Annotated in this window: 86 protein-coding genes and 1 pseudogene; 41 read left to right on the forward strand and 46 right to left on the reverse strand. The window is 50.2% G+C overall.

All coding sequences use genetic code 11. From position 1 onward, the window contains the following. Positions 1 to 104: 104 nt before the first annotated feature. The 6 genes from IPN95_12515 to IPN95_12540 all read right to left on the reverse strand — a co-directional run bounded on the left by IPN95_12515 (position 105) and on the right by IPN95_12540 (position 8191). Complete coding sequence (locus tag IPN95_12515; GenBank protein MBK9450207.1) at positions 105 to 725, reverse strand: hypothetical protein; 621 nt, start codon at positions 723 to 725, stop codon at positions 105 to 107. Between the two features lie 37 nt (positions 726 to 762). Then, positions 763 to 1380 (reverse strand): hypothetical protein, encoded by a 618-nt coding sequence (locus tag IPN95_12520; GenBank protein MBK9450208.1) that lies wholly within the window; start codon positions 1378 to 1380, stop codon positions 763 to 765. After that, complete coding sequence (locus tag IPN95_12525; GenBank protein MBK9450209.1) at positions 1377 to 2786, reverse strand: hypothetical protein; 1410 nt, start codon at positions 2784 to 2786, stop codon at positions 1377 to 1379. Before IPN95_12525 ends, IPN95_12520 begins: the two co-directional genes overlap by 4 nt. Positions 2787 to 2909: 123 nt before the next feature. Further along, on the reverse strand, positions 2910 to 6074 hold the full coding sequence (locus tag IPN95_12530; protein ID MBK9450210.1) for an N-6 DNA methylase: 3165 nt from the start codon (positions 6072 to 6074) through the stop codon (positions 2910 to 2912). 289 nt (positions 6075 to 6363) lie between these two features. Beyond that, on the reverse strand, positions 6364 to 6930 hold the full coding sequence (locus tag IPN95_12535) for a hypothetical protein (GenBank protein ID MBK9450211.1): 567 nt from the start codon (positions 6928 to 6930) through the stop codon (positions 6364 to 6366). Positions 6931 to 7639: 709 nt separating this feature from the next. Continuing rightward, entirely contained in the window at positions 7640 to 8191 is a 552-nt protein-coding gene (locus IPN95_12540) for a hypothetical protein (GenBank protein MBK9450212.1), read from the reverse strand. 362 nt (positions 8192 to 8553) lie between these two features. Between IPN95_12540 and IPN95_12545 the strand changes: the two genes are divergently transcribed. The 5 genes from IPN95_12545 (at position 8554) to IPN95_12565 (ending at position 13837) form a co-directional block, all read left to right on the forward strand. Further along, positions 8554 to 10911: a DUF308 domain-containing protein gene (locus tag IPN95_12545; GenBank protein MBK9450213.1), complete on the forward strand. Its 2358-nt coding sequence runs from the start codon at positions 8554 to 8556 to the stop codon at positions 10909 to 10911. 57 nt (positions 10912 to 10968) lie between these two features. Continuing rightward, complete coding sequence (locus tag IPN95_12550; GenBank protein MBK9450214.1) at positions 10969 to 11685, forward strand: DUF1911 domain-containing protein; 717 nt, start codon at positions 10969 to 10971, stop codon at positions 11683 to 11685. Between the two features lie 9 nt (positions 11686 to 11694). Next, on the forward strand, positions 11695 to 12255 hold the full coding sequence (locus tag IPN95_12555) for a DUF1851 domain-containing protein (protein MBK9450215.1): 561 nt from the start codon (positions 11695 to 11697) through the stop codon (positions 12253 to 12255). Positions 12256 to 12265: 10 nt separating this feature from the next. Then, positions 12266 to 12826 carry a DUF1851 domain-containing protein gene (locus tag IPN95_12560; protein MBK9450216.1) on the forward strand — a complete coding sequence of 187 codons (561 nt, stop codon included), beginning with the start codon at positions 12266 to 12268 and terminating at the stop codon, positions 12824 to 12826. A 213-nt stretch (positions 12827 to 13039) separates the two neighbouring features. Beyond that, positions 13040 to 13837, forward strand: a complete 798-nt coding sequence (locus tag IPN95_12565; protein MBK9450217.1) for a hypothetical protein — start codon at positions 13040 to 13042, stop codon at positions 13835 to 13837. Positions 13838 to 13890: 53 nt separating this feature from the next. On the opposite strand, the gene IPN95_12570 is transcribed toward IPN95_12565, so the two are convergent. The 3 genes from IPN95_12570 to IPN95_12580 all read right to left on the reverse strand — a co-directional run bounded on the left by IPN95_12570 (position 13891) and on the right by IPN95_12580 (position 16470). Next, on the reverse strand, positions 13891 to 14631 hold the full coding sequence (locus tag IPN95_12570; protein ID MBK9450218.1) for a hypothetical protein: 741 nt from the start codon (positions 14629 to 14631) through the stop codon (positions 13891 to 13893). A 216-nt stretch (positions 14632 to 14847) separates the two neighbouring features. After that, positions 14848 to 15069 carry a hypothetical protein gene (locus IPN95_12575; GenBank protein ID MBK9450219.1) on the reverse strand — a complete coding sequence of 74 codons (222 nt, stop codon included), beginning with the start codon at positions 15067 to 15069 and terminating at the stop codon, positions 14848 to 14850. A gap of 1077 nt (positions 15070 to 16146) precedes the next feature. Then, positions 16147 to 16470 (reverse strand): hypothetical protein, encoded by a 324-nt coding sequence (locus IPN95_12580; protein ID MBK9450220.1) that lies wholly within the window; start codon positions 16468 to 16470, stop codon positions 16147 to 16149. 7 nt (positions 16471 to 16477) lie between these two features. Between IPN95_12580 and IPN95_12585 the strand changes: the two genes are divergently transcribed. From IPN95_12585 to IPN95_12675, 19 genes are all read left to right on the forward strand, one after another. Further along, positions 16478 to 18427, forward strand: coding sequence for a hypothetical protein (locus tag IPN95_12585; protein MBK9450221.1), 1950 nt, complete (start codon positions 16478 to 16480; stop codon positions 18425 to 18427). A gap of 92 nt (positions 18428 to 18519) precedes the next feature. Beyond that, positions 18520 to 19110, forward strand: a complete 591-nt coding sequence (locus tag IPN95_12590; protein ID MBK9450222.1) for a hypothetical protein — start codon at positions 18520 to 18522, stop codon at positions 19108 to 19110. Between the two features lie 200 nt (positions 19111 to 19310). Continuing rightward, positions 19311 to 19961, forward strand: a complete 651-nt coding sequence (locus IPN95_12595) for a hypothetical protein (protein ID MBK9450223.1) — start codon at positions 19311 to 19313, stop codon at positions 19959 to 19961. Positions 19962 to 20449: 488 nt separating this feature from the next. Beyond that, the gene (locus tag IPN95_12600) at positions 20450 to 21502 is read left to right on the forward strand and encodes a hypothetical protein (GenBank protein ID MBK9450224.1); all 1053 of its coding nucleotides are present in this window, start codon (positions 20450 to 20452) and stop codon (positions 21500 to 21502) included. A gap of 373 nt (positions 21503 to 21875) precedes the next feature. Continuing rightward, a complete protein-coding gene (locus IPN95_12605) occupies positions 21876 to 22286 on the forward strand; it encodes a hypothetical protein (protein MBK9450225.1) in 411 nt (136 codons plus the stop codon). Between the two features lie 176 nt (positions 22287 to 22462). After that, positions 22463 to 24358: a peptidoglycan-binding protein gene (locus tag IPN95_12610; protein MBK9450226.1), complete on the forward strand. Its 1896-nt coding sequence runs from the start codon at positions 22463 to 22465 to the stop codon at positions 24356 to 24358. Next, a complete protein-coding gene (locus tag IPN95_12615) occupies positions 24318 to 24842 on the forward strand; it encodes a hypothetical protein (protein MBK9450227.1) in 525 nt (174 codons plus the stop codon). Before IPN95_12610 ends, IPN95_12615 begins: the two co-directional genes overlap by 41 nt. A gap of 472 nt (positions 24843 to 25314) precedes the next feature. Further along, on the forward strand, positions 25315 to 26055 hold the full coding sequence (locus IPN95_12620) for a hypothetical protein (GenBank protein ID MBK9450228.1): 741 nt from the start codon (positions 25315 to 25317) through the stop codon (positions 26053 to 26055). A gap of 730 nt (positions 26056 to 26785) precedes the next feature. Beyond that, positions 26786 to 27010, forward strand: a complete 225-nt coding sequence (locus IPN95_12625) for a hypothetical protein (GenBank protein MBK9450229.1) — start codon at positions 26786 to 26788, stop codon at positions 27008 to 27010. 65 nt (positions 27011 to 27075) lie between these two features. Beyond that, positions 27076 to 27375, forward strand: a complete 300-nt coding sequence (locus IPN95_12630) for a hypothetical protein (protein ID MBK9450230.1) — start codon at positions 27076 to 27078, stop codon at positions 27373 to 27375. Continuing rightward, positions 27372 to 27626 carry a hypothetical protein gene (locus IPN95_12635; GenBank protein ID MBK9450231.1) on the forward strand — a complete coding sequence of 85 codons (255 nt, stop codon included), beginning with the start codon at positions 27372 to 27374 and terminating at the stop codon, positions 27624 to 27626. Before IPN95_12630 ends, IPN95_12635 begins: the two co-directional genes overlap by 4 nt. 41 nt (positions 27627 to 27667) lie before the next feature. Beyond that, the gene (locus IPN95_12640; GenBank protein MBK9450232.1) at positions 27668 to 28432 is read left to right on the forward strand and encodes a T9SS type A sorting domain-containing protein; all 765 of its coding nucleotides are present in this window, start codon (positions 27668 to 27670) and stop codon (positions 28430 to 28432) included. 424 nt (positions 28433 to 28856) lie between these two features. Continuing rightward, positions 28857 to 30062: a hypothetical protein gene (locus IPN95_12645; GenBank protein MBK9450233.1), complete on the forward strand. Its 1206-nt coding sequence runs from the start codon at positions 28857 to 28859 to the stop codon at positions 30060 to 30062. A gap of 621 nt (positions 30063 to 30683) precedes the next feature. Further along, a complete protein-coding gene (locus tag IPN95_12650) occupies positions 30684 to 35075 on the forward strand; it encodes a gliding motility-associated C-terminal domain-containing protein (protein MBK9450234.1) in 4392 nt (1463 codons plus the stop codon). Then, a complete protein-coding gene (locus IPN95_12655) occupies positions 35072 to 35686 on the forward strand; it encodes a type IX secretion system membrane protein PorP/SprF (protein MBK9450235.1) in 615 nt (204 codons plus the stop codon). The genes IPN95_12650 and IPN95_12655 overlap by 4 nt, the downstream gene beginning before the upstream one ends. After that, entirely contained in the window at positions 35683 to 36954 is a 1272-nt protein-coding gene (locus tag IPN95_12660) for a hypothetical protein (GenBank protein MBK9450236.1), read from the forward strand. The genes IPN95_12655 and IPN95_12660 overlap by 4 nt, the downstream gene beginning before the upstream one ends. A 576-nt stretch (positions 36955 to 37530) precedes the next feature. Next, entirely contained in the window at positions 37531 to 39174 is a 1644-nt protein-coding gene (locus IPN95_12665) for a hypothetical protein (protein ID MBK9450237.1), read from the forward strand. Continuing rightward, positions 39171 to 40751, forward strand: a complete 1581-nt coding sequence (locus tag IPN95_12670) for a gliding motility-associated C-terminal domain-containing protein (protein MBK9450238.1) — start codon at positions 39171 to 39173, stop codon at positions 40749 to 40751. Before IPN95_12665 ends, IPN95_12670 begins: the two co-directional genes overlap by 4 nt. 3 nt (positions 40752 to 40754) lie before the next feature. Continuing rightward, complete coding sequence (locus IPN95_12675; protein ID MBK9450239.1) at positions 40755 to 42653, forward strand: type IX secretion system membrane protein PorP/SprF; 1899 nt, start codon at positions 40755 to 40757, stop codon at positions 42651 to 42653. Positions 42654 to 42764: 111 nt separating this feature from the next. Here IPN95_12675 and IPN95_12680 read toward each other — a convergent pair whose 3' ends face one another. The 3 genes from IPN95_12680 to IPN95_12690 all read right to left on the reverse strand — a co-directional run bounded on the left by IPN95_12680 (position 42765) and on the right by IPN95_12690 (position 48528). Continuing rightward, positions 42765 to 44957 (reverse strand): T9SS type A sorting domain-containing protein, encoded by a 2193-nt coding sequence (locus IPN95_12680; protein ID MBK9450240.1) that lies wholly within the window; start codon positions 44955 to 44957, stop codon positions 42765 to 42767. Between the two features lie 598 nt (positions 44958 to 45555). After that, positions 45556 to 46494 (reverse strand): TerB family tellurite resistance protein, encoded by a 939-nt coding sequence (locus tag IPN95_12685; GenBank protein MBK9450241.1) that lies wholly within the window; start codon positions 46492 to 46494, stop codon positions 45556 to 45558. A 24-nt stretch (positions 46495 to 46518) separates the two neighbouring features. Further along, positions 46519 to 48528, reverse strand: a complete 2010-nt coding sequence (locus tag IPN95_12690; GenBank protein ID MBK9450242.1) for a hypothetical protein — start codon at positions 48526 to 48528, stop codon at positions 46519 to 46521. 634 nt (positions 48529 to 49162) lie between these two features. Here IPN95_12690 and IPN95_12695 point away from each other — a divergent pair. Together IPN95_12695 and IPN95_12700 are read left to right on the forward strand one after the other, a co-directional pair. Further along, on the forward strand, positions 49163 to 51568 hold the full coding sequence (locus tag IPN95_12695; GenBank protein MBK9450243.1) for an OmpA family protein: 2406 nt from the start codon (positions 49163 to 49165) through the stop codon (positions 51566 to 51568). 91 nt (positions 51569 to 51659) lie between these two features. Continuing rightward, positions 51660 to 53885, forward strand: coding sequence for a hypothetical protein (locus IPN95_12700; protein MBK9450244.1), 2226 nt, complete (start codon positions 51660 to 51662; stop codon positions 53883 to 53885). A 73-nt stretch (positions 53886 to 53958) separates the two neighbouring features. On the opposite strand, the gene IPN95_12705 is transcribed toward IPN95_12700, so the two are convergent. Genes IPN95_12705 through IPN95_12720 form a run of 4 tightly spaced genes read right to left on the reverse strand, consistent with a single transcriptional unit; the run spans position 53959 to position 57545 of the window. Then, the gene (locus tag IPN95_12705) at positions 53959 to 54393 is read right to left on the reverse strand and encodes a hypothetical protein (GenBank protein ID MBK9450245.1); all 435 of its coding nucleotides are present in this window, start codon (positions 54391 to 54393) and stop codon (positions 53959 to 53961) included. A gap of 12 nt (positions 54394 to 54405) precedes the next feature. Further along, positions 54406 to 54822, reverse strand: a complete 417-nt coding sequence (locus IPN95_12710) for a response regulator (GenBank protein ID MBK9450246.1) — start codon at positions 54820 to 54822, stop codon at positions 54406 to 54408. Positions 54823 to 54873: 51 nt separating this feature from the next. Beyond that, the gene (locus IPN95_12715) at positions 54874 to 55410 is read right to left on the reverse strand and encodes a bifunctional (p)ppGpp synthetase/guanosine-3',5'-bis(diphosphate) 3'-pyrophosphohydrolase (protein ID MBK9450247.1); all 537 of its coding nucleotides are present in this window, start codon (positions 55408 to 55410) and stop codon (positions 54874 to 54876) included. Then, positions 55407 to 57545 (reverse strand): RNA-binding transcriptional accessory protein, encoded by a 2139-nt coding sequence (locus IPN95_12720; protein ID MBK9450248.1) that lies wholly within the window; start codon positions 57543 to 57545, stop codon positions 55407 to 55409. Before IPN95_12720 ends, IPN95_12715 begins: the two co-directional genes overlap by 4 nt. A 506-nt stretch (positions 57546 to 58051) precedes the next feature. On the opposite strand from IPN95_12720, the gene IPN95_12725 reads away from it, so the two are divergent. From IPN95_12725 to IPN95_12735, 3 genes are all read left to right on the forward strand, one after another. Further along, a complete protein-coding gene (locus IPN95_12725; GenBank protein ID MBK9450249.1) occupies positions 58052 to 58435 on the forward strand; it encodes a BlaI/MecI/CopY family transcriptional regulator in 384 nt (127 codons plus the stop codon). Next, complete coding sequence (locus IPN95_12730; protein ID MBK9450250.1) at positions 58432 to 60639, forward strand: M48 family metalloprotease; 2208 nt, start codon at positions 58432 to 58434, stop codon at positions 60637 to 60639. Before IPN95_12725 ends, IPN95_12730 begins: the two co-directional genes overlap by 4 nt. A gap of 118 nt (positions 60640 to 60757) precedes the next feature. After that, a complete protein-coding gene (locus tag IPN95_12735; GenBank protein ID MBK9450251.1) occupies positions 60758 to 61300 on the forward strand; it encodes a DUF1415 domain-containing protein in 543 nt (180 codons plus the stop codon). A 278-nt stretch (positions 61301 to 61578) separates the two neighbouring features. On the opposite strand, the gene IPN95_12740 is transcribed toward IPN95_12735, so the two are convergent. From IPN95_12740 to IPN95_12760, 5 genes are all read right to left on the reverse strand, one after another. After that, entirely contained in the window at positions 61579 to 62277 is a 699-nt protein-coding gene (locus tag IPN95_12740) for a hypothetical protein (protein MBK9450252.1), read from the reverse strand. Beyond that, entirely contained in the window at positions 62274 to 62969 is a 696-nt protein-coding gene (locus tag IPN95_12745) for a toll/interleukin-1 receptor domain-containing protein (protein ID MBK9450253.1), read from the reverse strand. Before IPN95_12745 ends, IPN95_12740 begins: the two co-directional genes overlap by 4 nt. 345 nt (positions 62970 to 63314) lie before the next feature. Next, the gene (locus IPN95_12750; GenBank protein ID MBK9450254.1) at positions 63315 to 63605 is read right to left on the reverse strand and encodes a GIY-YIG nuclease family protein; all 291 of its coding nucleotides are present in this window, start codon (positions 63603 to 63605) and stop codon (positions 63315 to 63317) included. 158 nt (positions 63606 to 63763) lie between these two features. Next, positions 63764 to 64420 (reverse strand): hypothetical protein, encoded by a 657-nt coding sequence (locus IPN95_12755; protein ID MBK9450255.1) that lies wholly within the window; start codon positions 64418 to 64420, stop codon positions 63764 to 63766. Positions 64421 to 64430: 10 nt separating this feature from the next. Further along, positions 64431 to 64928 carry a hypothetical protein gene (locus tag IPN95_12760; GenBank protein MBK9450256.1) on the reverse strand — a complete coding sequence of 166 codons (498 nt, stop codon included), beginning with the start codon at positions 64926 to 64928 and terminating at the stop codon, positions 64431 to 64433. Positions 64929 to 65652: 724 nt separating this feature from the next. Between IPN95_12760 and IPN95_12765 the strand changes: the two genes are divergently transcribed. After that, positions 65653 to 66513, forward strand: a complete 861-nt coding sequence (locus IPN95_12765) for a hypothetical protein (protein ID MBK9450257.1) — start codon at positions 65653 to 65655, stop codon at positions 66511 to 66513. Positions 66514 to 66918: 405 nt separating this feature from the next. Continuing rightward, positions 66919 to 72828 (forward strand): hypothetical protein, encoded by a 5910-nt coding sequence (locus tag IPN95_12770; protein MBK9450258.1) that lies wholly within the window; start codon positions 66919 to 66921, stop codon positions 72826 to 72828. 107 nt (positions 72829 to 72935) lie between these two features. Here the strand turns inward: IPN95_12770 and IPN95_12775 are convergent, their stop codons facing one another. The 4 genes from IPN95_12775 to IPN95_12790 all read right to left on the reverse strand — a co-directional run bounded on the left by IPN95_12775 (position 72936) and on the right by IPN95_12790 (position 77198). After that, positions 72936 to 73223 carry a hypothetical protein gene (locus IPN95_12775; protein MBK9450259.1) on the reverse strand — a complete coding sequence of 96 codons (288 nt, stop codon included), beginning with the start codon at positions 73221 to 73223 and terminating at the stop codon, positions 72936 to 72938. A gap of 100 nt (positions 73224 to 73323) precedes the next feature. Beyond that, positions 73324 to 74598: a beta-lactamase family protein gene (locus tag IPN95_12780; protein MBK9450260.1), complete on the reverse strand. Its 1275-nt coding sequence runs from the start codon at positions 74596 to 74598 to the stop codon at positions 73324 to 73326. 96 nt (positions 74599 to 74694) lie between these two features. Further along, positions 74695 to 75684: an RNA ligase (ATP) gene (locus IPN95_12785; GenBank protein MBK9450261.1), complete on the reverse strand. Its 990-nt coding sequence runs from the start codon at positions 75682 to 75684 to the stop codon at positions 74695 to 74697. A gap of 293 nt (positions 75685 to 75977) precedes the next feature. Beyond that, complete coding sequence (locus IPN95_12790; protein MBK9450262.1) at positions 75978 to 77198, reverse strand: porin; 1221 nt, start codon at positions 77196 to 77198, stop codon at positions 75978 to 75980. 230 nt (positions 77199 to 77428) lie between these two features. Between IPN95_12790 and IPN95_12795 the strand changes: the two genes are divergently transcribed. Next, the gene (locus IPN95_12795; protein MBK9450263.1) at positions 77429 to 79105 is read left to right on the forward strand and encodes a formate--tetrahydrofolate ligase; all 1677 of its coding nucleotides are present in this window, start codon (positions 77429 to 77431) and stop codon (positions 79103 to 79105) included. Positions 79106 to 79357: 252 nt separating this feature from the next. Beyond that, positions 79358 to 79651 (forward strand): hypothetical protein, encoded by a 294-nt coding sequence (locus IPN95_12800; GenBank protein ID MBK9450264.1) that lies wholly within the window; start codon positions 79358 to 79360, stop codon positions 79649 to 79651. A gap of 364 nt (positions 79652 to 80015) precedes the next feature. Here IPN95_12800 and IPN95_12805 read toward each other — a convergent pair whose 3' ends face one another. Next, positions 80016 to 80852, reverse strand: a complete 837-nt coding sequence (locus IPN95_12805) for a hypothetical protein (GenBank protein MBK9450265.1) — start codon at positions 80850 to 80852, stop codon at positions 80016 to 80018. A 251-nt stretch (positions 80853 to 81103) separates the two neighbouring features. Here IPN95_12805 and IPN95_12810 point away from each other — a divergent pair, with 251 nt between their 5' ends. After that, positions 81104 to 83176, forward strand: a complete 2073-nt coding sequence (locus IPN95_12810) for a DUF2341 domain-containing protein (protein MBK9450266.1) — start codon at positions 81104 to 81106, stop codon at positions 83174 to 83176. Positions 83177 to 83547: 371 nt separating this feature from the next. Here IPN95_12810 and IPN95_12815 read toward each other — a convergent pair whose 3' ends face one another. The 6 genes from IPN95_12815 to IPN95_12840 all read right to left on the reverse strand — a co-directional run bounded on the left by IPN95_12815 (position 83548) and on the right by IPN95_12840 (position 92525). After that, positions 83548 to 84465, reverse strand: coding sequence for a hypothetical protein (locus tag IPN95_12815; GenBank protein MBK9450267.1), 918 nt, complete (start codon positions 84463 to 84465; stop codon positions 83548 to 83550). A gap of 38 nt (positions 84466 to 84503) precedes the next feature. Continuing rightward, positions 84504 to 86000 carry a T9SS type A sorting domain-containing protein gene (locus IPN95_12820; GenBank protein MBK9450268.1) on the reverse strand — a complete coding sequence of 499 codons (1497 nt, stop codon included), beginning with the start codon at positions 85998 to 86000 and terminating at the stop codon, positions 84504 to 84506. Between the two features lie 96 nt (positions 86001 to 86096). Next, positions 86097 to 87371, reverse strand: coding sequence for a T9SS type A sorting domain-containing protein (locus IPN95_12825; GenBank protein ID MBK9450269.1), 1275 nt, complete (start codon positions 87369 to 87371; stop codon positions 86097 to 86099). A 141-nt stretch (positions 87372 to 87512) separates the two neighbouring features. Beyond that, a complete protein-coding gene (locus tag IPN95_12830; GenBank protein MBK9450270.1) occupies positions 87513 to 88838 on the reverse strand; it encodes a T9SS type A sorting domain-containing protein in 1326 nt (441 codons plus the stop codon). A 6-nt stretch (positions 88839 to 88844) separates the two neighbouring features. Further along, on the reverse strand, positions 88845 to 90047 hold the full coding sequence (locus IPN95_12835; GenBank protein MBK9450271.1) for a T9SS type A sorting domain-containing protein: 1203 nt from the start codon (positions 90045 to 90047) through the stop codon (positions 88845 to 88847). A 132-nt stretch (positions 90048 to 90179) separates the two neighbouring features. Next, the gene (locus tag IPN95_12840) at positions 90180 to 92525 is read right to left on the reverse strand and encodes an FdhF/YdeP family oxidoreductase (protein ID MBK9450272.1); all 2346 of its coding nucleotides are present in this window, start codon (positions 92523 to 92525) and stop codon (positions 90180 to 90182) included. Between the two features lie 126 nt (positions 92526 to 92651). Here IPN95_12840 and IPN95_12845 point away from each other — a divergent pair, with 126 nt between their 5' ends. Next, positions 92652 to 93704, forward strand: a complete 1053-nt coding sequence (locus tag IPN95_12845) for an AAA family ATPase (protein ID MBK9450273.1) — start codon at positions 92652 to 92654, stop codon at positions 93702 to 93704. Between the two features lie 4 nt (positions 93705 to 93708). Here IPN95_12845 and IPN95_12850 read toward each other — a convergent pair whose 3' ends face one another. Next, complete coding sequence (locus tag IPN95_12850) at positions 93709 to 94920, reverse strand: trypsin-like serine protease (protein ID MBK9450274.1); 1212 nt, start codon at positions 94918 to 94920, stop codon at positions 93709 to 93711. Between the two features lie 273 nt (positions 94921 to 95193). Here IPN95_12850 and IPN95_12855 point away from each other — a divergent pair, with 273 nt between their 5' ends. Continuing rightward, positions 95194 to 96363, forward strand: a complete 1170-nt coding sequence (locus tag IPN95_12855) for a hypothetical protein (protein MBK9450275.1) — start codon at positions 95194 to 95196, stop codon at positions 96361 to 96363. A 3-nt stretch (positions 96364 to 96366) separates the two neighbouring features. Here the strand turns inward: IPN95_12855 and fdhD are convergent, their stop codons facing one another. Together fdhD and IPN95_12865 are read right to left on the reverse strand one after the other, a co-directional pair. Continuing rightward, complete coding sequence (gene fdhD, locus IPN95_12860; protein ID MBK9450276.1) at positions 96367 to 97218, reverse strand: formate dehydrogenase accessory sulfurtransferase FdhD; 852 nt, start codon at positions 97216 to 97218, stop codon at positions 96367 to 96369. A 5-nt stretch (positions 97219 to 97223) separates the two neighbouring features. Then, positions 97224 to 98309 carry an Omp28-related outer membrane protein gene (locus tag IPN95_12865; protein ID MBK9450277.1) on the reverse strand — a complete coding sequence of 362 codons (1086 nt, stop codon included), beginning with the start codon at positions 98307 to 98309 and terminating at the stop codon, positions 97224 to 97226. A 177-nt stretch (positions 98310 to 98486) separates the two neighbouring features. Between IPN95_12865 and moaA the strand changes: the two genes are divergently transcribed. Beyond that, positions 98487 to 99464: a GTP 3',8-cyclase MoaA gene (gene moaA, locus IPN95_12870; GenBank protein ID MBK9450278.1), complete on the forward strand. Its 978-nt coding sequence runs from the start codon at positions 98487 to 98489 to the stop codon at positions 99462 to 99464. Between the two features lie 60 nt (positions 99465 to 99524). On the opposite strand, the gene IPN95_12875 is transcribed toward moaA, so the two are convergent. Then, on the reverse strand, positions 99525 to 99761 hold the full coding sequence (locus IPN95_12875; protein MBK9450279.1) for a hypothetical protein: 237 nt from the start codon (positions 99759 to 99761) through the stop codon (positions 99525 to 99527). Further along, positions 99713 to 101263, reverse strand: a complete 1551-nt coding sequence (gene dnaX / locus IPN95_12880; protein ID MBK9450280.1) for a DNA polymerase III subunit gamma/tau — start codon at positions 101261 to 101263, stop codon at positions 99713 to 99715. The genes IPN95_12875 and dnaX overlap by 49 nt, the downstream gene beginning before the upstream one ends. Positions 101264 to 101476: 213 nt before the next feature. Here dnaX and rpsF point away from each other — a divergent pair, with 213 nt between their 5' ends. From rpsF to IPN95_12895, 3 genes are read left to right on the forward strand one after another with little or no spacing between them, the layout of a single operon-like run. After that, entirely contained in the window at positions 101477 to 101866 is a 390-nt protein-coding gene (gene rpsF, locus IPN95_12885; protein MBK9450281.1) for a 30S ribosomal protein S6, read from the forward strand. Between the two features lie 18 nt (positions 101867 to 101884). Beyond that, complete coding sequence (locus IPN95_12890) at positions 101885 to 102169, forward strand: 30S ribosomal protein S18 (GenBank protein ID MBK9450282.1); 285 nt, start codon at positions 101885 to 101887, stop codon at positions 102167 to 102169. Positions 102170 to 102173: 4 nt separating this feature from the next. Next, positions 102174 to 102623, forward strand: coding sequence for a 50S ribosomal protein L9 (locus tag IPN95_12895; GenBank protein MBK9450283.1), 450 nt, complete (start codon positions 102174 to 102176; stop codon positions 102621 to 102623). 213 nt (positions 102624 to 102836) lie between these two features. On the opposite strand, the gene IPN95_12900 is transcribed toward IPN95_12895, so the two are convergent. The 4 genes from IPN95_12900 to IPN95_12915 form a co-directional block, all read right to left on the reverse strand. Next, positions 102837 to 103310, reverse strand: coding sequence for a hypothetical protein (locus tag IPN95_12900; protein ID MBK9450284.1), 474 nt, complete (start codon positions 103308 to 103310; stop codon positions 102837 to 102839). A gap of 82 nt (positions 103311 to 103392) precedes the next feature. After that, the gene (locus IPN95_12905; protein ID MBK9450285.1) at positions 103393 to 104742 is read right to left on the reverse strand and encodes a DUF1343 domain-containing protein; all 1350 of its coding nucleotides are present in this window, start codon (positions 104740 to 104742) and stop codon (positions 103393 to 103395) included. 115 nt (positions 104743 to 104857) lie between these two features. Continuing rightward, positions 104858 to 106036 (reverse strand): SUMF1/EgtB/PvdO family nonheme iron enzyme, encoded by a 1179-nt coding sequence (locus IPN95_12910; protein ID MBK9450286.1) that lies wholly within the window; start codon positions 106034 to 106036, stop codon positions 104858 to 104860. Between the two features lie 63 nt (positions 106037 to 106099). Continuing rightward, positions 106100 to 107698: a T9SS type A sorting domain-containing protein gene (locus IPN95_12915; GenBank protein MBK9450287.1), complete on the reverse strand. Its 1599-nt coding sequence runs from the start codon at positions 107696 to 107698 to the stop codon at positions 106100 to 106102. 377 nt (positions 107699 to 108075) lie between these two features. Here IPN95_12915 and IPN95_12920 point away from each other — a divergent pair, with 377 nt between their 5' ends. Continuing rightward, positions 108076 to 108453, forward strand: a complete 378-nt coding sequence (locus IPN95_12920; GenBank protein MBK9450288.1) for an STAS domain-containing protein — start codon at positions 108076 to 108078, stop codon at positions 108451 to 108453. 17 nt (positions 108454 to 108470) lie between these two features. Here the strand turns inward: IPN95_12920 and IPN95_12925 are convergent, their stop codons facing one another. The 5 genes and pseudogenes from IPN95_12925 to IPN95_12945 form a co-directional block, all read right to left on the reverse strand. Continuing rightward, a complete protein-coding gene (locus IPN95_12925) occupies positions 108471 to 109508 on the reverse strand; it encodes an LptF/LptG family permease (GenBank protein ID MBK9450289.1) in 1038 nt (345 codons plus the stop codon). Between the two features lie 132 nt (positions 109509 to 109640). Then, positions 109641 to 110771: a tRNA guanosine(34) transglycosylase Tgt gene (gene tgt, locus IPN95_12930; GenBank protein ID MBK9450290.1), complete on the reverse strand. Its 1131-nt coding sequence runs from the start codon at positions 110769 to 110771 to the stop codon at positions 109641 to 109643. 312 nt (positions 110772 to 111083) lie between these two features. Then, complete coding sequence (locus IPN95_12935; protein MBK9450291.1) at positions 111084 to 111695, reverse strand: hypothetical protein; 612 nt, start codon at positions 111693 to 111695, stop codon at positions 111084 to 111086. Positions 111696 to 112056: 361 nt separating this feature from the next. Then, the gene (locus IPN95_12940) at positions 112057 to 112311 is read right to left on the reverse strand and encodes a hypothetical protein (GenBank protein ID MBK9450292.1); all 255 of its coding nucleotides are present in this window, start codon (positions 112309 to 112311) and stop codon (positions 112057 to 112059) included. 116 nt (positions 112312 to 112427) lie between these two features. After that, a pseudogene (locus tag IPN95_12945) lies at positions 112428 to 113496 on the reverse strand (MBL fold metallo-hydrolase).

A 113496-nucleotide genomic window follows, 5' to 3' on the forward strand; every position in this document is an offset into this window, starting at 1 on the left:
TGTTGGGCATTTGCATTCGGCAAAATTGAAATGACCAAGAGAAGAGGCAATATGCCGAGGAAATACATTCTACACGAGGTGGACATGTTCATTTCGTAGAGTGATTAAAAGGTGAAACCGAAATTCAATTCTCCAATGGTTTGGAGTCCACGCCTATACTTGCCGAGATACTGGTAGGACAGAAAATCAAAGGATCCTTCCAAAGTGATTCGCTGGCCAATTGGAAAAATAATCCCAGTCTTTACCCTGGGATCAATAACCCATCGTTTTTCATAGCTGTTTGGAATGGAGGTATGACCTGCCGAAATTCTCGCGTGATGCCGACCGAAACCAAGTCTTGGCTCAAGAAACCATTGCAATCGCTGATGGCTTTTCATGGAAAATGGCCTTGCGTATCGCAAGCCGAAGAAGATGCTGATATTTTGCTGGGTCACATAAAAACTGATTGGTTCCGACCACCCTTGAGGCCAAACGTAGATATCTTCATAATCGTGGAGGTAATAACGATATTCCGCATCGAGAACGATTGAAAGTCGAGGTGATCGTATCAAGCGGCGCTCAACCTCCACGGAGGCGCGAAGGGAAGGCATAAAAAAGGTTGCAGGCGGTCCGAAAATGTCAAATTTCAAAATCGTTGGGCGGGATGAGAGTGTATCCTGACCAAAGCAAGTTCCTTCCAAAAGCATTGCGATTAAAAACAATGTCAAGCATGAAAACTTCCTCATATCCATTTGCTGTGCTGAACCTTTCGCATTGCTCCATTCAAAACCAAAACCCGATACTTACCTCTGGATAAGCATCTATCCTATATGTACCTGAACCAAGAAGTCGATAGGGCCCCACATCGCCCGATATTTCTAAGCCGATTCGCCTGCCGATCCGGAACTCTATCCCTCCACGAAGGCGGGCGGTCGCGCCCAAGCGATTTTTTCGACCATAATCGATCATACCTCCAGCATCTTGAAACCTGGCATAGCTACCGACGATGCCTGCCCGTAACTCTGCATACAAGCCTAGTCCAAAGCCATCTCGTTTGACCAAGCCCTTTGTCAATCTTGGGCCTGCAAGAAGATTCAGGTCCATTTGGTGCGACGACGCAAAGTCGATCCAATTGCCGTTGGGGTCATATACTGAGATAAATTCCGGCTGCCTTGAAAACATCAATTCACTTACGATCGAAAGAAACTTGACATTCGGCAGTTTCCTTTCATAACGCAAGTCGGCATTCCACCAGAAAAATTGAACCGAGCCAAATCGGAGCATCATACTAGGCCCCAACAAGTTGGTCTTGATGCCATTTTTGAGCACACTCTCCGACGTCTGTCCCCAAACTGCGGCAGAAAACAAAAGTAGGCAAGCGAGTGAAAGGAAGGCTTTCATTGCTTGATCGCCTTTTTGAGCGCATCGACATCCTGTTGGAGGGCTTGGTTGGTGGCGATGATCTTCTCATTTTCTGCCTTTAGCTCCAACAAATACAAAGTCAGTTCTTCGATTTTTTCGAGAGACTTGGCTTGCATTTCACCAAGGTCAATGCCATCTGCGGCTACCTCAACTGCACTTGGCACGCCTGGCAAACGCCCGTTCAACGCGATGAAGGTGGCAACTTCAGAAAGTGGCATCAGTTTGTAATCTGATTGGAATACATAGTCTGCCCAAGCTGGATAAACGTGGGCGGCTTTTGCGCGGATGTGACCATTCACACAGAGTTTGTATTCTCGGTTCCCCTCAAAAAAATTCGAAGTACCAACCCCAATATGGTTCGCAACAAGGATATCCCCGCCAAATTGGACAGTTTTTGCAGACTGCATGTTTATCTGAAGCTTTGAATTCTGGTTACCAGCTGTTTCAAGGAAGCCATTTGTGCCATTGTGCCCAATGGTGATGGCATTGTTGGCATTTGATGCTTGTTGAATGGAGGTCGTACCATTGGCTGAAACCAAAGCCAAGGTGCCTGTCCCGCCCACAGATTCCAGTCGGCCAAAGGTCCCGTCGTGCGAGAGCGCCACGAAATTTGAAGGATTGGTAGCTTGCGCCACTTTGGCCGTGCCCTGCACAAAAAGACGTGTACCACTTGCTGGGGCAGATCCTATGCCGACCGCTCCTTGCTCATTTAACTGTATGCCTGCGGGAAATGACGCAGTTGCATCAGCGATTTGAGATGGCGCCACGCTGAATTGAAGTATCCCCGCAGCCGATTGGTACTCCATTTTTGCGGCGGTCCCAAGCTGATAGTGGTGCTGTGTCGCGCCATTTTGATACATGTTGAAACCGATAGTCCGCACAACATCCGCAAGGCCAATATCCTGACGGTTGAATGTAACTCCCATGTGGTCATAGACTTGAAATGCTGCCTTAGCGTCTGCACCCTGTACCACTACATTGCCGGCGGGTGTGACACGCATTCGCTCAATCCCGTTGCTGTAGACGCGGAATGCAACCGGATTGGTCGTGCCGATGAAGCAATCAGGACCAGCAGCATTCCCATTACCGTCCCAAATCAACAGGTTGCAATCTCCACCGCCCGTGCCTGGGTCGGTTGCTTTTCCGAGACTGCCATCTGGCATCACGATTACAGTGGCCGTATCTGCGGAGGAAAGTGAGGCAATCTTCACGGTTCCGGTTGCACTCAGGCTCAGTCGCTCGGTGCCGTCGGTCTTCAAAACGAGTGGTGTCGGATTTGTCGTTCCGATGAAACAATTGGAACTTGGAGCATTGCCGCCGGTGGTCCAAGGTGTCTGTCCAAAGCCAACAACACAAGCAAAAGCAGACAAAATTGTCGTCAACACAGACTTTCTAAAGGTGATTTTTGTGCACATAGGGCATGATTGGCTACGTAATTAAAGCTTGAAAGCTTCAAGTTAATGACAATTTTGTGGAATTCCAAAGGAGAATTCGAATCCCCCCCCCCCTCACTCAACCCGAACCAAATCAATCTCCTTCATCAAGCGATCCGTCTCCACAAGTGCCACCACGATCTTTTGATAATGCAAGATGTCCTCATAGCTCAGCTCGCGGTCTTTGCGGTCTTTGAGCCATTTTTGACAGGGTTGGTAGCCGCCGATGTAAAATTCCCAGGCGATTGGGGGGACGTTGCTGAAGTGCTGCGTGTCGTTGATATAGACATTGCCGTCTTGGTAGCGGGGTTTGGTGACTTTGTTGTCGCCATCTGCGGGGTAGCCGGTGATCATCTTGCCGAGCAGGGGACTTTCCAGCAAGTGCAACTGTCTGATCTCTCCGCCGAGCTTCACGAGTTTCCAGAAGCGCTCGACATCCTTGGGGTAGGGGATGCGCGGGAAGCTGATTTTCAAGAACTCTTTGTTTTTCTTGCGATAGGATCGAGAATGGAGTATTGAATAGATGTAATCGACCAAGTCAATTGGGGCAAAATTTCCAAAGTGGGTGGCTTTTTCTGGTGTTAATTGCAATCCAAGTTTTAATTCAATTTGCGTGATTACCTCCGAGTTGAAATTAGGTGTTCTGACTGAATCATTGCCTAATGTCAATTGCTTTGTGTCCTTTGGGTATATATATAGTGGGAATATATCGTTAATGTTGTAGGCACTGCAACTCTTATGGCCTGCAATAAACCGGGTCACGTACGCACCAGATTCCTCCATCTCCGGTACTTGCTTTGGGCAAATGATACCTATATTGTTCCTGCTCAGCAAATGGCTCATTATCTTCTGCTGTGGGCTAGAATATAGCCCCCTCGAATTTCCGGAGTAAAGTGTCCATCGGAAATCAAAAGGTCGATAACAAACCTGTACGTAATTTTGATCGATATTGCTTTTTCCTGCGTCAGCTTTTGCAGTATTGTATGTCCAATCACGTGCATCCTTCTGTCGCTTGTATTTTACCCGCCATGACAATTCGGATAGTGACAATAAGTCTGCAACCTTCTCAAGCTGCTCTCCCTTGGAAAATGAAATGTTAAGGCTATCATTCGCGCTCACAAAACCCGCGGAGTTTTGCTTAAATAAATCATTGATTGCGAATCCTTTCTGATAATCTTCAATGCCACTAAAATGTTGCGGATTAAGGAAGTAATATGGCTTGGTTGGAAGAACTGTTTCCCAACTGATTGATCGAAGGCTTTCATTAAGCAAAAAGTCATATTTCAATTCTCTTTTGCCAGGCAAATCAAAGTGATAAACTTTTGCCTCAACTTGCTGTGCCTTTTCGGTTTTTACGAAGATATTTATTGACACCCCTTGCTGGATGTCAAAAACATTTTGATCAACTGACCCATCGGCCGCTGTTTCTTTCTTTTTGGAATTGCCATGTAAGTCAATAGTGTAAATTACATCGAATGTTTTCAGCAAATTCCATCGCATTCCTCTGAACGTTGGATTGTCTAGGAACCCGTGTGGGTTGATAAACGCCAATATTCCACTACCGTTTTTTTCAATGAAGTGCTGTCCATATCGAATGAATTTGACGTAATCATCGTTAAGCCAGTGTTTTCGCTCACCAAAATACTCTCCATCAACGTACTTGTAATCATCAACCAATTTGCCGATCCATTCTCCATTGTTCGAGGAAATTCCCGAATACGGCGGATTCCCAATCACCACCATCACCGGCGCTTCCCGCTTAATGGCATTGGCTTCATTGGCCTCCTGCGACAGCCATTGCGAAAACAGGTTAAACTCTGAGTCCACAGCCTCCTCCAAGCTATTGGTCAGGAAAACCTTGAAGCGCTTTTTGTTGGGGTTGGTGAAGCCTGTCTCGGTGAGCAAGATGTCGAGTTGCAGGTGCGCCATGGCATAGCTTGTCATGAGCAATTCGAAGCCATTCAAGCGGGGCAAAAGATCGTTTTCGACGTACTTGGGCCATATTCCCGCTTGGTTTTCAAAGCGTTTGTGGATGTGCCGGATCACCTCCGCCAAGAAAGTCCCTGTGCCTGTGGCGGGGTCCAGGATTTGCACCTTGTGGACTTCTTGCTCGAGGATTTCGTCCTTGACTGCCGAGCGACGGTCAGCGGTGGCCTTGGATTTGACTTTTACCTTGATCTTGGTTTTACCTGTGTCGGCCAAACCCATCGGCAATCCAAACTCGGTCTTGAGAATGTCGTCCACGGCCCGCACGATGAAGTTCACGACGGGCTCGGGGGTGTACCAAACGCCGCGCGCCTTGCGCAGGGAAGCATCGTAGTTGGCAAGGAAGGTTTCGTAAAAGTGAATGACGGGATCCTCCTGCTTGGTGCTGCGCCCAAAGCTGCGCATGATCTTGGCAACGTCGGTTGCAAGAAAAATTTGCACCAAGTCATCGACCAACCAAATGATGCGGGTATCCAAGTCATAGCCTGCAATGGACTGAAAGAGCTTGCGCAGGAATGGATTGGAATGCGGGATCAAGTTTGCAGCCTCCTGCCGACTGAAGTCGTGCAGGGTAGGGTCGTGGTACCGCGCTGCAAACATGCCGTAGGCGATGGTCTGCGCATACATATCTGCAAAGGCCTTGTGCGTAATGTCATGCACCAAGACCTGCTGAAAGCCGATAAACTGATCCTTGAGCTGCGAGTTTTCCTGGGTTTCTTCGTCGGAATCCAAGGCTTTTTCGATCACTCCCGCAAGGAGTTTGGCTTTGCCCGCCATCATCTCGGCGAGTTTCGTCGGGCTTTTGATGGACTGCGTGACAACCCTTGCAAAATCCTTGATCAGCTGCACAAAGGTTTCAAAGTTCTCGGGCAGGGCGACAATTTTGCCGTCTTTGATTTCGGCAATTTTGACCGTGGTCGTAAGCTGCCCGTCCCTGTAAAAATGGAAGTCCAAGTAATCGGTGAAAACGAGATTGGTCAGCGAGGCCTTGTAGCGTTCAAACTGCTCCTTGAGTGACTTGGATTTGAGGTCGATGCCAATGTCCTTGGCTTCGATATACCCGACGGGAATGTCTTTGCGCGTGAGGATGTAATCGGGCGCGCCGCAGTCGATGCGGGCGGGTTCGTTGGTGACAAGCACCCCTTCGAGCATGGATTCCAACAACTGCTGCAAGTCGCCGCGGTAGGCATGTTCGCGGGAAATCCCTGTTTGGAATCTCACATTGAGGATGTCGATGTATTGCTGTACGTTCATCTTGATCTATTTGGGCACACGGCATTTGCCGATGTGTCGAAAGTTAGTCAGATTCTTTATCCCAATCCAGCACGGTACAAGAAAAACCAATCCCCATAAAAACAGCAAAAGCCCTAATCGAGGGCTTTTGCAAAAGGAAACATCAATGCAGGAACGTTTTTCAAGTTTCAGAGCTCCACCGGCACTGCGCGCAGGCGGATCGGGAAGTTTGCGGTTCTGTTTTTTCTTGTGTCTCAGGTCGGAAGTCCATCGGCACTGCGCGCCGAATGACTAGGCGCTTGTTGCGGTTTTAGAGGGTGGTGTTGGGGCCACCGTTGCCGGTGCCGCCGCCATTTCCATCGCCGCCGCTGCCATCACCGCCGTCGCCGTTACCGCCGCTTTCAGCGCCTCCCCCGTTTCCCTTTCTTCCGGGGCGGTCAAACAGCTTCATGAGGTTGTCCCAGAGCGTTTCAACACCTGGCTTCTTGCGGCGCATCGCTACTTCGGTCAGGGTTTTGACGATCAGGCCCTCGTCGTAACAGATGCCGCCAAGGAGAAGGGTCGTGTCATTCACCCCTTCGGTAAGGGATTCCAGTTTCGTGAGCATTTCACGCATGGCCTTGAAGTCAAAATTGTTCCGGGCGATCTTGTCGCGCATGTCGGTAGAGATTTCAAGGAGCGTCGTGTAATTGGCCGTGTAATCCCGGGTGAGATCTACAAACGGTTGACGCCCTTGATCGACAGCATTGACCGACTGACGGTCCTCGGGATCGAGCTTGATCACAAAATCAAGTTCGGCTTCCAATTGCAACAGGAGTTGCATGATCCTGGTGATGCGCACTGCATCCAAGCCAGTAACCAAATCATTGGGTAACATAGGTCTAAAAATTAAAGTGAAGGTTTGCAGGGGTTTATTCCTGCGTGGCTAAGCAAGAGCCTCGGGTTTAAAGAGGCATAAAGAACGGTAACACTTGTGCTGGCCAGCGAGGTGTTGTGTCGCATCCTGTGTCAAGGGTTAGTTGCCTCAGGAGAACAAAACAAAGCTAAAACAGAAAAAAACTCCGCGCAGCAGGAATGTACGAACGGGCACTCTGGAAGGACGAAGTGGTCGTTTCACTTAACGAACGGGCATTTTGGGCTATGCCCAAATCCTCGCTCTCACACGCTGACTCACGCTGAAAACAGCCTCTTCTCGATGATTCCAAGCCCTTTCACACCGTGTCTCCTTTCCACTTGGCGGTACCAAGTGCTGCAACCCCTTTAGGACGAACGGTCCATATTCTGGACGAACGGTCCATATTCTGGACGAACGGGCAGGGGGCCGCTAGCGCGGCGTGCGCGTGTGATGCGTGAGCGCGGAGACTGGAAATTGCGCCTGTATGCCTATTAAAGCCTCTATAACTTCGCGCCAGGTTATTTTCCATTCATCACACCGATGCCCAATACCCACACCGTTACTGGATAAACGGGCAGTTTGACGGATGAACGGGCAGAGGGCCGCTAGCGCGGCGTGCGCGTGTGAAGTGTGGAAACTGGAAATGGTGCCTGCATCATTTGTAAGCCTAAATGGCCGCACGCCCTATGAATTACTCTTCGCCACACCGTTGCCCAAAACTCACACCGATTTTGCCTGAATGACTTCTGAAGTAGATCGAATGACTTGTTGGGGTCCCCCGAATGACTTCCAAGGCCATTCGAATGACTTCCGAAGTCCCTCGAATGACTTCCAAGGCCATTCGAATGACTTGTTGGGGTCCCTCGAATGACTTCCGAGGTCCCTCGAATGACTTCCAAGGCCATTCGAATGACTTGTTGGGGTCCCTCGAATGACTTCCAAGGTCCCTCGAATGACTTGTTGGGGTCCCTCGAATGACTTCCAAGGCCATTCGAATGACTTCAGAGGCCATTCGTTCCAGTTCAGAAGTCATTCGATCTACTTCCAAGGTCATTCGAATGACTTCCAAAGTCCCTCGAATGACTTCCAAGGTCCCTCGAATGACTTCCAAGGTCCCTCGAATGACTTCCGAGGTCCCTCGAATGACTTTCGAGGCCATTCGAATGACTTCCGAGGCCATTCGAATGACTTCCGAGGTCCCTCGAATGACTTCCAAGGCCATTCGAATGACTTCAGAAGTCATTCTGGACGCAATGGAGGCCGATTTTGGTTTTTGGGAGGGTTTTGCTTTCTTTCTGGAAGTTGGAGATTTTGGGATGTGTTTTTCGGCATCCGCCCATGGGATTCCAAAGTAAGAATCCGTAGTAGGGCAGTGCATGGGAGGCTTCAAAATCTCCCTTCGTTGCCAATCCAAACGCTGGATAGCTACACTATCGACCAAAAATGTGAGATGATTGTTGCCAATTCCCGAAACCTCCTTATCTTCAAGGCCTCAACCACTTTAGAAACACGATTAAGGGTAGTAACCGCTCTTTCTGACAAACCGACCGTCTCGGTTTCTGCTGTATTTTTTTTAATCGCAACACCTTCTAATTCACCACGAACGTGATTCCTGAAAATTCAGTCAATGCTCCCAAGCAACAGCAACCCAAGGAAAACCAAGGGGAGCACGAAGATATATGGTCATCGGGCTTTGAAACCAAGGCCGGCGCTTTTGCTTCGCCGCCTCCGATGCAGTTGACAGCAAATGCGGCGGAGCCATTGGGGCAGGTGGTTCAACGCAAGGGAGGCCTCACGCCCGAGCAAATGGCCTTGATTGCTTCGTTTGGCATGCAAGGCGCGGTCAGCCAATTGTCAGAAGCCGAGCAAACGAATCTTGCAACGTTCTTGGAGGGCTTTCAGTTATACAGCCAAGCCTCTTTTGGCCCAAGCGGCGGCATCGAACGAACCTACCAAGCCGAAGGTCAAGGCATGCAGCTTGCCATCGAGCAGTTGCCCGGCAACCAAGTCAAAAAAACGGTACACTATTATAAAGGTAGTTTCCAGTTTCACCATGAAACCATCGAGACCCAAGCCGATGGTCCCGAAGGTGCAGCTTCTGAAAATGAAGAGGCCCTGACCGTCGAATTGCCGACGACATTTACAGAATCCGTCTTCGTTCCGGGCAAGGGCATTGTCTCCGTCGGTACGGACGACCTCTTTAAAACCGAGGCAAGCACTCCGATCGGCGTAGAGGCCGCAACCCCGACTTTGGACCGCCATCTGCGTTACCGCCGCGAAATCGAAGTCAAAACTGCCGATGGCCGTGAGATTTTGATTCAGGTTGTGGGCCGTACGAATCTTGCCAAGGGCAACAAAGATGCTGCAAGTCTTGCCATCAAGGGCGATTCGCAGTTGGAAATGCGGATGCTTGTCAAACGTTGGGACGGCGCGACGAGCTTTGAGGAATCCTTCGGGAAGGGCAATTCGCTGAACGAAGCAATTCCCACCTGCGCGGCCGACGGCAACTTCGCCGAACTGCTGCTGCAACCCGGCACACCCGACGAAGCATTTTTGGACGCCGCCATTGCCAAAGCCAACACGCTCTTGCCTGCCTTGGGCAAACCTGAGCGGGAGGATAAGAAGCAAATTGGAACATTTGAACAAGAGGAGGGCGATCCGAACTCCGTCAAGACAGACAAGCAATTAGCCAATCCTGAAATCGTAGATCCTATCGGCCATGCCGAAAAGAAACCTGAGTTAATACCATGGAACGAAATGACCATGGAGGAGAAGCGGGAAGAAGCTTGGGAAACCTTCAAGGAGGCTTTTTCTTGGACGGAATTGTTGATGGAAATCTTGGCAGGGGTTGCCATGATGCTCATCGCCATCATTGGTGTAAAAATGATCGGACCAGCGATGATGGTATTCTTGGGAGGCCTCGCAATCGCAATGGGACTTTGGACCATTATTGCACCCTATCTCGATGGAAAAAGCACCTCCGTGGTGGAATGGATCAAAGGGGGGCTCTTGATTATCGGCGGTGCGGCCTTGATCGTATCGGCGGTCGTCACCTCACCGGGCTGGGCTCCAGTGGCAGGCGGTATTGCATTGACCGCATTTCTATTGTATGCCATCGTCGAACTGATCAATTCGAAAATGATCTATGAGGAGGCCATTGTAGCACCGACCCGCGAGGAAATGCAAACGAAAGTCAAAGCATCAGCAGTAGAGGCCAAAAATGGAGTACGGGACTTGACGTTGGGTTTCATGACCGGTAAGAAAATGGACAAGGGTGTAGATGCGCTTTTGGAGCCATTTACTAAAGGTGGCACTAGCCCGACGGAGTCAATTTTCGCCAACGAAGAGTCTGGCGGTTTGGGGGCTGCATCTGCAGATGAGGCCGTGCCCAAACAGGTGGAGGAGCCTATGGCTGCCAAGGAGGAAGAAGCTTTGATCCCTAAGAAGGAGGAAATTGAAGAGGTCGGTGGAATTCAGAAGCCGACCCCTTCGCCTCAAATGGATGACGTCTATCTCATCCAGAAGGGTATCGTGGACCAAGTCAAAAATGGTACAATCACGCTCAAAAACAGGCGGCAGAAGGGAAATTTTGGCGAAATGGATGTTGACGTAGCCTTGACGGAGATTGGTTTGAAACCATTGGGGCGTCGAATCACAGACTTGGATGCACATACAGAGCATGGAATCGACCATGTATATTTCAAGGAAGGCCCGCCACCGCTAACTTTGGTCGTTGAATCGAAATTCGGCACCTCCAAGTTGAGTAAATTGGCCGATGGGACACGCCAGATGAGTGATGTTTGGATAGAAGCGAGACTCCGTGCAGCAGTTGGTGAAAGGAAGAGTACAGAAATACTCAACACTGGATATGAATCGGTTCTGGCAAAAGTTGATGGTGGTGGAAACATTACCTACCTACTTTTGGACGCATCTGGAAAAGTCGTCGGAAAATTTAACCCGTAAGAATCTCCATTTCTAAGTCCTATTTTGTTGGTTGACGGATTTGTAAAGAGTAGACACATGAGAACAGCATTTAAGTCAGAGGCGTATTTTGATCGATTTTTGGCGGAATCCCTTGAAATCTTTGAGGAAACCAAGGCAAAGCTGGGAGCAGGAGAAATTCGATCAGATCGTATACCGGCAGTAAGAAGATCGTTATTTAGGCATTCGTTACATCGTTTGATAGCGAACTATTCCTATGGTGTATCAATCAAAGAACTAACACCAATGTATCGAGAGTCGCTTTCTTTGATTTCCATTTGCTGGCCAGATGACGGCTCAGAGGACATGCCAGACTACCTGAAGGATTGGTACGTCAAGATGCTTTGGATGCTTAGCTTCGGTATATTCCTTAACATTTCTGACGAGGACTTTGCCAAGATTGTCAGCGTCTGGGACAAAACGGGGCGCCAAGATTGGTTGATTGACTATTTAATTGCTTATCGCATTCCGGATCGCCCCATCGTAGATACCCTGATCTTTCCCAAACCGTACGCTGCTCTTAAAAAGGCGGTCGATGAATCCGATCCACACAAACGCAGTGCGATTGTGAAGCATTACCTTGAAAAGGAATGGTATTCTGGACAAAAGGGGGTCTATTGGTACGAGGACCACAAAAATGTTCACGATATATTTTTTGGCTACTGGAGCTTTGAATCCGCCGCCGTTGTGAAAATTGCAGGTATCGACGACAGCAGTTTCCGTGACAACATGTATTATCCGAAGGATCTATTGTAGGGGGGTGATATGTTTGAGCGTTTTTTTGCAGCGCATCCTCAGTTCCAAGTCGCCGCACGGCCTGAATTGTCCATGGTCCAATCCTACGAGGGTCGACTCCCATCCGAGATTTTGGAATTCTGGAAAGCATTTGGCTTTGGTACCTTCATGAATGGGTACCTGAAGATGGTCGATCCTAGTTTGTTCCAAGATTTCATGCGATCCAGTTACAACGTGTTTTTGGAGCCGGCTACTGTCTTTGCGGCAACCGCATTCGCAGATCTCTTGATTTGGGAGGGCGACTGTGTGAAACAGATCAATTACCGCACTGGATCAACAAAAATCCACGGGGACAGCATCGCAGCATTTTTCAATTTAAGATTAGCGAGGTGGGACATTGTTGAGCTGTCTATGCAGGCCAAACAATTCCGCCCCGCCGTCGAGCGCCTTGGCGAGCCAGCCTTTGACGAGTGTTTTGCCTACGTGCCTGCGCTCGCATTGGGCGGTTCCGAGAAGGTTGAAAACATCCAAAAAGTGAAGCTACGGGAGCATTTGTCGATTTTGTCTCAGATTGTTGGGGTGATCGAGTAGTTCAAGTCACATGTTTGGAAGATTCTTCACCGCACATCCAGCGTTTCAGATCGTCCAAAAGCCGGATCGGGAGCTGATAGAATTGTATCGTTTGCGGGTTCCAGATGATCTTCTTGAATTTTGGAAGCAATTTGGCTTTGGAAATTTCATGAATGGGTATCTAAAGATCTTGCATCCGTCAGTTTATCAGGGTTTTATGCAGGCTACCTATTCAGTCTACAAAGAGCCGACGATCGTCTTTGGAGCAACTGGATTCGGAGATTTGTTGATTTGGGAGGGTGAATATGTGAAACAATTGAACTACCGACTCGGGACTACTAAAAACTGTGGGAGCAGTATCGAAATGCTGTTCGATGTAAGATTCGCGAGATGGGATGTTGTTGAACAATCGATGCAAGCGAAACAATTCCGCCCCGCCGTCGAGCGCCTTGGCGAGCCTGCCTTTGACGAGTGTTTTGCCTACGTGCCTGCGCTCGCATTGGGCGGTTCCGAGAAGGTTGAAAACATCCAAAAAGTGAAGCTACGCGAGCATTTGTCGATTTTGTCGCAAATTGTTGGGGTGATTGAGTAGGGGGAGTAAAATTGAACTAATCATTCAATCGCCTGTCATTGAGTAACTCGGGAACAATTCGCTCGAGCAGACCGCGACTTGTCAGCACACATGTTGCCCTTTCGAAGGATTCAATGGCGCAGCAGACCAAATTCTCTGAAAATCTTCCGAATTTGCAATCCGACGCCCGCGTTTTGTACAAGAAAATCAACGGAAAAGACTTCGAATAATCCCATGGAAGGCCCCAATTACACGCTGCCGGAAGATATTCTGGCAGAAATCAACCTCCTCGCCGAGACCGAGGCGGATCGTCTGGCATTGATCCGAATGGCGACCTTCTTGTCAGGCCGGCCGCAACTTGCCCGCGCACACGTGGCCCTTTCGCAGGGTTCGATGGCGCGCCTGAACAAAGTCTTTGAAGATTACCCGATTTTGGAGGGCGATGACCGCGATGTGCTTATGATGGCCCATGACTCGGTCGATTACGATGCCGGTTATTTCATCGAACCGTTTGACGTGATTAAATTGCGGCCAAGAAAAACACCCCTGCGCAAAATGAAAACTGCTCCGCTTGCAAGGCTGATCGATCTCACGATGGATCCCGAAGATGGGAAAAAACTCAAAGCCTTTCTCGGGGGGCCGGCACTACAGCCCAATCCCGATTCGGATGCGTGGCTGACGCAGGAATTGGTCGATTTTTTGGCAACGGAGAAGTTGTACTTTTTTGGGTTGCTCGATTGGAAAGAGGATCAGCGCGAACTCGCCACCTTCATCCAATCGGCCCTCGTTCGCAATTTTGATTTGGACATTGTGTTCAGTCCACCCTGGAATTCAGCCGAATGGCGGGCAATCGACCTGTCCTATGCCTTTTATGGGGAAATCCTCCGACCCTTTGAAATCGCACTCTGTCATTTGGACATTGATTCTGACAGCTATCAACCGATGCTTGTACGCGCGAAAGATGTTGAGATCGCCCAGCAAGCCGTGCAGGAACTTGGCTTTGAACTGAAGCCTTGGACGACAAGTTGGTGATTTTTGGTTTGGAAGGGAAGGATCTGGATTGCTACCCTTGTAGAAAGCGGTGATCATTCCCCCTCCCCATTCGCTGCCAAGACCAACTGCATCAACTGGCTCGACGCTTCCTTGGCACGCGTGAGGGAGGCCTTGCCGGTGTACACGTAGGAATAGGTCATGGAAATCATGCGGTTGCGAATGACCATCAGGCCGTTGACTTGCACGAAAAATTCTGGATGGCCTTTGTCGTCGATCAAATGGGCCACGCTCAGAATGCCGCGGGCACGGGGGGCGGCACGAAACCGTTCGACGAGGAAATTGTCCCCGAGTTCGTAGTGGATCCCGATATTTTCGACACGGTCGATCGTCCAGAGCCAAACCCCGTCGAGCATGGTTTTGGTGAGTTCGCTTTCCCAGACCTCGAGTTTTTTGTCGTCAAAAATAACATCTGCCGCGGAGGTCGCTGCAAAAAGGATGAGGCTTTCGATATACCCATCGGTGGCAGTATCTGCGAATGCCCTCCATTCGGCCGAATCGACAAAGTAGGCCATCACCAGCTGATTTTCGTTGGCAAACAGGCTGTCGAGCAAGGTCGAATCCTTGACCTCCAGCATCCCCGGCGGTTGCGGAATGCAGATCCAACTGTTTCCCACCGCAGCGCCGGGTTGGCAGCGTTGGTCATCCGACGGCAGGCGCTCGACGTAGGAAATATCCTGTTTTTGGTTGGGGGTGCAGGAAAAGAATAGGAGGGAAAGGAGGCTGATCCACAACAGCGAGAGGAGCATTCTGCGGAGATGTTGCGGGGGATTCATGCGTTTTTTCGGGCGGATGGTATTTTTGAATGTGAAGGTAAGTGATTCCGCCTCAGCGGGGGTAAACTAGGGCAATACAAACGGACGAAAAATTGTAGCTCGCCCTTCGCCTCGGCCTCAGGCCGCGGCGAAGGGCCGAAAAATCTCGTGCGACCGGATCGGTCTACCATACTTTACCCCCTACGGGGCAGACAGATCCGATTCTCTGTCCGACATTCAATGCGATTCCACCATGTCCCCATAGCCGGCATCGACAAACCGCTTCCGAATTTCCGGTTCGGCATCCATGGGATAGTTTTGCGGGTCGAGTTTCCAGGCAGGGAGGGCCCGGAAGCCATTCGTTTTGAATTGCCAGCGCTGGATTTGGTACCGTGGCGCCTCACCTTCCTGACAATATTCGCCCTCTGGATCGGGGACGCTGTAGGTGAGGGTAGGCAATAGCGTTGGGACGCGGTTGAGGGTGCTTTTTTGGTTTTTATGGAATGTTGGCTATCTTAGCATCTATTCCACGCCGCAAACGTTCATCGAAACGAAAGAGCCTGTTCTTTTTCCATCGCAACCGCATCGCCCATCAAATTTTGAAATGTTGAAGGCGCTTGTTGTCGATGAATGGAATCTAATTCGCTTCTACTTGTAAAAAACTCACGCCTTAAAGTCAATAAACACAATGAAAGACCAAGCGCAGCCCACATCTCAACCCAAATCGAGTACCACTTCTGCCTTTGATTCTTCCGAATCAATGGAAGGAGGCACTTATCTGTCACCTCCTGCATTTTCTTTAACAGCAAGTTCGGCCAATAGCCCAGGCGAACCTGAAAGTGCAGGACCTGATGCCAATACCGTTACACTGGTTTCCGGTCAAATGACAAGACTTGGAGAAGACAAGCCAAAGTATATCTATTGGCCTGTAACCGCTTCCTCAGGAGTTACCTTGGGCATAGGTTATGATATTGGAGGGAGAAGCAAGGCATCTGTAATCACCCAATTGACCGCTGCGGGTATGTCTGCAGACCAAGCAACCAAAATCGCAGAAGGTGCTGGTCTTAAAGGGGATGCGGCTAACCAATTTGTGATTGACAACCAAAAAAGTATCGGCACCATTGCTGACGCGGTGGCAGAGGCATTGTTTACGGACACCATGGCCGCCAAAAGAAAGGAGGCCAAGGCACTTGCGACCAGCAAAACCCCGAGCACGGATTCAGAAGGCAATTATGTAAATGCCCGCGGACGGGAAATGCAAGACCAAGTCGAAGAGGGTTCCTATGTGATGTCGGGCGAACAATGGGACCGACTGCATCCTGCGATGGTAGAACTCATTACTGACATGAAGTTCCACGGTGGGTTCTATGCCTATGACCGCATTGCCAAGGTAAACGCGATCTTGATTGCTCATGATGGCGACGATCTTGCACAATTCAAAGGTGTGGCAGCGCTGTTTGAAGCAGACGAAAACGGCGAAATCAGCTACATGGACAAATATCATGATAAAAACACCCCGAAAGAAGATCCGATGAACTATGAGACCTTCTTCGGACAAACCAAAGCAGAAATGAGTCGCTCCTGGCGGCGAAGAAATCGTGTGCGGTATGCTTTCCTACTGCAGGTGATCAAGGCTTTGGAGTCTGGAAAGGCCGTTGCCATGTCTGGGCAGGCCAACCTTCCGAGACCAGTAGCAACTCCTGTGGCCAAGAGCCCTGCATTCGCAGAAGGCGATAGGATACTTGCCACCGCAGAAACCGCAGGTGCAAGCCTTGAAACTGCCAAGGCACAAGATCCCACCACAAACGAATCCGGTGCTTCGGCCTCCGAGAAGCTTGTGAGAGGCGATTTGGATTCCATTGTCCCTTTGGCAGATTTATTCAAGGAAATCGGAAATGAAAAAGGGTTACCACCCGCGCTATTGGCGGCCATCGCTAGCCGGGAAACCAGTATCGGAAAAAAACTGAATGCCAACGATTGTACCCCTGATGGCAAACACACTGGAGTGATGGGCATCAACGACCAAGTCCATCCATCACCGGGAAATGAAGACCAAAGGTCCAACATTGTGCGTGCTGCTTCTATACTCGTGAACCTGCGCGCAGAAATCCAAGCAAAATTTCCAGCTTGGTCGCCCGCTTACCAGTTGCTAGGTGCAGTTACGGCCTACAATCAATCGGCGGGATTTGTAGCAAAGTGGGATGGGAAAGCCATCGAAGGAGACGATTTTGCTTCCGATACCTGGGCAAGGGCAAGGTACCTTGCAGCCCTCAAAATGTTTAGTGGCTTGGATCCGATTCCGGTGATCGATTCCAAGGACAAAGGAAAGGAAACAACCGATCCTGCGATACGACCAGCCGTGAAAAAAGGGCGGCTGATTGCCCAAAGTGTCGGCAGGGGCGGCATCAATCATCCAGACGATGTGCAGGCAGTTTTGCAACGGTTGTTAGAACTAGATGTGATCAGTCAGCAAGAAGCCGGCATTCAAACCGAATCGGCTGTTGGGGAATACGTGGAGCGGTATCAAAATCTGATATTCAACAAAGGTGCCGATGGATTGATGGAGCCGGGTAAGCTCACCGAAACAAAATTGATCAATGGAGAGCGCAACAAGCCAACTCCAACCAAAAAGCAGCCTTCTGAACCCAAGGGAGGACCCAAAGGGGATAAAAATCCACCCAAACGGAAAGAAAAGAACCCCAAGGCTGGTTCAAAACCCGAAGTTCCCGATTACAAATCCATTGCCGAACGTGTCAACCACGAAATGGTTGGCGGCTTTTTCTGGGGTGCTGGAACGGATGAAACCGGGATTAGCATCGCCCTCAGTGAGCTCCATCGAGACGCAACCCATATCAAAGAATTCAAAGCCGTTTACCAAACAATGTATGGAAGGGACCTCGTTGAGCATATCGACAGCGAGGTGGACAATTATTTCCTATTCGTCTATCATGGTCAGCTTGATGAAATCATGAGCTGGTTGACGCCGAAGGCGGACTTTGCTCCAGCAGATAAGAAGAAGGTTGATGGAAAAGGCGATCCAATCAGCGCTTGGCTTGGAAAAGTGGTACAAGAAGGTTCGGTTGGTGAAACCAATAAGCAATATGCTGAGTTAATTTTGGAGGCTGAGGAGCTAGGGCTTGTGACGTTTAGTGATGAGGGAATGGATACAAACGAGTTCGAGAGTGGCAAAGGCGGTTGCGAAGATACGTTTATGAAAATCAAGGAAGGAAAGCCAATTGGCAATGGCAAAAAGAATAAGAAGGGGCAAGACTATTTTTACCCAGAAACGGAAGCAATGCCGATTTTGCCAGTACTCCATTCAACAATACAAGGCATGGTGAGTGATTGGAATGATGGCGGACGTGTAGGAGCAGCGACAAACTTGAAATTGGGCAGTTTTATGGTTTGGAACGATAACGGTAGTGAAACTGGTGTAATTCGCCATAGTAATCATGGAATAAAAGCAAGGGCAATTGACATTAATATGGATACCAAGGGCAATGACTTTTCCCAACCGGAAGCAGTAGACCTCGTATTGAACGTATTGAAAAATGCACCTGTTGGCTCCTACGAATTGGGTATGCCAAGGCAAGGTCTTTTTTTCGATGCTTCAGATTTCGGTTCAGGCAATCCAACAAAGGCAATTGACGGCAGTCATGCCTATACAAAATTGAAAAGTGATGAACTTCGGACGCAAATCGAAACCATGCTTAATGATGGTTACGTTTTAAAAGTAATGGTAGATGCGCCCAATCACTTACATTTTTCCGTTGGCTCAGGCGGTTCCAACTATCTCACGAAAGCCGATATCCCATGAAAATCCCAATCTTCGCAGCCTGCATTTTCATCTACACGATCTCACTTCCAAGCTGTCGCAGCAGTGATGTTAGTCGATTATCTCGGTCTCTGATGGACTCTACATTTACCGAAATCCACTTCGTACCCGAGACAGAGGAAAACCTACTAGCAAACGGTGGGCTACTAGATTCTGATACCTTGCCGAGAGCGTTGGAGGTGCAACTCAAAATCGGCACTTACAGCCATAGACGACACATAAGCTACAAATTTGATTTAACCGTCGACGGTTGGGAGGCGTGGGTCTGCCTCGATGGCCCAGGTGAAGCTTCCTATCAATACCGTTACCTCTTGATTCCGTTTCATCCCGAAAATGAGAAATTCGGAGAAGTGCTCTATGTGGCATATAACAGTGAAGAGTGTTACACCGAGAATACGGAATCTTGGGTTTTTGATTTGGAAGGTAGAAAAGAAATTGTTACAAAAGAATTGGTTTATCAACTCCCTGGCGGGCTCGATGACTGTGAGACTGCAACAATTCCGATAATTGAAACCACGGTTTTCCACTTCGTGAATGGTAAGTTTGAGCAGGGACAAACAGAAGACCCAACCAATATTCATAAAAAAATGTATTCAATACCCTCCATGATTCAGCGCTACAAAGAGGCAGGATTTGAAGCGATGATTCCAGCGGGTTGGGAATGAAGGTCTTTTTTGAGAACGGTGTTAGCTTTGTCGCCGTTGATGCTGCGTGATATATGGAAAGGAAGGATTTAAACGGAACAAAATCTAAGACGATACTTTTTTCAGCCTTGCAAAGAAGTCAAGTACTGTTTCGATTTGGCTTTCTGATTTTGTCCCTCCTTACCACGCATTGTCGGCCGATTGGAGAACAGGATCGGACTGTGGACCCGAACAAAGGCAGCGATTTGCCTATCAGCCAAGACTCAAGGAATGAAAAAAGGATTGTTTCATTTGCTGCCTTTCTTGCCTATTTTCAGGATGATTTGCCGCTTGAATCTTGGCCTGATGGCGCACAGCGCCCCTTGGTGTTGGAAAATGATTTTTGGTACATGGACAGTATTCATCTGGAAAGCGTATTGAAACAGACATTCAGGAAACTTCCAGAAGGCGCGTTGCATTTCATTCCGACCGAGAAGATTGAACAACCTGATGAATATTCCGAAGTGATCAAAGAGCCCTATCTTTCGTTCGACTTCTATGCCTATGCCAAATTAAAACGAGGCTCCTATTGGCTCGTTTCGATCTTCGCTAGAAAAAAAGAACGGGAGGATCAGTACTACCATGTACATCCATTTTTCCTGGTAACGTATTCCGAATCAGGTCAAGATTTGGACAGTTTTATTTGGTGGAGGATCATTGATGATGATATTCAAACCTGCGGATCTGGTGCAGGTGCGAAGGATACCTTGTACATCGGGGGTAAATTTCGAATGGAGAACGATACCTTGAGTGAAATCTTCCAAAAAACCGTAATCACCCCCAAAGGCAAGTTCAAAACGGTATTCTCCAATTACCCGAAGAGCAATTTTTGATTATCTTTCAATGGAATGAGAACGGTAAATGCTATGAAATCCGGTGGCGCCAACTTGCTCTCTAAAGCTGATATTCAATGAAATTCCCAATCTTCGTAGCGTGCATTTTGATCTCCACGATCTCACTTACAAGTTGTCGCCGCCTCGTTTCTTGGAAAGGAATTCTGAAAGCTCTTAGCTTTAACCACAAGACAAAACACGAACCCGTCACCAAACAGGTCGAAATCGACGGTTACAAGCTTTTCACATTTCTGAAAACGCCCATTCATCAAAAATTCACGGTCCACCCCATACAAAATTTGTTTTTCTACCAGCAAATCACCAACTTAGTGCCAACACTTAGCCCGATTCGGTATCACCACCGAAATTTTGTTCTTTCCATTGACCAAACAGCCCAATGTCACGCCACTTTTGAATCTATTCAAATCTGTCAAAACCAACGCTGATGGTCGCTTCAATCCATTTTTAAACCCAAAAAGCAACAGCTCATGGCCACACAAGAACACATGAATGCCCAAGCCCCCGCATCCAAACAACTTGAATCTGAAGGAACTAGTTTCATGTCCCCACCACAATTTAGCCTCACCGCTGGTGGCGCGGACGGTGGAGACCCCAAAAAGGGTAAACTAGAGGCCCCACATCACCATGGGTTTGAAGGTACGCCTTACGAAAAAGACGTTGCGACTTGGCCCGGTGAGGTGGTCATGATTCATAGCCCCTGTTATTCGCAAGAAATTGAAGCCTTGGCAATGTCGGCGCAGGGGCATTCGGAGCAGTATGAAAGTGCATCCGCCGAGATGACCGCCAAGATCGAGGAATGCAAGGGACGAAAGTTTCAAAATGCAGCTGGTCAGGAAAACACGTGGGCAGACAGCAAGCTCAACGGCACGGTCAGGATGAATTCGGAGAATTGGGCTGCCACCTCCAACGGCAAAACGGGTTGGCCAAAACTCGTGATCCTGACTTTTTGGAACGATCCAAGCAATCCTGAGTCAGGGGGATACAACTATTCGCATATTTTGTTTTTCCCTTTTGAGGAATTGGTCCCTCGGGTAATCGCCGATCAGTTGCCGGGTGGAATGATCTTGTGTGGCGACGGAGGGGGAGGAAGGAAGGACATTCTCGGCCACAAGGCAAAAACCGCCGAAATCAATGAATGGATGCCGATACTTGCCGATCTGTTGGGTAAATTGGCAGGAATGGCCCCGAATCCAAAAGCACTGAGCAAGGAATTGCCCGAATTGCTTCAAAAGCTGCAAAAACTGGCTGAAGATGCCGAGCGTATCACGTCCAAGGCCCGCGAGATGAACAAGGCCAACAACGAAAACGAAGCAGAGAAGTCGGCCGAGAAGAAATTTGACCATGAAAAGTATGTGGAGATCAATGGGGAAAAGTTGGAGCGGACGAAGACGTACATCGTGGAGTTTGATCTGCATGGCGAGCATCATTCCGGAGAGCGAACCCCAGCATACTTTTTGGAAAGGTACGGAGTGGAATATGAGCTTGGCAATTGCCGTAATTTGATTTTTATCGCATTATGAACAGTATTTTCCACAGGTTTTGGGCTACTGTGACCTGCTTGGCTTGCTTTCAGCTTGGTTGCAATACCTCCTTTGATGACAAAAAAGCCATTCAGGAGGCTAAGGTCGCAATTGAAATCGGGGAATTCGAAACGGCAATTCAGAATCTCACCATTGTATTGGAGCACCAACCGAAGAATGCTGAAGCACTTGAACTTCGAGCGGAGTGCCTTTCAAAGCGAATCGAACAGAAGAGGAGATTTCCGATTTTAAAACTCTCCTCAGTTTGGAAGGCATTGGGTGCGAGAAACGAAGGGAATATGCAAATCGGATTGTTAACGAATATGACTTCTTGTTGCGGGATGATTCGGCTATTCGTTACCAATTGTTGGTGATGGAAATTCAGAAGGATTGTCCGCGCAAGGCGTTTTCTAGAAAAAACGGCTTTCACATTCTCTCCAACCTCTACCATCGCTCCGGCCAATACCCCCAAGCCCTCGCCACCAACGACAGCGCCATTGCCTACGGTGACACGTCTTCGTTCATCAACATGATTCGTGCTTCGATCTTTGCCGAGATGGGCAACCTTGACTCGGCGATTTACTATCAGAGCAAGGCCATTGAACGTGCCAAAATGGACAACCGGCCGTATTTCGGGGATTATGACACGCGTGCGAACCTCTATCAAGAAAAAGGGGACCTCCCAAATGCCTGCGCCGATTGGCAAATGGCTTTGGAACTTGGCTCCACGGCGGCTCAGTCTAAACTGGATAGCTTTTGTCCGGGACAAATCGGCGATCGGTGAGGGGTAGAAATGAAATGCTCATTCTCCTCAGTTTCATCGGCTCGGAAATGCTTAAACATATCATGTACTTGCTAAGATTTTTGAAAAGTTTATACTACTTGACTAGTAATCAGTTTTATAACCTTAGTTTTTGTTTCAAAATAGTGTACTTTAGAAGAATTTTCAACTAGACAAAAATGACTCCTGAAACCAAAAAAACTGCGACCAAGGAAACATCCGGTCTCAACAACGAATTCTCAGAACAAGAACAGTCGATGACCAATTCGGCGATGCCACCTGCTTTTTCACTCAAGGCAAGTAATGCGGCAAGCAACCCTGGAAATAGCAAGGAAACCAAAGAAAAGGTTGAAAAAAAGGCCACCATCCAAGTAGACGGCGTGCCGGAGGAACTGGTGGTGACTTTGGAGAAATGGGAGGGAATTAAATATGAATCATATCCAGACAATGGCCATGTGAGTGGTGGCATGGGGCACCTATTGGACTCAAAGGAGGAACTAGAAAAATATCCCATTGGCACAGCTATTCCTAAGGCTGTGGTGGAATCTTGGGCAAAGAAAGATGTTGGCGAGGCATGGGAAGCCGCGAAAAAGCAAGCGGCTATGCTGGGTGTTGACAGTCAGGATTTTAAAATTGCACTTGGAAGCATGTGTTTCCAAAACGGTGTAGCTTGGAACACGGAGCATGTGAGGACTTGGGAGTTGATGATGGCTCATCGATGGGAGGATGCAGCCGTTGAGGCAGAAGACAGTGAATGGTTTTTGCAGACTCCGGCTCGGGTATTTGAATTCCAGACAGCCCTTCGCAAATTGGAGGTGGGAACTCACGACAGTCACTTAGCTGAAGCATTTACCAGAAAGGTTGCCGAAGGCAAGGACTTGGCGGCAAAGAAGCAATCTCGCGGAAAACCCCAAGAGGCAGGCAATTCCAAATCGGCAACGACAGCAATGCCAGTAGGAAAAGAGGGCATAAAACAAGTTCAAGTCAAGCTCAAGGAACTTGGACTTTATGATGGCAAGGTCGACGGAATAGCTACAAGCAGCAAAGGCGAAAGCAACACCACGAAAGGAATCAAGAAGTTTCAAGAATCCAAAAAACTACCTGTGACAGGTGAGGTGGATGCCAAGACTTGGGAGGCGCTTTCTGGAATGGAGGATAAACGATCAATTTTTGAAAAGTTCGTGAATGGACTTGAGCGTTCTCAAAAAGAAAAATCGTCAACGCCGAAGCAGGAAAGTGGTTGGGGATCAAATCCTAAATCCGAAACCAAGAAACCAACTCCGGACAAGGGATGGGGGAGTGAGCAAAAAGGGAAACAAGAACCTTTCAACGGGGCTGGTAATTTTGTCGATGATAAGTATTGGCGCTCACAGCTAAGGAAAGGAGACGTGAAGGCAGTCAATATTGGTGACACCAACTGCCGTTTGGTTGCCACTGAAATGTTGCTTATTTATCTCAAGGGGGAAAAGCCGGAAATGATCGAGAAGCTAGGACTCTCAAACACTGGCGATCTCAAGGCAGATGTGGGTAGTATGGCGGTAGTTCCATCTGACAAAGAGGCAAATTTTCTGTCTATTTTAGAAGAGGACAAGACGCATAAAAGTGAGACGCATGAAGAGAAAAACTACAATCCTGACGAATGGTATGTCGGAGGTGACCAGACCTCAAAGGCAATTGCCTACATAGAGTCCTATCTCAGCCAAAATGTCCCTGTCTTGGTTGGGGTGGATCATACTTACAATCGTGATCTCAGTACAAAAATCTCATCTAAAAACGGCAATGGCTATAATGAGGGAACGACTGACCATTTCATTACTTTGACTGGCATCGGGATGGATCCTAAGCGAGGCAAATATTACTCCTTCTGCGATCCAGGTCGATCCACCAAGGCCGCAGGTTCGGGTTCAAGTTTGCAAAACCGACTATTCGACCAGGGAGGCGGGGCATTCAAAGCATCTGGTACTGGAAGTAGCAATGCACAGACTTATCATTTGTCGATGGTAGTCTTATTCCCAAGCGATCGCGCAAAATTTAATGCGGAAAGGCAAGAGAACAGAAAAAAATGGATCGATTAATCTTTTTCCTATGAAAACATATTCATTCTTGTTGATTTCCATCGCCATCCTTCTAGGCGCTTGCAGTAAACAGATTGCTCAGCCTGCCGATTCTCCGAAAAGTCAGGAAGGAGTGCCGCCGGACAAGGAGAGCCAAGGGTTGAACATCTCGGATTTTGTTCCATGTACGGATTGCGAATTCGATGGGGAACTGGTAAACCCCTTGCCAGAAGGTTGGTCTGATACCGAAAAGGAATTGTATCGTGTCACGATTGACTTTTGGGAACAAACTACAAGTTTTTTGTTCAACGCAGAAATGATTGAGCTGTATAAATCGGAAGGGGTAGGAGCTTGCCGTGACCGATTTGTCAAGGTCCTTAGAGGAGATTTGAAAAACTCCGGCAATACGGTCGCAAGTGAGGATCCGGTCAAAACCTTTGGCTGGAGAAATCGTTTTCAAGAATCAGCAATCGGGCAAATTGAATCCTCGAACCATGTACGGTAGAAGGATCCGTACCAATGTCAGGACGAATCCTACGATAAGTGGGAAAGAGAGGTTTACAAGTGCCTAGACATCCTTTTTCACGCTGGTGTTCCCGTATGTTTTTATATCGAGCGACCTATCCTTCATGATTCACAGTCTGCAGTAGTGAGGCTCAGACTCTACGACATGGTTGATTCCGAAGGGGGGCCGCACATGGCTTCGGGACATTTTCTTCACTTTGATAAGGTAGATGGGGTTTGGCTATTTTCAATGAGAGGAGACAAGTAGTTGTATCCTTGGGTATTCGAAGCCAATGCCCAATTAGTCCGTTTTGGCGTGAGCCAATTTGGAGACCATTTTTGCTTAGGAAACCAATCTGGAGCTTGGAAAAACGAAGAATATCCTATCAGCACAGCGTTGATTTACAACGGTGGTCGCAGCCGGTTTGCAACGGAAATCGGGGAGAATCAGAATTGAATTCGAATAGAATAACATGAAGATTAAATTTGCAGTGCTCGTTTGGGCTTTGATCATGGTTGGGTGCAATGCCCCAAATGTAACGGACGGACAAATGGCGAATGCGCAGGATTCTCTCAATCCGAAGGATTTTGCTGTTTATCAAGGTTTTGACGTAGAGGGCTATTACGGCAAAATTCAAACGATTGGTTGTTCCCCGGTGCAGTTGGAAGTGCAAAGGGCGGCTTTGGACTTTTGGTTTGAAACGAGTGCCAACTTGCTCAATGAACCGAGGTTCTTCAGTATTTATGCCTTTCAGGGTGTGAATGCCTACAGGGATACGCTAGGAGCCTACTTTGCAGGAAGATTTGCACCTGCGTCAGAGCAGTATGACTACTACTGGATGGGTCGTTATACTGATCGTGCCAAGAAGGAAATCCTTGGCGAGGTTCCATGCGAGGTAGTCACGCCCGAAAAGTGTAAGGACTTTGGCAATTATTATCACCTCAAGAATGAAGACCAGCAAATCTGCGACAAATGGCGGAATGCAGCCAAAACCTGCTTAGACGTTTGGTTCCATTGCCCTGGTGCGACTTACTTCGAATCTGGTGTACCTGTAATGGATGGAGAGGCGGCAATGGTTCCGCTGCAGTTGTATCAGGCGACCTATGATAGCAATGGTATCGTCACGCGTTTTGACAAATGTCGTTTGGTCAACCTCAGCTTTGTATTGGTCAAGGAGGAATGGATGTTTGACCATCGCGAATTTCTGGATTGACTGTTGGCAAATGGTAGGAACACAGTATGGAAATCCTGGATTCGGAGTGTCAAGCAAGCCCGCGGACCAGAGAATGGGTTTAGTTCTGCCTCCCGGTCGGATTCGATTCCAGCGGTAGAGGCAAATGATTTCATTGGAAACCTAATGTCCTTTGAAGTGTATCGTGATCGTTACCATGAAAGAACTACATGTTTCATCGAATGCCTTGCTATTGCAAGTAATTTCGACCTTTGGATACCTTGGAATTTTTGCTCTTTTGCAAGTGAACAGCGGTGGAACGCGGGGCCCCAGCAGCCCAAGTCAAATTGGATAACTTTCACCCAACGGCTCAGTGGCCCGATGGATACCGTCGAGGGCGCCTCCCGAATGTTCCGCTTAAGGAAGGCCGTTTTCACACATATATATAAGGTGTCGGTTGCTTCAGAGAGAAATTATAAAAATGAGCCTACTTTTTGGCGGGAAAAGCGCGGCAAGTGCTTCAAAATCCCTTGATTCAACATGTCCAATGGCTGCACAGGCGCAGGTTTTTCGGTTGGCAACGAAATTTTCACGCTGCCATGTAAGCAATCCACCAAAAATTCAGATGGGTAGGTTCCTTCTTTCGTGAGAACTGTTATCTTTGCCTTGTTGCGGGTGTTATGCCCACAGCTGTCTATGGTCAGTTTTTCAGGGTAGTCAAGGCGGCTTGCCGCGAGAAGAGAATAAAACTTAACGTACTATGTTTTTGAACATGAGAAAATCGATTACACTTCTTTTGCTGTTGCTGGGTTTTGGAATGGGCGCTTCCGCGGTGAAGGGGCAGGTGTGGAGTATCGCACTTACGGAGGTAATGTATCGTTCGCCAGCCGTTCCCGATTCTTTGGAGTTTATCGAGATCGTAACATTAGAGCTTTTTCAAGAGTTTGAATCAGTATTCTTTTACTGCTGGAGTTGTGTTTTCAATTTCCGAACGTAATCTTCCCCCGGAAAGTTTGCCATTGTTGCAAAGATACGGTGGCCTTCAAAAACGTTTTTGGTCCGATGCCCTTTCTGTTCCAATGGGATTCTGGTGATTTGGATGATGCCGGTGAATTAGTGGAATTAAGACAAGATTTTCGACAGTTACTCAATTTACTTATTCCCCAAATGCACCATGGCCAACACAAGGAAATGGGCAGGGATACTCCATCAATTATTGCGACCAAACCATTCTTCAAGACTATGGACCTGCGTGGGAACCTGCTGGAACTCCAACGGGAATCTTTATCGGAGGACAGCAAATTTTTGCAAATCCTGGTTCATGCTGCGCCCAAACGGATAATACACCTCCAACGGTATTGAATTATTCTTTTGACGGCTCCAACATCGGCATCAAATTCAGTGAACCGATTGGTTATGAGTTCCATGGTGCAGGTATCACTAGCTATTACTACACGGGATTGCCGCTTGGAAACTCAACTTTGATCCCTCCGAATGATTCCTTTACGATACAGCTTGCGGCACCGGTTGCTCAAGGACATATTGACACGCTCCATATTGGAGCGGTTCAAGACACAGCTTGCAATGCAATGGCCCAATTGATATTGTTCTAACCTACAATACCTTAAGCGATCCACTAGAGGTATCTGAGATTATGTATGATGGGCTATCTGGAAGTATTGTTGGAATCGATAGCATGCTCTTTGTAGAATTTGTCAATCCAGGCCCATCTAGTCGCCCGATTGGTGGCTTGCATGTAACTGGTCAAATTGACGTTGTGCTTCCTGAACTAACACTAGCAGTCGGCGAACGTATCGTTTTGGCAAGGTTTCCCGAGTTGATTGAGCGCTTCTTTCAAATCGACGGTAACGTCTTTTTCTGGAACGCAGGGTCAATCAACGATGCGACTGGCCATTTCCGTTTGACAAATACCGCAGGTGTAATAATAGATTCACTTACATTTTCTAATTTGAGTCCTTGGCCCACTGGCGCTAACGCAACAGGTAGGAGCATAGTTGTTTGCGACCCATCCCAGGATAACAGTATCGGAAGCAACTGGGTAGAAAGTTCCACCATTATAGATTCTGTTGGTATATGGTATGGAGCAAACATCCCTGGGCCAATTTGGGCAAGCCCTGGACGAGCCAATTGCCGTTTGGTTGCAGTCGACAATGCTGAGGTGATAGCTACCAAGATTTATCCGAATCCTTTCTATTCCACTTTTGAGATTGAGACGAAGTCAACGGGTTTGGTTTCGGCCTTGATTACCGATGCAATGGGTCGAAATATCAAAATAGCATCCCTGGTCGACGGTTATGCCAAAGTGGATCTCGCTTCACAGCCGCCGGGTATCTACTTCGTAAGCCTTATCGACCAAGATGGTAGGGTCCTCAATGTAAAGAAGCTGATCCATTATTAACCGCACAGGTTAGGGAGAATGCAAGGGTCTGTTTGATAGGGACTTGCATTCTCTTTTTTATAAATCCCGATCCTAACGGAGGACGCTTCAGGTATTGGAGGTTGAAAGTTAAGCACCATCTTTAAGATTTTTTAAGACCACTGGCTTTCGTTAGGTTTAAAAACAATTGGAAGGATCTTCACTTCCGACACCATTCTGCTGAACTTGTTGACTGGGTCTGAGAGGGATAAATCGGGGATATCACTCCGAGGATGCCTCAACAATCCTGTTTTAGGTGGTCTACCTCATTCGACTAGGTTAGCCTTTAAAGGAGTACCCATCGAATCCTATAGATTGAGCTCAGGTAATTCTCTGCATGAAAAATCGCCCGTAATTCGTAGGAACATGTTTTGGAAAATAGGCGACAAAGTTGCTATCTTGTAAGTTGAAAAATGAGTCAGAAAAATTGGCATGTGCTATGTTAAGAATCGGCAATATAGATAGGCTGGGATCTCGGAGAAGTGTTGGCTTTGCCTTGCTAATGTTTTGTATTCTAGATATTTCTTATGGCCTAAAGGCTCAACTGCCTGGAAACGTAACCATTTCTAACATTACCAACTGGCTGAAACCAGAGTCAGCAAGCTGTTTACTCGAAGGATGTAACGTGACAAGCATCACCTCTGTGTTGCCAGTGGCTACGGAAAGGGATGGCACTTCAGGAATCAACGGCCCTGGTACTGTCACCTTTCGAAATGGAATTTTGAACTTCAATCCATCTATTCGAACAAGAAATAACGATTGGGTTGGGATCCAAAGAAACACAGCGGCACCGAAGATCCAAAATAGCTTCACCAGCTTCGTTGTTTTCAATACGGCCGTTTTGGATAGTCAACCAGGTCAGTGGTTTCAAGGTCGTTCCTTGATTGGTGCAGAACACGATGGAGATCAGAACGACTTTGGCGTAACCTTTGCAAATGGGAAGTTGAAGTATGCCCACGAGGACAACAGTGATGTTTATTCCATGCAACCTCAATCAATATATGCGGATGGCAAAAACCATCTCTTGACTATTTATCATGAAAAGGGTACTGCGGCGGGTGACTCTACCGTAATGTACCTTGATGGTAGGCTGATTGCAGCAGATGATATGCTCGATGATGCAATGAGTATGGACTCCATTTTTTTCGGGAGTAACCTTGGTCATACAGCGGGAATGGCATTGGATGCTGACTTTGGGGATATCCTTTTTTACGATGCGAAGGTTGCTGGTTTCAATCGCGACCGTATCGAGACCTATCTAGCCCTGAAGTATGGAATCACCCTTGGTCACCACTACAAGTTGCTTGCTGGGGCTGGCAATATCAATCTTTATGCCATTGACCCAATCTTCCAGCAAGGAATAATTGGAGTTGGCAAATGCAGCGCGACTTTGTTGGACCAAAGAGTATCTGAGTCCGTAAGCACTCCTGGTTTGAAGCTATTCTATGGATCTCAAGTCCCAGTCCTTATCGCCGCCATACAGCAACAACAAACTAGCTTTCCGGTCATTGCAACAGACAACGTTTTCAAATTGTTGGCCATGATGGGGGTGGTGTCACTTTTCCCAGCCCTTCAATGGCGTGCCAAACTAACGTTTGGGAAGAACATTTAAGGTAGCCGATTCCAACGCAGGGACGGTCACACTTTTCTTCCCCCTTCAACTTTCACAGGCTTAGGAAATATCACAACTCCCGGACCATACTATCTAGTCTACGGGAAAGATCCGCAGTTTGGGATCGGTGAAACATTTGTGCCATTAATTCCGAGGACAGGTTTGTCAAACGATTACTATGTTCACATCGATTTCCCCAACAACGACTCGACATTCTTTACAATTGTAAGAGGAACCAATGCCTTTGCTGCACCAGGAGGGGTTGCCAAGGGTTTAGAGCTTTGGCTTGATGGTGGGAAAGGTATCCCGGCAGGCCCAAGTGTGAACGCGTGGAACGACCAAAGTGGCAATGATCACAACACCGCATGTTCCTGTACTGGTATTTCTGGCTTGTCAACGGCAATTGGTAAGAAATTGAATTATCGTCCTTTTGTGGAAGCATCTGCATTGGATCGAATTTGGAAGACCAGCAATTTGTTTCAGGGAAAGACGGTCTTCATCGTTGCAAATGCAAAACAGGGTGGGGCTTCCCAAAATGGACTATTCGGTTTCGAATCCTTGCGATATCCCAATCGGAATTTCTATTTAGGAGGTTTCATAGCTACTGAACGATTTGACTCTATGAATGTTGCGGAGGTCATCGTGTATGACAATACCCTTGCTGGAGCTGGTAACAACGCTTTTGAGCGTGTAGAGAGCTATTTGGCCGTCAAGTATGGTCTGACGCTTACACATAAATACAGGATGAGCGATTGGGATGGTGTCGCCAACGTGGATATCTATGACCCTGCTACCTATCCATTTGACATTGCGGGCATTGGGCGCGATGATAATGGTCGCCTGTACCAACGGCAAGGAAAAACATCAGATGTAGATTCATTGGTTTCATTGGCATTGGGGTCGCATTTTTTGTATGATACGTTAAACAGCAATCCCATCGTTTCGGACAAGAATTTTATCATGACTGGCCATGACGGCGGAGATATCTCATGTTGGAGCACCAATGAAATTTCCGTCGCAGGGAAAAGAGGCATCTACCGTCGGGTTGCAAGAGAATGGAAGTTGCAGAAGACAGCTGGATGGGGACCTGAACAGGTAGAATTTCGCGTTTTGGCTGATAATCCAAACGCCAACCTTCCTTCTTTGCCAGTTGGTGCCTCATTTGTGCTGATTACTGACAACGACAACAATTTCCGTGATGGAAATTCAGTTGCCCATCCGATGACGTTAAGCTCACCTGGCGTCTATACTGTGACCTTGCCGACTTCCACTTTTCCTGGTCCTGTAAATTTCTTTACGATTGGTACCGAGATGGACTCCGTCTTGCTTGGCAAGCCGATCAAGTGTGTTGGAAACACCTTTAAGGTTTTTGGCTCTCGGTTGGGGGACGTATGTACGGAACTAAAACTCAGTGACGGTGCCAACAACTATTTTGGCGTATCAGGCCCTGCGGTTACTGACACAACATTCTTCATTGCAAGCAATTTACCGGGCGGTTGCGTGGATACGCTTCTTTGGAGAATTCCTTTGGTAGCTAACCCCTCAAACTTTGACCTGCTGGTGGATACGACGACGGGCGCATCTGGCTGCAATTCAACCGTAATTGCTTCCAATATTGACAATGCTCGCAATCTGGTTGACTCGATTTTGGTTGATTCCAGTGAATTGGCAAATATTTCTTGGCCTGGAGACTCAATTTACTGCGCCAATGGGCCAAATGTTCTCCCCATTATTGGTACCGGAACTACTGTTGGTTTGTTTAGCCTGATCGGAGGTCCACTAGTTGGTACTCCTAACCTCCTAATGCCTAACAATAATACTGGTGGTTTGCTTGTCCATTCGGGATCCGTAGGAACGCATACAATAAGATATGTTACTAACGGAACATTTCTATGCAAGGATACCGCAATTGCCACCATCAAAATCAGACCCGTCACCACACCGACGATTTCCTATGTGGGATCGCCGTACTGCGGTGGCAATCCGTTCTCGGATCCTGCGGTAATTTCCGGGACTGCCGGAGGTACCTTTTCGTCCGCTCCCGGATTGGTATTTAGCAATACGTCAACGGGGGTTGTGGACTTGCCCGCTTCTGCGCCAGGCACTTATACCATCTTTTACAATCCCCATGTGGACTCCTGTGCCAACGTTGCCTCCACGACCATCGTGATCAACGCGCCGGAAAGAGCCTATTTTGATTATCCAGACTCGGTATTGTGCTTAGGAGCCGCCCAAGAATTGCCCTCCATCCAGTATCTTCCTTCCTCTGGTTCGTTTACACGCATCGCAGGAGCGGGTACACTCAACGTGGATCCCAATACAGGTGCGATCAACTTGGGAACTTCATCTGCTGGATTCTACTATGTCCAATACGGCGGCATTTCCGGTACATGTACCTACACTGCAGTTGATTCCTTCCGCATCAAAGCCCCAACCGATGCCACTTTTAACCTCGCCAACGATACGCTTTGCCTCAATGATCCGGCGTTTATTCCAGCACGGACCGATCCGAATGGCTACTTCACGAGCTTCAACAACTTGATCGGGATTCTCGTGGATTCGTTGACTGTAAATCCAGCGGCAAGTACGCCGGGGGGGCCCTATGAGCTTGTTTACATTGTACCCGATACTTTTTGTTCGGATACATTCTCGCTGCCCTTGTTTTTTAGAGGAGTGGCCGCAGCGAACTTGACCTACTCAGACACGGTGCTCTGCGAAAATGAGCCGAATATTTTCCCCGTGTTCCAATCTGGCGTGGCAGGCGGTTCATTTTTCTCTACCAATGGAGCCATTTTTGTGGATTCGTTGACGGGGGAGTTGGACATCTCGCTCACACCGGTCGGCCCGAACTACAACGTATTTTACGTAGTTCCGGATCCAAGCTGTCCCGATACCGTGCTTGCTGCAACGATCGACATCGATTCGATACCGACACCCGATTTCTCGATCCTCGTGGACAGCATTTGCCAGAATTCGGGATTCTATGAAATTGATGTCCACCGCATCAGCAATTACAGCTTTTCCTTGTTTATCGGCGCCAATCAGGTACCGGGTGCGATCGTCGGGGATTCGATCAACATCGATATCCTTCCTGCGGGTGGCCCTTACATGATTCAAAACATTCAGACGACTACGGTTTGTAGCGATACCGCCTACGATTACCTTACCGTCGTGGAGCAGGATTCGGCGGGGATCATTTTTGCGCCGAATATCATTTGTCTCAATGACAACGACCCCTTCCCTTTGATTACGGGCGATGGGGGTGGTGTGTATTCGCTCGGACTTTCGCCGTCGTTTGTAGCTGTCGATCCTGACTCTGGTATCATGACCTTGGACACCAACATGGTACTGGGTATCTATTGGGTCGTGTATCAAACGACTGGTTTGTGTTCGGACATAGACTCGGCATTTGTGGATATCCGCAACAACCTCTCTGCACAATATGATTACTTGGCCATCGAGTACTGTCAAGCAGATACGTTTCCGATCAGTCCGGAACCTGGCTTTGCGAGTGGAGGCGTTTTTGAAGCGGATACAACGGGCTTGGTCTGGATCGATAGCATTGCTGGTATTTTTGATCCGCATGCCTCCGCCCCCGGCACCTACCTTGTAGAATACAACATCAGCAGCGCGGGAGCCTGCGAAGCGGTGTGGACGGACCGGGTCACAATTGTAGAAAAGGACACCCTGACAACGCTGACCTATGTGGGAAGCCCCTACTGTCCGTCAGATCCAGACCCTGACCCTATTTTGACCCATAGTGCGGATTCGATGGGATTGTACTCAGGTACGGGGGTTTATTTCTCCGATCAAGACCGCGGTATCATTTCTTTGGCGGCCACCTTGCCTGACACGTACGTGGTCGAGTTTGCAAAGCGTACCGTGTGTAGAGAAGTGTTTACCTTCCCGATCCGGATCAAGCCCGCCGCAGTAGCACAGTTCGGCTATCGAAACTCTGTTTATTGTATCGGACCAGATAGTTTGTTGCCACTTTTTGTCTCGAGTCCAGGAGGTTCATTCGTCGGCATTCCTGATTCCTTGGGTGACAATATGACGATTGATCCATTGACGGGGGCCATTGACTTGTTTGCGACCTCGCCTGGCACTTACCAAGTCAATTATACAATTCCGCCATCAGGGCAGATATGTGGCGGTACGGGGACATTTGCCTTACGAATTTTACCGCAGCCGACTGGGATCGATTTGAGCAGCAATCATCCCAACGATACGATTTGCGAAAACACATACGTACTCTTCCGCGCCTCGGGAGCCGAATTGGTGAATTATTATCTCAACGGCGACTCGGTTGGCTCGGGTATCGAATGGGAAGGTATCGGTTTGGACTCGGGTGACGTCGTTCAGGCGTATTTCAAGACCGCACTGGGTTGCGAGGATTCGATCACGCGCGTGATGCACGTCTTTGACATTCCGGAAGCCACCATTTTGTCTGCGCCAACGATTCTATCGGGTACGGACTCATTGGAAATTCCGGTGGAGCTGTTTACCAATGATACTTGGCTGCAATGGGCCGTGGCGGGAATGGGCGCTGTTGAATTCAGTGCAGATACCGGAAGATCCATTATCGGAGACTCCGGCATGGTGATCCCCATCGGAAATACGGTCTTTTTGGACAGTGACATCAACCCGGCGCAGTTTACGCTGACAATCGTGCCCAAAACGTTCCTCTGTACCGGGACGCCCGAAACGGTAACGATTCGTGTGAATCCCAATGACAAGGACGTGTTTGTGCCACAGGTGATGACCCCGGATGGCAACGGACAAAACGATACGTGGCTGATTCAAGTCAAAAACGGAATAGATCCTGCGCTTTACACGATTCAGTTGTTCAATTCTGCCGGCGCCTTGGTGCATACGATGACGCCGCTCAATGACCTCTTTACCGGAGACAATGCCAATGCAGGGTATCTCACAGATGGGGTTTATTGGTACCTCTTGTTGGATGAGAAAGGGGAGAAAATTGAGGCAGGTGGTCTAACGATCAGAAGGAAATGAGAAAGCACAACACTACTTCCGTGATGCGGTTGTCGCTCCTCTCCGGAATGGTCATGGCAGTAATGCTGATGGCGAATTACGGCTTTGGTCAGCAGCTTCGAATGTCCAATTCGTTTATATTCAATCCATATCTGGCAAATTGTGGCTCGATAGGCGTGAATAACCTGACCAATTTCTTTGTCAGCCACCAACAACGGCGGATGGCAGAGGGCACGAATTGGCGGTCGCTTTCCCAGTTCCTGAATTTCAGAAGTCAGCCACTCGGTCGTCACGGCAACTTTGCCTGGGGTGCGAATGTGAACAATGACATTGAATGGACCGAATTTCGCCTCGGCATCAACGTGACCGTGGCGGCAGCGATCATCAATACCAAGTCAATGCGGCTATCCGTCGGAGTTACCGGCGGATTTATCAACTGGGGTTCGCGGTATGACAAGGTGCGTGTGTATGACCGAACCGATGTATTGATTGCGGAACGCGGCAATTTCGGGGAATTGGATGCAGGATTTGGCGGGGAATACCGGTTCTGGAACAAGTTTTTGCGGGCTGATGTCAATGTCTTTACGCAGCAATTGCCGGGAATGCGATTTCCAATACACTTCCGGGATTGAACATTTATCCCCACCTCTTCGGCGGCGCCGGAATTCTGTTTTCTCCGATTCACAACCTGTACATTGGCCCGCGTGTGTTTTATCGGAATATCTTCTCGCATGGCGACACGACACAGTTGGGCGCACCCTTGGATGTCGGCTTGAAGGCCGAATTTGACCGTCAGAATCTTTGGATGGGCGGGTCCTACCGTATCAATCAAGGAGCATTGACGATGGGCTTCGGGATGCGGATCGCGCAAACGGATACCGTTGGAATGCCGGACCTCGTCGGGTATTTTGTGGATATGAATGCCTCATTTGCCTTGCCGATGGGGGAGGGAGCGGTGATGGGACCTACATTTGAGTTGGGCCTGAATGTCGCGTTTGGCCGTAACCGCAAGCATCTTTACCGCCGGGATACGATTCGACCCTCAAGTGGATCATTTTGGGTGGATGATGGTCACCTGAACGACCACATGGTTGCGCGTTTGAAGCAAACTGCCCCATCCGGTCTGCAAGGGAACACGCAGGTAAGCCCCAAATCGGTGGTTTTGACCTATGAATGGGACGACAACAGTTATCAATATGTTGGGAGTACCCCTCAAAAAGCCAAAGATACCCTGATTTCGGAATTGGGCGAAGAGTGGTTGGGAACGGATGCCATTCTGGAGAATATGGTAGGGGAGGTGATCAAGGAAGCGCTCAGTCCGGATACGTTAGGGATTTCAAACCCGGATGTGCTGGAGAGGTTGAGTGGCTTGGTCTACATCGAGCTCGCCTGTCAACTGTTGGTCGATGAAGAGGAAGCAGATGATTTGGCCAAGGGCATGATGTATGAAGGCGAATTGGGGACCAACAATCGTACGAAAGATTCATTGTTGCTCAAGGTGGTGTACAACGATGCAGATACCGTGATCGGGATCGGCAAGGACCGTCAAATCACCAACTTGGAGTTGGCTTGTTTGAAACTCCATGCCATGCGCAAGAAGTTGGAATACGAGCTGAATGAAGCTTATGGAGAGAACTGGGCGGTGTATTGGGAAGGGGAGCCTTTGTCGGTGGCAAAATCGCAGGGACGCAAGGTGGTTTACCTGAAGAAGCCAAGGATTACGCCCAACCACCCGCACCAAGATGCTTTCCAAGTAAACGTGATCCGTTTGCGATTCGCAAGAGGCGAGGGAATGGACAACGATCAAGTAGGTGTTGATCCAGAGGCAGGCGCAAAACGTCCAAAGCGGCGCAAGGATCGTGACAAGGAACGGAAGACCATCAGGGATAAGGTATATTGATCATGGGAGCAATGGGAAAAATCAGCGTGTTCTCAGATGGCCTTGTTGCAGGGACAGTTTCATAAATCATTTGATTCTGTTAGGCATTTGCTTAGTTTGTGCTGTTTTCTTTTTTCTTCAGGGTTGCTTTCGCGCAGGGGACATTAATAGTTCTCCAATCACCATTTTCCGAATATTGGGCACGGACTGCGATCAAGTTTATTGGGACCAATCTTTATGATGATCCCGTTTCCTACGCCAAATTGCGATTCAATAGGCTTGGAGAAACATTGCTACCAGTCAAATTTATTCTTTAACCTTGGAACCCAATCACAGATGCAGGTGACCCAACTTATAGGGGGTTTTCTCCCAATCGTATTTTTGGACGATTCCCAATTCTGCCTTGCGGTCAATACGAGTTCATTCTGAATGATGATGAAGTTGTGCAATAATGCTGGGACAAATTGGTCGACCCGTTTACGGTACTGATTGCTGCGAATGCAAGTTTGTCTTATCCTAATGGTGGAATTTATTGCTTGAACGGCAACAATCCCGCTCCGCCCACGATCACGGGTGACCGGTGGAACATTTTTTGATTTGACGGGAAATGGAATTTTAGGAAATAGTTCCACGGGTTCACTGATCCTACACAGTGGTACAGCAGGACTCAACAACATCCGCTTCATTACTAATCCCGTTGGTGCATTGTGTCGTGATACACTGGACATCCCCATCCAAGTCGATACCCTTCGCCTCCAAAGCCTGAGTTATGGAGGGACGGCTTACTGCCAAGGCTCCACTGTTTTGAACGTGGCGGCACCATTTGATGCAACGGGCGGATCTTTTTCCTGCATCCCTTCGACTTCTGCGCTGAATTCACTTACTGGAGCATTCGACTTATCGATTGCCCCCTCCGGCGGCTATGCGATTACATGGACACCCGGGCCAAGTGCCTGCGAAAATCCGCATACGGTCTCCATTCAAGTGGATTCCCTTGTCGCAGCAGTCTATGACTATGACTCGGTTTACTGCGTTGGATCGAGCGCCAATACCCTTAACTCGGTTTCCTTTTTGCCACCCGGCGGATTTTTCCAAGAGGTGGGCGGATCAGGAAATCTGGTTTTCTTGGATTCGATTACTGGCGAATTGGACTTGGACAGTACGCCTGCAGCATCACAGTACATTGTCCAGTATTTGGTGACAGGTGGTTGCGTTTCCTTGACAAGGGATACATTTGAAGTGCGCATCGCTGCCAATGCTAATTTTAATATTGCCAGCAGCGTTTGCTCCAATGAGGATTCCTTGGCCGCCACGGGGTTTGTTCCCGGTGGTAACTTTATCTCCAGCACAGGTGACATTAATTTCTTTTCGCCGAGTTCTGCGGGAATCATTGAAGTGGACAGTTGTACGATCGGCGGACCATTTACGCTCTTTTACTTCGTCAACGATCCCGTTTGCCCGGATACGGTGGAGCGGCACGTGACCATTTCGCCGGCACCAACAGCATCGGTGGACTATGTGGATTCACCTTATTGTCTCAAAGACAGCGATCCGATTCCGTTTTTCATCTCCGGCTCCACAGGCGGGACCTACTCGATTTCACCCACCGGCACAATAGGTGCAGCAAGTGGAATTGTGGACCTCATGGCAACCGGTCCGGGACAATATGCCATCAATTATACTGCTACCGTTTCGGGTTGCACAGCGGTATTTGAGTTGGACTCGATCGAGATTCTTCCCATGCCGATTACCAACTTTGACCTCCTGGACACTTCGCTTTGCCAAAACAGTGGTTTGCACCTGATTCAAGTGATCACCTCAGCAGGCGCGGCGTTTTCACAATTCTCCATGACCAATGGACAATTTGTCGGATTTCCTGGTGCGATTTCGGGAAACAATTCGATCAATACCGATACGCTGCCCGCAGGTGGCCCATTCCGAATTCACCGTTTGGTCGATGACGGGACATGCAAAGACTCCTTGGTGGACTATGTTTGGATTTTGATAGAGGAGGACCCTTCCTTTATCTATGCACCTTCCGAGTACTGTCAATCTGACCGCGATCCATCTCCTTTGATCTCAGGCGATGGAGGTGGAACATTCATTGAAATCAACTCCACGGGGCTTGTAATGGCAGACAGCACCGGCCTCATCGAGGTCTCAGCTTCCTCACCGGGTATCCATACGATTCAATACACCACAAGTGGCCCTGTCCGCAATCCTCCACGTTTGATGTCTTGATTACAAGCTCGACAAGTCCCAACTTTGGTTATTTGGAAAACAGCTATTGCGAAACCAATACCGATACCATTTTTCCCAACGCGGTGCCCAATTTGCCACTTGGCTATTATCACTTCGAGGTTTCAAACCCGGGACTTGTATTGATTGATAGCCTTACGGGGGCCTTGGACATTTTCGCGAGCGATACCGGAAGCTACAATGTGACGTTGTATTTGGACAGTACCTCTGGAAACTGTATCACCGAAGCAAGGGTCTCGATTGAGATTCTTGGGTATGAAGATGACAGTATCGACTTTGATACGCCGATTTGCAAAACGGATTCCTTTTTGCAAATACGATATGACTCCACAAAATCGGGGGTATTTTTTGCACCAAGTGGTTTGGTTTGGGAAGACCGGGATTCGGGTTTGGTTGCGATTTACGCGACAGCAGTCGGAAGCTATCAAATCCGCTATGAGATTACCGGTATATGTGCTGAGCAGTTTACAAAAACCCTGAGTGTAGAAAACCCGGCGGATCCGAGTTTCCAATTCCCACTTGGAGAAAGGGCGTTTTGTCCTTCAGAGGGGTCAACTGTGGCCAATCCGGTCAATCCCGGAGGCGTGTTTACTTGGACCAATTTTCCTACAACCACCACGGGAACGCTTCTTTTGGACTCCTTGACGGGTGTGATCAATCTCTCAGGGTCAAGTTCAGGATCTTATGATGTCAACTACCGCACGAATCTGGGCTGTGATGGAGATACCACGATTCAGATATTGGTTTATTCCAATCCTGCGGCACCAAGGATTGACTTGTCTCCCAACGATTCTATCTGTTTGGGGCAAACGCTTGAAGTTTCAGGATTTGGTAGTTCGTTTTTCAAAATCCGGGTGAATGGTGTGGAAAGAACCACGCAATCCACCTTGCAAGTCCCTGACTTGGACAGCAACGCCATCATTGAGGTGGTCTTTATCACCCAACAGCTTTGCAAGGACTCGCTTGATACCTTGATCACCGTTTTGCCGATTCCCAATGGCATCCCCATCGTCAATTTCCCCACGATCACCGGCACCGATGAAATCGATTTTGACATGACCACCAACGTGGACAATACCAGTTTCTCTTGGACCCTGGCGGGAATTGGTCTGGTGACCTTTGACAAAACACTGGATTCGATTGCTCCGATTTTGATTGGCGACTACGGAAATATTCATGTGGTGCCGACATTGTCCAATGGCTATGAACCGGCGCAGGCTGTCTTTTCCATTGTGCCCGAGGCTTATGGATGTGTTGGCGACACCGATGTGGTGATCATCAAAATCAACCCCAATGATTTGCCGATTTTTATTCCCGAAGTCTTTACCCCCAACGACGACTTGAAAAATGATCGTTGGTTGATCCAATGGAACAACAATATTGATCCCAACAACTACACCATGTTGCTGTACAACCGCAGCGGTGGGCAGGTGGAACGTTTTGACCATCTGCGTGATGACTGGGACGGAGGAAGCCTCCCGGATGGCGTTTATTGGTGGCAACTATACGAAGGCCAAGAATTGTTCATGAAAGGGGCAGTAACGATTAGGAGGCGATAAGTCATGAAACCTTTGACAACACGGATGAAAATGGTAGGTCGCCAATGGTTCGTTTTCGCGCTCGTGGCCGTTGCCTCCTTTGTTGGAGCACCAAGGGCAAAAGCACAGCAGTTGCCGATCTCCGACAACTATCTTTTTAATCCCAGGTGGATGAATCCCGCAATGATGGGAACCCGGAACCTGAATCATTTTATGATGTCCCATCAGCAGCGCAAGCTAAACTATGGGGAGACGGTACGGTCCATGAGCCAATTCCTCAACTTCAGTACCGCGCCCCTTGGAAGGGGAGGGACATTTGGAATGGGTGGATTCTTGAACCACGACATTGAGCATACTGAGCAGCGGATCTCCGTCAATATCGCGGTCGCTGCCAAACTCATCAACAATTCGAATTCCGTTTTGTCAGTGGGCATCAACGGGGGCTTGATCAACTGGGGCTCCAACTACACAGGGCGGCGCGTCTATGACCGGGATGATATCTTGGTTTCCAACCCCACCAACTTCGCCGATTTGGATGCAGGGCTTGGCGTGCGGTATGCGTTTAACAACTATTTTATCCGCACAGAAGCCAATCTCGCCTTTACACAGCTGCCGGGCAATCTGATATCCAATCGCTTGCGCGGAATCTGGTTGAATCCGCACATGTTGGGTGGAGGTCATTTTCAGCTTTCGCCAGACAACAACTTTTATGTCGGCCCGATGCTGTTTTATCGCAACACCGTCTTCAACCAGGATACGACGATCAAGGCAGGGCAATTGGATGCCGGCATGAAGGTGAACATCCTGCGCTGGGGACTTTGGTTTGGCGGTGCCTACCGTATTGGGAATGCCGCGCTGACAGGTGGCTTTGGATTGAAATTGCTCAACCCCGATACCTTGTTTGAGGAAAGTCGGAATGCCTTTTTCCTTGACCTCAATGCGTCGGCGAGCTATCCCATGAATGAAAGTTCCACTTTTGGGCCCAGTTTCGAAATCGGATTGACGATGGCCTTCGGACGGGTGGGTGAATACAATGTCACGGTGGATACCCTGCAGTTGATTCGGGGATCTTTCTGGAAAAATGACGGTAATATCAACACCCATCGTATCAATCGCCTGAACAAAAACGCACCTCCGGAACTTGCGGCGATTACCGAAGTGTCAGAGAAAAACGTCACGCTCACCTACGAATGGGATGACAATGTGTACCGCTACGTGGGCGAGAATCCGGAGCCTGTGAACGATACTTTGCTTTCCTCCGTCGGTCGAGAATGGCAAGGGGTCGATGGGATTCTGTCCAATATCGTCACGGAAGTGATCAAGGAGGCCTTGCATCCTGACACGGCCCAGGTAGCCAATCCTGATAGTTTGGAACCGCTCAAGGGCTTGATTTTGGTGGAACTCAACGGCAAGCTGAAAGCCACTGAACTCGAAGCGGACTTTGGAGCCCAAGGCGCCAAGTTTCTTGGAATGCTTCCGGAGCGTATCAAAAGCGACACCCTGCGCATGCGGATCGAATACGATGGAAACGATACCACCATCGTCGTTCACAAAAACAAGAACCTTTCCAACTTGGAGCTCGCTTGTCTGAAGCTGCATTCCATGCGGAAGAAGTTGGAACATGAGATCAATAAATACTTCAACAAGGACTTCTTGCTTCTTTGGGAAGGCGCACCGACGCCAAGTGACGACGTGATCAATAGCCGCAGTGTTGTGTACCTGCAACGCCCCAAAATCACCTCCAACAACCCGAACCAGAAGCCTTTTATGGTTCCTCAGGTCAAGTTGGTCTTCACGCGATACACCAACTACTTCGATACCAAGGCCAAGGAAAACGAAAACAAGGTCAAGAACAAGGAGGAAACCCAACTTGAAAAGCAAAAGCGGAAACGCAAAAACCAATACCGCGTCTTGGTCGAATAGTGTTGAAGTTCGGCCGTTGTGTCGAATGTGATCAAGGCAAAAAAGAAAGCTGCCAACCCAAGGAATTCCATTTCCTCCGGTTGGCAGCTTTAGTTTTTAGAAAAATGAACCTTATTGAATTTGAATCAATTTTTGGATGAATCCCAGATCGGCGGTTTCAATGCGCAGCAGGTACACGCCCTTGGGCAAGAAAGTCAAGTTCAAGTTGCAATTGGAAGTGACATCGCGGTGGACGGGTTGGCCCAATGCATTGAACACGGTAAGGCCGGTCCAAACGACATTCTTGCCTTCGATGCGAAATTGGCCAGCGCTCGGATTGGGGAATACCGTAACCAATGCAGCAATTTCAGCGTTTTGAATGCCGATAATGGTCATTTGGATACAAGCAGACGTATCTGTGCAGCCATTTTCAGTAACGGCCACGGCGTAGTTGCCGGAGATCGCAGGAGAAAAGGATTGCCCTGTTTCGCCCGAAATTGCTGCAAAGCCATTGTTGCAATCCAACCATTGGTAGGTCGCGCCAGAGGCGGAAGCTGTGATGGTATTGCCTGCTGCTGTGGCAGTTGCGTTCACCGAATTCACAGAAAGATTCACCGTGATCACACTGTCGCAGCCATTGATCGTTGAAAGCGTATCGAGATAAGTCCCGGAAACCGTCCAAACTTGGTTACCACTAGGGGAGAGGTAGGAGCCCGTGCAGGAAATGGCCGTGAGTGTCGATGCAGCGGAAGGATTGATCGTCAAGTTGATGGTGATGATGCTGTCGCAGCCACCAACGTTGGGGATGGTATCTTGGTAGGTGCCGGTGGTTGTCAGAATCTGGCCGGATGGTGAAGTATACGTGTCGCAGACAATTGGGGAAATTGTTTCACTCGAATGGTTGCAACGGGTGAGTTTGAGATCATAGGCATCCTCGAGACCTGCGGTGGTAACATTCAGTGTGCCATTTCCAGGATCAAAATCACAAATATTTCGAAAAGATCCTGTCGAGTAGATGAACCGATCATGTATTTTGACGTCCCAATTGAGGTCATTTAAGGTGCTTCCGACCTTCACGGCCCAAATGAGATTCTCGAGAGATCCAATTTTTGCCAAGAAAACATCATTGATCCCAAGGCTTTGAAGTTGTGTGACACCAGAACCTGGATCAAAGTCAATCAAGCCATTGCTAGAGAAATTCCCAGCAAGATAGCGGTTGCCGGATTGATCCAATGCAAAGGAATGAACAATAACATTTCCTTCCGGGAAGCAAAACGCACTCTGAAAGCTACCATCGGACGCGGCAAGTTTCGTTACAAATCCAGTTCCCGTCAGATTAAACACACCATTATTGGGATCAAAGTCTGCGGTGCCCATGATGCTTCCAGCAACATTAAGTTTGTCATTTTGATCTAGGATCAAATCCCTCCCTTCATCGTCACCTGTTGCGGAACCCCAACTTTTTGCCCAAACAAAGTCGCCAAATGCTGTCAACTTAACTACAAATGCGTCAGGATACCCAAGAGAACCGTTGGCCGTGAGTAGGGTAATTCCTGAATTGGGATCAAAATCAACGACATCTGCAAAATATCCGGTTGTGTATACTTCGTCATTAGCATCGGTGAATACCCCGTAGCCCCGATCTCCATATATCCCTCCGATGGATTTCGCCCATAGAAAATTTCCATTAGGGTCTAATTTCGCAACGAAGATATCATTAGAATTTTGGGTTGAGGTCAAGTTGTAAAGCCCAGCATTTGGGTCAAAATCTACATTCCCCATGAATTCCCCTGTAATAAGAATGTTCCCTGAATTGTCAACGTGAAGATTGTATGCCCTTTCGTTACTTGCTCCAGACATTTGTTTGACCCAGAGGAAATCGCCGGCCATATCTAGCTTCAGAACGAAAATATCCGTGGCAGCTAAGGCCGTCAAATTGGCAACTCCTGTCCCTGGGTCAAAGTCGCCTGTCCCAGTGAATTCTCCTACGATATAAGTCTCGCCAACTGAGTTCTGGTCAATTTTCCATCCTCTGCCTCCAAATTGCTTAGCCCAAATGAAATTCCCTGAACCGTCTAATTTTCGAATGTATCCACCGCCGCCAGAGGCAGCATTCATACTAAATGCATTTGGACCTGGATCAAAATCAATTGTTCCACCAAAAATTCCGACGGTGATGGAGCTTCCTGAGCCGTCAACGAAGATCCCAGATCCTTGTTCTGCGCTCGCACCCCCTAGCTGCTTCACCCAAACCAAATCCTGCCCCAATAGCCGAGTCCCACTCAGCCCGACGAGGCAAACCACAAAAATTAAAAGCTGTTTCATATAAAGGTTGTTAAAAGGTAAAAGTTCGATTTGAAGTCCTTTTGGGGCGTTTCCGATCCCAATCAGGGGTACACAATGAAATCCCGAAAGGCAAAGCCTTCGCAAGAATTCTAATGATCAAGGAATAAGTAGGTAGATCATGGAGGCTGTAAGAACGAAAATCAAATGTAGAAATTCATTCCCGGTTTGCCAAATAATTCAAGGTCATTAGCTTAAGGAGAACAGCATCGAAGAGAAAAGCAGGTCAGGTGGATTCCAACGTGTACAACCGACACCATTGACGTTCTTCCCGTTTACTCGCCAAGTTGGCCAAAACGCCTCGCACACCGATCACTAGTTAACTCTCCATTGCTTGCGCGAACCCAATGGTTTACTGACGTGATAACATTGCTCCGCAATTGCTTGCGCGAACCCTGCGGGTTTACCGACGTGATGTACTCCGTGTCGTCTATATTCAAAGGACTTCGTGATGTGCTTCGCAGTTGCTCCGCAATTGGCCACGCCGAACTTTGATTAGTATCGCTGATTAGCTTCGCAGTTCTCAACTCTCAACTCTCCACAAGCAGCTTTTCACTTTTCCCTATTCACTTTTCACTTATCATCCAACGCGCCGCTTATACGCAATCCGACAGCGTTCCGCGTCGTCGTGGTTGAGTTTGATTTTGTCGGCGACCTGAAACAGGTCTTCGCGCGGTTCATCAGGATCGATGTTTTGCTCCATCACATAAAATTTGGCAAACTTGATCAATTCCTCGCGACGGTTGTCGGGCAATCCGAAGACATCGGCGTATTCCATGAGCAATTCCTCTTCGACCGGATCCATTTCCAAGTCGATGAGTGCAATCACCCAAGCCATCATGTAAATGGTAGCTTTTACACCCTGTGTGACCTCTTCGGCCTCCACTTTGGAAACGGGATCGGCTTTTGCCAAGCGGTCCAGCGAAGGTTGATCCACTGGAATGATCGCTTTGAAAAATTCGGATTCTTCCTTGCTGATGGTGCCGTCGGCGTAGGCGAGCTCGGCCATGGCGCGTGCAAAGACGTTTTTGTCGTGCGGGTCCGCAATGGGATGCGCATTGATTTGCTCCTCAAACGGCGACTTGGGGGGTGGGGGAGGTGCAATCAGGGCTTTGCCCCATTCGCCGGACACTTCATCGAAATGGAAATTGTCCTTGACCCGCATAAATGCATCGACGATGGCATTGTGCACATCCTCTTCTGAAGGCCCCTGCCCAGGTCTGACTTCCTGCGCAGCCGTCGTCATCGCCGTGGTCGAAAGTCTGCCTATGACTCCGCCGCCAACTACGCCACGGATCGCGCGCGATGCAACCATGCGCGCCTGACTTGTCGCAACCGAGGCAACCCGGCGTTTGACCTTCGAGCCGATATCATTGCTTTTCTTGATATTGGCCTTGCTTTCAAAGACCTCCTGCGAGCCGGGAAGTGCAAATTCGACAAATACATTCCGACCGTCATTCTCCTGAAAGACGATCAGCGGCTCGATTTGCTCGTAGGTAAATTCTTGTTTCTTAGCCATTGCCAATACCTGATGGGTTATTCTTTAAATCGTATCCTCTTTGATCCATTTTGCCAAGCGTTCCCACTTTTGTGGAAGCGATGGTTCTTTGAAGTGCAATCCGCCTTCCGGGGCAAGAATCCCCTGACGGATGAAATATTCGATCAAGTCACGCAGTTGCGCCTCAAATCGTCCGACCTTTTGCAAAACCTCCGCTTGACCGACGCCCTTATTCTGCGGATCCAAGGTCACGATCGCGACGAGCAATCGCTGTGCCGCGCGCTTGCGCAAACTGGGCATCAACGACTCATAAATTGTATTGGCGCGTGAAGCCGCCTCGGCTGCATCGTTGGGAGACGCGCCAAAGTCCTCCTTGAATTCCATCGAGAATTCCAAAGTCGGTGCCTCTGCCTGACGCTGTGAGCCCTGCTCCGAGAAATGATCCTCCAACCCGTTGTCGATCACCATCGAGCCGGATTTTCCGAAAATCCACAGCTTCATCCTTTCCCACTTGTCAGCAAGATCGGGATCGCTGAGGTTGATCATCGACTCCATCAGAATCGTACCGGGCGGATCGACTTCCAAAACACCGGCATGGGCAAATACCTCGAGCACGTCGATCAACCGGCTTGCAAACCTTCCCATGGCATGCACGAGCGATTCCACACTCAGCGCACTTTGCCCGGATGCCATTTTTGCATTGCGTCCAAGGACGGTAAGTGCTTTTGTGGCGATACGCTTATCCAAGGCCGATCGCAATGCCTGATAGGCTGCCTCGGCACGTTTTTCAACTGGACCCGACCGGTCGACTTTGAAGTCTGAACTTGCGGCACCGATGGTTCCGGCTTTCTGCTCGGCCATCGTGACCGTGACAATCTGCCGTGGTTTGCGGCGGCCACCTTCCTTGCGGATGTCGTCCAGCACTTCGGCCCAGTCACGGACCAATTGCCGCACGTTCTTTTCAATCTGAACCAAAGGTTCGTTTTCAAAATACAATTCCTCCGCCAAAAGGCCGCTCAATCTCCGCAGCAATTCGTCGGTGAGCACCTCGGTGAGCTGCCATTTCAGGTGCTCCACGAGTTCTTCGCGTTCATCGGCTTCAAGAGCGCCAATATTGCTTTGCAGCAACAATTGCGGCCAAATGACATCAACAATGCCCCTGAGTTGCTTCGTGATCATTTTCACGTTGTCTGCAGGCACCATTTTGGATGCTCCGGGATTGCCATCCTTTTGCATCTTTTTCCATTTGACCTTCAAGACATCATACAAATCCTCTGAAATTTGTTTGATGCGTTTGACGGCAACTTGCTGATAGATTTCCTGATTTTTCAGCCATTCAGGGGAAAGCACTTCGGTCTCACTGTCGTCTGACATGACTCTGACGCGCTCCTGAATGAACGTATCGCCGATCGCAGCTTCAAGTGCTTGCTGATTGGGATTGTAAAGTCGGAAGTGACAGGCCTCGACCGCATTGTGAAGGTCCCTGAAATTTTGTTTCCAGAGGTCTGCCTTGGGCGGGCGCAAGGCCACCGTGACATAAATTTGGCGTTGGTCAAAGCTTGCATTCAGCAGCAGCCTGACAAACATATGCTTTTGCTCTTGGCTCAGGATCGTGGTGAAAAACAGGTTCTCAAACTGATCGACGATGACCAAGAAGTTGTACTGCTTGATCTGCAGGAATTGACGGTAGATGTTGAGCAAGCCATGACCATCCTTGGTAAGAAGGGCCTGCTTGATGCTCGATTCAAAAAGTGGATCTACCTTTTCATTGGCGCCAACAAGGATATTGGCGGTTGGTCCGGCGATCGCCTTGGTGAGCAAGTCAAACGGGTTGTCGTCGCGGTTGAGGCGAATGTGGGCAACCTTCCACTTCATGCCGGCCTTGGCCTTGAAGCGGCTTTCGTTTTCCTTCATGTTGCGCACCTCTCGTTCCAGACTGGACCGGAGTTCAGACAATACGCGGGACTTCCCACAGTTGCGCGGTCCTGAGATGGCTACAAAATGGTGTTGGCGCATCCGGCTGCGCAGCTTTTCAATTTCTGCTACCCGCGACATTCAACAATTGTTTGATTCCAGTTTCCAAAATCGATGCTGTTTCGCTCGTTTTTTACCTTGAGCACTCACTAAGGTAAAGAAAAATATCACTTGGGGTACTTTCCCGAGCTGAAATTTACCGAATAATCAATGGAGTTGTCTGTAGGACAAGGAAGGTTGGTTATCCACATCCGGATAAAGTGCTGAAAGCCAAAGATATGTGGATAAGTGGGCTATGTGTGGCTGTAAATGGCTTCTAAACCCTTGAATACGGTGATTTTGGCCACGAAAAATTTAATCTGCCGTCTATGTCGGCGGTGTTAATATTTTTCGCTTTTTTGCCTAACGCGTCACTATACCCCTGCATTCGGCTTTGCCGGACAGCAAGGGTGTATGCTTGATCGGATGGCATTCTTTGATTTGCCACATGATCAGAAAGCGCTACGTTCTTTGCAGCCACGCGTCAGAAGGCGGCCACAGTAGAAAACGCATGCAAATTACTTGGCTGCGTGCATTCTTCTTGATCGGATTTGCACATCCTTGAAGGGGGATTGTAGTGATTTCAGGACGACGCGACAATGGGAATGATATATCAATTCAGAAGCACTTCCTTATGAAGTATTTTCAAATCTTAATTTTATTCATCTGCCTTGGAATGGCACACATCGGTGTGGCGCAAGGCAATGAATCCGGCAAGGCAACGCGTCTCCAAAATACCCGTTATTGGGAAAAGGAGATTCCTGCATATAAGAAGGTGTTGGAAAATGGTCAGCACCCGACTGTCATGGAGAAGCTGGCCGATTGCTACCGCATGACGGGAGATTTGGAAAAGGCGGAAATTTGGTACAAAAAAGCGATTGAAAACGGCAACCAAAACAATACTTGCCGTCTCAACTATGCCAAAGTGCTCCAAAGCAATGGCAAGTACCAAGAGGCCAAGGATCAATTTGTATTGTATGAAGAGATTTCGGGCGAATATGCCTTGGGAGACAAATACATCGCCTCTTGTGAGATGGCCATGAAGCTCAAGGATGACCGCAACCGGTATGAAATCCAGCCCGTAACACGCCTCAACACAAGCTATTCCGATATTATTGCGATCAATTCTCGCGACGAAATCGTTTTTGCAACGCGCGGCAAGCGTTCTGAAATCGGTACTTTGCGCGCAAAATCAGACAAGTCCGAGTCGTCTGACTATGATTTTTACGAAGCACGTAAGCATGGAGATGGCACGATTGCAGACATCAAAGCCGTGAAAGGGATCAACAGCCCTTACGACGATGTGGGCGCAGTCAAGATGCCGGGCAGCGATTTGGTACTTTTTACCCGTGGTGCTGATCAGGGACCATCGAAGAAAAAGACGGTGGGTAACAACGAACCCACCCGCGAAGTCAAAATTTTGGGCGCCAAGAAAATGGGCCGCAAAATGGAGCAGGTAGGCGACCTTCCGATCAATTTTGCTGACGGAAATTCCAACTTCCATCCTGCTGTACATCCAAGTGGGGACATGATTGTATTTGCCAGCGATCGCCTTGGCGGTCAAGGCGGTACAGATTTGTACATGGTGCGTCGCGTCGAAGGCAAATGGAGCAAGCCCGAGAACTTGGGTCCCTCCGTCAATTCGGTAGGTGACGAATTGTTCCCGACCTTCAACAAGCAAGGACACTTGTTTTTTGCTTCTGACGGCAACGTCGGCTACGGAGGGCTTGACCTTTTTACCGCGGATTTTGCCAACAATCAGTGGAGCGGAACCACCAACATGGGAACCGGCATCAATTCGCCGAAAGACGATTTCGGGATTATTTGGGACGCTACGACCTCTTCGGGTTATTTCAATTCGAATCGCAATCCCAATTCAGGAGATGATATTTACAGCTTCAAGCGCACACCGGGCATCACCGGCCAAGTGTTTGACGGCTTGACCAAGGAAGTTTTGCCAGGCTCGATCGTGCGTCTGAAAGACATCAACGGCAACGAGAAGATCATTATTGCCGATGGCATCGGTCAGTTTGCTGAGCCTTGCAAGGACAATACGGGCTACCTCATTACGATCGATGCCCCTGGATTCCACACTTGGAGAGATACCTTCTGGACCAAGTCGATTCCACAAGGCCGCGACATCAATTTGGATGTGTACCTCGAGGTCGAGCAGATGTTTGAGCTCAATGGCATGGTGCATGACCAAGCCGACGGTATGCGCTTGGGTGACGCTGCGATTCAAGTGATTCAGGACGGAAACATTCAGCGCACGTTGAATGCAAGCAGTGATTCTGCAGATTACCGTGTGCGTTTGAAGCCTGGCGATGACTATACGGTGATCTTCCGCAAGGACGACTACGTACCGCGTATCGTCAACCTCTCCTTGACCAATTTCCGCGGGGTGGAAGTGCGCACGAGAAATGTGCCGATGCAACGTGGTCAATATGTCCTGATCAATGGCACCGTTTCAGAAGACGGTACAGCCGGAACGCCGATTTCGCATGCGGCGATTCAGATCGTCAACAACAATACACAACAAGTGGTGGATTCGGCGATGTCGCTCAAGAATGGCACCTTCTGGGTTGCGATTCCTTGGGATTCGATTTCCAATTATTCGATCATTTCGGCGAAGGAAGGCTATTTTGCTACAAGTCACCACATTGCGGTTCGCGATTCCAGTGACATGATGGTCAACATTGCCATGCGTGATGCCGATTTCGGATTGGACAACAGCATCAAGGTGATCCACTACGGATACAACCAAACGACGCTGGACATCATTTCGAAGAAGGATCTGAATGAAATTTACTTCTTCTTGATGCGTAACCCCTTGGCAAAGCTTGAGGTACGTTCACATACGGATTCACGCGGTACGAGCAAGTACAATCTTGAACTCTCTCGCCGTCGCAGCGAATCCGTGATCAAGTACATCCAAGCACGGAAGCCGCTTCCCGATGACAGGTTTGTTTCTTGGGGATTTGGTGAAGAATTTTTGGTGAATGATTGCATCGACAATGTACCTTGCGATGAAAACAGTCACGCACTCAACCGTCGCACGGAGCTCAAGGTTGTGGAGCATTGATCAGGGATTATTGGATAGGTGAAATCAGAAAGCCTTGTCAAGGCATGCTGCGGGTGACTTCGCAGGTGCAATGGCATTGATTGAGAACGAAATGCGTAGCATAAAATCATTGAATCAATCAGGGAGGATCGGCACGATCCGGGTATTTATTCTCGCATCGCTCTTGCTGATCTTCGGCGGTCAGCTTGTTGCGCAAAAGGTGATCGTCCTCACCAATGCGGATATTGCCAAAGTCGTGACCGGAATTCACCACTATTCGGTGAAGGACGAGACGTTTAAACTTACCCTGAGGCACCGGCTCTCTGGAATTGGCCCCATGCAAGTGAGTTTGCAAAAGGAGCAGCAATTCGGAAACAGTCCTTTTACCCTGAAATCGACATTACCCGCTGAGTTGAGCCCCGATGGTTCACTAGACTTGGAATTTGGCGTTTCTTATTCGCGTTCGCTTCAACAGGCCAATACCATCAGCCTCTTGGCGGTGCCTGTCGGCGACCCGGACCCCAAAACGCGTGGAATTGCGATTAACATCAAATTGTCTGCGGATGAGGTCCTGATGTTTTTCAATGATCGCGCAAAGCAATACACGAAAACACTGCCCACCTTCGAATTTGTCGGCCCGACTGAAAAGTTAATCGAGGTCACCTGGAATGGCGGCACTTCACGCAATTGCATCTACAAAATCGAAACATCCGGGCGCGATGGATTTTCATTGGTTCCCAACGCTGCGGGCGCAGCACCCTTGCAAAATGGTGCCGAAATCAAATTGAATACGGGTGGCAACTCCTTTTTCATCCGCTATGACGGTGCTGCGAGGAAGGGCACGGTTGACTTGGCAAGAATTACATTTACCGAGCCGGGCGGGCAATCTATCAAAACCGAAATGGTAGGGACTTACCAAGGCGGGGCCAATCAGTTTGCAGCAGCCAAGGACTTGCTCTCCAAAGGCAAATTGATCGGGGACTATGTTCCGCCGGTCGTTGTCGAACCCAAAGTGGTCGCAAAGGAGCCGATCAAAGCCAAAGATCCTGTCAAGGTAACCGAGCCAAAGGTGACCGGCGGATCAGATTCCGTTCCCAATCCGGTGGTTGTGCGTTCCCCCAACGAAGGCAGCACGCCCAAAAACATCGGGGAACCAATTCCGCAACCGAGCAGAGCAGCGGTCATGCCGATCGACACGGAAGAGTATGAAGACGGATTGAACGAAGAGCAAGCCAAAGCGCGTTTGCTCAAGTATTATCTCCGCCACAAGGACGAAAATATCGTCAAGGTCGGTCAGGCCCGATTTGAAAAAGTCGATGGAATCTTTGAGGCCTTTGTGCCCATCGGAATCGACAGCATTTTGAAGGAGGATCCCAATTTCAACATCACACCGATTTGGGTCAAAGCCGTTTTGGGATCCGACACGGTGACCCTGCCGGGAACCAATTACAGCTACCGGGCAGACAGTGCGCGGCTCACGATCAAGCTTTCGGAGGAGGCCGTGGAGAAAATGGCCAAGGAAGACTCCTTCCAAATTCGCGTAGGTTTCATGCCTGATTACCTTGCTGGAAATACGCCTGTTGCTGATAAGAGCTTGGTTTTTACCGGCAACACCTACGCCAAGATGTACAGCAATTCCTATTTGGCCATCATTTTGTGGACCTTGTTGGGATTGGCTGTGTTCCTTTTCTTTTTCATCGGATTTGTCGTGGCGCGTCGTCCGGTTTCGTCGTTCCGCTATTTGCGCGAGTCGCGCTATCAGCGTGAGCGGCACAAGGCCAACAGTGAAAGGCAACGTGTGGATGTCGAAACAGTCCATATCGACCTCGCAAGACAGGATACAGATTTGATTCAGCTCGCTTTTGTCGATCGGGGCGAAGGTCTTGATGGCCGCAAAGGTGATACGATTGAAAAGGTTCGGTCGATTCATGCGACTGTGCCGGTTCCAAGAAGAGGCGCTTTGGTGAGGTTTTTCAGTTGGCTGTATGCGCCGTTTGGACGCAAACGCGAACCGAAATTCAAGTCTGTTTACTACAGCCTTCGCATTGAAATGATCAAGGGAGCCGTGCCGCAGCACTTGCGTTTGAAAGACGAATCAGGCATGATCATGCTGGGAACAACGCTCACAGGCAATGTTCTGGCGACCGATTTGCAGGACTTCAAGTTCACGCAGAGGCCATTTGGATACAGCGTCTATTTGGATCCCGCCGAATTTTTGGATTACACCGGTGCCATGCGCACGGTGAGCATTCCTTTCCGTGTGATCGAGGAGCCATTTGAAGGCTATGTCATGACCCGTGAATTCAACCTGAATTTGGAAATCGCACAGCGATTCTGATTGTTGAAGGGGCCATCAAAAAAATCGCCCAATGGTTTTGACCATTGGGCGATTTCATTTTAAGCGAAGCAAGTTATTTGATCACCGTTCCGCGCGCCGTCCACCAAGTATGGTATTCTGCGCGGAGTCTGCCGGCCATCACCGCCGGGTCGGTATCGACGAGCGTCGCTGCCTCTTCCACCGATTCGCAGTCAAGGATGAAAATGCCTCTCAAATCGGTGTCATCACCCATCGGCCCGGCAACGAGCAATTTTCCCTCGGCCGCCAATTTGCTGATATTGGCCATATGGCCTTCCTGAATTTTGTCGAGTTGGTCTTTTGGGATCTTGTTGGCCTTTTTTCCTCTGTACAGCAGCACCATCACATACCGACGCATCGTGTAGGTGGTGTCGCCGTCTTTCATCTCAAATTCGCGTGGTTCAGGTGCTTTTGGTGCTGCGGATTGCGCCAAGCCTCCCACCGCGAATACCGAGCAAAAGCAAAACCACAATGCTGCCTTTTTGATCATCGTCTTCAAATGTTAATTGCTCTCAGCTTGCACTTTATCAAAGGCCTCAATCAGCGCCAATTGCCGCGTAACCCTGTCGACAATTTGGTTGAGGATGTCGGGCGCAATCGGTTTGATCCGATAGTCCAATGCCTCGATGCGGTAGGCAAAATAGGCGTAGTCCTGACGATCGGAAATGATGACCACAATCGGTGAATCCGGGAGCGAAGCCATCAGGTCAAATCCATTCGCATCCGGGAGCGCCGGATTGATCAGGATCAAATCCACCTTGGTCTCCTTCAAAAAGTGAACAGCAGCCCTTCCGGTTTTGCAGGTATTGGCCAATTCCAACATCGGGTTGTTGATGACCACACGGGAGAGTTCCCGCAACGCGTTGACATCTGCGTCGATGAGCAAACATTTGAGCTTTTTTGGACTAGTTCCGACCATGTTTCTTTCAAGTACTTTCGAATGGCAAATATGTACAAACCTCCAGAAAGTTTAACTGGGAATGGGATACGCCGCAATTTTTTCCAAAAGCCTTGTTGCAAGGAATTCACTGGAGTCTCCCAATGCATCCAATATCCTTTGCGCCTCCACTTGATAGGCTTGGCATTTTTCCCTTGTCCAATGCGCGGGAGGCGGCGCGAGATTGGTGATGCGATCTGCAAGCTTCACCATGGCGATTTCCCTTGGCTGCTGCAAAATTCGGTGAAGGCTGTCTTGCATTTGCTCAACTTTGGGTCGGCTTTTATCCTTGGTCAATGCCATTACGCCTTGGGCCACGTCTTCTCCGAATTGTGCGGCAACAGCCTCGTAATCAGCATGCGTGTCTTCGATGCTGTCATGCAGCAAAGCACATTGCACCGCCAAATCCCCATTCGCATCCGGATGAAAATGCAAGGCCGCGATGACTTCCATCGTCACCTTGGCCAAATGCGTGTCGTAGGGCCGATCGGTCCCGGGCACAAGTTGCCCTTTGTGGTGGTCAGAGGCGAAATTGAGCGCCTTGACATAAGCTTCCTGCGTCCAGTTCATTGCCTGATTCCTTTCATGCTCAAGGCAATGCGTTTGCGCACCTTGTCCACTTCCACCACCCTGACCATCACTTTTTGTTGCACCTTGACGACCTCGGCCGGGTCACGTACAAATCGATCCGCCATTTCCGAAATATGGACCATTCCGTCTTGATGAACGCCGATATCGACAAATGCGCCAAATCGGGTAATATTGGTCACCACGCCCGGTAATTCCATGCCTTCTTCAAGGTCCGCGATCGCATTGATGCCCTCCTTGAATTGCAAGGCCTCAAATTCGGCGCGGGGATCGCGTCCCGGCTTGGCCAATTCCTTGAGAATGTCCTTCAAAGTTGGCATTCCGACCTCGGCTGTGACATATTTTTCCAGTTTGATCTGCTTCCGAATCTCCTCTTTTTGCATCAGATCAGCGACGGTGCAATTGAGGTCCTTGGCCATACGGTCTACAATCGGATAACTTTCCGGGTGCACCGCCGAGGTATCCAAAGGATTGGCTGCCCCGCGGATGCGCAAAAATCCTGCGGCCTGCTGATAAGCCTTTTCGCCAAGGCGTGGCACCTTGAGCAACGCCGAGCGGCTTTTAAAGGGACCATTTTTCTCGCGGTAGCTCACGATATTGGCTGCAAGAGAAGGTCCGAGTCCGGACACGTAGGTCAGCAATTGTTTGCTTGCAGTGTTCAATTCGACGCCGACGCCATTCACGCAGCTTTCCACGACGTCATCGAGACTGCCCTTGAGCAAGTTTTGGTCGACATCGTGTTGATATTGGCCGACACCGATGGACTTTGGATCGATTTTTACCAATTCAGCCAAGGGATCCATCAACCTGCGGCCGATGGAAACTGCGCCCCGCACGGTCAGGTCTTCGTCAGGAAATTCCTCGCGCGCGACTTCCGAGGCTGAATAAATCGAGGCACCACTTTCATTGACCAAGACAATGGGCAGGTCCTTGGGCAGACCCAAGCCGCGCAAAAAGCTCTCCGTTTCACGGCCCGCGGTTCCGTTGCCCAACGCAATCGCCTCGATTTTGAATTCTTCGATCAAGGCACTCGTTTTGGCCGCCGCCTGCGCAGCTTGTCCCGAACCCGTATGCGGATAGATCACATCGTTGCGCAGCAATTTTCCCTGCGGATCAAGCACGACCACTTTGCAGCCGGTCCGAAATCCAGGGTCAAGTGCCAATACGCGCTTGGAACCCAAAGGAGCGGCCAAAAGTAGCTGCCGCATGTTCTCCGCAAATACCTTGATCGCCTCCACATCGGCCTTGCGCTTGCTTTCCAGGCGCATTTCGGTTTCCATGGATGGGGAAAGCAGACGCTTGTAGCCGTCTTTGATGGCCATTTCGACTTGCTCTGCCATCGGGCCGTAGCCTTTGAGAAAGAGGCGATTGAGGGTTTCAAGGGCTTGGGATTCCTCCGGCTCGATGCCCATGCTGATGATTTTCTCCTTTTCCGCGCGGCGCATGGCCAAGACGCGGTGACTGGGCGCCTTGGCGAGGCTTTCCTCCCAATGGAAATAATCGCGGTATTTGGCACCTTCTTCCTCCTTGCCTTTCAGCACTTTGGTCACGATCATTCCCTTGCGTTCAAACAGTCCGCGGATGCGTGTGCGGGCACGCTCGTCTTCGTTGATGCGCTCGGCGATGATGTCACGCGCACCTGCGAGGGCCTCATCAACATCCGCAACGCCTTTTGCGGTATTCACAAACTTGGTAGCAAGTTGTGCCGGGTTGCCGCCGCCCTGTGCAAACAGGAGTTCAGCGAGCGGTTCAAGTCCTTTTTCCTTGGCAATGGTTGCGCGTGTGCGCCGCTTGGGTCGGTAGGGGAGGTAGATGTCTTCCAGTTCGGTGAGGGTGGCAGCGTTTTCCACCTTCTTTTTGAGGTCGGGCGTGAGCAAACCTTGCTCGCTGATCGAACTCAAAATTGCCTCCTTGCGGGCTGCCAATTCGCGGAGTTGCTTGTCGCGGTCACGAATGGTGGTGATTTCCACCTCGTCCAAGCTGCCTGTAGCTTCCTTGCGGTAACGTGCGATAAAGGGCACAGTCGCGCCATCCGCCAACAATTCCAGCACGGCGGCAATGCTGCGGGGCTGCAATCCCGTCTCTGATGCGATTCTTTGAACAAATGCGTCGGTCATGCGGCAAAGGTAATGAGAGAATGGAGAATGGAGAATGGAGAATGGAGAAACTCAAAGGGTTCGCGAAGCAATGGAGAACTGCGAAGCAATCGAAGAAGTCAATCCCGAAGGGTTCAGCGAAGCGAATGAGGAGTTCAGATTTCAGAGTTCCCCTGGTCATGCAGAGCGGAGCGATGCATCTCGACGCCTCCTAGCAAATAACACTGGTCAGCTTTGCGATGAGTTGTGGAGAGTTCAGAGTTAAGACAATGCTACGTTCAGCAAAGCAAACACGATCGTTTAATCGAACTTCCTGCGTAAGTGACTACCAGAAACACTGAACTTGACGGCATGGCTCCTCATTTTTAATTTCTATTTTTCTCATTTCTAATTTCTAATTCCTCATCCTTAACCGCTTAACTTTATTTACGAAATAATTCGTAGTAAAGGCTTGCATCTACGAAAGAGTTCGTATAACATTGCATTACGAAATGTTTCGTAAGTAGAATTGTTTTGGGAATGCATTCATGGAAACTTTAAGACCTACAGATTCGGAGTTGGAGATCCTGCAAGTTTTGTGGGAAAAGGGGGCTTGTACGGTGCGTGAAGTCAATGATGTATTGGGTACGCGCCGAGAAATCGGCTATACCACGACATTGAAACTCATGCAAATCATGCACGAAAAGGGGCTTTTGTTGCGCGAAAAGGATGGACGTGGCCACGTTTATGCTTCCGCCGCCAAACGCGAAGTCACCCAACGTGCCCTGCTCGACCGGTTCCTCGAAAATGCATTTGCAGGGTCGGCCATGCAACTTGTACTGCAAACCTTGGGTGGCCATAAAGCCAGCCCCGCCGAAATCGATCAGATTCGCGCGTATTTGGACACCATTGAAAAAGATTCAACAAAATGAAATCATTGGAATCGTTGATCCCCTTGTCATTTGCCGAGGCCATCGGAACGACCTTGTTGCATTCGCTGTGGCAATTGTCGGCATTGGCCCTGTTGTTGATGCTCGTCTTGGCCATCCTGCCAACCGGCGCGGTCAAATGGCGGTATTGGAGTGCAACCTTTATACTGGGCCTCATGTTTTTGGCTCCGATCGCAACATTCTCCTATTGCTATCAGCCTGGTGCGGAAACCATGGTATCGGCAGTGCCAACTCAATTTCCTGCTTTGGATGAGGCAAAAGGCGTTTTGGAGACCCCGTCGGCTACGATGGAGGGAGGAAATGCAGGTATATTCGAAAGAATAACTTCCGCTGTCCAAAACAATTCCTACCTCTTTTCAGGAATCTGGATGATGGGCGTACTTTTCTTTAGCCTGAGGTTTCTAGGTGGATATTGGCAAGTAAGCCGTCTGCGCAAACGGAACTTGGAAGAAGTCCCCGAGGAATTGCTTCAGCGATTTTCGATCTTACAGGAAAAGCTCGGCCTTCGCAGGAAAATTGGGATACAACTGAGTTCCGCGATCAATACACCGATGGTGATCGGGGTACTCAAACCCCTCGTGCTGCTGCCTGCAGGCTTGATGTCGGGGCTGACCATGGAACAAGTTGAATGCATACTTGTCCACGAACTCGCCCACGTGCGTCGTTGGGATTATTTGGTCAATCTCCTCCAAAGCACCGTTGAGATTCTTTTGTTTTTCCATCCTGCGATTTGGTGGACGAGCCGCGTGGTGCGTCAGGAACGCGAAAACTGCTGCGATGCGCTTGTCGTCAACCTTCCCAGCAACAAAGTCCAATATGCACGTGCATTGCTCAGTCTCGAAATCATGCGTCAGCAGCAGCCTGCCTTGGCCTTGGGTTCGCAGGATGGGGATTTGGCAAGTCGAATTCGCAGAATCACCGGGGCAGCAGCTCCTCGCAGTCGCAAGTTCCATTCCCGTGGATTGTTGTTTGGGCTGATGTTACTTGGCTTCGCGGTTTTGGTGGGTTCCCAAACACCTACAGTGGTCAAAGCTGCCTTCCCATTCCTTGCCGAAGACCAATCGGATCCCATGACACGCCCCGAAATGCAGGTTTATGTGCAGGATTCGCCGATTACGAAAATCGTGATCAAGGAAAATGGCGATGAAGTCTCGATGGATTTTGACCAAAAAGGCAAAGTCATCTCGGCAATTCGCAACGGCAAAGAAGTTCCAAAGGAGGAAATTGCTACTTATCAGTCCAAGGCAGACGAGATTTTGTCGGGTTCTTTGCGCAACGGGCCTGCCATGCCGCCAATTCCGCCGATGCCCAATTTCGGTGCAGTTCCACCGTTTCCGCCGATGCCACCGATGCCCAACTTTGGCGCAACCCCAAACGTACCGCCTGTTCCGCCAATCGGAGATCCCAATTCGGCGAACTTTGACAGCAAACAATTTGAGATCCAGATGGAGCAATTCGGGCAACAAATGGAAGCTTGGGGCAAGGCTTTTTCCAAGGAATTTGAAGCCAAGGATTGGGAAAAATTCGGCGAAGATGCCGGTCGTTGGGCCGAGAACCTTGCCGGGCATGTTTTGTCGGGAGAGGAAACTGAAGAAATGAAGGCCTTGCACAAGGATTTGGAGCGGGTCAGTACCGAATTGGAAAAGACCAAGGACCAGCGTCGTCGTAAAGAATTGGCTGCTGAGCAGGAAAAATTGGCCGAACGGCTTGGCGAATTGCACGAGGGTGCGATGGAACAGAATATGGGCGATTTTGAACGGCGGATGGAGGAGTGGGGAAAACAATTTGGGGAAGAGATGGAAAAGATCATCGAAAAGGAGGTCATTCAGGTAGATAAAATGGCCAAAACCATTGAAATTGAAATGGAAAGGGGAGCAGCCGAAGCCGAGAAGGGGCGCGCTATTGCAGAAAAGGAGGCCGTTGAGGCTGAAAAAGAAGCGGAAAAAGCACGCGCAGAAGGTGCACGCGCCGAACGCGCGGCAGATATCATCGGCAATTCGCTGCTCGCTGATCAGTTGATTGTCAGTCCAAAATCCTACAAGATCAAAATCAACAACAAGGAATTTCAGGTGAATGGCAGGCAGCAATCGCATGCCATGCATCAAAAATATCAGCAACTACTCGAGCAGCAGCTTGGCCTCAAATTGAGCAAGGATTGGGTGGTTTTCGAAAAGGAAACCAAATAGAAAATTGAATTTCCATCAGAATTGTTGTTGGACGGGCGGCTGCGAAAGTGGCTGCTTGTCTTTTTATGAGAAATGACAGAAGCGCATGCGGAGGATGAAAAAGCCGTAATTTGCGGCCATGATTCCAGAAAACTCCTCCGATAGCCACGTCCAAGCCACCCGCGAATGGGTGGAAAAATTCGTGATCGGTCTGAACCTTTGTCCGTTTGCAGCGCCCGTGGCTGCGCAGGGACGCATCCGCTATGCACTGTCGGAAGCGCGCGACATCGATGTTTTGTACCAAGACCTGCTCCGCGAATTGGATCACCTCATTCAAGTCGATCCGGAAACGGTGGAGACGACCATTTTGGTGCATCCTTGGGTGCTCAACGACTTTGAAGAATACTTGGACTTCCTGGAAATCGTGGAAGAGGCCATCGAGGAGGCCGAATTGGATGGCATTTTACAGGTCGCGAGTTTTCATCCAGAATACCAATTCGAAGGCCCACCCGCAGACGATCCGAGCCATCGCACCAACCGCTCGCCTTATCCGATGCTGCACATCCTCCGGGAAGCCAGCCTCACGATTGCCTTGGACAATTATCCTGATCCTGAGATGATTCCGGAGCGCAACATCGCCAAAATGCGGGAAATGTTTGGGAATGGAATTGAGAATGGATAATGGAGAATTGAAAATTGAGAACTGCGAAGCAATCGACGAAGTCAATTGCGAAGCATATCACGTCAGTAAACTCGAAGGGTTCGCGCAAGCAACTGCGAAGCACATCAGCGAAGCTAATTGAAAAGGGAGAACAGCGAAGCTAATCGCGAATCGAATCACGATGGTAAGCCCGCAGGGTTCCGTGAAGCTAATGGAGTAGGAGATTGATGATAGCGAAAGGAACTAAGAAGATCTTGGAAGATGGCCGAGCGAAAATCATACAACCATTCCGCGATCAATCACTTTTGCTGTTGCTGAATGGCGCTTGCACCTAGGTAGTGGATGCGAATCCATTGATTGCGTGCATCTTTTGGGGCGTCTTCGGCCGGACCTTGAACAGGGGTGAATTGCGTTTTGGTGAGCTTACTCAACTGTTTTGCAAGGACTATTGCCTTTTGCTCAACGGATGGCGAATAATAATTCACACTGGATTGTTTGCCCATCCATGTGGGGAGTTCCGTGACGGTCTCCTCCTTGACAAGCAGGTATTCAGGTTCGACCAAGACTTTTTCGACGTTTTTGAGCTTATTGGCTTGGGGCTGCCAAGAATAAAGGTGCACCAGGATCAAAGCGGAACTGTCTTTGATGGCCAATTGCCCGGCATAACGGTTGGCTTTGACCATTGCACTGTCAAATTGCCGATTTTCTACGCTGTGGCTGAGACTTTGCAACTGATGTTCCATTTGTTGTTCACGTTCGGCGAGTTTGGATTGCGTAGCTTCCAATTCGCTGCGAAACCGTCGCAACCTCGCCGTACTGTCGGCCAATTGCTGCGTTTTCACCTCCAATTCGTGCTGTTTTTGAATCAATTGGAGGTAGAGCAAAAATCCGCCGACAATCACGCCCATGAGCACAAGCAGCGCAAAAAAATTGAATCGCTTTGCCGAGCGAATGTCGCGCGACGTCTTTGGGTCACCGAATATTCCTGCTAGCGTCATAATTTTTCCAGTTGTTCAGACCTGAGTTCGATCCAACGTTGTCGCGTAAAAGCTGCCCATCCGCCAGCCATTCCCGCTCCACCGATGAGGGACATGAAAGCCTTTTCCTTAAAATCCACTTTGGCGCCGATCCATGCCCAGACGATCAAACCGATACTTGCCACCATAAAAAGCAGCAAAATCGCTTTGAAAGCATTGTCCCATGGCGAACCTTTTTTCGTTGCTTTTTTGCCTTGCGTGATCGGGACCAAATCCTTGATGGCCAAACACAAGCGTTCGACATCATATTCAAAGCGCTGATTGTCAATCGGATGGGCTTGGCGTTTGGTGAGCCCGTGAAGGTCAGGCGGCAATTGTTCCTTTGCAGGCATTTTGGTACCGTTGACCAGAATCGGAACCACCCGCAATTCGCGCTGAAGCGCAACGGCAATTTCTTGTCGCACCCAATCCCCCTCCTCCAGCAAACGGTTGCTTTCCTTTCCTGCCCATCCAGGACCGATCACGACAAGCACGACAGCGCAATGATCAAGCGCATTCTCCAGCACCTCGGCAAACTCTTGACCCGGCTGAATGGTGTTGATGTCCTTGAAAATCACGTCTTCATGGAAATAATCACGCAGCTGATTGTACAATGCCACCGTAAAATCGGCGGTATCGGTACGGCGATAGCTGATGAAAATTTTGCGCGACATGCTCTCGGGCAAGTTAAGAAGAAAACGTTTCCATTAAATGTACACTGTGCTTGTGCCGGCATCACAGATTGGCGGAACCTTGCTTGGTCAGCGAGGAAGTGAAGCATCTCTAGGATTAGTAACACTTTACGCTGTTCAGCATTTGGTGTTGTTTTTCAGACTCATCGTTCGCCTGGAGGGGACGAACAGGGGGGTCTGAGGACAAGGCCTGGGGGGGCCCTTTGGGATGGCTGCTGAGTGACAAAATGAGCGCTCTGAGTAATAACGGAGGCTCAGAGTGACAACGGAGGCTCTGAGTGACAAATTATTTACCGATCAACATGCAATCTCAAGGATTTTGAAATTTTAGAGATCCATCTCAAGAAAGGTCCAGTTCGGGTTGATAGTTGCGATCAATGCCTCTTTCTTGGCTCGGCTTTGGCCTTTCAGCTGTTTTTCACGTGCAATTGCATCGACAGGATTGTCAAATTCTTCAAAATAGATCAAGTGATGGGCTTTGTACTTTCCAGTGAACCCAGCTCCAGAAATCGTACTTTCGTAGTGTTCTGCCATTCGGCGCTGTAAGTCATTGGTTACACCCACATAGAGAACTGTGCGTTGACTGTTAGTGGTGATGTAAACGAACATCTGTTTCATTGGTCTGGTGATATTTGGGCATCAAACATCGACAGTTTTTTGTTCACTGTCAAGTCGGTAATAAGTGCAGATCTTGTTGTTGGTCAAGTAGTTGGTGTTTCTGTATTTTCAGACTCATCGCTTCGCTCTGAGTGACAATTGGCGCCTTGACGATGCCACTACCCAAACCAAAACTCATTCAAGGCCCGCAAAGTCGCCTCCGAAAAGCTGTACCCGGCATTGCCCGGCAAGACAGCGTCGATGCCGCAGCGCGGGCAAAGCCCCGTTTCGCCGCCATCCGCGAACTCGGAAACCTCCGCCGGCGCGAAGACAGATTGGCAATAGTAGCAGGCAGCCAAGGTGCTCTGCGCCAAGGCCTCACGGTTGCGAATGCTGAATTCCGAAGCCTCGGCAATGGCAGGACCCAAATCCGGACGCAAAATTTGGTGCAACAGCTGCTGCCGATAGGCGGATTCGTAGGGACCGGCAGGTTCCGCAGCGTTCAGGCGGTCAAAAATCATGTCGCGTGCAGCCTCATCGAGCGCCTGACTTGCGATCAATTTCTCGGCCGCCGTAACGATCAGCGATTCGGGGCCATTCAGCAACATGTTGAGCAGTAGCGTGGTTGCCACTGCACCGTGGCGCGTCGGCGAAAGCGTATCCACCAAGTTGAATTGCCATTCTGCACCCCGATCGGTCCAAACTTGATCCAAGGCCTTCCAATCTGCATCCGAAAATTCGAGCAGGCGACGCTGCAATTCAGGGCGCATAGCATCCCGAAACGCCGTGTCGTGTGGCGTCTCCAATCCTTGGCAGACGATGTCGAAGACATTCATTGACAACAAATTAGCGCAAGCGGCTTTGGCCCATCGCGTATTCGGTGTGGCTGAGGACACCTGCTTGCAGGAGTTCCTCGAGGTAGCCCATCAGGCGGGCCTTGCGGGCCTCGGGTGTCTCGTAGCCGCTTGCAGGTGTGGCCGCAAGTGGCTGACCTTCTTGGACATTCCGCTGATAAAACAATTCCGATTTGCGCTCTTCGAATTGCTCGTCGCTCAGCACGCCGGACTTCTTCAAGCCTTCCAATTCGCGTAAAAGGGCATCGGTAGCCTTTTCTTGCGGCATAAACTGCGAAACGCCCACCGCCATCGGCGGATTCTTGAGCATGTCGTTGATGCGGTCGTCAAAGTCTTTGCGTTGCAACAACCCCTTGTTGAAATTCACCTGCAAATCGATGATTTTCTGGATAAAATCCTCTTCGCTCAGCGGAATCAACAACTCCGGATTGCGTGTTTTCCAGTTTTGATAGGCCAACGAAGCCTGCGCACGTAGTTCATGAGAAATCATACTGCAAGTTAATGGAGAATGGAGAATGGAAAATGGATAATTTTGAATGGCTAAGCGAATCGAATACGAAGAACTGGATTCGAACGAAGAGAATGAGATTCAAGTAAGTGGCCAATTTGGATTGAAATTCTCGGTAAATTGGAGGATGCGTCCCTTTTTCGAGCTCCGAATTGCTTTTTACACCCTTGTTGTCGTGATGTTTTCTGGATTGGCACATCTCCATGCGCAAAAACATTTGCACCCCGCAATCTGTGGTGAAAGTGTAACCGGGCTAGGGGAAAGAGAGGTAAATATTTACAATCCAGGTGATGATAGCCTTGACATCTCTGGCTATTTTGTTTCTCGATGGCGCAAGCCGGATCGGAATGAGATGCAGGAAATTCCTACGATTCCAAAGCTTGGTTCGGGTGAATCCGTTCGCATACCTTGGACAACTTCCTCCTCCGAAGGCAAAAAGCGCAGGCGAACAGGTTGGTTTTTGTTCGACCCCAAAAGGACTTATCTCAGCCGATTTCGAGTCCCATTGTTGAGAGGATGATCGGTAATTTCCTCAATGAACACCTTCTTCAGCAATCTCTAATATCATCTGGAATGTCCTTCACGAAGCTGAAGCATGTCCCGCCAATCGGATGAATCGCGCACCTTCCTTTTTCAACTAGATTTCCGCAGGACGGGCTTTAGACGAAAATGCTATCTTCGTGACAAATATTATCTTCGAAATCAAATGAAAAGCCTCCTCTCAAAAATTCAAATACTGCTTTTTGCACTGCTTGGGCTCGTTCCGATGTCGATGCAGGCGCAAGCAACGTCCACAGAACGCATCGTACAGATCATTTTGGATGCCGAAGCGGTGTACAATGCCGGAAGCCGTTTGCCGGTTTTGGCCGATGAGATGACCAATTTGGAGGCCTACCTTGGGCAACTCGGGCCGATGATCGGCTACCAACGCCACAGCCTCCCCGTCGAATTGCAGCCGATTTCGAATGAAGTGGCCCCCAAGGTGAAGGCTACCTGCGATCAACTGATCGCCATCACGGAGGCTTGCCGCAAACTGTTGAAGGCCAATGAAAAACTACATGGCCCGGAAAAGTTTGCGGATGTTTGGACCGTTTTTAGTCCGCATCCGGGGTGTTATTACCTCGGGATGAATTGGGATCCGCTGTGCAAACAGGTGCTCCGGTCGGAAATGAACAGCATTCAAATTCAGGACTATCCATTTACTGAGGCGGCTGCAACCGATCCATGCCTGTTGGAAATCGCCAAACATGCGCCCAACTTGACAGAATTGGTGGCGTTTGGCTGCGACATCGATGATGCGACGCTGTCATCCCTGCATTTGGAGCAACTCAAAAAGCTCACCGTGCTCGACCTTGCCGAAAATTCGCTTACCGAAGTGCCAACGTACTTGTTGGCTGCAGGTTCCATTCGCAGTCTCAGCCTTGCCAAAAATGAAATCACCCAATTACCGGCCGATTTGAAGCCCTTCGTCGGGCTTATCTACCTCGAACTGAACGGCAACAAGCTCTCCGAATCCGAAAAGGAGCGCATCCGGAAAGGCTTGCCTGGGACGAAGGTGGTGTTTTGAGGAGGGGGCGATGTCTGTCAATTCCTAAAAAACGTTGACCGGTACCAAGGCTGCGATTTGCATCCAATAACGCCAACTGTACCCCATTGATAGCGCCCCCAAGCAGGTAAAATGGCTTGGGGGCGAATTGTTTTGCAGGGAGTGCATGTGGATTCGAAGCTGGCGAATTTGGATTCTACTTGTTCGGGCTTTTTGCCTTTGCTGCACACAAAAATGACCACTCCCGCAACCGCATTCGTCTTCTAAAAGCTACAGTCTGTAATCTGGCCTTAACTGTGATTTACATTAATTTTTTGGCTAATTTGCAACGCATTTCTTGGTATTGGGGACTATGGGGAGGATTTGTTGCAATTGGTACAGAATGTGAATAGCCCGATACCGACACCAACGATGTATTTGAATTCTATGAAACGTTTCTACGCCTTTCTTCTCTTCACCCTTTGTCTGCTCTCGGCGTCCCAAGTGACGGCCCAAGAGATGACGCACCGTCCCCGACTCCGGTTTGGGATCAATTTCGGCGGGGCTTGGCAATGCGCCGACATCCGTGACATTGGCGGCGGCGGCCTCGGCGCCACTCTCGAGGTCCCCATCGTCGAAAACGACCACAGTTGGCTCGGCATCGGGCTCCGTGCGCGTTACCTCTGGACGGTTACCTACGGAAAAGACCTTGAATCCACGCCGGATATTAATTTTCCGGGAGGAATCAACTACCTCAACCACCGCACGAGTGCCACCAATTGGGACCTCGAATTGCTCCTCAAAGCCAATCGTCTCCGCGCCAAAACGGGGATTTTGCTGTATGTATGGGGCGGTGTCGGCGTGATGGGTTCGAAGGCCAAACAAAACAACTACGACGAATTTTTTAGCAGCACGCCTTATAATTACACGAGCATCGGGACGAGTTCGGTTTTTAGCCGTGCAACGGAACTTCGCTTTTTGCGCGACGATTCCTATGAAACCCGTACCCACAGCGCTTGGCCGATGTGGAAATTCGCACCATCCGCCGGTATCGGTTTTGGCTACGAATTCACTCCTTGGTTTGCAATGTCTGCCGAATGGAAGGTGACTTTCCCGCAAACCGACATGCTTGACGGCTATATTGCCGCCAATGACAATTTCCTTGACTACAGCAAAGACATCCACAATTATGTTGGCTTGAACCTGGATTTCGGAATGTTTGGCAGTTATTCCCATACCAATCCGCAACCGACCGATCCGAATGTGTACACGCCCAAGGGCGATGGTCCTGCGATCGTGATGGTTGCCCCTTCAGGCCCACATATCGACATCAATACCGGCTGTACCTACGAAGTCAGCGCCCGTTTGTACAATGTGCGCAACAAGGGATTGGTCAGCTTCTCGATGAATGGTGTTACCGTCAACCCTGCACTTTGGAACTATGAGCCGACCGGAGGAATCTTTACGGCCACGGTCAACCTTGGACCAGGAACCAACAGTTTCCAGATCGTTGCCCGCAATCAATATGGCACCGCGACCCAAAGCTTCACCGCTACTTGTTCGCAGCCGGTGATCATTCCAAATGATCCGATACCGGTACCCGGCGGAAATCCGCCGCAGGTTTTTGTGACCTATCCAACGGCATGCCCTGCGATTGTGGCCAATTGCCGCTCCGCGATCAACGTGACTTTTTACAATGTGCTGCGGCAGGATGAGATTTCCGTGTTCCACAACGGATTGCAGGTACCTCCGCAGTACTACAATTTTAATCCGCAAAGCGGTCAGTTGGTCATGAACATTGACCTGACGCCCGGCGACCACCGCATCGAATTTGTCGCTCGTACCCCGTATGGACAAGCAAGCGCCACTTCGATGTTGCGCTGCCCTGAACAGCAGGCCCAATTGCCGACTGTCACCATCACTACGCCGGGCATCACGCCTTATGCGAGCCCCAACTGTACGCAGACGGTCGTTGCAGCTGTGACGGGTGTCCAATCCAAAAATGACATCCAAGTGTATGTAGACCGCGCACTCCTCTCTCCGAATGCATGGTCTTACAATCCATCGAGCAAGGTGGTGACCCTTACGGTTTCCATGCTCCCCGGTGTGCAGTCCATGGTCGAGATCATGGCCGTCAACCAATTTGGCCGGGCAGCGGATGTCCAAATGATCAGCTGCTACCAGCAATTGCCTCCGCCGGTCGTGCAAATTGTGTACCCCAACAATGGTGTCTACCAAGGCACGGATTGCAACCAAGGCATCACGGCAAGAATCTTCAACATCAATGGAATGCAGGACATCCGCGTCTTGGCTGGCAATGCAACGGTTTCACCGCAGTATTACAGCTACAACCCGATGAACCAAGTCTTTTCGATGGATGTGAATCTTACGCCAACCATCAGGGAGCAGTTTACGATCATTGCTACGAACACGGTGGGTCAGGATCAGGCTACGGTGAGTTTGCAGTGCAATCAGCCTGTGGAGCAGGTGATTACGATCTGTCACATCCCGCCATCCAACCCTGCGAATGTGCAAACCATCACGGTTCCTGTAAGCCAATGGCCTGGCCACCAGGCGCATGGTGACGTACAAGGTCCTTGCTCGAATGCCACTGTGAGTGTTTGCTTCCAAGGAAACACGATCGCGGTTTCACAAAGCGCCTTGCCAGCATTGCTGAACTTGGGCGCTACCCAAGGCCCTTGCCAGGAGCCGAAGATTCAGATTTGCCATATTCCTCCAGGGAATCCAGCCGCGGCTTCGACGTTGACTGTGTCGCAGAGTGCATGGCCTGCCCACCAAGCTCATGGTGACGTGCAAGGTCCGTGCTCCAGCACGATGGTCACGATCTGCTACCAAGGCCAAAACATCTCGGTTTCCCAGACGGTATGGCCAGTCTATCAGGGACTTGGTGCAACCAACGGTCCATGTCCGCCGCAGACCATCACCATTTGCCACATCCCGCCTACCAATCCGGCGGCTGTGCAAACCATTACCATTCCGCAAAGTCAGTGGGCATCGCACCAAGCGCATGGCGACATCCAAGGTCCTTGCTCCAATGTCATGATCGAAATCTGCTATCAAAATCAGACGATGTCGATCTCGCAAAGCGCTTGGCCTGCATTCCAGGCATTGGGTGCAACCCGCGGGCCTTGTCCTTTGCTTAACATCACCATTTGCCACATTCCACCCGGAAATCCAGCCGCGGCGGCGACGATGACCATTCCCGAAACGGCTTGGGCTTCGCACCAAGGCCATGGTGACGTTCAAGGTGCCTGTTCATCGCAGCAAGTGACGCTTTGCTATCAAGGTCAAACCATTCAGGTAAGCGCAACGGCGGTGAATGCCATGTTGAACCTCGGTGCAACCCAAGGACCATGTCCGCCAAGGCAGATCCAGATTTGCCACTTGCCGCCCGACAACCCGGCCAATGCAACGACGATCACCATTCCGGAAACGGCATGGGCTTCGCACCAAGCGCATGGTGACGTGCAAGGTCCTTGCAGCACCAACATGATCACCATTTGCTACCAAAACCAGACGATTGTGATCTCCGAATCGGCTTGGGCCTATTATCAAGGCCGTGGCGCAACCCGCGGACCATGTCCGGTGCGTAACATTGAGATTTGCCACATTCCGCCTGGCAACCCCAACAATGCCCAGACGATTACGATTCCGGAATCCGCATGGCCGGCTCACCAAGCACATGGCGATACCCAAGGCGCTTGCAACCTGACGCCGATGACCATCTGTCACAAAGAGGGCCTTTCCAGAACTGGCGTGACGATGCAGATTCCGACTGCGGCTTGGGCTGCTCACCAAGCCCATGGGGACACCCAAGGTGCCTGCCCTGTTGCTTCGATCACCATCTGTCACATCCCGCCCGGAAATCCGAATGCTCCCGAGACGATGACCATTCCGCAGACGGCTTGGGCTAGTCATCAGGCCCATGGCGATACGCAAGGGCCATGCGACATGACCACGGTAACGATTTGTCACCACGGTGCAAGCCGCTCGGATGCCAATCAGACGATTCAGGTGCCACGTGCGAGTGTGCCTTATCACTTGGGCCATGGCGACACCGAGGGTGAATGCCCTGTGCAGGAAATTTCGATCTGCCATATCCCTCCGGGCAACCCCGGCAATCCGCAGACGATTACCATCGCCCCGAGCGCATGGCCTGCCCACCAAGCACATGGCGATACGCAAGGTGCATGTAACATGACGCCGATGACGATCTGCGCCGACGGCACGACGATCCAGATTCCGACTTCGTCATGGCCGTTTTACCAGAGCGGTGGTGCAACCCAGGGCCCATGCCCCGTACAAAACATCACCATTTGCCATATCCCGCCATCGGATCCGAGCCATCCGCAGACGATGACGATTCCGATGAGTCAATGGCCTTCGCACCAAGCCCATGGCGACGTGCGCGAAGCCTGCAACATGGCACCCATGTCGATTTGCTACGATGGTCAGAACATTGATATCCCGACCGCCTCGTGGCCATGGTATCAAACGCATGGCGGCATTCAAGGAGATTGTCCGCAGCAGGATATTACCATTTGCCACATCCCACCAGGAAATCCTGGCAATCCGCAGACGATCACGATTCCGCCTTCGGCTTGGCCTGCCCACCAAGGACATGGAGACACGCAAGGTGCATGTAACATGACCCAAATGACGATTTGTTACAATGGCACGACGCTGCAAATTCCGACCGCTTCTTGGCCTTATTACGAAGGGCAAGGTGCAGGACAAGGCGAATGCGAGCAGCAGATCACCATTTGCCATATCCCGCCGGGCAACCCCAACAATCCGCAGACGATTACCGTTCCTGCGAGCGCTTGGCCGGCCCACCAAGGCCATGGCGACACCCAAGGTGCCTGTAACATGACTTTGATGGCGATTTGTTTGGAAGGTCAGAACTTGAATGTTCCAACCTCTTCTTGGCCGGTTTACCAGCAGCAAGGTGCAACGCAAGGGGCTTGCCCTGAGCAGCAAATTACGATCTGCCACATTCCGCCGGGAAATCCTGCCAATCCGCAAACGATTACGGTGCCCGCAAGCGCTTGGCCTGCTCACCAAGGTCATGGTGACACCCAAGGTGCTTGTAACATGACGATGATGACGATTTGCGCGGATGGCACCACGATTCAAATTGCGACTGCAGCATGGCCTGCTTATCAGCAGCAGGGTGCAACGCAAGGGGCATGTCCTGAGCAGCAGATTACGATCTGTCACATTCCGCCGGGCAATCCGGGCAATCCGCAGACGATCACGGTTGCTGCGAGTGCTTGGCCTGCCCACCAAGGTCATGGCGACACCCAAGGTGCTTGTAACATGACGATGATGACGATTTGTGCCGATGGCAATACGATTCAGGTAGCCACTTCGGCTTGGCCAGCCTATCAGCAGCAAGGTGCAACGCAAGGTGCATGCCCCGAGCAGCAGATTACGATTTGCCATATCCCGCCAGGAAATCCCGGCAATCCGCAGACGATCACGGTTGCTGCGAGTGCTTGGCCAGCCCACGAAGGTCACGGAGACACCCAAGGTGCTTGTAACATGACGATGATATCGATTTGCCTCCAAGGGCAAAACATGAACGTGCCGACCGCATCGTGGCCAGTGTATCAAGAGCAAGGTGCAACGCAAGGCACCTGCCCTGAGATTCAATTGACCATCTGTCATATTCCACCAGGAAATCCAAGCAATGCGCAGACGATTACGATCCCGCAGAGTGCTTGGCCTGCTCACCAAGCGCATGGAGATCAGCAAAGTGCCTGCAATATGCGCCTCATGACCATTTGTGCTGATGGAACGACGCTGCAAGTGCCTACTTCTTCTTGGCCGGTCTATCAGCAACAAGGTGCAACGCAAGGGGCTTGTCCACAGCAACCACAAGACATCGTGATTTGCCACTTCCCTCCAGGAAATCCTGCAAATCCGCAGACGCTCACGGTTGCAGCAAGTGCATGGCCTGCGCACCAATCGCAGCATGGCGACACCCAAGGTGCTTGCAACATGACGCCAATGACGATTTGCGCAGATGGGACGACGCAAACGATCCCGACCGCCTCATGGCCTAAGTTCCAACAGATGGGTGCAACGGCCGGCCCTTGTGCGGAGCGGACCAACAATGGCCAAGTGCAGCCCAAAGGTGGTGAACCCGGCAAGCCGGGAGGCGAAGTGAAGACAGGTCAGAAAATCACCATTTGCCACACGCCACCAGAAAACCCCAAAGGTCCAAAGGTGACGATGCAAATTCTGGAGTCTGAATGGGCAGCACATGCCAAGCACGGGGATACCCGAGGCGCTTGTGGTGTTCCTGGAAAGACGATTCAGCAGGCAAAGTAAGCTGATCCCGTTAAACTGAAAATCGCCGCTGGAACTAAAATCCAGCGGCGATTTTGGTTTTTCGTGCAGTCAAAATGTGCAAGCTCAGGACCTTTTCGGCGATTCTATTACCCAAACATCCGCCAGACAAATAATCCCAGAAGCAGTATTGCAATCAACCAAACCCACCATTTTGTACCCTTGGGTTTGACTTTTACCGCCTGCCCGCCATGGTTGTTGCGTACGTATTCGTCATAGTCGAAGTCTTCTTGTTCTTGCATGACATAGGCGTTAATCCCGTCTTTCCATGCGGTTTCGTCGTCGGCACCACAATGCGGACAGACTTTGGCTTTCAAACTGACCTCGCCACCGCAATTGTTGCAATGGAAAAATTCATTGGAATGGGTACGTGCCATCTGCGAATCCTTTCAAAAGTGAGAAACGAGCTATCCGTGAATACGATTGGCTGAATTTGAGGAATACAACTGCAATTTGCGCCTCAGGCGAAGACATTTGTCATGAATTGGCTTCCAATTTTGCATGCGCTGCCATAAAAGACCTGTAGAATTTAAAAAAATCTGGTGGCCCTTCTGCTTGGCCCGGGCAAATCGCATTAAAAAGGAAACAAACTCCAATTCCTGCTTCCCGATCGAATGCCATTTCGCTGCGGTAGTTGTTGACGTTGCCGCCGTGACAGACAATTTTCTGATCACCCAAATCGATGATGCGCCAACCTGCTCCATAGTATGAGGCAAGCGCACCTTCCCAGCGGTTGGCAAATGCGCGGGACTGTGTCTCTACACGCGGGAAAAACGTCGAATCCAGCACGGAATTGTTGGCGACATCGGGGCGTTGTCCCAACAAGACTTTCAACCATTTTCCCATATCGCTGATCGAAGCGGCGACGCCACCCGCCGACGGCGCGCTGAAATACTTGGAATTGAGCGGCATTGGGTGAAAGTTGCCTTGTCGGTCGTTGCTATGCGGCAAAGCCTTGTTGGCGGCAGCAAACCATTCCGATTCCCGAATCGTAGCGTCGATCATGCCGGTTTTGCGGAAGATGTAGCTCTCCACAAGATCAGGATAGGGTTTCCCTGTCCGAATTTGCAGGATATCCTCCATCAAGGAAAACGAGAAATTTTGATAGGCAAACACGGTTCCTTCGGCACCGATGACAGGCACGGTTTCCAAATCGCAAAGAATCGCCCTTCGATCCTCATTTCCCTCTACTTTTCCTGTAAAGGTATGCCTCGGGAGCCCAGTCGAATGCGAGAGCAAGTGCCAAACCCGGATCCGCTCTGTCTGCGCGGAATCGCAAAGCACGAAATCAGAGAGAATATCCTTGACACGCTCGTCAAAACGGAGTTTTCCTTGCGCTGCCACCAAACTTGCGATCACGCCGGCAAAGCCTTTGGACAGACTGCCGATCCGAAAGCGTGTGTGAATATCTACCTTGGCGGTATCGCGCGTGGAGCGCAGGCCATAACCTTTCTGGAAAATCACCTGACTGTCTTGCACAATCACCATGGCCGCCCCCGGACATTTCGTCGAATCCAGCTTTTTGGAGAAAATAGAATCCCATTCGGCAACGAATTCCTCAAAATTTTCAGCAGTCAGTTTTGCGACCTTTGGCAAATCTTGCGGCGATTCTGCTTGATGTGCGAAAGGTTGGGTGACCGGGGCAGTTTTGTCTTGGCAGCCAAACAACAAGGTCAAAAGGAATCCCACAAAAATGCGCAGCAAATGCGGTAGGTTGCGTTGAGGATGGGCGAATGGAGTCGAATTGAGCATTTTCCGACCGAAAATTAGCCACAAATGGATTCAACTGCAATGAATGCGCAAAGGATTTCGGGAGAGACTTTACCAAAATCCTTCGTTGCACATCGCTCAATGGTCGTGTTTCAGCAAAAACTCCGGATTGATGGCCTTGAAAGAAACCCGGCCGATGCTGTCTCTTTGCTCGTGCAATGGTCGGATGACCACGCCTTCGCGTTCCACCTTGAACAAGGTGCTGTTGCCTGTTCCCAATTCTACGAGTGTCGGAATATCGTTCACGAGCGTGTAGGCGCGGTCGAGCACGGGCACGGGCGTCAATTCCATCGCCTTCATGGCTGCTTCAAATTCGGCAAAGTCATAAAAGCGGTAGTGATCGATGTCAAAGGCATTGAAGAAAAACACCGTTTGCCCGCGGAGTTTGTAGAGATTTCCTTGGATGCCTTCGCCGACGATTTCGCCTTGGAGTGCGTGGTTGCCGCCCAATGCGCGCAGTTTTTCCTCGACCTTCAGCATTCGGGCCACTTTCCAGAGGCTGTTTTCATCGGATTCCAGCAATTCAAGATTGCGTGAGCAAACCCCAAATTCGCCGTCTTTCAAGTAATAAGTTACAGAGCTACCGTCCAGTTTTTCAGTGACATAACAGAGGGTGCCGGTAAATTTGTCGAGCAGCTCTTGCAAGACTTGTACCCGCGTTTCATCGGTTTTGGGAATAAAACTTGGAAATCCGCCTTTCATCACCCCTGCAAGGGAGGCTGGAATCGGTGGCTCATATTTGGTGATCTCGAGGATGTCGGTGACGTCTGCACCTTCGGCAATTTCGGTTCCGGCAGGCAAAACGCTCAGCGGGAAACAGATGCCTTGTGAAATTTCCCCGCGCAGGCGGATGGTGCGAATGCGCATTCCACGGGCCTTGAGGAATTCAAATTCAGGGCGGTCGGGGAGGAGGGAGTCAATCTCGCAGTAAACGGCAAGGTCTCCGATTTGGAATTCGCCTTTTTTTACGACGAGCTGCCAACCGAGCACCGTTGCTTTTTCAATGGCATCCGCGCCGGCAATGGGAGCAAGATCTTTGACACGTTGAATGGAGGCTAATGTACGCATGTTGAAAGGATGGATTTGTATGCCTTTGCGCTTGGCCGCTGCGGCAGGATTTCAGGTGTTTTCCAAGGGAGGCAAAGGTAAGGTGGTAAAGTGGAATGGTCGTAAGCATTCGTTTGAGTGGTCTTGAATGTAGTCTGAATGGAATTGACAGCGTTTCTATGACCCTACCAGACAAACCGACGAGTCCATCGCAGCGCTACGTTACCACGCTGAAAGGGCGGTTGTTGCTACAAATTTTGCAACGCATCAAAAGAAACGCCCTGTAGCGTCCATTTTTGAAGGAATGAGATGGCTCAAAAATTAACTTGGGCTTGCAATCTGAGCAAATTACCTTGCTGTAGATTGTCTTGCAAGAGGTAATCTTCGTACCGACGTTTAGAGATCGTGTACATGGCAACAAGCTCAAATTGCTTGAAAGGCTGCCATTCGACACCGAATTCCAGCTCTCTTACACTGTAACTCCGGGCATCTCTTTCATGCTTTTTGCCGCCATCATAGGTATGTGCACGAGCAAAAGGGATCAAAGTATGGCTTTTAATCTTGGCCATGTAACTGAGCGTGACGTAACCACCTTTGAGCGATTGCACTTCGATGGAGTCGGTCAATTTGTTGAATTCCGGGCCCCGACCAATATTGTATTCCGCTTGAATGCCAAAGGGTTTTGGATATAGGACAAAAGAGGCGGCAGCACGTTGGTCGAGATAGTCGCGATCCTCAAGGTACTTTACGCCAGGACTTAGATTCGAAGATGGGAGCGCGTACTTTCCGGTATAAGCCTGAACGCCAGCCTCGATAATTTGGCTCTTGACTTTCATCGGGTAGCTGAACCTCGCAATCAAATGCGGTTGATCGTTGAGCTCGAGGGAATTTGCAGTTTGGCCATTGTATGCCCCGAGACCAATCACCCCGTAATCTCCGCTTCCCTTGAGCCCGGAGTTGACCAATTCGGTAAACAAGGTGCGCTTTTCTTTGGGGGCCCAGTAGAAAAAAACACCCAAATCGCGCTCGTTTGCAACCGCGCTGTTCATGGCATCGTGCCGGTCGAGCGGCAAACGATTCTGACTGGATTGCATGTTCTCAAAGCCAAATGGAACCTTGCTTTGGCCAATTCGAAAGCGGAATTCATTGTCTGCGTCAATGCCTACATCAAAGTAAGCATCGCGCAATTGCCCAAAATGTAGGCGGTCGCCCGATGCACTGCTGGCAAAATCTGGCTGCACATAGATATATATCCGTTTAGCAACCTGCCCGCTAAAAATCAGACGTACCCTTCGCAGGAAAAAACCACCTCCTTTACCCCAAGATTTATCGCATTGCTCGCATCCCAAATCTTCATTGGTTTCGAGCAATCGGTTATACCGAACCTGTGCATAACCTCGCAGGGCAAGGTTTTCATACCATTTTTTGGGGGGAGCCTCAGGTTTTGGGGCAGGTTTTGTCCCCGAGGAATCAACTTGCGCAGGCAAGCAAAGGTGCAACAACAGCGCCAACGTCAAGAGACTGAAGTGTTTCAATTAGGTTGAATAATTGTGAACGAATAGTTACAAAAGTAGGAAGGTCGCTTTGATCGAGAAAATCTAAAAACGCGATTGTGCATAAGATCGATGGTCATCCACATTTTTGTGGATCAAGGTCTTCGCCTCTCTACAGCGTCAATTGAGGATCAAAGGCCTCCCAAACTCCAAAAAAGTCCTATCTTCATCCCCAATTCATCCAAAAAGAAAGAAAAATGGCTGATTCGAAAATGACTACCGATCCAGACCTCGCCATCGCGCAGGCCGCTACTTTGCGCCATATCAATGATATCGCCGCCAAAATGGGCATTTCGGCGGAGGATTTGGAACTGTATGGGAAGTACAAAGCCAAGCTCCCCTTGCACCTCATCGATGAGGCCAAAGTCAAGCAACACAACCTCGTACTTGTGACCGCCATTACGCCCACACCCGCAGGCGAGGGCAAAACCACGACTTCGATCGGCCTCACCGAAGGCCTCAACAAGATTGGAAAAAAGGCAGCCGTAGTGCTCCGCGAACCATCGCTTGGCCCTGTTTTTGGCGTCAAAGGCGGTGCAGCAGGCGGCGGTTATTCGCAGGTAGTCCCGATGGAAGACATCAACTTGCATTTCACCGGTGACTTTTCTGCCATCGAAAAGGCCAACAACTTGCTTGCAGCCCTGATCGACAACAACATCCAAGATGCCGAACGCTCCTTGGACATTGACCCACGTACCGTTGCCTGGAAACGGGTCATGGACATGAACGACCGCGCTTTGCGCAACATCGTTGTCGGATTGGGCGGCAAAGCCGGGGGCATGCCCCGCGAAGAGGGCTTCAACATCACTGCCGCCTCCGAAATCATGGCGATTCTCTGTCTGAGCAAGGATTTGACCGATCTCAAGACCAAAATGGGCAATATCTACGTCGGGGATACCTTCGCCCGCAAAGCGATCTACGCCCGCGACCTCAATGCCAACGGTGCCATGGCGGTCTTGCTGAAGGATGCCATCAAACCCAATTTGGTACAAACGCTGGAAGGCAATCCTGCCTTCATTCATGGAGGGCCATTCGCCAACATCGCCCAGGGCACCAATTCGGTGATTGCCACCAAGATGGGCCTCACGATGTGCGAATATGCGGTGACCGAGGCTGGGTTTGGCGCGGATTTGGGTGCAGAGAAGTTTCTGGACATCAAATGCGGCTATTCGGGCTTGTCACCGAAGGCCATTGTGCTTGTGGCCACCATCCGGGCACTCAAATACCATGGCGGCAAGCCGCTCGCCGAGCTTTCGCAACCCGATCCGGAGGCGCTGCGCAAGGGCTTGCCGAACTTGGAAAAGCATATCGAAAACATCCGCATGTACGGCGTGCCGGGCGTGGTGAGCATCAACCGCTTCAGTGCAGATACCGCAGAGGAAATCAAGATCGTGATGGACCGCTGCCGCGAACTCGGCGTCGGCGTTGCCCTCAACGAAGGCTGGGCCAAAGGCGGCGAAGGCGTCCAAGACCTCGCCCGCGAAGTCGTCAAAGCAGTTGAAAGCTGCACCGGACCCTACCGACCCGTCTATGACTGGAACGATCCCGTCGAATACAAAATCGAGGCGATCTGCAAAAAGGTCTACGGAGCCGGATCGGTCGTTTTCGGCAACGATGCCAAGTCTGATTTGCGCAGAATCAAGCGTTTGGGCTTGGAGCATCTGCCGGTTTGCGTAGCCAAAACCCAAAGCAGTTTTACGGATGATCCCAAGATTTTGGGCCGTCCATCGGGCTTTGAAATGACCGTGCGGGAAATCGAAGTCGCCGCCGGCGCTGGCTTCATCATTCCGATCCTTGGAAATATGCTGAGAATGCCTGGTTTGCCAAGTATCCCAAGCGCCGAAAAAATCGACATCGACGAAAACGGGAAGATCTCGGGACTGTTTTGAGGATGGAGAATTAGAAATTAGCAGTTAGCGGTTAGCAGTTAGCAGTTTTGGTTGTTGAATTAGGCAACAACTTCACTGCTGCCTGCTACTTTCTAACTACCAACTACACTTGGGCTTTTCACTTTTCACTTATAACTTTTCACTTTCCCTTGTGGATAAACATTTTTCTTGCATCTGCTTGACAATCAGTAATTTTTTACGTAGCTTGTTCATTATTGCAATTTAATTTTCTCACCCTTATTCGTCAGAGCTATGAGTGTTGCTGAAAGAAAAATCGTTACAGTTGCGAAGGAGCAAGTCAATCAACTGCGTTTTCCATCCAATGAAGTGTTGAGCAACAAAGACGACATCAAGAATCGTCGCATGGACCTTGAGCGGGCACTGACACTTGGAAACTTGGAAAAAGGCAAGGTACAGATCGTTTTTGAGGACGATGGCGGCTTGAAAATGGTCGAGACGACAATTTGGTCGTTGACCGATGAGCGGGTCATCCTCAAAGGAGATACTGGAATCCCCATGCGTCGGGTGCTGCAGGTGATCGCCTGAATTTCCTTTGTTGAAGGAATGCCATAAACGTGCTATTTGGAAGATCAACGTAGGGAAGCCTTGATGAGCTCTCCCTAAGTGGCTACCTAGCGAATGCGAATGAAGTAGATCGGCATATTTTTGCGTCGAATGATCAAGTTCCGTCGTTCGAAATGGCTGCCCATGCGCAGTTCAACGCGGTATTCGCCATCGGGAAGCTTCCCGATCCCATTTAGTGGTGTGTCATCGATACCTGATTGGGCTTGCGAGGTTTAACGGAAATTTGCCCGGTGATCAGCGTCGCGAATCGTCACAGTTGGATTGGCGGTGTTCGGTTCTGGAAAATCGAAGAAGGCTTGATCCTCTCCCAAATCAGGCGACGGTGTCAATGAACTCGTATCGGACTTTTCAGTTGGCTGCCAAAAGCATTGAGGCGTCCACAGCACTCCTTCGCATCGCCAATTTCCACAAAATCGACGGCAACAAAATTCGGGAAATGGCCGGTCGTGCTCCAAGCTTCCAAGGCATGGTCGAGGACGTTGCCCCGTGCATTCGCGACGATGGCGCTGTCCCTGCGCCCGACACCAAACTTGCGATGGGTAATGAAGTGGTTCAGCAAAAAAAGCCGGTTTGTGCTGTCTCCCCGGTTGTGCCGCGTGTCAAATTCGGCGCGGGAATGGTTGGAATAGCGGTTTTCCGTGGCAAAGTCCCAGACGGGATGCAACCACGGATAGGGATTGCCGCGGTCTTTTTCCGAGAAGATGACCAAGCGATGCCCGGCGGTGATCATTTCCTGCAGTGTCGGCCAATCCTGAACAGCGTTTTGCGTGTGGAGATGGGGGAGGAGTCCTGCTTTTTCGACCTCGGAATGCATTTGTTCGGGCGTGATGTTGCTTTCAAATATGATGCTCAAGACCTCGTTCGGATGCGTTTCCAGAAAGCTTCGAATGGCAACCAAATCCTCCTGCAATGGCCGCTTTCCGAGAATTTTGTTGCCGTGGTACAACACCGCATGGTCCTTTTTCCAGTAGACATCGAGCATCATTCCGCGTACACCGAGATTCAGTTGTTCGGCAATTGACAATGTCTGATTGGGCAACCGGTGATCGCCCTTGATGTTGTACGCATTGTGCGTGTAGAGGAAGCAGACTTGATCGAATCTTCGGTTGCAAAGCGCTGAATCACCGTTGCATTGGGCGAATGAGACGTGACAGACAGCCATCATCAAAAGAAGAGAAAGCAAAAATCGGGAGAAACGGGGGTGATGACGCGGCACGAGAGAGATTTTATGCGAAGATAGGATTCTAAAACGGTCATCCATCGTACGCATCTTCTTGCTGTCTATGCGTATTTTGGAGTGGCACACAAGCAGCGCAGGTGGTGGATGACAATTCAAAAACTTATCGGAAATTACAGAAATATCTCTGAAATTAGGGTTGTTCATTGAAATCACTTTCTTCAAAAAAACACGATATGAAAAAATCAATTTACACGTTTTTCTTTGTCTTACTGTATGTCTCTGCGTTTGCGCAACCGCAAGGTTGGTCGCACAAGCGGGTGATTCAGGTGACGGAAAACTCCGGCACTACGGTCACGAATTATCAGCTCAAACTCTACATTGATACACAGACGGAAATCAACGCGGGTCGCATGCTTGCAAGCGGCGATGACATCCGCTTCAGCACCGATTGCGAGGCCACGACGTTGCTCAATCATTGGATCGAAGGTCCGATGAACGATGACTCTACCGTCATTTGGGTGAAAATTCCTTCGCTGCCCGCCAACGGCACGACCTCCATTTTCATGCAGTACGGCAATCCATTGGCTACTTCCACATCGGCGATCGTCGGTTGTTTCATCGGACCGCATTCGTCGACGGATAGCGTTGCGTCAGGCAATGCCGGTGGTGCACAACTTTCCCAGCGCGGATTCCGGTTTGCACCCACGCAAGATATTCTGGTTCAGTCCTTTGGAAAGCGTGAGCCGACAGGGACAACTCGCTATGTGACCTTGTTCAATTTCACTACACAAGCCATCCTGCGTCAAATGCAGGTCTCCGGTCCAGCGGCCCAATACAGCTACGGCGCTTTGACATCACCGATTTGGCTCACAACCGGCACCCAATACATCCTGGAATTGTACCAAGGAACCGGCGATGGGTATTATTTTGGAACAAGTTCCGCGATTGGGCAGCACCTCACTTATTTGGACATGCGTTACTGCAACAGCTGCACACAAAATACCTTTCCCACCAATACGCTGAGCAACTATCACTACGGCTATCCCGACCTTTGGTATTTCACCAAAAACAACGTCTCACCTGCCCCAACGGCGGTGATAGGGGCCGTATTGCCAAGTCTCGCTGCCCAGTTGGTGGATGTTTTCGCTTGTAAAGGGGATAGCTTGACCTTAAACTCTGCGATTACAGGAAACCTCGGCGCCACCACTTGTCTTTGGACGCCTTCGACGGGACTCAACAATCCCTCGGATTGCAATCCGATGATGGTTTTGGACAGCACAGTGGCCTTTTCTTTGACGGTATCCGATTCAGCTGGTTGTGCCAGCAACGATTCGATTTGGATTTTCAACAACAGTCCTACCATCGCTGTCAGCTACGACTCGACGGTGATTTGTGCCGGTGATACGGTCGATTTCGAAGCTTCAGGAACAGATTTTTATACTTGGGGGCCGGGCGGATCATTGAGCGCCACTTCGGGTGATTCCGTCCTTGCATTCCCTTCGGCAACGACCCTGTACACGGCGATCGGAACCGATTCTCTTTCCGGTTGCACGGATACAGTTTCGTTTACTTTGAATGTCTCGACCGTCATGGCAGTGGTCGTGCTCGGCCCGTTGAACATGTGCGAAGGCGATACGCTCACGCTCACCGTATCTGGCGGCGATGCCTATACTTGGTCACCGGGAACGAGTCTGAGCGACACCCTCGGCAGCACCGTGCTTGCCACCCCTGCGAGCGACATCACCTACTTTGTGACCGCTTGGGATACCGTCAACAATTGCTCTGCCACAAATTCGATTGATGTGTTGGTACATGCCAATCCGGTCGTGACCTTCGAATTGTTGGATCATTTCTGCGACATTGATCCTGCTGTGCAGCTCACGGGCGGTTCGCCCGCAGGCGGCACGTATTCAGGCCCTTCTGTGAATGCAGGCATGTTTGCGCCTGGAACTGCAGGTGTGGGTTCGCACGTGCTTACCTACACCTATGCGGACTTGAACGGCTGTGAAGGCAGCGACACCGCAACTGCGATCGTGGATGTTTGTATCGGTGTGACGCCGGGCGTCGAAGTTTCCTTCACCGTCCATCCCAACCCCTCCAACGGTGTTTTCACGATCACGATGGGCGACAATCCGGAGGAAACCTCCTTCCGTGTGGTAAATCTGATGGGGCAGGTCATTCGTACGGGCAAGGTTGAGTCTGGCAAGACATTGCTGGATCTTGAAACACAGCCCGCCGGACTTTACATCCTCACTGTCGAATCACTCGGTTTGCGCAAAACCTTCAATCTGGAGATTCTGCGCTAAGCGCACGATTTCGTAGAATGATTCAAAGCCGTTTGCCAACCTTCTGTGTTGCTCAAAGCAGCAGCTGGAAAGGTTGGCAAACGGCTTTTTTATGGTCTCAAGATTCAAGCCATGCCTTCCAGACAACGCCCCTCCCTTTTCCATTCGAACCAAAGTTCAATTCCAGCCTATCGAAAGATGATCACCTTCCCAAAAGCTCCCCTGAAACGATGGAAATCCGGTAAAATAAATCCCCCTTTTCAAGGCTTCGGGAATTGGAATCCTGAGTTCAGACCCCGATTCCTCGCCCGAAATTCGCAATTGAACGCCGCCTTGAAGGTCAAAAAGGGAAAATTCGAATTCGCCGATGGCTGTGGGGCTTTGCAGGCGAATCAAGTCTTTGGCTGGATTTTGGACCAATTGGATCGTGGAATGATGTTGCACGCTTCCAACCTCCCCAAAGCCCCAACATTTAAAGCATCCTTTGCCGCCATCACATCGCCTTGCTCGTAGAAATCGACCGTCAGGAAGTTGGGACGTTTGCCGGTGGCTGCCCAGCAACCCATGGCGCGGTCGGTCAGATAGGGATTGGCATTCACCGCTGCTGCCGAGTCAAGCAGTCCGTAGCCCAACGTTTGTTGGGTCACGAAGTGATTCAGAATGAACAGGCTTTTTGTGCTGTCGCCGCGGTTGTAGGCGCAGCTGAAGTCGCTGCGGCTGTAGGCGGTATAGTCGGTTTCGACGGCGTAGTCCCAGACATAATGGTACCATGGATAGGCCTGACCGTCATTGACATCGGTGAAGACCACCAGGCGTTTGTTGGCGGTGATCATGTCGCCGAGGGTGGGCCAAGCACTGCCTTGCGGTTGCGCGTGGACGTAGGGAAGCAGGCCCGCGGCGTCAAAAACGGCATTCATTTGCGCCGCGGTAATGTAACATTCGAAGATAATGCTCATCACCTCGTTGGGATTGGCGTCCAGAAAGACCTTGATGTCATCGAGCAAGCCGCTCAACGGTTGAGTCCCAAGGAAATTGCTGCTGTGGTAGACCGTAGGACGGTTGTTGTACCAATAAACATCGAGCATCAAACTGCGAATGCCATCCTGCATTTGCCGGGCGATGTCAAAGCTTTGATTGGGAAATAGAAATGCACCTTGGTAGTTGAAAGCATTGTGGGTCGTGGCATAACAAACCTCATCAAAACGACGGTTGCAAAGCGCTGGATCGCCGTTACATTGTGCAAAGAGCATTCCTGCAGGATGAATCAATAACATCACTCCCAGTAACAACAAGCCGATGGACTTTCTCATAGCCCATGAAGTTAATAAAAAGCAGACGGAAAGTTGACTTAGTGTTGCACGATGATCTTGCCGGAGGCAAAGCCGCTTTCTGTTGTGAGTCGGTACACGTAGGTTCCGTTGGCAAGTACGGAAGGTAGGGGAACTTCGATGTCCTTCAATCCTTGCGAAGTCTGTAGGGATTCCATGCGCAATCTTCCTTCCAAGTCAAACAGTTGAATTTGGACTGGTTCAGAAGGCAATAGCTGCATATTGAATTTCAAAACTTCACTTGCCGGATTGGGATAGGCCGTGATCCCCAGAAGTTGCTGCCCTGCTTCAATCCCGGTGAAAAATTGTCCATAAATCGCCCGACGGTCAAATTCAAAAACGCCATTGGTCCATACTTCTCTCTTGATTTCCGTGGTTTGGCCCTGGTTATCATAGGTATAGAATAGATGTATCCCTCCACCGAGCGTGAAACCGGAGTCATAATTGTAGATTTCTTCGAGAACCCGATGGCCATTGGAGTCGTTTTTCCTTTTGTACATCCAATTGGTTGTGATATCTGCGTACAGCTGTCTGTAGCCTACCTCATGGAAACTTTCGTAAGGGAAATAGTTTCTTTCATAGAATAAAAATTCCCCGGGTTGGAGGTTGGGCGAACCAACGACGCAAGCGTAGTAGAGTCCTTTTTCGTAGTTGTGCCATCCTGTGTAGGATTGTTCCAACCACAGGTCCCAACCACTCCCGTCAAACCAAAAATGCTGTGCCGTTTGCAGGTTGCGATTCGGAAAGTAGGAATAGAGCAACCTTTCCTGGGGTTGCCAATTTCCTCCATTCCAAGCTGCCATCGAAAATTCGATCTCAAGGCTGTCGGCGTTGTAGGCGCTGACCTCCATGCGGAAGTTGCGCCAAGAATGTGTCATGAGATTGTATTTTTGAACCGTGAGCGTATCGATATGGTTGCCAAATGCATACGAATAGAGGGTACGCTCAAGTTGAAAGGTGTCCCAGCTAGATCCATTCCACAGCTCAATTCCAGTCATAGTCGTATTTCCAAAGGTATCATAGCTCAGCTGTGTGCGTTTGTAGTTTTCCCAACTTGTTCCATTCCATGCCAATTCAAGGTTCTCGATGGCATTGCCAGCATTGTCATAGGCATAAACTTGGTGGCGCAACTGTACGAAATTCCCGTTGTTGTACGCCAACTCCAATTGGTCTAGACGTTTGCCGTCAATGCGGTAATTGTAGTTGTATTGGGTCGAGGTGTCCCAATCACTGTCGAATGCATTCCAAATGAAAAACTGGATGAGGCCGGGCATTTCCAAATGGTGGGTGACACCGGCGGCTTTGCTGGATGCAACAGGTTGGATTTTTGCGTGAAACGGCGCGGTCGACGGTGGCCGCATTGTACCAAAACCATTGTCAAAATCCGTGCTTTGGGGCATCTGCCGGACTGGCCAAAGAAAGGGCTCCAACGGGTCCGATGAAATTGGCGCTTGGCCCGAGACAATACCCAAGGACAGCGCGGCGAGCAAGGCCGATAAGGTGATTTTACGCAACATAGAGGTCCAATTTTCAAGGGTGATGAAAACTGGCAACGGCGAAAGACTTTCCAAATTGGTCTTTTCTACCGAGATTCCAATATGAAATGCGAATTATCAGCGAAGTATATTCAACTTCCCGCACGCATTGCCTTCTTGCGTGGATATTCTGTATGAATAGCAGCCATTTTCCATCGTTTCGGGGAGTTGGATATTGATCGGGCCGCCTTGCAGGGCACTGATCCGGGTCTGCAGGCGCAATTGCCCACGCAAGTCATAGATTGAAATCTCCACCAGCCCCTTGGGCGCGGTTTCAAACCCAATGGTCAAATGCTCGGCGCAGGGGTTGGGGTAAACCGAAGTTTGGATTTTGAATTCCACCGCATCCGATTGGCCGGTAAAAAACGTCGGATAGGTGCGACGCCCAGCGAAACGGTAGATGTATCCGTCAAACAATTCATTAATCACCTCGGTGGTACGGTCCTGATTGTCATAGGTGTAATGACTCAGGAAGCCCGAACTTTGTTGCCAGGCGCCGATCCAGTCAAAGCTTTCGCTCAGGATTTCATGTGCATGTGCATCGTAGCGCGTCACATCTTTGGTGGTGCTGTCCCAACTCACACCATTCCAATCATCCCAAACATAGGTCGGACTGTCATAGGCCCCGAACGTACACCGGAAACGTGCCACATCTTCCCATCCGCTGCCGCCATAGGCTTGGTTGCGTGCGGCGTAGGCGAGTTCCTTGTCGAAATCATACCAAAGCACGTCGACAAAACGCTCGTCGGGTTGCCATACCGAGCCATTCCAGAAGTAGTAGGTCGTCGTATCCCAAGATGCCACTGTGGGGAAGTTGTATTCGATGCGCCCCGAATTTTCCCAAACATGGGCAGTGCTGTCCCAGAATTCCTCGGTGTACATGGAAATGCGATCGGTGAACACGTAGCTGTAGGTATTGCGTTGACCGTAAGCAGTGTCCCAGTTTTGTCCCGTCCAGTAGTAATTCAGGAATAATGTATTGTTTCCCAGCCCGTCGTAGGCCATTTCGGTGCGGTAATCCTCCACCCAATTGGAACCATTCCAGAGCCAGGACGTTTCCGAACTTTGCTTTCCCGGGCTGATGTAGGTGAACTCACTGCGGCGTTGCGGCACAAAACCGTTTCCATTGTACTGCTGCCCGATCCGTTCCGTCAGGTCTCCGTTGACGGAGTAGGTATTGGTTTCCATGTACACACTGTCCCATGCCACTAAGGAGTCATGCCAGACAAACTGATAGCATAATTCGGGAAAATCTTCATGGGAAGCCGTTTTCTGCGAAGGCTGAATCGTTTTCCCGGATGCAGGCGACCATGGAAGCCAAGCATGCTGCGCTTGAAGGATTCCAACAGACAAACACAAGAGCAATAGGGAAGTAAAGGCTAAACGCATTGAATTTTCGGATACATTGAAGTAGAACAACAACGATAGGAATTCGCTTTTGAGGAAGGCGAACACCTTCACAAAATTAGTTCATTTTTCAAGACGAAGGAGACCTTAACGCTGCAAGATCCACGTTCCGTTTGCAGTGCCGAGCCGGGAAGCTACGCGGTAGATATAAGTTCCATTTTCAAATCCATCCGGAATGGAGATTTGCACCAAGGCTTGCGTCGCTGCGTGGGTGACCAAACGTAGCCGGCCCGTCATGTCGTACAGACAAATCTGAACCATCCCGAGATCCTTTCCCGAAAACTTGAAGTTGACCGGAGCATTGCCTGACGAGGGATTGGGAAACACTTTCATGTGGATGCTTTTGTTTTGTTCCTCAGGGGATTCGGTGAAAAAATTGGCGTACACCTGCCGGTTGTCATTCACATAGATCATGCCGCTGTAAAAAGCTTGCGTCACTTCGAGCCTTTCGCCTGAAAGTCCATAGACATAACTTGTGAGGAGGCCGTCGGTTTGCGTCCAAGCGCCGGTCCAACGATAGCCTTCGTTCAAAATCTCATTGCCTTGGGCGTCATAGTTGAAAAGGAATTTATCCGCCGGATCCCAAGTCGTGGCAAACTTTTCATAAATCCATTCTTGGCTGTCGTTTTGCGAATAGGTCACACGATACCGTTGCAAATTTTCCCAAACTGTGGTGTATTGCTCAAATCTTCCGGAATCGGGCTGATTTTCGGAAAAGTCGTGCCAACCCAAGCCCACGATACGCCGATCGTTGGCCCAATTGCCTTGCAATGGCAGGTAGCCCGTCACGGTATCCCAACGATTCTGATTGTCAAGCGAATATTCTATTTTGTATGTGGGGTACCAGCCAACTCCGATTTGGTAGCTTTCTTGTATGACCGAGGCGATCTGCTGCGAAGGATGATACGTATAGGAAGCGCGGTATCCCGACGAAGTGTCCCAACCAATGCCATTCCACGTTTGCCCGATGCTCGAGGTCAGATTTCCATAAGGGTCGAATGTCCGCAAAAATCGGTAGCTCGGGTCCCAATTGCTGCCGTTCCAGCGCTCGGCAAGCGTCAGGGTGTCAAATCCCGACGTGGTGTAGGCATGCGTCTCGCGAAAATCATTGAAGTAGGTTCCCGAACCGTAAAGGCCGATTATGCGTTCGATCACCCGGCCATTGGGATCGTAGGCATAGGTGGTTTGGGAAGCGGTATCCCAAACATCCGGCCCCGAATTCCAATCAAAATTGATGCAGGACAGCGGATAATCAACCTGAATCGCTGCTTGCTTGGAATTTTCAACATTCGGTGCTGGATGTCGGCACCATGCATGCCAGGTAGATTGTCCAAGCAAGAGGCTATTCGGCAGCAGCCATCCCGCAAAAAAAACGAGCAGAAACAAGTGTAAAGCCTTGGGATTCAATTTCATGAATTTTCAGCGACGCAGTTGGATTTTCCCGTTTGCGCTTCCTGATTTTGAAGTCACACGGTAAATGTAGTTTCCGTTTTCCAAGGTTTCCGGCAACAGGAGTTGGATTTCGGAGGGGGAGCCACTTCGGAGGTTGCGCAGCCTGCAAAGCCCATTCAGGTCAAACAATTCAATCAAAACCGGTCCGACCATCCTCTCTTCCAACTTGAAATTGCAGAATTCGGTGGCAGGATTAGGGTAGGCAGTCAAATGGAAATTCTGGGATTCGACCTCCGTGACGCCGACAAACCAATCCGAATAGACATACTTCATCGCATTGATATAGCCATGCTGCGGATCCCATTCCCGCTGCACGAGTTGCTGCGTTCGACCCATGCTGTCACGCACGTAGTCGTAATAACGGCCATTGGTGACGCTCCAGATGTTGCCCTGCAATTGACTTTCCTCCGAATGGATGAGTTCATCGTCGGTGTCAAAAAATGCCCTTTGGCGCGAAACGGTATCCCAAAAACTGGTAAAATTCTCGGTGTAACAATCCGAATCCAATCCGCTATAGGTGCAGGTGGTACGTTGCACGTCGCTCCATCCGCCATTGGGAAGTTGCGTGACGAAAGCTGCACTTTGTCCAAGGGAAAAGTTGTTCCAAACCATGTCGACCTTCCGACCATTGGCCAGCCAGTTTCCGTTCAGGAATTGAGAGTAGGTTACGGTATCCCATTCCAGCAAGGAAGAATAGCTGTATTCCGATTTGTTTTGCGGAGCCCAATAACTCCCGGAAGTGATGGTCGTCCAGCTGGAAAATTCTTCGCTGCTGATGGCGCCGTTGGGAAGATGGGTGCGCAAAGTCCTGCTCCCACTGATGGTGTCCCAATCCATTCCTGATTGTGTATTTGCCCAGGAAAAATGAAATTCCAGACTATCTTTTCCCGATTGATCATAGTACAACATCTGCCGCTGTGCATTGGTGTAGGTGCCGCTTCCCCAAGTTTGTTGGATATGGCTCGTTTGCCTTCCAGCGGTATCATACGCATAAAGGTGGCGGGAATGCGGTTGAAAACCCAGCGTCGGCTGAGGCTCTTCGTGGATCACTTCCGTCAACAAGCCATCCCCTGAATAGACATACGTTTCGCTCCAAATTGAATCCCAGCGCGACTGATTGTACCACCAGTAGGCGATGCAAGCCGTCGGTTGTTCATCGTGAAGTGCCATTTTTGAAACCTCTTCGAATGGCTTTGTTTTCTGTGCCCGGACTGAATTTTGCAGGAAAAGCGCACACAAAACGGCCAAAACGCCGAAGCATCGGCGCAGCCAAACTTGCGTGGTGGGATGGAGTCGTTGCATCTATTTGGCTTTCATTTCTGATTTGGCAACCGTCACGGCCACAAACTTGGAAACGGGTGTATTGCTCTTTTCGGCGACATGGTCCAATGGGACAAGTACATTCGCCTCGGGAAAATATGTGGCCATACAACCTTTAGGAATGTTGTAAGGCACAACAATCCAGCCTTTTGCATGCCGTTTTTCGCCACGGAAATGGCTCGTCAAATCCACCATGTCCCGCGAGTGCAGTCCCAACGTGTGCATGTCGTCGGTGTTCATCAACACCACCCTGCGTTCGTTGAGGATGCCGCGGTAGCGGTCGTCGAGGCCGTAAATCGTCGTATTGTACTGATCGTGGGTGCGAATCGTCATCAAGGCAAATTGGCCGGGTTCCAAGAGGCTTTTCGGAATCGGATTCACCGTAAAATGTGCCTTGCCGCTCGCCGTGGTGAATTTTCCCTCGCGCGGTCCATTGGGCAGGTAAAAGCCATTGGGCTGCAAAACGCGGCGGTTGTAATCCTCAAAACCTGGGATGACCGCTTCAATATGGTCGCGTACCTTGTCATAATTGGACACCATGGCATCCCAATCGATTTTCACCGAATCGGGCAGGCTCGCCTTGGCGATGCCCGCAACGATAAACGGTTCGCTGCGCAAATGCGGCGACGCCAAATCACCCGAACCTTGGCTTTTGGACACGACGCCCATGCTGTTTTCGACGGAGACAAATTGCACGCCTGACTTCTGCCGGTCCGTCTCCGAACGCGCAACGCAAGGCAAAATGATGGCTTCTGCGCCCGTAATCACGTGGCTGCGGTTCAGCTTCGTGCTGATTTGCACCGTGAGGTCGCAATTTTGCAAGGCCTTGGCAGTGGCTTCGCTATCCGGCGTTGCCGAAATGAAATTGCCGCCCATGGCGATGAAAACGGAGGCTTTGCCATCGAGCATCGCGTGGATCGCCTCGACCGTGTCATACCCATGCGCCCGCGGCGATTGGATCCCAAACCGTGCATCCAAGGATGCCAAAAATTTCTCGGCCGGCTTCTCGTAGATGCCCATCGTGCGGTCGCCTTGCACATTGCTGTGCCCGCGCACGGGACAAGTGCCCGCACCCGGCTTCCCGATCGCGCCACGCACGAGCAACAAATTCACGATTTCCTGAATATTGGCCACCGCATTCACATGCTGCGTGAGTCCCATGGCCCAGCAAAAAACGATCTTCTGCTTATGCCCCAAGATCCGCGCCACCTTTTCCATTTGCGCCCGGCTGATCCCGCTTTCGCGTTCACATACAGCGACATCCGTTTGCTTGACATCGGCCAAAAAGGCCTCGAAATCAAGGGTATTGGCTTGGATGAAGGCCATGTCAAAGATCTTTCCGGGGACTTTTTGTTCCATCTCCCAGAGAATCCGCAGGATGCCTTTGAGCAGGGCGACATCGCCGTTGATGCGCACCGGCAAATGCATGTCGGCGATTTGTGTTCCGCCCTTGAGCACCTCCATGGGGCTTTGCGGATCGACAAAGCGTTGCATCCCGGCTTCCTTGAGCGGGTTGATGTCGATGATCGTGCCGCCGCGTTCCTTGCATTTCTTGAGGGCGCTCAGCATACGGGGATGGTTGGTCCCCGGATTTTGGCCCATGACGACGATCACGTCGGCGATGTACAAATCCTCGAGTTTCACGCTGCCCTTGCCGATGCCGAGGGTGGCAGACAAGGCTGTGCCGCTGCTTTCGTGGCACATATTGCTGCAATCGGGCAGGTTGTTGGTGCCATAAGCGCGCACCAACAACTGATACATGAAGGCGGCCTCGTTGCTTGTGCGGCCCGAAGTGTAAAAAATGGCTTCGTCGGGGCTGGAAAGCGATTTGAGTTGTTGCCCGATCCTTGCGAATGCGTCTTCCCAGCTGATGGGTTCGTAGTTGCTGTTCCCCTTGCGCAAGATCATCGGCTGGGTGATACGCCCTGCCTTACCGAGCTCAAAATCAGGCCAAAGGCTGAGTTCTTCGACGGAATGGGTCCTGAAAAATGCGGGATCGACCTTGGCGTCGGTGGCTTCTTCGGCGAGCGCCTTGGCGCCGTTTTCGCAGTATTCGCCGAGGCTGCTGCGGTGGTCTTCGGGATCGGGCCAAGCACAACCCGAGCAGTCGAATCCGTCTTGTTGGTTCATTTTGCCGATCAGCCGCAAACCCTTGCCCACACCCATTTCCCGACTCAGGTGGGCCATGGCCTCCTTGACTGCAGCAAGCCCGGCCGCTTTGTTGGCGGGTTGCGTCAACGAGAGATTGCGAAACTTTTCGGGTGGCAGCAATCGCACCCCGGCGCGCACGTAGCGCGGTGTTTCAACTTCGATTTCAAAATTTGCCATATCCCAACAACTCTAGTGCTAGGGATAAAGTTAGGAAATTTTTGGGGATGGGGGGGTAGTTTCGCGGAATCACACCCCGCAACATTTCCCCAAAAAATTACCAACTTTGCCTTCAAACGGAAAGAAATGGCAGTCTATGCAATTTGGAACAACAAGGGCGGAGTTGGCAAAAGCTACCTCACCTTTCAAGTTGCTGCCGAATATGCCCGAACCCATCCTGACCGGAAAATCCTCGTCATCGACCTTTGCCCGCAAGCAAATGCCTCTGGGATGCTCCTGGGGGGTATCGTAGCGGGTGAATCTGCCTTGGAACAGCTTGCGACACGCGTTCCACGACGCACCATTTCCGGCTATGTCGAGGATCGGATTTTCAGCCCCTACCAAAACCCTCGTACGGGAGCCAATTTTGTGACCAAAGTGGCTGAATTGAATCCGCAGATTCCCTCGAATTTATATCTCGTAGTAGGAGATGAGCAACTCGAGATTCAGTCCTCACGGGTTTCCAATGCAACTTTTCCAGGACCTGCCGATGCCTGGCGTTTGGTACATACCTGGATTTCTGACTTGATCCACGACATTCAAACCGCTTGGAATCAGCCGGAAATGACGGTTTTTATTGATTGCAACCCGAGTTTCTCCATTTACACGGAATTGGCTTTGTCGGCTTCGGATCGCTTAATGATCCCATTTTCGGCGGATGGTTCATCGAAACGTGCCGTGCGGGCGGTGTTGGCCTTGGTATATGGGGTGGGACGGTATTCGGGCGCGCAACAATCCGAATTTGTCATCAATTCGAACCGATTCAACTTGCAAGTCCCCAAGATTTACTGCTATATCGGGAACCGTTTGACACAGTATGTCGGTTCAGCCGCAGCGTTCAAAACGGTCGTCAAAGAAATCGGCGACGAAATCTGGGATGTCTGGCAAAACCACCCCAATTTCTTCTGGATTCGACCAAAGTCGTTGAAAAATGGCCGCAAGACCTTCGAAAACGACTTTAAGTTTGAAATCAACGATGCCAATACGGCTTCCGTCGTTTCAAGTGCGCTGGGAATTCCCATCATGGTTTTGACGGCAGGCCCGAAGCAGATCACCGTGGACAGGCAAGTTCAAGTGAATCAATCGCAACTCGATCGGCAGCAACCCAATATCAGTGAGCTGGTCGGGCGGATTGATTAAGTTCTCACTCCACCACAAATTTCCCGCGTCCGATGATCCTTTCTCCTGCCAACAACTGGAAAAAATACAGTCCGCCGGCAAGATTTCCGCGTTCGAAGGTGATTTCCTCGCCTGTAAGTCCGTCCATGCGCGACACCATTCGGCCCTGCGCATCCAAGACCTGAAAACCGAGCCGATTTCCCCTTGGATTTGCAAAACGAATGGTTGTGGAAGACGAAAACGGATTCGGGAAAACTTGCAGATTGGCGGCTTGGGATGGGTTTTCTGGAAGTCCGACGGATTGCGTCGCCATCACGTTGGTGAGTTGATAATATGCATCCCGACCAATCTGATAATGACGGTACTGACTCGCATAACTCAGGACTCCGAAACTGTAATAGTCCTGATTATCCGTATAGAAGATGCTGCTTCCACTTTGGCCTTGTGCTGCCAAGGCAGTTCCGGAAGGAATGGTAAGCCATCCGCCATCGGAGCCGATCACGCCGTAGTTGTAATATAACGTGTCCCCGTTGTAATGCAGGCTCGTATCCATGAAGGAAGGCTGCATCGGGTAACTGTATTTGTGAAAAACCTTCCCCGAAAAGTAGCTCGTATCCGCAGTGAAAGCCATGCCAATATGCCCGGTTGTTTGCCCAATGGGTTCTTGGAGTTGCAAAAGTGCAATGTCATGCCATCCATTGTTGTCATAATGCTTCTTGAAAATATAGCAATGGGAAACCTTGCTCGTGGGCAAATTGGGCTGGAATTGGCCGTTGTCGTAGGCGGGTGCAACGAGCAGACTGTCACCCAGCCATGTTTGGCCGAAGAAAGGCGTATAAACGCAGTGCGCAGCTGTCAAGACAAATTGGTCGCCGACCATCATTCCCGAACAATCGTTGCGCAGCGTATCATCCTCCCAATACCAGATGCGAATGGCGGTACGCGCCGGGAAGTCCGTGACGGGATCAAAAAGTTCCGCACGGGCAAGTTGTGAAAATTGGCTCCCGGGAAAGAGATTGGTGGTCGGCGGCACAAGGCTGAGAATGCTTTGGTTGCCAAGTGGGCCCACCGAGGATGAACTATGATCAAATTGAATGTTCGTGTCGACAGGCACCGGCGGGATCAGGGAGATCGTACGGTTTTGTACATCAAAGGCAACGATCGTATCGGGTTGGGCGACAAGGTGGTTTCCCAACATTCCTGCGAAAACGATCACAAGGACGGTAAATATTCTCATACTGAATGGATTGGACATTTTTCTGATGCACAAATCTAGGTCGGTCCTGTATTCAAACAGGTGTCAAAATTAGGCCCCCCTCAATCGCGACCCACAGAATTTTTTCATTCTACTTTGGCCGCCGATCGTCTTTTTTCGTAGATTGAAGCAGAATGACAATCCATTCACGAAAAATATTCCGTGTGACCAACAAATTGCTGAGCTACAGAAATGAATTTTCTTTTTGAAAGCCTTTTTGGATTCATATTCATCGTATTTCTGTTCGGCCCTTTGATGTATCAAATCAGTACGGGCACACTTTCCTTTACAGAGAAGTTCCTCGACAAAGTTTGGCTGCGACCTTATGCGAAAGTGGATCGTCGCGGCCTGATTTTCCGGATACGCATTACGATCTTGATGTGCAGGTTCCGAGCAATGCTGCCTTTTCTGCATTGTTTGGTAGGTATTTTGCTAATCTTACCACTCGGTCAAATCGACCCGTCGATTCCAGTGTTGGTCATTTTTCCGTACATGATCGGATTTTGGGTGATGCCGCTTTCCCACCAATCCAACCATTACGATGAAGCATTGCCGAAATTCAACCTTATGATGGCGATCACCGCCGCTAAGAGATTGGTTGAATTCGCACCGGTCGGGAAACAGCGGCGTTTATTGGTTTGGATAACGGGATTCCCTGAGGCACATATCAAGATTGCTGCGATCAACGGGTTCATGGAAAAAACCGAGGATTGGGCGATTGAAAACCTTCAGATGCTTCGTTACAACCCCTCATCGCTGGTGCAAAAAGCCGCTGAAGAGGCGATTGAATTGGTGGAAGGTATCCTCAATGGCAACGGAATCCGGAGTGTCTTGCCGCTCGAAGAGCTCTGCGCGGCATATCAAGCCAGTTTGGATGAAATACCCGGGATACAGTCGAGTGCGGTATTGAAACGCTATGAAAAGGCCAGGATTGGAGTTGATCAGACCCGATTGGCCAACCAAATCGACGACATCATTTATTCACAGTTGGCGTTGCGTGAGGCCTACCCTAATGTCTATTGCAAACAGTGCTTTTCTTCGACGGAGGAGGAGTCTTTTCGAGAATGGAAATGGATTCGTTGTAAACGCTGCCTGGATGTGCAACAGCTGATTCCCGGCGTGACCTCGGTCATTGGGGAAATCGGCGGCGTCAAGGATTGGACTTTGGACAAGGAAATTCTACGAATCGGAATCTGGGATACGGTTCAACGCAAAGCGACCAAGTCTGAAATTGACGCCCTCCATGTTTATCCCGGCGGCGAATTCGACTACGACTGGGCGATCAGTGCGGCCGTGCAGATGATTCAGAATCAGGTGAACAGCCGCATACAACAGGTCCCGGTTACGATTCACGGCAAATTGAACTTGTCCCAAAACACGCAGCACCTGCTGCGGTCTCTTGACCCGAATGTCAAGCTCGATTGACGCTTATTCGGGGAGAAAACGTTCCTGCCCGGCATAGACATTGAACCGGTCCCCGCGCAGGAATCCAACAAGGCTCAGGCCATGTTGCCTTGCCAAATCGACCGCTAAACTCGTCGGCGCTCCGACAGCGACCATCAGGGCAATTCCGGCAAACAGCGATTTTTGGACCAATTCGAAGCCGGCACGGCCGCTCACAAGCAAAATAGAATCCTGCAACGGGAATTTCCCTTGCAAAAACAGCGTTCCGATGGCCTTGTCCACGGCATTGTGGCGACCGACGTCTTCGCAGGAAACCAACAGATTTCCCGCAGCATCAAATAGCGTTGCCGCATGCAGCCCGCCCGTATGCTTAAACACCGTTTGGCTCGCCATCGCCAAATCCGGCAACTTCCGTATCAATTCGGCTGAAAATTGCCGCCCGGAATCCACAATCACCGGACAGCCCGCCATCCCGATGGCTTCGATGCTCGCTTTTCCGCAGACGCCGCAGCTGCTGCTCGTATAGAAATTCCGCTCCATCCGCGACAAATCCGGCAAAATTCCCGGTTGCAGGTCGACCTTGACGACATTGCCAAATTCCTCGGGGGCGCGCACGTTGGCGCAATAGTCGATCTTGAAAATGTCGTCGACGCTGCGCAGCAGGCCTTCGCCGAGCAAAAATCCAGCTGCCAAGGCCAAGTCATGCCCGGGAGTGCGCATCGTGACGGCAACATTGCGTTGCTGCCGATCCTGCTCCGGCCCGAATTCCAGCTTGATTTCCAACGGCTCTTCCACCGCAAGCAGGTCTTCGATGCCGCGTTCGTTGCCGCCATAGCGCCTGACCTCGATGGATTTGACCGGACTTTTTGCCTGCATAGCCGTTACCGCAAGATCAATTTTTGGGTGATGCTGATTTCGCCGATGGCCGCCAAACGAAGCAGGTAAACGCCAGCAGGGTAGGGGCTTGCGTCCAATTCGGCATCGTTTCCGGTCAGATGCTTTTCCAGAATGGTCCTTCCCTGCAAATCCATCAATGTGGCCGTCCAATTTCCTGCTTTTGAAACAGATACTTGGATTTTGCCTTCGCTTGGATTCGGCCAAATGGACAGGGTTGGTTTCGATATTGCCTCGGAAGCGCCTGCCAAGACATTGCCATTGAGTCCCAGTTTGACCACATTCAGAATCTCCCGATTTTCAGGATTGGCATCGTAACGTTGCACGACAAGAATCACGCTGCATTTCGTTTCGTCAAACGCGGAATCCAGTGTTGTCTGAAAAGTATGGCTGAAAAAATGGCCTGCAGCCACTGGATTCGGGAAAATCGATGTCCCCAGATGCCCGCCCAACATATCGCGCAGCACCCAATTGTGTACATACCCGACGATGGGATCGCCCAATCCAAACAGCGGATGACCCGTGGTATTGTTGTAACCGTTGAGTTGATCATAGCCGAGGCCCGTGCCGGTGACTTCGTCTTCGACGAGATAGGCATTCACCCGCAAATCCCAATTGAGGTCCCAAAGCACAGTTCCTTCGACCTGTACGGTGAGGTCCCGCTGTGGCGTATAGGTGGTCGCGCCGCCGATCGTCGCCAGCATCGGCATTTGCTTGCGATCCTGAATCATCGTCGGCCAATACGTGTTGGGCATCGAGGTCTGCGAATAGGCGGGCCATTTGTACCGGTCCACCATCAACGTCGGATGTGCCCAGAGATAATCTGCAAGAATCGAATCTCCATCGACAGAAAACATGTGATCCACATGCCCCGCATTGTTCACGTGGATCGCCACCGGGATGATGTTGGTATCGTTCAGCAGGTAGCTTTGAAGCAAATTGTCGCCCCATGGGCAACTCGGACAACCGGCACTCGTGATCTTCTCCAAAAGCAACTTTTTTCCGAGCGGCTGCGCTTGAACCATGGAAAAAGTCAACGCAAGGATGAATAGTAGACGTGATACGAAGCTCATGGCTCAAAAATATCGAAATATTAAGGATTTAGGAGAATAAGCGATGAAGGACCAATTTGTTGAATGACGGATTCCAGCGTTGATCCGAGGCCGATGCCCAAAAATTCAAAAGGAAAGCAATCCCCCGAATTTCCGTAATTTTGCCGAATGCGGCTCCCAAAAGCACAAGTAGATCCCATGTTGATCGATTCCTTCGGAAGGGGGCACGACTACTTGCGCATTTCCTTGATCGACAGCTGCAACCTGCGTTGTACGTATTGCATGCCGGAAAACATCCGCTTTCTGCCACCCAGCAAGCTCATGGCTGCAGACGAATTGGTCGCGATCGCGGGCGTATTCGTGGAGGCAGGCGTAAGCAAGATCCGGCTCACGGGCGGCGAGCCACTCCTCCGACGCGATGCCGAATTGATTTTCAGGGGATTGGCCAAACTCGGCGTCGAATTGGCGATTACAACCAACGGATTGCTGCTGCACGAATTTTTGGATCTGTTCGCGGAAATCGGGCTCACCAAACTTAACATCAGTCTCGACACGCTTGATTCAGAGCGGTTTGCAGCGATCACAAGGCGCGACCAATTTGCGATCGTCAAGCAAAACATTGACTTGGCCTTGCAACGCGGGTTTCATGTGAAACTCAACATGGTCGTGATGCGCGGGGTCAACGACGATGAACTGATTGATTTCGTGGCCTTGGGCCAAAACACCGATCTCCATCTCCGATTCATTGAATTCATGCCCTTCGACGGCAATTCCTGGAACTGGGAGAATGTGTTCTCCTATGCGGAGATGCTGGAAAAGATCGGCGCAAATTTTCCGATTGAAAAATTGGAAGACAAGCCGAACAGTACTTCCAAAGCGCACCGCGTCGCGGGGTTCAAAGGGACATTTTCCGTGATCAGCACCGTGACACAGCCCTTTTGCGAAGGTTGCAATCGCTTGAGGCTCACGGCCGAAGGCAAGCTCCGTAATTGCCTGTTTTCGCGCGATGAAACAGATTTGTTGACGGCATTCCGCAATGGAACCGACCTTCGTCCACTGATTGCAGCCGCGGTTTCAGGCAAAGCGGCCCGCCTCGGCGGCCTCCCCGAATTTCAAGACAAGGAAAACCTGCAAGCCCAACTCAGCAAACGCGCCATGGTCAAAATCGGCGGCTAACAAGGTCTCAAGCGCCCCAAAGACCGCCAACCCCACTTTTCACTTTTAGTTTTTCACTTTTCACTCATACTTGACGTGTGCGTCAAATTTCTTCATGAGTTGCCGCAGCGCAGGATTTTGGGTGATCATCTGTTCGAGCTTTTGTTCATTCGTATAAGGACGGCTGTCATTGGCACTCGCTGCCAATTCCTGGATTTCCATCTCCAACAAAAGGTTGGTGACGCCGGTATGCTCGCGCATGTAGTCGATCACAAACCGTTCGTCGGCAAGTTGCCGGCGCACGACCTCGCTGGGCACGCCTTGGATCCATTTGTTGTGGTCGAGGCGATAGGCGTCCATGCGCAGGAGGAAACCACGCGGTATCTGCCATCTGCATTCAGGAAGTCGAGCAATTTGGTGTAGGCTGCCTCAAAAACGACAGGATCAATCGTTACACGCTCGTCATATTCTACGAATGCTTCCTGCTCCTCGTCCTTGCCACCTTTGGAATTGCTGAAAAGGTCGATGTCATCGATGTTGGTGGGAATCAAAAACGGCCCACGCATCACCTTGCTTTTTTTGTCGGGCAGGAGGGAGGAAATACCGGATTTCACTTCGCCCTCGGCCGGAATTTCCTTGGAAACGGCTGCGTTGGTCGATACGCCAAGATTCTGCGTCCCTACCCGTTCAGATTTTTTTTTTTCGTTCTCCTGTGCGAGGTTGATGGCGGTTTGCAGGTGGGCGAGCTTCATCAGTGCAAGCTCGACGTGTAACCGCGGATTCACCGCATTTCGCATCGCCCCCTCGGCCGTCGAGGCGAGGTTGAACGCATTGAGCAGCAATGTGGCCGAAATGGCTTTGACCTGCTCGGTGTATTGCTTTTTGATGTTGTCGCTGGACTCCAGCATGCCGATCGTCTTGGGCGTGCGGGCGATCAGCAGGTTGCGGAAGTGCTCGGTGATACCGATGAGAAAGTCTTTGACCTCGAATCCGTTGTCGATGATCTCGTTGAGCATCACCAACAAACCTTCGTGGTCTGCCACGAGCATCATTTCGACGGTTTTGAAATAATAGGCGTAGTCAAGCACGTTGAGATTGTCGACGACAATCTTATATGTGACATGCCGGTTGCTGAAGCTCACGATCTGGTCGAAGATGCTCAGACCATCGCGCAAACCGCCGTCGGCTTTGAGGCCGATGAGTTGCAACGCATCGTATTCGTAGTCAATACCTTCCTTTTCGCAAATCGACTTCAAGTGCTCGGCAACCGCGTCGACTTTGATGCGTTTGAAGTCGAATTTCTGCACCCTTGACAGGATGGTGGGCAGGATTTTATGCTTTTCTGTGGTCGCAAGGATGAAAATCGCATGCGCCGGGGGTTCTTCCAATGTCTTCAAAAAGGCATTGAATGCCGCCGAACTGAGCATGTGAACCTCATCGATGATGAAGACGCTCTTTTTTCCGGAAGCAGGAACGTAGCGTACCTGATCGATGATTTTGCGAATGTCTTCGACCGAGTTGTTGCTTGCGGCATCCAATTCGTGGATGTTGAGGCTCCGTCCTTCATTGAATGTGGTGCAGCTTTCGCAGGCGTTGCAGGCTTCGCCGTCTTCCGGCGGATTGGTGCAATTGATGGCCTTGGCCAGGATGCGTGCGCATGTGGTCTTTCCGACACCACGTGGGCCTGAAAAGAGAAATGCATGCGCCAACTGCCCCATTTTGATGGCATTCTTGAGCGTATTGGTCACATGCGACTGTCCGACTACGGAGTCAAACGTAGCGGGCCTGTACTTGCGGGCTGATACAACGAAACCTTCCACGGGGGCAAAGCTAAAAGAAAAAAACAAAAATGACTTTTGGATTGGGCGTTTGAGAGCGAAATGTGGATATCTCGACGAATGGGTGGGATGCAGGGTCAGAGATGATTTTTAGAAATCCTTGTTGACAAAGCGAAAACTTTGTCTAACTTTGCAACTCGTTTCGAAAATCCTGGGCTGTCGTCCATGGAGAAGAACATAAAACATTGATTTTCAATGGCACTTGAAATTAGCATTGACCTGTCAGGTCTGAAAGTTTCGTATGAGACCACCTTCTTGGTGGTTCCGGAGCTTTCGGAGGCTGACTACAAAAAGGTCGCCCAAAAATTTCATGACCTGATCACCAAAGGTGGTGGCGAGGTCACGAACATCGAGCACTGGGGCCAAAAGAAGTTGGCTTACCCGATCGAAAAGCGTCATACCGCTTACTATTGCTACGTAGAGTTCACTGCACCAACCACGGTAATCCCGAAGTTGGAGCAAGAGTTCCTCTATGACGAATCCTTGATTCGTTTCCTTACCGTCCGCGTCGAGAAGCACCACGCTGCCTTTAACAAGAAGCGTCGTGAGCAAGGTTTCGGCAAGAAAAAAGAGGTAACGAAATAATCCACGAGGGAACGCATCATGGCATACGGTAAAAGTAAAGACAGAGGCATCGGCCCGACAGCTGTAAATCAGATCAAGTCGGCCAACATGCCCAAAAAATATTGCCGCTTCAAGCGCAACGGGATCAAGTACATTGACTACAAAGACCCCGATTTCTTGAGGAAATTCTTGAACGACCAAGGTAAAATTTTGCCACGTCGTATCACGGGTACAAGCCTCAAGTATCAGCGCCGTCTCACAGTGGCCGTCAAGCGTGCACGTCACCTTGGCCTTCTCCCATTCGTAACCGATACCATTAAGTAAGATCATGGAAGTAATTCTCAAGAAATACCACAAAGATCTCGGCGAAAAGAACGACATCGTATCGGTGAAACCGGGATTCGCCCGCAATTTTCTCATTCCACAAGGGATCGCCATCATGGCTACGGAAACCAACCGTAAGATCCTGACTGAGAACTTGCGTCAAGCAGCACACAAAAAAGACCACATCAAGAATGAGGCTTTGCGTATCGCTGGAGAACTTGAAAAACTCACTTTGACCATCAGCACCCTCGCAGGTCCGGATGGCCGTCTGTTTGGTTCCATCACTCCGTTGATGATCGCCAATCAGCTCGAAGCCAAAGGCTATGATATCGAGCGTCCACGTATCTTGTTTGACACCGTCATCAAGGAACTTGGCAACTACGAGATCACGGTCGACTTGCACAAAGAAGTCAAGGCCAAGGTCAAAATCGAAGTCGTCGCAGCCGCGAAGTAATTTCGCTAAAGCGCTAAAGAAATGAAAAGGTCGTCCCAAAAGGGCGACCTTTTTCGTGTTGCGCCCGGCAACAGGTGATGCGCTACTTCCCGAGTCGCGAACATGCAGTGAAACGTGGCGTGATCAGAGCCCTAGCCTTCGACGTTAATCGCGCTGCAGAAGCCATTCGCAGTTTGTGGGGAATGCCGATGAAAAACGGGCACCTCCTTGCCGCTATTGTTTACTCGTTTTGGATTGCCGTTTTTCACCGCCCGAGAACGCAGCAACGAATGCGCCGATCACAAAAATGATACCGATGATCACCAGCGGCGAAAGCACCAATGTCGAAATCAACAAGATCAAAGCGACTGTGCCTTCGGTGACGATCGCGCCGACAAGCAAACCCGACCAAAGTAAAATCAAGGCCGCGCCTATGAGTCCGAGGATGGCAGGAATGGGCCTGTTGGGGCGCTGCGGGGCCATTTTTTCAGCCAGGATTCTGTCCCAGCCGGATTCGTTTGCAATCTGTGAGCTTGGATTTGTCCTGAATTGCAAATTTCTGGCGGGTTCAGCAGGATTGATCAGACGGGCTTTCCGTTCGCTAGGCTTCGGGCTTTGCACAGGGGCTTCTTGGGCCGTTTCGGCGTCGGCATTGGCTGCCGAGGTTTGCGCTTGGAGGCCACAGCAAGACATGAGCAAAACGAACATCCACAGGGATATTCGCAGGAAATCGGGCCGAAAACGGCAGGTGAAACTTAACATTGGATGATAGAACTTGACCGCTGCGAAATTAGTCAAAATCGGGATAGAGCAGGTATTTCTTACGCTTGACCTTGAACTTGTTCTGGGCATCCTGCCAAGTCGCATAAATGGCTTCGGGGGTCATTTTTTTCGCAAGCTGTGACTTCAGAATGCTGTTTCCGATCAGAATGTTGAAGCTCGGTTGGTACAAGGTTGCTGAAACACCGACGTTTTTGGATTCTTCGACGAAGTTGCTCAGCAACGACAATCCGGCGAGAAATAGTTCCTTTCCTTCCACTCTGTTCAAAAAGCGGATGCCATAACAAACCTGATCCTGAAAGTCAGGCGTGACGGCTTTGCCCGGGGTGGACCGCGGTGTAAATTTGATGTATTCGGCCTCCAAGCCATTGAGGGAAACCCTGCTAGGTTCAACGGCACCCAAAATCGAGTCACGCTTCAACGAATTTTCATAGCCTTTGTGCCAAGGGGCGCCCAGAACCTCGAATGGCGTCGGGGTGCCACGGCCGACACTCACTTTCAAACCTTCAAACCAGCATAACATGGGATACAAATAGGCACTGTACTCGGTGCTGAGATTCGGCGAAGGCGGCAACCAGGTTAATCCTGTCTCATTCCAGCGCATCGCATGTTTGTAATCCTTGCAGCGCACCACGTCCACGACGCATTTTTGTCCGCCTGCCAGCCATCCTTCACCGTTGACCATCAAGGCGTATTCGCCGATCGTCATGCCGTGGGCAACCGGGACGGTGTGCATCCCGACAAAGGACTTCTGCGCCGCCTCCAAGACGGGTCCGTCGACATACCATCCATTGGGATTGGGGCGATCGAGGATCAGCATCGGGATTTTTTGTTCCGCGCAGGCTTCCATCACATAGCTCATCGTCGAGATATAGGTGTAAAAACGCGCGCCGACGTCCTGAATGTCAAAAATCACCAGGTCAATGCCTTTCAAATGCTCCGGTTTGGGCTTTTTGTTGGTTCCGAAGAGGGATACAATGCTGATGCCGGTGGATTTGTCGACGCTGTTGGCCACGTGTGCTCCCGCATCTTGGTCACCTCGGAAGCCGTGCTCGGGGGCGAATACCTTCGCGATTTTGATGCCACGCCGGTGGAGGGTATCGACAAGGTGGATGCCGGTTTTGCCCGCGCTGTCATTGACAAAGACACGACTGGTGTTGTTGGCGACGATGGCAATACGCTTGTTGACAAGGGTTTGCATGCGTTCCGTGATCAAGACTTCGGCGCCTGTGCGTACGCGTGCATCCGTGCCCGTGGTCACGAGTGTATCCAAAAGCGGAAGCTGCGGCTTGGTCGGAGTGTTTTTGTTGCATGCGCCGAGCCATAGCGTCGCAACCACCGTGAGAATAGAAAACATCATGGGTGCCAGAGGATTCTTTCGGGCCATGCCGCGAATATACGTTTTCTCCAAGCGATGGCAATGATCGTGCCAACTCACAAGATGTGGAAATCCTTGATTGTCGACGTTTTGCGAATCAGAATTCTGCCGGGATTGGCGAGCCCATCTTGATCATTGCCACACGGAACCCAATGCGTGAGCCGGACTGATTTTGGCCATGTCCCATTCGACTGCCTGACATTGCCGCATATTTATAATCCGCCCAACTGCCACCTTTGACGACGCGCTGCTCCGTTGTTTCCACGTTTTCAGGGCCGGATTGAAAAAGCTGTGGTCCGACCTGGCGGCCTGCCGGATTCCGAATTCCCTGGAAATCAAGGTCGGACAGCGATTCCCGGCTATTGAATCGCATGACATCGAGACACCATTCGCTCACGTTGCCAGCCATATCATACAATCCGAATTCATTGGCAGCGAATGACTTTACCGGGGCGGTGTATTCGTAGTTGTCGCCAATGTAATCGCCGTGATCTGTTTTGATATTTGCCCGGAACCTGCCTTTTTCGTCCAAAACGGACCTGCCCGACCAAGGGTATAGCCGTCTGACACCTGTGGTTGTTTCTGTTTCCAAGGTGCGCGCCTTGGCTGCATATTCCCACTCCGCCTCGGTGGGAAGGCGATAGGCGGGTTGTAAAGGCTTTCCTTGCTTTGCGCGTTCGCGATTTTCATACTCGGTTAGCCATTGGCAATAGGCATTGGCTTGGTCCCAAGTTACCCCGACGACAGGATAGGCGCTGAATGCATCGTGCCAGAAGTAGTTCTTCACCAAAGGATCATTGTATCCAAAGACAAAATCACGGGCCCAACACATCGAATCCGGGAGCAAGCCAACTGCGCCCGCTTTTTGGATCAGGGGCTGCCAGGCTGCACGTTTCGTTTCCGCAGATGCCTTTTTTGCAGCCTTGAGCTTCGTTTCCAATCCCTTTCTCTCCTCCGAATTCAACAAGGAATCCAACAGGAAATAGCGGTACTGCGCATTCGTGATCTCGGTCTCAGACATGTAAAACGAGGCACAAGTGACCCGTCTTTCTGGGTTGTTGAATCCGGGAATTTCGCCGATCACCGTTTGATCCGCATTCATGGCGGTATAGGTCGAATCGTTACCTAAAAGGACCAGATAATAGTCCTTGACGGCAAATTGATAGCCGCCGCCGTGAATATGTGTGCCGCCTTCGATGAACTTGAGTGTGGGAATGTTCTGAGCGCCCAAAGCTGAAAATAAACTCAGGGCAAACAGCAGCAGCAAGTACCTCATATTTTGAACCGGTTGGAGTGAATTTGGACTAAGCAAATCCGGTTACAACCTGATTCGAAGTCCTTAACGCACAACGATGGCCTTTTGCGTCACTTGGCGATCACCCGCGGTAAGCGTGACAAAATAGGCAGCCGAGCGACGCATCGCCCCAAAATCCAGTGGCCAAGCCTGATCACCTTCCGAAAATTGCTGCTCGGCAGTGTAAAGGACCTTGCCATGTACATCAGATACCCGGAGCTTCACCAATTCTGGGCTGGACAAAGAGAAATTCACAACCGATTCGCCCAAGCTGGGATTCGGGAAAACGCGCATATTCATCGCATCCAGGCTATGGCCATTCAAGGCGTCGGTGGATACGGTTTTGTTGATGAATACCTTGAAAATCTGGCTGTTTGCGCTGCTTTGTGTTCCCGAGTTGATAAAAAAGATATTGGCTGCGGTGCTTGCAATGCCACCATAAATATAGCCGACGAGCGTGCGTCCAACAGGTAGCGAATCCAATTTCAAGACATCGTTGCCATAACGCTCCAATGTTTCCACGGGAATAAACTCCGAGCTCGCGCCCAACAAGGCCGGCATTTCGACGGGCAATTTGTATTCTGCCATCACCCCGTTGGCATCGCGGGTTACGCGCGCGATCGTCTTGACAAACGGACAATTGTCGTCGCGCACCAAGGTGCCGAGGCTGTCAAAGTATTGCGCGATTCCGCCAAAAAACACGGTATGCATCTCATTGGCTGTACCAGAATACATTGGAAGTACTGCGCAGTGATAGTGGTTGTAATACTGTGAAAACGCATTGTTGACGGCGTAACCGTTGCTGTCAATGTTCACACAATTCAGATAGGGAAGGTCAGCGCCGACTTGGAAAACGCCGGAAAATGCAGTCAAGCCTTCCTGACCATTGGGCAGGATTTGGGAAGCAACATTGTAGTCCCGGCGGTGCAGGTTCGTTGCATCGGTATGTCCCGGCAAATGCGTGACGCTCAGGTTGGTCCCGTCGTCGTTGATCTTAAACTTGCGAATGGCACTGGTATAGGTTTGCGTGTAAGTTGGATTCCCCATCGGGTTGTATCGCCCATCAAACCGCTGACCACCAACAAGGTAGTATGTGTCATAAACCATATCCAGATGTCCGCCTGTGACGGCAAATTCCGGATCGGTCAATTGCCGGAAGTTTCCAGTAAAGCTAGCCCCATTGATTACAGCCTGAATCGTCGCCGGCACGTCGATCGCAGTCAGGTTATGGTAGGTGATGTGGTCAGCTGCCGTGGCGCTGTAGCCGTAGCCACCCACAACGTAGAGCATATCTCCCGTTTGTTGGAATTCCATGTTGGTCGAACTCAGTTGCTCTTGCAAAGACGTTGACAACGAGGTCAATGGCGCGCTCCAGCTTTGCATCGCCACAGGATCTACGACGATGATTTGATTGTTGTGGCCAAGCACGTCAAAGGAGGCAAAGGGTTGCCGGCGGTGCAAACCATCGAGTCTGCCGCCCAAAATCAGCCATTTTCCATCGTGCTGCCCATAGGCAAAGGATTGCAGTCCTCCCAAATTGGGGACATTCATCGCCTCGATTTCGACGCTGAAAGGCGCGTTCTGGGAAAATCCAAGATTCGCTGCGAAAACAAATAACATTGCCGTGTACAGTATTCTTCTCATCATCGTCGATTTTTTAAGTTGAATCATCGGAGCAATCGATTGGAGCTTCTTTATCCGCTCTGTTACAAATTTCGACTTCTCGTTAGCCGCGAACAAGCATTTGCCTTCCTGACAACGGTAACTTGGGTTACATCAAATCTTAAACGTGAGCATTCGATCAAATGGGATGCTTTTTTCTGGGAATCATCCTTACTGCGTCCAGGGATTGACAAAAGTCATGGTTCGAAGCGGAGACCCAGACCCTGAATTTGGCCGTTTGGCATTGCAAAATGACCGTTGCCGATCCAATTGTGACGATCGTCCCTTCACGACAGTATTCTACTTCCGATGGCTTGATATTTGCTCTGAACCCAATAAATCCCTAAATCACGGGAGAAATGGAGAATGCTATGATTACGATTGCACATCGACACCTTGCGGAAATTACCTTGCTAGACCTTGAAGGCCGAATGATCGGCGATGCCAGCAACCAATTTTTGGCGGTGGCTTCGACGACGATTGTAGAAGGTGGCACACGCAAGATGGTGCTCAATCTTCAGCACCTAGATCAATGCGACTCCATGGGAATCAGTGCATTGCTCCGGATTCATACCTCCTTGAAAAATATGGATGGCGCATTGATTCTTTGCCAACTCAACGATCTAGTGACGAAGGTTTTTGCCTTGACTCATATCGACGAAGTCATGCACATCGTGGCGACGGAAGAGGATGCCTTGGAAGAGTTGGGCGTGACCAGCGTGATTCATGGCGCCTGAATCCGCCCGCTGACTGATCACTTCGGGGCAATGCGCAGCATGAACATCCCGACGATGAATCCGAGGAAGTTCGGGATCCAAACTGCAACCCATGCGGGATATTTGTCGCCCAAAATCGCTTGCCCGGTGACGACGAGAAGCACGTAGATGAAGTTGATCACGAGGCCGATCCCGATTTGCAACGGTGTACCGCCGCGGCGTTTCTTCGTACTTACTGCAAAGCCGATGATCGTCAGAATGATCGCTGCAAAAGGGTAGGCAAATCGCCTGTATTTCTCCACGATCATCTCTTCGGCCAAGCCCGATCCGCGCACCTTTTCCAATTCGATGCTTCTGTAAAGCTCATTGAGCGGCATACTTTCCGCCCGCATTTCCTTGATATAAATGTCGTTGGGGGTGAGCAAAAAGGTCGTGTCCATCGATGCAATCCGCGTCAGGGATTCCTTGCCTTCTGAAAAAGAATGCACACTGACATTCTCCAATCGCCAGCTTTTCGATTCCTCCAACCATTTGATTTTCGTCGCATCCAGCTTCTTCAGCAATTCCTGCTGATTCATGACCTCCATCGAAAAAAGGTAACCTTCGTTGATCCACTGATTGAAGGAGTAGATGTAAATGAAGGTCTCAATGCCTGTTTTTTCGTCGAATCCGATCTTTTTGTGGATGTTCGTATCCGTCATGACCGTCTTGCGCTTCAAGTATTGATACTCGAAGTCGATCCGTTGCTGATTGGCAATCGGGACGATGTAGGCGTTGAGGTAAAAGGAAACACCGGCCAGGAAAATCGCCGTTGCGAGATAGGGCGCCAAAACGCGCCAGAAACTCACGCCTCCGGCCAACATGGCCACGATTTCGGTGTTGTTGGTGAGCCTCGAAGTGAAGTAGATGACCGCCAAAAAAATGCAGACCGGGGCAAGGAGGTTGCCGTAAAACAGCGCAAAATTCCGGTAATAGCTGAAAATCAACAGGTCAATCGGCGGCTTGCGTTCGATAAAGTCATCGATCTTCTCGGCAACGTCAATCACGATCGACACCGCGAGAATGATCATTACCATGAAGAAAAAGGTCCCCAGGAATTTGAAGATGATATATCGATCTAACTTGTTGAACATCCTTGGGGCGAAGTTAGGAAATCTCCCTAGACTTGGGATTCGCAAGCAAAAATTGTACCGACATGCGATTCATCCTTAAATCTTCGCGGTGATTTTCGGGAGAAGGAGCCGTTTCCATTCGGAGAAATCGCCTTCCAGAATGTGTTTCCGTGCCTCGCCGACCAGCCAGAGGTAAAAATGCAGGTTGTGGAGGCTCAAAATCGTCATCGCCAGCATTTCCTCGGCCTTGAACAAATGCCGCACATAGGCTTTGGAGTAATACTGATCCGAAAACAGGTCGCTGTCGGGATCGAGTGGCGTGAAATCCATCTCGTACTTCTGATTGCGCATGTTGCGGATGCCTTCGCGCGTGAACATCATGCCGTGGCGCGCATTGCGCGTGGGCATCACGCAGTCAAACATGTCCACGCCGAGCGCGATGTTTTCGAGGAGGTTCTCCGGCGTACCTACGCCCATGAGGTAACGCGGTTTGTCTTGCGGCAAAATGCTGCAGCAAAGGTCGGTCATCTCATACATCAGTTCGGTGGGCTCACCGACGCTCAGTCCGCCGATGGCGTTGCCGGGCAGGTCGAGGCTCGCGGTGAATTCGGCGGATCTTGTACGGTATTCGCGGTACATGCCGCCTTGCACGATCGGGAACAGGGCCTGGGTATGCCCGTAGAGGCCTTCGGTCTCCATCCAGCGTGTTTTGCAGCGCTGCGCCCAGCGGTGGGTCAGCTCCATCGATTCGCGGGCATAACGTTCATCGCTCGGCCACGGCGGACATTCGTCGAGGACCATCATGATGTCCGAACCGATAATGCGTTGGGTGTCGACGACGTTTTCGGGGGTGAAGAGGTGCTTGGAGCCGTCGATATGGGACTTGAAGGTGGCGCCTTCCTCGCTCAATTTCCGCTGTGCTGCCAACGAAAAAACTTGATAACCACCGGAATCCGTCAGAATAGGGCCATCCCAATGCATGAACTTGTGGAGGCCGCCTGCGGCTTGCATCACGGCATTTCCCGGACGCAGGTAAAGATGGTACGTGTTTCCGAGAATGATCTGCGCCTTGACATCGTCCCGCAAATGGTTTTGTTCGACCGCCTTGACCGAAGCCACGGTCCCGACCGGCATAAAAATCGGCGTCAGAATCGTTCCGTGATCGGTTTCGAGCTTCCCCGCGCGGGCATGGGAGCCGCTGTCTTTCTTTTCGAGCGTAAATTTCATTGCCCGGCAAAGGTAGGGAGCAGGGGGGAGGGAAACAATTTTGGGAATGGGAGAGCGGAATGACGACTTGATCGTTGCGGAGATTACAGTCGTTCCCTTTCTTCACTCAATTGAATGTCAACGTTGAAAAGGCAACCGAGACGATAAATTTGCTTACTCATCCTGGGCATTTTCCTCCAATGCCTTTGAAATCTCATAGATTGCCGACAATATTCTATCCCTGTCAGAGTTTTCACCAGGACAACTGTGAATTGCCTGAATGATTTTAATGGTTGTTGACTTCAGCCCATTTCCCTTGATCACTGCATCCAATCAGAAACCCATCAAAACATAGGTCATAGCGAACGCGCAACGCAATGGTGTCTTGGTCTGCAAATGAAGTGTTTGGTCTTTGTCATGATTGTAGGCTTTAGGTTGGTTCAGCGCCGCACGAGTGAATCCTTTGGCAACTGAAACGTATGGGAAATGCCGATTGGCACTTCGGTCAAATACGAGGTCGCGGCAAAGCAAACGTCGAAAGCAGAAAGGCAAGATCGGTTGAATTCGGAGGTGTTTGAGCTTGTCGCGCCTGCTTTCCAGGAGAAACGCTAAAGGCAATGCCAAAAGTCCAAGCAGGTCCGATGGATCCACCACGCGGTCGATTGTAATCCATGCATTTGCATTCCAGGTATCGATAAACGGCTGACTGAGGGATGATTTCCAAATAGCAAATAGAATGGCTGTCAATACGAAGATGGCCTTCTTTTGCCTCGGGAACAACGCCGTGAAAAAAATGGGGAAAATGAAAAGCCCCGCGAAGTCCGACAATTTCCCGGTGAACCAATTTCCAAAATGTGCCTTTAAAACAAAGTCATTCACCAGCAGCAGGAAAAGTCCAGTCAAGAACCAGTAGCTGTTGATTAGATGGCTTTTATTTTTGAGCATTGACCTTCCGTAACGATTTAGAGGAATGTGCCATTTTTTCTTTTCAGCGCGGGGGGGGAAGCGGGGGTAAATGTTTTCTCAAGGTGGCAGTGGGGAGGATGTTGGCCTTCACCTTGACAGGTATGTCAGCCGAGACGTTTCACGCCAACGATAAGTCGAAACTCAGGCTCCCTGTCATTGCTTTCTGCATTGGGCGTTCGTTGATCACCAACATCGCGCTATCTTTGATTCCTGATTTCCCAGAATTCATATAGTGCCCAAACGCTTCAGCCGTCTCCTTCCAAACCTCCCTGAAGTCCATACGAATTTCGCTGAAAAGTCGTCGATGAGCTTCAAGTGTCAGCTAGGTTCGACCAAGCGATCATGGGCGCCCAAACGTTGGCTCAAAGGTGAACTTCAGGGCGACATCTGTAAATCGCAATACATCGTCCCAGTCACAACTGTCGCTGATTTCGACGCCGTTCACTTGACGAGATTGCAAGTGCCAATCTTTGCCGGTCAGCAGTTCAAGGTTTTCAAAGTCCTTGGTTTTGTTGCAGGCGACCAATGCGAACAGCATGGTGAGAAAGGCAAATGCCGGAACAATTGATTTGAAATGGAGCGACTTCAGTTTCATGGGAATGATTTTTGAAGGTGAATTCGAAGGAAAAAACGTGTTCGCAAAGCCAATTGACATCCTCAGGCTGGAAAGCAGCGGATGGATGAAGTAAAGATAGCGCGTCAGCGCCTCAGTTACCATCCCAAAATTGGTGCATGGTGGATGCTTGTGCTTGCCAGACTTCGAATTGCAGTCCAAGACCGAACTTTCCTCACCGATACGCCTCCCACCAAGCCTCTAGCCAAAACATCCGCAGCCAGAAAAATCCTCCCCAAAGTAGGCAGAGCATAGTCCAAACCGCGCGTTTCAGCGAATTGCTTGAATGCAACCGCGGGCTCAAACCAACCATGTTGATAGGAGAGGGAAAACCCCGCCCAATGCACGGGCATGGCTTTTTTGACCTGCGCATCGATCGCCGCTTGCACGCATTCGTCGGGGAACAGGTGAATCGGCCGCCAATCTTCGTTGTATTGGCCGTTTTCCATGAAGGCAAAGTCGAAAGGGCCGAGCCGTTGGCCGATTTCCTTGAAATGTTGCCCGTAGCCGCCGTCGCCGCTGAACCAGATTTTTTCCTCCGGCAAATGAAAAACCCAGCCGCCCCAAAGCGACTTCATCCGATCCGTCAGTCCCCGCCCCTGAAAAATGCCGCGTCGGTGTGTAGTGAATCACCATTTCCCCGAAATGCTGTTGGTCCCACCAGTCAAATTCGGTGATCAATTCCCCCGGAATGCCCCAGCGGACCAAATGGCGTTTCACGCCGAGGGCCACAAAATACTGTTTGACCTTGCCGGCGAGTTTTTGAATGCTTGCATAGTCCAGATGGTCATAATGGTCGTGCGTGAGCAGCACCAGGTCGATTTCCGGCAGTTGGTCGATGAGATCAAGCGTGTTTTCGGAGAAGCGTTTGGCTGCGAACGGCGCAATCGGCGCAGCGTCGGGCCCGAACATCGGGTCAATGAGCAGGGTCTTGCCCAGCATCCGCATCAGCACCACCGAGTGGCCATACCAAACGAATTTGCTCCGCGCGCTCGGCGCAAGGAAGGCCGCGACATCCAACGGCGCAATCGGCAAAGGAACCTTCGGCGCCTTGTCTGCACGGTTGGTGAATTGCTTGTAAATGATCTGCGGAATCTTGAACGGGCTCATCGACATGGTAGTCGCCTCCAGATTCTGGAAACTCCCATCCCGCCAATTCGGGGACAG

The organism is Bacteroidota bacterium, assembly GCA_016718825.1.
Classification (GTDB): domain Bacteria; phylum Bacteroidota; class Bacteroidia; order J057; family JADKCL01; genus JADKCL01.

Coding starts and splice junctions, on each gene's coding strand:
- IPN95_12690 (MBK9450242.1), bottom strand. CDS start 48,528: ATGTCGCGGGTAGCAGAAATTGAAAAGCTGCGCAGCCGGATGCGCCAA.
- IPN95_12890 (MBK9450282.1), top strand. CDS start 101,885: ATGGCATACGGTAAAAGTAAAGACAGAGGCATCGGCCCGACAGCTGTA.
- IPN95_12615 (MBK9450227.1), top strand. CDS start 24,318: ATGCGGAAAGGCAAGAGAACAGAAAAAAATGGATCGATTAATCTTTTT.
- rpsF (MBK9450281.1), top strand. CDS start 101,477: ATGGCACTTGAAATTAGCATTGACCTGTCAGGTCTGAAAGTTTCGTAT.
- IPN95_12700 (MBK9450244.1), top strand. CDS start 51,660: ATGCGTAGCATAAAATCATTGAATCAATCAGGGAGGATCGGCACGATC.
- IPN95_12650 (MBK9450234.1), top strand. CDS start 30,684: ATGAATGTTGCGGAGGTCATCGTGTATGACAATACCCTTGCTGGAGCT.
- IPN95_12570 (MBK9450218.1), bottom strand. CDS start 14,631: ATGAATCCCCCGCAACATCTCCGCAGAATGCTCCTCTCGCTGTTGTGG.
- IPN95_12695 (MBK9450243.1), top strand. CDS start 49,163: ATGGCACACATCGGTGTGGCGCAAGGCAATGAATCCGGCAAGGCAACG.
- tgt (MBK9450290.1), bottom strand. CDS start 110,771: ATGAAATTTACGCTCGAAAAGAAAGACAGCGGCTCCCATGCCCGCGCG.
- IPN95_12780 (MBK9450260.1), bottom strand. CDS start 74,598: ATGCTCAATTCGACTCCATTCGCCCATCCTCAACGCAACCTACCGCAT.
- IPN95_12785 (MBK9450261.1), bottom strand. CDS start 75,684: ATGCGTACATTAGCCTCCATTCAACGTGTCAAAGATCTTGCTCCCATT.
- IPN95_12620 (MBK9450228.1), top strand. CDS start 25,315: ATGAAGATTAAATTTGCAGTGCTCGTTTGGGCTTTGATCATGGTTGGG.
- IPN95_12760 (MBK9450256.1), bottom strand. CDS start 64,928: ATGATTTCTCATGAACTACGTGCGCAGGCTTCGTTGGCCTATCAAAAC.
- IPN95_12755 (MBK9450255.1), bottom strand. CDS start 64,420: ATGAATGTCTTCGACATCGTCTGCCAAGGATTGGAGACGCCACACGAC.
- IPN95_12630 (MBK9450230.1), top strand. CDS start 27,076: ATGCCCTTTCTGTTCCAATGGGATTCTGGTGATTTGGATGATGCCGGT.
- IPN95_12815 (MBK9450267.1), bottom strand. CDS start 84,465: ATGAGAAAGTCCATCGGCTTGTTGTTACTGGGAGTGATGTTATTGATT.
- IPN95_12555 (MBK9450215.1), top strand. CDS start 11,695: ATGTTTGAGCGTTTTTTTGCAGCGCATCCTCAGTTCCAAGTCGCCGCA.
- IPN95_12750 (MBK9450254.1), bottom strand. CDS start 63,605: ATGAAACAGATGTTCGTTTACATCACCACTAACAGTCAACGCACAGTT.
- IPN95_12580 (MBK9450220.1), bottom strand. CDS start 16,470: ATGGAATCCAAATCGCCTCTCACAAGCTTCTCGGAGGCCGAAGCACCG.
- IPN95_12590 (MBK9450222.1), top strand. CDS start 18,520: ATGGACTCTACATTTACCGAAATCCACTTCGTACCCGAGACAGAGGAA.
- IPN95_12600 (MBK9450224.1), top strand. CDS start 20,450: ATGGCCACACAAGAACACATGAATGCCCAAGCCCCCGCATCCAAACAA.
- IPN95_12865 (MBK9450277.1), bottom strand. CDS start 98,309: ATGAGCTTCGTATCACGTCTACTATTCATCCTTGCGTTGACTTTTTCC.
- IPN95_12550 (MBK9450214.1), top strand. CDS start 10,969: ATGAGAACAGCATTTAAGTCAGAGGCGTATTTTGATCGATTTTTGGCG.
- IPN95_12820 (MBK9450268.1), bottom strand. CDS start 86,000: ATGTTGCGTAAAATCACCTTATCGGCCTTGCTCGCCGCGCTGTCCTTG.
- IPN95_12610 (MBK9450226.1), top strand. CDS start 22,463: ATGACTCCTGAAACCAAAAAAACTGCGACCAAGGAAACATCCGGTCTC.
- IPN95_12530 (MBK9450210.1), bottom strand. CDS start 6,074: ATGAACGTACAGCAATACATCGACATCCTCAATGTGAGATTCCAAACA.
- IPN95_12810 (MBK9450266.1), top strand. CDS start 81,104: ATGAAAAAATCAATTTACACGTTTTTCTTTGTCTTACTGTATGTCTCT.
- IPN95_12830 (MBK9450270.1), bottom strand. CDS start 88,838: ATGAAATTGAATCCCAAGGCTTTACACTTGTTTCTGCTCGTTTTTTTT.
- IPN95_12910 (MBK9450286.1), bottom strand. CDS start 106,036: ATGAGGTACTTGCTGCTGCTGTTTGCCCTGAGTTTATTTTCAGCTTTG.
- IPN95_12710 (MBK9450246.1), bottom strand. CDS start 54,822: ATGGTCGGAACTAGTCCAAAAAAGCTCAAATGTTTGCTCATCGACGCA.
- IPN95_12625 (MBK9450229.1), top strand. CDS start 26,786: ATGAGAAAATCGATTACACTTCTTTTGCTGTTGCTGGGTTTTGGAATG.
- moaA (MBK9450278.1), top strand. CDS start 98,487: ATGTTGATCGATTCCTTCGGAAGGGGGCACGACTACTTGCGCATTTCC.
- IPN95_12775 (MBK9450259.1), bottom strand. CDS start 73,223: ATGGCACGTACCCATTCCAATGAATTTTTCCATTGCAACAATTGCGGT.
- IPN95_12895 (MBK9450283.1), top strand. CDS start 102,174: ATGGAAGTAATTCTCAAGAAATACCACAAAGATCTCGGCGAAAAGAAC.
- IPN95_12680 (MBK9450240.1), bottom strand. CDS start 44,957: ATGAAACAGCTTTTAATTTTTGTGGTTTGCCTCGTCGGGCTGAGTGGG.
- IPN95_12640 (MBK9450232.1), top strand. CDS start 27,668: ATGTATGATGGGCTATCTGGAAGTATTGTTGGAATCGATAGCATGCTC.
- IPN95_12900 (MBK9450284.1), bottom strand. CDS start 103,310: ATGTTCGTTTTGCTCATGTCTTGCTGTGGCCTCCAAGCGCAAACCTCG.
- IPN95_12765 (MBK9450257.1), top strand. CDS start 65,653: ATGAAAAGCCTCCTCTCAAAAATTCAAATACTGCTTTTTGCACTGCTT.
- IPN95_12675 (MBK9450239.1), top strand. CDS start 40,755: ATGAAACCTTTGACAACACGGATGAAAATGGTAGGTCGCCAATGGTTC.
- IPN95_12740 (MBK9450252.1), bottom strand. CDS start 62,277: ATGACGCTAGCAGGAATATTCGGTGACCCAAAGACGTCGCGCGACATT.
- IPN95_12795 (MBK9450263.1), top strand. CDS start 77,429: ATGACTACCGATCCAGACCTCGCCATCGCGCAGGCCGCTACTTTGCGC.
- IPN95_12745 (MBK9450253.1), bottom strand. CDS start 62,969: ATGTCGCGCAAAATTTTCATCAGCTATCGCCGTACCGATACCGCCGAT.
- IPN95_12605 (MBK9450225.1), top strand. CDS start 21,876: ATGGAAATTCAGAAGGATTGTCCGCGCAAGGCGTTTTCTAGAAAAAAC.
- IPN95_12720 (MBK9450248.1), bottom strand. CDS start 57,545: ATGACCGACGCATTTGTTCAAAGAATCGCATCAGAGACGGGATTGCAG.
- IPN95_12540 (MBK9450212.1), bottom strand. CDS start 8,191: ATGACTTCTGAAGTCATTCGAATGGCCTTGGAAGTCATTCGAGGGACC.
- IPN95_12520 (MBK9450208.1), bottom strand. CDS start 1,380: ATGAAAGCCTTCCTTTCACTCGCTTGCCTACTTTTGTTTTCTGCCGCA.
- IPN95_12935 (MBK9450291.1), bottom strand. CDS start 111,695: ATGCTCAAAAATAAAAGCCATCTAATCAACAGCTACTGGTTCTTGACT.
- IPN95_12905 (MBK9450285.1), bottom strand. CDS start 104,742: ATGATGTTTTCTATTCTCACGGTGGTTGCGACGCTATGGCTCGGCGCA.
- IPN95_12835 (MBK9450271.1), bottom strand. CDS start 90,047: ATGGCACTTCACGATGAACAACCGACGGCTTGCATCGCCTACTGGTGG.
- IPN95_12805 (MBK9450265.1), bottom strand. CDS start 80,852: ATGGCTGTCTGTCACGTCTCATTCGCCCAATGCAACGGTGATTCAGCG.
- IPN95_12560 (MBK9450216.1), top strand. CDS start 12,266: ATGTTTGGAAGATTCTTCACCGCACATCCAGCGTTTCAGATCGTCCAA.
- IPN95_12715 (MBK9450247.1), bottom strand. CDS start 55,410: ATGAACTGGACGCAGGAAGCTTATGTCAAGGCGCTCAATTTCGCCTCT.
- IPN95_12515 (MBK9450207.1), bottom strand. CDS start 725: ATGAGGAAGTTTTCATGCTTGACATTGTTTTTAATCGCAATGCTTTTG.
- IPN95_12855 (MBK9450275.1), top strand. CDS start 95,194: ATGTATCAAATCAGTACGGGCACACTTTCCTTTACAGAGAAGTTCCTC.
- IPN95_12915 (MBK9450287.1), bottom strand. CDS start 107,698: ATGAGAAGAATACTGTACACGGCAATGTTATTTGTTTTCGCAGCGAAT.
- IPN95_12840 (MBK9450272.1), bottom strand. CDS start 92,525: ATGGCAAATTTTGAAATCGAAGTTGAAACACCGCGCTACGTGCGCGCC.
- IPN95_12925 (MBK9450289.1), bottom strand. CDS start 109,508: ATGGTAATGATCATTCTCGCGGTGTCGATCGTGATTGACGTTGCCGAG.
- IPN95_12845 (MBK9450273.1), top strand. CDS start 92,652: ATGGCAGTCTATGCAATTTGGAACAACAAGGGCGGAGTTGGCAAAAGC.
- IPN95_12655 (MBK9450235.1), top strand. CDS start 35,072: ATGAGAAAGCACAACACTACTTCCGTGATGCGGTTGTCGCTCCTCTCC.
- IPN95_12730 (MBK9450250.1), top strand. CDS start 58,432: ATGAAATCATTGGAATCGTTGATCCCCTTGTCATTTGCCGAGGCCATC.
- IPN95_12735 (MBK9450251.1), top strand. CDS start 60,758: ATGATTCCAGAAAACTCCTCCGATAGCCACGTCCAAGCCACCCGCGAA.
- IPN95_12535 (MBK9450211.1), bottom strand. CDS start 6,930: ATGTTACCCAATGATTTGGTTACTGGCTTGGATGCAGTGCGCATCACC.
- IPN95_12725 (MBK9450249.1), top strand. CDS start 58,052: ATGGAAACTTTAAGACCTACAGATTCGGAGTTGGAGATCCTGCAAGTT.
- IPN95_12850 (MBK9450274.1), bottom strand. CDS start 94,920: ATGAGAATATTTACCGTCCTTGTGATCGTTTTCGCAGGAATGTTGGGA.
- IPN95_12705 (MBK9450245.1), bottom strand. CDS start 54,393: ATGATCAAAAAGGCAGCATTGTGGTTTTGCTTTTGCTCGGTATTCGCG.
- IPN95_12770 (MBK9450258.1), top strand. CDS start 66,919: ATGAAACGTTTCTACGCCTTTCTTCTCTTCACCCTTTGTCTGCTCTCG.
- IPN95_12920 (MBK9450288.1), top strand. CDS start 108,076: ATGGAGAATGCTATGATTACGATTGCACATCGACACCTTGCGGAAATT.
- fdhD (MBK9450276.1), bottom strand. CDS start 97,218: ATGCAGGCAAAAAGTCCGGTCAAATCCATCGAGGTCAGGCGCTATGGC.
- IPN95_12940 (MBK9450292.1), bottom strand. CDS start 112,311: ATGAAACTGAAGTCGCTCCATTTCAAATCAATTGTTCCGGCATTTGCC.
- IPN95_12685 (MBK9450241.1), bottom strand. CDS start 46,494: ATGGCTAAGAAACAAGAATTTACCTACGAGCAAATCGAGCCGCTGATC.
- IPN95_12800 (MBK9450264.1), top strand. CDS start 79,358: ATGAGTGTTGCTGAAAGAAAAATCGTTACAGTTGCGAAGGAGCAAGTC.
- IPN95_12565 (MBK9450217.1), top strand. CDS start 13,040: ATGGAAGGCCCCAATTACACGCTGCCGGAAGATATTCTGGCAGAAATC.